The sequence below is a fragment of the Rhizobacter fulvus genome, assembly GCF_964020785.1.
The window spans coordinates 1-114,203 of sequence record NZ_OZ224516.1 but is presented as its reverse complement, the minus strand read 5'-3'; the positions used below and the strand labels follow the sequence as shown (position 1 = coordinate 114,203).

Below are 114,203 nucleotides of genomic sequence, written 5' to 3'. Positions count from 1 at the left end.
CCGGTGAAGAAGCTGCTGCTCGGCCAGCCGATCGAGAAGGTCGCGAACCGCGGCGCGATGGCCAACCCGGCCAGTCTCGACTGGTTCGTCGAACTGGCGCGCCAGCGCGGCGCGAACACCGCCCACACCTGAAGGAGATCGCGTGACGAACACCGTCGTTTCGAGGGTCGTGGCCTGCGCCATGCTCGTGTGGGCCGCCAGCGCCGGGCCGGCGGCACAGGCGCAGACGGAGTATCCGACCAAGCCGGTTCACATCATCGTGCCCTCCACACCGGCGGGCGTGCTCGACAACGTGGCGCGCACGCTGGCACTGCGGCTGGCCGAGCAGCTCGGGCAGCCGATCGTGATCGACAACAAGGGCGGCGCTGGCGGCAACATCGGCGCCGAAGCCGCGGCGCGGTCGGCGCCTGACGGCTACACGCTGTTCATCGGCTTCAACGCCACGCACGGCGCGAACCCCGCGCTGTTCGGCAAGCTGAGCTACGACCCGATCAAGGACTTCGCGCCGATCAGCCTGCTCGCGGCGGTGCCGAACATCATCTCGGTCCATCCCTCGGTGCCGGTCAACACGCTGACCGAACTGGTCGCCATGGCCAAGGCCAAGCCGGGCCAGCTGAGCTATGCCTCGTCGGGCAACGGCACGTCCACGCACCTCGCGGCCGAGATGTTCAAAGGGGTGGCCGGGGTCGACATCGCGCACATTCCGTACAAGGGCAGCGCCCCGGCGGTGGCCGACGTGATCGCCGGCCAGGTGCCGGTGATCGTCGACAGCGTGGCTTCGTCGACGGCGCAGATCAAGGCCGGCAAGCTCAAGGCGCTGGCGACCACGGGCCCCAGGCGCTTGTCCGTGCTGCCCGATCTGCCCACGGTGGCGGAGTCGGGCTACCCGGGCTACCAGTCCACCGCCTGGCTTGGCCTGCTCGCGCCGGCCGGCACGCCCAAGGCCATCATCGATCAACTCAACGCGCAGGTCCTGAAGGTCATGGCGCTGCCCGAGACGCGCGAGCGCATGGCTGCGTTCGGCGCCGAGATCACGACGTCCACACCCGAGCAGTTCGCGGCGCACATCCGCTCCGAGATCGCCAATCTCGGCAAGGTGGTGCGCGATGCCAGCATCAAGCTGAACTGAACCCGGTTCGGGTGCAGACCAGCGCCCGCCCCGCCCTTTCCTCAACCCAAGCACTGGAGCAACACCATGTCCGATAAAGAGATCTACTACGACGTCAAGGACTACGTCGGCACCATCACCATCAACCGGCCGAAGACGCTGAATGCGTTCACCGGCGACAACATCGTCGAGATGCAGCGCTTGCTCGACTTGGCCGCCGCCGACACGAAGGTCGGCGTCATCGTGCTGACCGGAACCGGCGACCGTGCCTTCTGCGTCGGCGGCGACGTCAACTGGGAGAAGGGCAGCGGCGGCAAGAGCGGCCTGGAAGACCTGAACTTCACGTTCAACCGTCAGATCGTCGAGTGCCCCAAGCCGGTGATCGCGCGCGTCAGCGGCTACGCCATCGGGGCCGGCCATCACATCGCCTATTTCTGCGACTTCACGATCGCGGCCGACCATTCCATCTTCGGCCAGAACGGTCCGCGGGTCGGCTCGCCGGCTGGCGGCTACATCGTTTCGCACTCGGCCAATGTGCTGGGCCACAAGCGCGCGCGCGAGCTGTGGATGCTGTGCCGGCGCTACAACGCGCAGCAGGCACTGGACTGGGGTCTGGCGAATTCGGTCGTGCCGAAGGAAAAGCTCGACGAGGAAGTGCGCAAGTACGCCGACGAACTGTTGTCGCTGAGCCCGACCTGCCTGCGCATCGTCAAGCGCTCGTTCTATCACCACATGCAGCCCATCATGGGCCGCGACATGAGCGACCTGATCAAGGAGGTGGCGCCGAATTACTTCAAGACCGAGGAACAGCAGGAAGGCGCCAACGCATTCCTCGAGAAGCGCAAGCCGGATTTCAGCCGTTTCCGCTGAGTCGAGCGCGACCGGACGGTGCGCCGTCCGGATCGCTTTCTTGTCGAGCCTGTCCAGCGGCGGCGAAGACTCCGGCTACGCCGGCGCGACGGGAGGCTTGTCGGTGCGCGCGCCGGCCTCGTGGAAGGTGATGTACACGGCGTTCACGAAGATGACCGTGCCGCCGATCCAGCTCCAGATGTCGGGAACCTCGTCGAACACCAGAAAGCCGATCAACGAAGCCCACACCAGCCGCGTGAAGTCCAGCGGCATCAGCGCCGTGGCTTCGGCGTACTTGAACGACTTGGTGTAGGCGAACTGCCCCACGGTGGCGATGGAGGCCATGAACACCAGCACCGGCAGCAGTTGCCAGCTGGGCCACTTCCATACCCACACGGCGAGCAGGAAGGTGAGCGGCGTCACGATCAGCGACATGTAGGTCACCTGCGTCGTGCTCGACTCGGTGGTCGACATCATCTTGATGACGATGATCGACACCGCCCAGGCGACCGCGCCGCAGATCGCCAACACAGGCCCCAGCGAGAGCGGCACAACACCCGGGCGCACGATCAGCAGCATGCCGACGATGCCGCCCGCGACGGCGAACCAGCGTCGGGCGCTGGAGCGCTCGCGCAGCACCAGGATGGCGACCACCGACGCGAACACCGGCGAGACGAAGCTCAGCGCGGTGACCATCGAGATCGGCGACATCGTCAGCGCCGAGAACAGCCCGAGCATCGAGATCATCAGCATCACGCAGCGGATCAGGTGCAGGTGCAGCCGCTGCGTGCGCAGCACGGCGAAGCGGCTGCCCAGCAGGCCGGGGAGCATGAAGAACAGGGCGATGAAGTAGCGGAAGAACGTGATCTCGAAGACGTGCAGCTCGCGCGAGGCATAGCGCACCGAGGTGTGCAGCAGCGTGAACGACAGCGCTGCGATCAGGCCCAGCAGCAGGCCCCGGACGCGGCGCGGAATGCGCTCGACAAACGCAGTGACGGCGTGCATGCGGCGGCTAGGGCGAGCGCACGCTGTGCGCTGCGTTCGTCATGGCACATCGACCGTGTCGACACCCGTGTCGCCTTCGAGCGGCCGCACCGGATGGGGCGGGTGCAGCGGCGCGCCACCGACCGGCACGACGCGGGCCAGAAAATCGATCACGGCGTTGGCGAAGATGTCGTTGCGGTCGCCGGCCACCATGTGGCCGGCGCCGGTGACGTTGACGTATTCCGCCGTCGGGCACAACGCCAGGAACTCCTGTGCGCCGGCCTCGCTCAGCACATCAGACAGGCCGCCGCGCACCAGCAGCGTGGGCAGATGCAGGTTCACCGAGCAGGCTGCCAATCGCCGGGAGCGCTGCTCGAGATCGAACGGGGCGGCGCGGTAGCGCGGGTCCCAGTGCCAGTGGTAGCGGCCGTCGGCGCCCAGGCGCACGTTCTTGCCCAGGCCGTCGAGCTTGGGCGGGCGCCTGCGGTGCGGCTGGTAGGTACCGATCGCTTGCGCCACTTCTTCCAGCGAGGCGAAGCCCTCGGGCTTGAGGCGCATGAAGGCCTGGATGTGGTCGACGCCTGCGGGTTCGACGCGCGGCGCGATGTCCACCAGCACCAGCGCGGTGGCGTCGACATGCGACTCGCCCACCGCCACCAGGCTGGTGCCGCCGCCCATCGACGCACCCACCAGCACCGGCCGGCGCTGACCCAGCGCGCCGAGCACGCACTGCAGGTCGCGCACCATCGCGTCCTGCCCGTAAAGGCCGTCGGGCGCCCAGTCGCTGTCGCCATGGCCGCGGGCATCGAAGGCCACGGCGCGGTAGCCGGCTGCGCCGAGCGTTTCGCCGGTGCCCTTCCAGGCGTGGCGGGTCTGGCCACCGCCATGCTGCAGCAGCACCAGCGGTCCGTCGACGGGGCCCCAGGCATCGCCGGCGATGTGCACGCCGCCATGGCCGGGCCAGCGGTGCATGGGCTCCGGCGTGCCCGGCAGTCGAGTGAGGGCGGCTTGGGAGGTCATGAACTCGGATCTCCTTGGTTGTCGTTGGCCGGCACGCTGTCGGCAGCTAGCCGCGCAGCGCCGACAGGCCCAGTTCGCCCTGCGCCAGCAGCAGCGCCTGGATCTGGTTGCTGCCCTCGGCGATGGCGAGGTGGCGCACGTCGCGGTAGTGGCGCTCGAGCGGAAAGTCGCTGGTGTAGCCGGCGCCGCCCAGCACCTGCATCGCATCCTCGCACACGCGCAGCACGGTGTCGCTGTTGTGGCGCTTGGCCATCGAGCACCAGCGCTGCGCGTCGTCACTCTTTCTGTCGAGCGCATCGGCAGCGCGCCCGGCCAGCAGGCGCGAGCTTTCCACCCGCGTCATCATGTCGGCCACCATCTGCTGCACCAGCTGGAACTGGCCGATCGGCCGGCCGAACTGCTGGCGCTGGCCGGCGTAGCGGCAGGCTTCGCGGTACGCGGCCTCGGCCACGCCGGCGCAGACATAGGCGACGAAGCAGCGGCCGAGGTTGAGGTAGTGCTTGGCGATCGCGAAGGCCTGGCCTTCGGCGCCGATCAGGTTGGCGGCCGGCAGCAGCACGTCGTCGAACAGCAGCTCGCCCAGCGGGCAGCAGTGCATGCCCATGGCGTGCACCTCGCGCGCCGAGAAGCCGGCCATGCCGCGTTCGACGATGAAGGCCGACACGGCGCGGTCGTTGCCGGTGCCGGTGCCGGTGCGCGCGAACACCACGCCCAGATCGGCGTGCACGCCGTTGGAGATGTACAGCTTGCGCCCGCGCAGGCGCCAGCCGCCGCTGGCGGGGTCGCGTTCGGCGCGGGTCTCGACGCCGCTGGCGTCGGAGCCGACGTTGGGTTCGGTCAGGCCGAAGAAGGCCAGCGTCTCGCCGTGCATCAGCGCCGGCAGGAAGCGCTCGCGCTGCTCGGCGCTGCCGCGCTCGGCGATGATCGACAGCACCAGGTTCGAGGTGCTGATCATGCTGCGCAGCGAGGCCCAGGTGCCGGCCAGCTGGGCCAGCAGCGTGCCGTAGGTGACGTGGTCCAGCCCCTGGCCGCCGAGTGCCTCTGGCAGCAGGCCGCCGAGCAGGCCGTAGCCGCTCATCGCGCGCACCATCTCACGCGGCGGCAGGCGGCGTTCGCGTTCATGGGCGCCGACGATGGGCGCGACTTCGCGCGCCAGGTAGTCGGCGAAGGCGTCGCTCGCGGCACGCTGCCAGTCGGCGAGTTCGAAGTCCATGGGCGTCAGTTCACGGTTCGGGTGGCGTCCGCCAGGGCGTCCGCCGGCAGGCCCAGCTCGGCCAGGATGGCTTGCGTGTGCTCGCCGATCACCGGCGCCTGGGCGCTGGACGCGGGCAGGTCGCGCAGCGGCACCGGGAAGCGCAGGCGCGGCTGGCCGTCGCCCTCGCTCACCATGCCGCGGGCCTGGAAGTGCGGGTCGGCCAGCACGTCGTCGAGGCTGTTGACGGGCGCACAGGGGATGTCCTGGGCATCGAACAGCGCGGCCCAATGCGCGAGCGGCTGCGCGCGCAGGCACTCGGCGATGGCCGCGTCGATGCGCGCGCGGTGCGCCACGCGGTCGTGGTGGCGCGCGAGCGCCGGCCCCTGCAGGTCGGTCAGCCCGAGCGCAGCGACCAGGCGGGCGAAGAACGGGTCTTCGATGGCCGCGATGCTTATGTAGCGGCCGTCGGCAGTGGGGTACACGCCATAGGCCGGCTGGCGTGGCAGACCCGCGCTGGCCGCCGTGCCGCGCGCCTTTGCCGCCAACCACGAGCCGAGCCGCGGCGTGGTCCAGTGCAGTGCGGCGTCGGCGATGGCGACGTCCAGGAACTGGCCGCGGCCGTCGCGCTCGCGCTGCGCCAGCGCGGCCAGGATGGACACCACCGCGAACATGCTGCCGGCGATGTCGGCCACCGGGATGTTGACGTCGTGGGTGGGGGCGCCGCCGCGCTGCGTGAGGCCCACGACGCCGGCGGCGCTGAGGTAGTTCAGGTCGTGTCCGGGCCGCAGCGCCTGCGGCCCGCTGGCGCCGTAGCCCGAGACCGAGGCGTAGATCAGGCGCGGGTTGAGGGCGCTCAGGCTGTCGTAGTCGACGCCGAGCCGGCGCGTCACGCCGGGGCGAAAGCCTTCGACGAGCACGTCGCTGCGCTCGGCCAGGCTGCGCAGCACGGCACGGCCGGCTTCGGTCTTGAGGTCGATGCAGATGCTGCGCTTGCCGCGGTTCAGCGCCTCCACCATGTCGGGCACGATGGCGCGTGCGTTGTCGCCGCCGGGTCGTTCGACCTTGACCACCTCGGCCCCCAGGTCGGCCAGCAGCGACGTGGCATAGGGGCCGGGCAGCAGCTCGGACAGGTCGAGCACGCGCAGGCCGCCCAGCGGCGGGCTGCCACCCGTTGTGCCTGCGTTCATGCCTTGCCCGGCTTCAGCGCCTGCGCGCGCTGCGGGATCGGGTTGTCGTGGCCGGCGAGCTCGGCGCTGTCGTCCTGCGCCAGCACCAGGTCCCACAGCTTCTGGCCCAGCGGTGCGCGCTTCTCGTCGAGCAAGTGCGCCACCAGCCCGGCCGAGCGGCCGATCAGCGCGAAGCCGCGCGCCCAGAGCGGGTCCAGCCCCATGTCGGCGACGCAGGCGCCCACGGCGCCGGCGGCGTTCAGCGGCAAGAGCTTGCCGTACTCGGCCTGCGCGGCACGCTCGATGGCCGAGGCCAGTTGCCAGTGGCGGCCTTCGAAGCCGCATTCGCCGGCCACGCGGCGCAGCGCCGGCACGCGCGGGTCGCCCTTGATGTGGATGGGATGGCCGATGCCGGGAACGATGCGCTTGCCGGCGCGGTACGCGCGCACCAGGGCCGCTGCGCAGGCGTCGAACGCGGCCCCGTCGGCGTCGGGCGCCAGGCCGGCCACCGCGTCCTTCAGCATCTGGGCGCTGAGCTGCATGGTGCCCAGGAAGTGGTTGCCCGCGCCCAGCAGGCCGGCCGCCACCGCGCCCTGGATCGACTCGGGTGCGCCGAGGATCGTCAGCCGTGCCGCGATGGCGCTGGGCGTCAGGCCGTGGTCGGTGACGGCCACCATCAGCGCGTTGGCCATGCGCTTCATCGGCGCGCTGGGCGTCTGGCCGGTGGCGGCCAGGAAGATCATGTCGATGAAGTCGAGCTGGCCGAGGATCTCGGTGGCGATGTTGCGGTCGCGCACGAAGATCTCGTCGCGCGTGGTGTAGCCGATGGGGGTCTTGATGGTCATGCTGCTTCTCGTTTCAGGTTCTCAGGCCGGGCGGCGCTTCACCAGCAGCTTCCAGACGCCTTCGACGACGACCTCGCCGCGCTGGTTGATGACCTGGCGCCTGAAGGCCACGACACCGCGGTCGGGTTTGGAGGTCTCGTTCTTCTCGGCCACTTCGACGCGCACGCGCAAGGTGTCGCCGATGAAGGTGGGCTTGGGGAAGCGACACTGGATGTCGAGCAGGCCCATCAGGCTGGGCTCGAGGTGCTGGTTGAGCTGCATGCGCGTCACCAGCCCCGACATCACCGCCAGCACCAGCAGGCCGTGCGCGATGCGCTGGCCGTAGGGCGTGTCCTTGGCGTACTCGGCGTCGACGTGCAGGCGGTTGTAGTCGGCCGACAGGCCGGCGAAGTTGACGACGTCGGCTTCGGTGACGGTGCGTGTTGGGCTGTCGAAGCTGTCGCCGATGCCGAGGTCTTCGAAGTAGCAGGGCTCGGCGCGCAGGGCGGACAGGTTCATGAGATCTCCTTCGTGTCGGGGGTCGGCAAGGCCAGCACCTGCTCGACGAGCTGGGTCTTGAGCACGCGGCCGGTCAGGTTCTTGGGCACCTCGGCCATGAAGACCACGCGCCGGGGCTTCTTGTAGGCGGCCAGGTGCGCGGCGGCGAACGCGGTGATGTCGTCGGCCGTCGGCTGCTGGCCGGCACGCGGCACGATGACGGCGCAGATCAGCTCGGTCCAGCGGTCGTCGGGCAGGCCCACGCAATGCGCCTCGGCAACGCCCGGGTGCTGCTGCAGCGCTTCTTCGATCTCGGAGGCGTAGATGTTGATGCCGCCGCTCTTGATGATGTCGCGCTTGCGGCCGACGAAGTGCAGCAGGCCGTTGGCATCCAGCCGCCCGAGGTCGCCGACGGTGAGGAAGTCGCCGCGCCGTGTGCTGGCGGTCAGTTCGGGGTCCTCGAAGTATTCGTCGTACTGCGACTCGCTGCGGCAGCAGATCTCGCCCACCTCGCCGGGCGCCACCTCGTCGCCGTCGTCGCCGAGCAGCTTCAGCTCGACGCCGAAGAAGGGCCGGCCGACGCAGTTGCCATCGAGGTGGTCGCGGACCTCGGCGCCCTTCAGGTTGGCGTAGGGGCCGACCTCGCTGGAGGCAGCGTAGATGTTGAGGACGCCGTCGCCGAAACGCGCGAGCAGCGCACGCTTGAGCGTGCCCGACAGCGCCCCGGCGCCGGACTGGATGACGCGCAGGCTGGACAGGTCGGCGCTGTGGAAGCGCGGGTGTTCGACCATGGCCTGCAGCATCGCCGGCAGCAGCATCGTCGAGTCGATGCGTTCTTGTTCGATCGCGTCGATCACCGCACCGGCGTCGAAGTGTTCGTGCAGCCGGATGCTGGCACCCAGGTACAGCGGCAGCAGGGTGTAGACGCAGCCGGCGCCCAGGCAGATCGGCAGCACGCACAGCGTGCGGTCGTCCATGGCGAAGCCCTGTTCGATGGCGCGTTCCTCGAAGCCGAAGCGTGAACGCAGCGCGCCCTTCGGCCGGCCGGTCGTGCCCGAGGTGTGCAGCATCACGGTGCTGCCGGCGCGGCCCTCGGGCACCGCACCGGTGGCGCCGGCCTGCAGCGCCTGCCAGCACAGTGCGTCGGCCGGCGCGTGGCGTTCGGCATCGGCAAACCAGATCCAGCGCCGTGCCGGATCGCCCAACGCCTGGGCCCGCTCGGCGAAGCCCGAACCCAGCAGCACGAAGCGCGCGTGCGCTGCAGCGATGCCGTGGCGCAGGTCGTCGTCGGCCAGGCGGTAGTTCAGCGGTGCCGGGATTGCGCCGATGCCGGTGAGCGCGAAGTAGGCCACCAGCATGTCGGCGTGGTTGGTCGACAGCATCGGCACCTTCTCGCCCGGCGCCAGGCCCAGGGCGGCCAGCGCGCACATTGCGCGTTCGGTGCAGGCCAGCAGTTCGGCGTAGCTGAGCGCGCTGTCGCGGAAGCGGATCGCGACGCGCTGCGGGTGGCGCCGCGCGTTCAGGCGCAGCGCGTGGAGCAGGGTCATGCCCATGTGCGGCGATGCGTCATGTCTTCACAGCTTCAGCTCATTGGAACGCCGAGATGCCCAGCACCTCGCGGCCGATGATGAGGGTCTGGATCTCGGTCGTGCCCTCGGGGATCATGCCGCCGCGCGTGTCGCGGAAGATGCGCTCGATCGGCAGCTCTTCGCTGTAGCCCGAGCCGCCGTGCACCTGCAACGCCATGCCGGCCACCTCGTGCGCGGCTTCGGCCGCGTAGAGCTTGGCGATCGAGCACTCGGTGCGCGCGCTGCCGCCCTGGTCGAGCGCCCAGGCGGCGCGGTAACCCAGCGCGCGCGCGGCTTCGCAGCGCACCATCATGTCGACGATCAGCTTCTGCACCAGCTGGAAGCCGGCGATCGGCTTGCCGAACTGCTGGCGCTGCTTCGAATATTCGATCGACAGGTCGAGCGCGGAGCGTGCCGCGCCGACCGCGCCCATGGCCACGTTCAGGCGGCCGAAGTTCAGCCCGGTCAGGATCGCCTTCAGGCCTTCGCCTTCCTTGCCGAGCAGGTTGGCCTTGGGGACCACGGCGTCGTTGAAGCTCAGTTGCGAGGTGCCGGTGGCGCGGATGAACATCACGTCGGCGCGCCGCGCCTCGTACTGCGTCTGCGCACGGTCGACGATGAACAGGCTGATGCCGCCGTCGCAGGTCGCGCTGAAGGTGCGCGCCACCAGCACGCCGAAATTGCCGTGGACGCCGTTGGTGATCCACAGCTTGTTGCCGTTGACGAGGTAGTGGTCGCCGCGGTCCTCGGCGCGCGTCTCGATGCCGGCGACGTTGGAGCCGTGATTGGGCTCGGTGATCGCCATCCAGTGCTTCAACTGCCCGGCCAGCAGCGGCTTCAGCCAGCGCTGCTGCTGCTCGGGCGTGCCCTGCCGGTGCAGCAGCTGCGCCAGGATGTTGAGCGAGTTCATCATCACGCGCAGCGACAGCCAGCAGTAGCCGGCCTCTTCCATCAGGATGGCCCAGTCGGCATAGCGCATGCCGAAGCCGCCGGCCTCTTCGGGCAGCAGGCCGCCGAGGTAGCCGAAAGGCTGCAACTGCGGCAGCAGGTCCCAGGCGAATTCACGCTGCTGCTCGGATTCGGCCACACGCGGCGCGACGCGCTCGCGCATGAAGCGGCGCACCGATTCGCGCATCGCGTCCTGTTCGGGGCTGAAGCCGAAGTCCATGAGATGTCCTCGTTCAGGTCGCGAAGCGGCCGCCGGTCACGTGGAGCGTGGCGCCCGTGATGTAGCCGGCCGCCTCGCTCGCCAGGAAGGCCACCGCGCCGGCGATGTCGCGCGGCACGCCCAGGCGCCCGATCGGCGTGCGGGCGATCGCGTTGTCCTTGATCTTCTGGTAGTGCGGCAGGTTGCGCACGCCGTCGGTCTCGATGAAGCCGGGGGCAATGGTGTTGACGGTGATGCCGTCGCGGCCGAGTTCGAGCGCGAGCGCGGCGCTGAAGCCGAGGATGCCGGCTTTCGCGGCCGAGTAGTTGGCCTGGCCCGGATTGCCCAGGTGGGCGCGCGACGAGATGTTGACGACGTGGCCCCAGTGCTGCGCGGCCATCACCGGCGCCACCGCCTTGGTGCACAGGAAGGCGCCCTTGAGCACGGTGTCGATCACGGCGTCCCAGTCGGCTTCGCTGAGTTTGGTGATGCGGGCGTCGCGCGCGAAGCCGGCGTTGTTGACCAGCACGTGCACGCCGCCGAAGGCGTCGCGGGCCGACTGCACCAGGCGCTCGACGTCGGCGGCTTTGGTCACGTCGGCAGCGACGGCAATCGCCTGGAAGCCGTCGCGCTGCAACGCGGCACAGTGCTCGGACGCGACCTGCGCGTCGATGTCGGTGACGACGACGCGCGCGCCTTCCTCGGCCAGCGCGCGTGCAGTTTCGGCGCCGATGCCGCGGCCCGAGCCGGTGACGATGGCGACTTTGTCGGTCAGTCCGAGTTGCATGGTTGTTCCAGATCAGGTCAAAGCAGTTGGTCGTCGTGCTCGCCGATGTACGGCGCAGGCCCGGGCCGGGTGGCCGGCGTGCGGCTGAAGCGCGGCGCCGGCGACGGCTGCACCACGCCCTGGCTTTCGAAGAAGGTGTCGCGCGCGACGTTGTGGGGGTGGCGCGCGGCCTCGCCGGTGTTCAGCACGGGGCCGAAGCAGACGTCGGTGTTTTCCAGCAGCGCGCACCAGTGAGCGCTGGGCTGGCTGCGGAAGATGGTGGCCAGCTTGGCCTTCAATGACGGCCACGCCGACGGGTCACGCTGGCGCTGGAACTCCGGGTCGGTGATGGCGAGCTTCTGGAGCAGCAGCGCATAGAACTGCGGCTCCAGCGCGCCCAGGGAAATCCACTGCCGGTCGGCGCATTCGTAGGTGTCGTAGAAATGCGAGCCGCCGTCGAGCAGGTTGGACTCGCGCTCGTCCTTCCAGTGGCCGACGGCACGCAGCTCGCAGACGATGGAAGTGAGCAGCGCCGCGCCGTCGAGCACCGCTGCGTCGACGACCTGTCCGTGGCCCGAGTTTCTGGCCTCGAACACGGCACACATGATGCCGAACGCGAGCATCATGCCGCCGCCGCCCAGGTCGCCGATCATGGCCGCCGGCGCGATGGGTCCGCCGACCTTGCGGCCGATGGTGGCCAGCGCGCCCGACAGCGCGATGTAGTTGATGTCGTGGCCCGCGGCCTGCGCCAGCGGGCCTTCCTGGCCCCAGCCGGTCATGCGGCCGTATACCAAGCGCGGGTTGCGCGCCAGCAGCACGTCCGGGCCCAAGCCCAGGCGCTCCATCACGCCGGGGCGGTAACCTTCGATCAGCGCGTCGGCGCCGTCCAGCATGGCCAGCACCTTGTCGCGGTCCTGCGGCGACTTGAGATCGACCGCCACCGAACGCCGGCCGCGGTGCATCACGCTGCGCCGGCCACTGGCCAGGAACGCCGGCTCGCCGCGGTCCTTGCCCTTGTCGACCTTGCGGTCGAGGCGGATCACGTCGGCCCCCATGTCCGCGAGCATCATGGCGCAGAAGGGTCCGGGGCCGATGCCGCCGAACTCGATGACTTTCAGGCCTTGAAGGGGACCGCCCATGGCGCTGTTCCTTTGATTCACTGTGGTTGATTCAGCCCAGCCAGCGCTTGCGCCGGCGGTAATGCTTGACGTCGCGGAAGCTCTTGCGCCCGCCTTCGCGGTCCAGGCCGAGATAGAACTCGCGCACGTCCTCGTTGGCTCGCAACTCCTCGGCACCGCCCTCGAGGACGATGCGTCCGCTTTCCATCACGTAGCCGTAGTCGGCGATCTCCAGCGCCACGCGCGTGTTCTGCTCGACGATCAGCAGCGCCAGGCCTTGCTCGCGCAGCCGGTGCAGCACGGCGAACACCTCCTCGACCATGCGCGGCGCCAGCCCCAGCGAAGGCTCGTCGATCAGCATCAGCCTGGGCTCGGCCATGATGGCGCGGCCGATCACCAGCATCTGCTGCTCGCCGCCCGAGAGGTAGCCGGCGACGCGCTTGCGCAGCTCGGCCAGCCGCGGGATGGCCTGATACACCGCGGCCAGCGCCTGGCGCATCGCGGCGGCGGACTTGAACATGTGGCCGCCGATGATGAGGTTCTGCTCCACCGTCATGTGCGGCAACACACGCCGGCCTTCCATCACGTGCACCAGGCCGGCCCGCACCACGGCGGCCGAGTCCCGGCCGCGGATCGGCTGGCCTTCGAACGCGATGCTGCCGCCCGAGACGCGCCCGTCCTCGGAGTCGATCACGCCCGAGATGGCCTTCAGCGTGGTGCTCTTGCCGGCACCGTTGGCGCCCAGCAGGGCGACGCAGCCGCGCTGCGGAACCTGCATCGACACGCCCTTGAGCGCCAGAATGACCTCGGCGTAGAGCACCTCGACGTTGCTCAACGCCAGCAGCGCGTCCGCCGCGGTGGGGGCAGGCAGCACGGGCGCCTGCTTGGCGGCCTGGCGCCGCGCCTCCACTGCGGCCGATTCGCTGCTGTCCGTCACCACTTCGGCACCGTGGGCACGGCCACGTCGCCGGCGGCCCGAACCACCTTGCCGTCCTTCATCGTCGCCACGTTGACCTTGGCGCTGCCGGTGGGGAAGGGCGAGTCGGCGCTGAAGTCCACGCCCGGCAGCAGCCCCATCAGCTCGGCAGACGTGAACGGCACGGCCAGCAGCGCGGCGTGCACGGCTTCGCCGGTCACCTTGTCGGCGCCCTTGGCCTTGACCGCAGCCTCGATCGCGCGTACCGCCACGATGGTCTGGCCGAGGCCGATCATGGTCATGGCGTTCCAGCCCGACTTCAGGCCGTGCTTGTCCTGCAGCACGCGGTAGAACTTGCGGGCCGTGGTGTCGTCCTCGCTGGCGTCGGCGATGGCGCCGACCTCGAAGTCACCGGCGAAGCCGTTGGCGTCGCCCAGCGCGCGCGACGACCCGGCCACGCCGTTGTGCAGCGACAGCATGATCGGGATGTTCTTGCCCAGCGCCTGCAGCGCACGCTTGGTGGCCACGGCCTGCGCGGTGTTGGTCTGGATGACGATCACGTCGGTGCCGGCGTTGGCCAGGCGGCGCACCTGCAGCGTCAGGTCGGCCGGCTGCACCTCGGTCCAGATGGCCTCGACGAAGGTGGCCTTGTCCGGGTGTGCCTTGGCGTAGCTCTGCAAGCCCTTGGCCATGTCGGCGTAGGCCGGTGTGGCTTCGGAGGTGATGATCGCCACCTTCACCGGGCGCTTGCCTTCCAGCTTGGTGGCGCGGAACCACTCCACGAAGCCGGCCGCCTCGTGCGCGTAGGTCGGGCGGATGTTGAGCGCCCACTGGCCGGGCTTCCAGCCGAAGCCGTAGGCCGCGGTGCCGAACAGCATCGGCACCTTGTCTTCCGGCAGCCGCTGCTGCAAGGCGGCCGCGTCCGGGCCACCCAGGCCCAGCACCAGGGCTGGCTTGAGCTCGGCCTTGATGCCGGGCCACAGGCTGGCCGTCTGCGCCACGTCGTAGCGCGTGTCGTAGGTCTTGACGGCGATGCGCACCTTGAGCTTTTCTCCGACCTCCTTGTTCCACCAGTCGAGCACCGCCAGCCGGCCGCCCTGCATGTCGTTCATCACGTTGGCATAGGGGCCGGCGAAATCGGCCAGCGCGGCCACGTTGATCGTGGTCTGGGCGTGCGCGGCGGTGCTCAGCAGCAGGCCGCAGGCGGCAGCGGTGGCGCAATTCAGGAAGGGGCGTCGTTGCATGGGGTTGTCTCCTCGGAGGTGGGGGTCGGGAAGGGGTGGCTTCAGTGCGGGAAGGGCCAAAGTCGATAGGTCGCCTTGAAGATGTTCCAGCGGTGCATCAGGCCCTTGGGCTCGAGCAGCAGGAAACCGGTGATGACCAGGCCCAGGAACACGTTCATGCTGGCGAACACGATGTCGCTGCTCAGGGTGGGGATGAACTCGATGAGATCGGGCCCCAGGGTGGTGATGCTCTCCTGCACGATGCGGATCAATACCGTGCCGATCAGCGCACCGACGATGGAGCCCAGCCCGCCGACGATCATCATGGCGATGAACCAGATCGAGTTGAAGAGCGTGAACTGGTCGACCGAGACGAAGCGGATCTGGTAGGCCCACAGTGCGCCACCGATGCCGGCGTAGAAGGCGCCGAGCACGAAGGCGCGGGCCTTGGTGCCGGGAACGTCGATGCCCATCATGCCGGCGGCCACGTCGTCGTCGCGCACCGCCACGAAGGCGCGGCCGTGGCGGCTGCGCAGGATGCCGAAGGCGCCGAACACCATCACCGCAGTGCTGACCAGGAACAGGTAGTAGAGCGCGCGGTCGGTGTCGAACACCAGCGGGCCCAGCCGCGCCGGTTGCAGGCTGAAACCGTTGACACCGCCGAGCCACGATGAGGGCAGGTTCAGCACCACGAAGACGAACAGGAACTGCGCTGCGATGGTGGTCAGCGCGAGGTAGAAGCCCTTGATGCGCGCGGCCGTCAGGCCAAAGGCCCAGCCGGCCAGCGCCGCCAGCACACCGCCCACCGGCACCGCGACCCAGAACGGCAGGCCGAACTTGACTTCCACGACGCTGGCGCCATAGGCGCCCACGCCCATGAAGGCGGCCTGGCCGAGGTTGATCTGCCCGGCGTAGCCGGTGGTGATCTGCAGCCCGACCACGACGATGGACGTGACCAGCATCAGGTTGGCCACCGCCACCAGCCGCGGCGAGGCCAGCCAGGGGTAGAGCAGCAGCGCGGCGCCGAACAGCGCCAGGGCCAGCCACTGGGCACGGGTGCGCACGAGCGCGCTGTCGCTCGCGTAGCTGATGGAGAAGATGCCGGAGGGGTCCATGGGTTTCAGACTCTTTCGATGCGTTTCCAGCCGAACATGCCGGTGGGCCGGACGATGAGCACGACCAGCATGAAGATGTAGGGCACCACCGCGGCGGCGTTGCCACCGATCAGCGGGTCGATGTAGGCGGCGGTCAGGCCTTGCACGACGCCGACGATGATGCCGGCCAGCAGCAGCCCGCCGATCGATTCCAGCCCGGCCAGCAGCGCCACGGGCAAGGCCGCGAAGCCGATCTCGGATGACAGGAAGGTCAGCGACTTGCCGCTCAGGTAGACCATCGAGGTGATGACCGAGAGCACGCCGCCCAGCGCCCAGGCGAAGGCGATCGAACGCCGCACGCTGATGCCCATGGCCAGCGCGATCTGGTGGTCCTCGGCCACCGCCGACATGGCCAGGCCGGCACGGCTGCGGTTGAAAAACCAGTGCAGACCGGCGGCGCAGACCACGGCGATGATGCCGCCGGCAGCCAGAGAGCGCGGCACGATCAGGTCGCCGAAGATCAGCGGCGCGAGTGGAATGATGGCCGGGAACTGGCGTTCCTGCGGGCCCCAGATCAGCAGCACCAGGCCGCGCATCAGGATCAGCAGGCCGATGGTGACCATGATCATCGAGAACACCGACTCGCCGATCAGGCGGCGGAACAGCAGGCGCTCGATGGCCAGACCGATGAGCACCGAGATCGCCAGCGCCACGCCGATGCCCAGGGCCGGGTGCATGCCGCGCGACTGCACGGCCCACCAGACCAGGAAGGCGCCGACGACCAGCATCTCGCCGACCGCCATGTTGAAGACCTTGCTGGCGCGGTAGATGACGACGAAGCCCATCGCCACCAGCGAGTACAGCAGGCCGAGCAAGGCGCCGTTGAGCGCGTAATTGAAGAACTCGATGATCATCGCGGGCTGGCCTTGGTGAGGTCGGTGGCGGGCACGTCGGTGGCGGTCACGGTGGCGCGCAGCTCGCCCTGGCGACCGTCCTGGTAGGTGATCGCGATCACGCAATCGATGTCGTTCGCACCCGCATACAACCCCGCGATCAGCGCCTTGTAGCGCTGCTCCAGGAACTCGCGGCGCAGCTTGCGGGTGCGCGTGAGTTCACCCTCGTCGGCGTCCAGCTCCTTCGGGAAGTTGGCGAAGCGCACGACGCGCGAGCCCTCGGGCAGCAGGGTGTTGATGCGCGCGATCTCGTCGCGCACCACGGCGCGGATCTCCGGCCGTTGCGACAGGTCGGTGAAGGTGGAGAACGCGATGCGGCGCTCCTCGGCCCAGCGTGCGGCGACGTCCATGTCGATGTTGATCAGTGCGCCGACCCAGGGTCGCGTGGCGTCGCCGAGCACCATCACGTCCTTGATGAAGGGCGAGAAGCGCAGCCGCGTCTCGATGAACTGCGGTGGGTAGGGGTGGCCGCTGGCCAGCTTGACCAGGTGCTCGACGCGGTCGAGAAACACGATCTCGCCGCGCTCGGTGCGGCGCACCGCGTCGCCGCTGGCGAACCAGCCGTCGCGGTCGAGTGCGGCCGTCTTGTCGGGCTTGTTCCAGTAGCCCAGGAAGCCGGTGCCGCCGCGCAGCAGCAGTTCGCCGCCGGCCTCGATGCGGGCTTCCAGCGGCGCGCCGAAGGCGGCGTCCACGTCGAGCAGCGGGCCCACGGTTTCGAGGTCGTAGCGCTCGCCACGGTGGCCGGCGATGAGCCCGAACTCCGAGCAGCCGTAGAGGTTGCGCAGCGGCACACCGAGAGCGTGGAAGAGGCGGAACACGTCGGGTGCCATCGCCGTGCCACCGGAGACGGCGATCTTCGAGCGCAGGAAGCCGAACTGGTCGCGCACGGCATGCAGGGTCAGCAGCTCGGCCAGCGGCAGCAGCAGCCGCGACAGCGCAGGCGCCGGTCGGCCTTCGAGCCTGGCCACGTGCACGTGGTGGCCGATGCGCACGCCCCAGCGGTAGAGGCCGCGCGCCAGTCTGCCTGCGTGCAGCATGCGGGCCTCGATGGTGGCGGCGATGCTTTCCCACTGGCGTGGGCCGAACAGCACCATGTGCGGCGCCAGCTCGCGCAGGTTGGGCAGGACTTGGTCGGGCCCCTCGGGGAAGTTGACCACCAGCGGCAGCGTCAGCCCCAGCGTCACGCCAAGCAGCTGCTCGGTGATCCAAGCCAGCGGCGTGTACGACAGGTACTCCATCCCCGGCTCGATCGGCAGCGCGCTGCGCATGCGGGCGGCGTTGTCGATCAACCAGCGGTGGCTGATCATCACGCCCTTGGGCTTGCTGGTCGTGCCCGAGGTGTAGGTCAGCAGCGCCAAGTCGTCCAGGCCGCCGGCCTCGGCCTCGCGTTCGAAGCGCTGCGGGTGGCGGCGGTGTGCCTCGCGGCCCGCCGCCAGCAGGGCGTCGAAGGCGTGCAGCAGGTCATGCCGATACGACCACATGCCCGAGTTGTCCCAGTAGCCGATGCCGAAGATGTCCGTCAGCCGGGGCGCCACCGCCAGCGCCTTGTCGACCTGCTCCTGGTCCTGGGCGAAGATGAACTTGGCGCCCGAGTCCGCGCACAGGTAGTGCAGTTCCTCGGCGGTGGCGTCGGGATAGACCGACACCGTCTTGGCGCCCAGCGACTGGGCCGCGAACACGGCCCAATAGTGCTCGGGCTCGTTCTCGCCGATCACGACCGCGGTGTCGCCGCGAGAAAGGCCCAGCGCGGCGACGCCCAGGGCGATGCTGCGCACCTGCTCCAGCACATGGGCGAAGTCGTACTCGCGCCAGATGCCCTTGCGCTTGACGCGCTGCGCCAGCCGCCCCGGCTGCGTGCGGGCGTGTGCGAGAAGCGTCTGCGGCAGGGTGCGCAGCGCGACGCCGGAGGAGGCGGCGCTCGCGCGCGTCGTGGCTGCCGGCGCGGGTGGCAAAGCCTGCTTGGGCAGGGTCGTCGTGGCGCCGCTCATGCCGCCGCCCCCAAGTAAGCCTGGATCACGGCGGAGTCGGCCTGCACCTGGGCCGGCGTGGCGTCAGCGATCTTGCACCCGAAGTCGAGCACGGCCACACGGTCGGCCAGGTCCATCACCACGCCCATGTCGTGCTCGACCAGCACCACGGGGATGCGCCTGGCCTCGCGCACATCGATGATGAAGCGGGCGAGGTCTTCCTTCTCCTCGGTGTTCATGCCTGCCATGGGTTCGTCCATCAGCAGCACCTTGGGTTCCATGGCCAGCGCCCGGCCGAGGTCGACGCGCTTGCGCAGCCCGTAGCCGAGCGAGCCCACCGGCCGGTGGCGGATGTTCTCGATCTCCAGGAACTCGACGATGTTCTCGACCACCTCGCGGTGCCGCGCTTCCTCGCGTTGGGTCCAGGGGAAGTAAAAGAAGGCTTGGACAAGGCTGGAACGCATGTGGCCGAAGCGGCCGATCAGGATGTTGTCGAGCACGCTCATGTTGGAGAAGAGGTGCGTGCCCTGGAAGGTGCGCACCACGCCGTCGCGGGCGATGGCGTGGACGGCCCGGCCCAGCAGATCGCGGCCTTCGTACTGCACGCGGCCCTGCTGCGGGCGGTAGAAGCCGCTCAGCACGTTGAGCAGCGAGCTCTTGCCGGCGCCGTTGGGGCCGATGATGGCCAGCATCTCGTCGGGCCGGACCTCGATGCTGACATCGGACAGTGCGGTGACACCGCCGAAGCGCAGCGTGATGCCCTCGGCGCGCAGAACGGGCGCGGCGCTGGCCGCGCTGCTCGTCGTGGACGTGGCCATGGTCGGAGTCAAGGTCATGAAAAGGCGTTGAGCCCGGTGAGGGCGCGCCCGATGATGAGTTTCTGAATCTCGGTCGTGCCGTCGGGGATGGTCATCATGCGGGCATTGCGGAACAGCAACTCGACGCCGAAGTCCTTGGTGATGCCGTTGCCGCCGTGGATCTGCACCGCCTTGGAGGCCACGTCGACCGCGATCTCGGTGGCGTAGCACTTGGCCATCGCGCTTTCGACCTCGCAGCGCACGCCGTGGTCGATGAGGTTGAAGGCGCGGTAGACCAGCAGCTTGGCCGCGTCGAGTTCGATCGCGGCCTCGGCCAGCATGCCCTGGATGAGCTGGTGGGCGCCGATCGGCTTGCCGTGCTGGCGGCGCTCCTTGGCGTAGGCCACCGCCTTGTCGAGCGCCGCCTGGGCGATGCCCACGGAGGTCAGGCCGACCATCGGCCGCGCCTTCTCGAACAGCACCAGCGTGCTCTTCAGCCCGGCGCCGGGCGCGATCAGCATGTTGCCGGCGGGCACGCGCACACCGTCGAAGAACAGCTGCGCGGTCGAGGTGCTGTTGAGCCCCAGCTTGTCGATGTTGCGGCTCTCGTAGCCGTGCTCGGCGCGGTCGACCAGGATCATCGACAGGCCCTTGGCGCCTTCGTCCGAGGTGCGCACGACGACCATGCAGAAGTCGGAATAGTGGCCGTTGGAGATCCAGGTCTTCTCGCCGGTGACGACGTAGTGGTCGCCGTCCGGCTTGGCGCGGCAGGTTACCTCGGCCACGTTGGAGCCGACGCCGGGTTCGCTGATGCCGCTGCAGGCGATGATCTCGGCGCGCAGCATGCGCGGCAGATACTTGTCTCGCATCGCGTCGTTGCTGCACACCTCCAGCGAGTAGGCGCCGAGCTGCTGGATCAGCAGCGAGATGGCAACGTCGCCCGAGACGCGCGCGAGCTGTTCGTACATCAGCGCGTAGGTCAGCCAGGGCATGCTCAAGCCGCCGTGCTTCTCGGCGATGATGCCGTTGCCGCCCATGCCGTAGGGGAGCATGAGCTGGAAGATCTCTAGCATGCGCTCCTTCTCGATCAGCTTGTCGGGCTGGTAGCGCTGCACGATGGGGCGCAGCTTGGTTTCGAGAAAGCGGTTGAAGCCTTCGACGGCGAGGCGTTGTTCTTCGGTGGGCAGGAAGTTCATTCGTTGGGTGCAGGTTCGGTTGCAGCGAGGCGGCGCGCGCGGGTCAGCGGCCAAGGATGGTGATGGCGCACACCGCCTCTTCGATGCCGAAGATGCCGCCGCCGTTTTCGGCGATGGCCAGCCGCGCGCCCGCGACCTGACGCGCGCCGGCCTCGCCGCGCAGTTGCGTCACCAGTTCGTGCAGCTGGCCCAGGCCGGTGGCGCCGATCGGGTGGCCCTTGGATTCCAGACCGCCCGAGGTGTTGATGGGAATGCGGCCGCCGATGGTGGTGGCGCCACTCTCGGCGAGGGCGCCCCCGGCGCCGAACTCGCAGAAGCCCAGGTTTTCGCTCTGCACGATCTCGCCGATGGCGGTGGCGTCATGGACCTCGGCCAGCGAGATGTCCTGTGGACCGACGCCGGCCCGTTCGTAGGCGATCCTGGATGCCTTGGCGGTGATGTGCTGGCCCACGTCCTGCGGACGGCGCGTGCTGCCGGTGCCAACGACGGAGGCGAGGACGCGGATGGCGCGCCGACGCTCGGCCAGGCGCGCCAGCGCGCGTTCGGAACAGACCAGCGCTGCCGCTGCGCCATCGCTGATCGGCGCGCACATCGGCAACGTCAACGGGTAGGTGATGGGCGGCGCGGCCAGCACTTCGTCGATGGTGTACGCATTGCGATACTGGGCCAGCGGGTTGTGCACCGAGTGGCCGTGGTTCTTGGCCGAGACGGCCGCGAACTGGCGTTGCGTGCTGCCGAACTCGCGCATGTGGAAACGGCCGAACGCGGCGTAGATGTCCATGAACAAGCTGTACGGTGACTTGGAGGTGCTGCCTTCGGGAGGAATGACCCCTTCGCCTATCGCCAGCATGACGCGCCTGTTGGCCTCGACGGTCTGAAGATCCCAGGCGCCGTCGAACACGGCGAACATCTTGGCCTTGTCGGTGCTGAACATCTTCTCGGCGCCGACTGCCAGCGCGATGTCGCCTTCGCCCGAGCGCACGTACTGCACCGCCAGATTGAAGGCCGAACTGGCGCTGGCGCAGGCGTTCTCGAGGTTGTAGACCGGAATCGATTCAATGCCCATCGAGCGCAGCGCGATCTGGCCGCGCACCATGGTCTGGCCTTCCAAGGCGCCTTGCGTCGCGTTGGAGAAGAACGCACTCTGGATGTCGGCAGCCTGCAGGCCGGCGTCGGCGAGTGCAGCGTTCACCGCGTCGGCCGTCAGCTGCTTGATGCTGCGGTCGAGGAATTTGCCGCTCGGCGTCATGCCGATGCCGGCCACGTAGACTGCGGGTTGGGGGCTGTTCATGGGAGGCTCCTGTGGATCGCTGCGGTTCAACAGCCCTTGAACTCGGGCTTGCGTTTGCCGACAAAGGCCGCCAGGCCCTCGCGCATGTCGTGCGAGTGGCGGTGTGCGTCCAGCACCACGCGCTCCAGCCGCAGCGCTGCGGCCTGCGGTTGCTCCAGGCCGTCGGCCACGGCCTGCTTCATCCGGCGCAGCACCAGCGGGCTCTTGGCGGCGATGCGGGTGGCAAGCCTGTCGACTTCGGCCAGAAGGTCGGCGTCGGGCACGACTCGGTTGATCAGGCCCAGTGGCAGCAGCTCGGCCGCGCTCTGGGTGTCGCCGGTGAACAGCAGGTATTTCGCGGCCGTGGGGCCGATGCGCCGTGGCAGCACCGCCGTGCCGCCCGCGCCGGGGAAGACGCCGAAGTTGGCGTGCGCGTCGCCGATGCGCGCGCTGTCTGCGGCGACGATCAGGTCGCAGGCCATCGCCAGCTCGAGCCCACCGGCCATGGTCAGGCCGTTGAGTGCCGCGATGGTCGGCTTCGGCAGCGCGCGCAGGCGCTCGATCATGCCGGAGATCAGGTCGAGGAAGGCGCTCATCGGGTCGTCCACCGCGGGCCCGGCGCTGGCGTTCTCGAACACGCCCTTGAGATCGGCACCGGCGCAGAAAGCGCGCCCGGCGCCGGTGAGTACCAGTACGCGAATGTCCGGGTCATGCTCGACCCGTGCGATGGCGGCGAGCAATTCGCGGCACATCGTGTCCGACAGGGCATTCATCGCGTCGGGTCGGTCCAGCGTGATCCACGCCGTGGCACCTCGCCGCTCGAACCGGGAGGCAGTCGTCGCTTGCATCTTTCTCCAGTCTTGTGGGTTCAGGTCCGCAGCCTGCAGGGTGCTGCGGTCCCTGCGGACGTCAGCCCTTGAGCAATTCCTCGGCGATGATCATCTTGCGCACCTCGGAGGTACCGGCGCCGATCTCGAGGATCTTGATGCAGCGGAACAGGCGGTTGATCTCGGACTCCCAGATGTAGCCGCCGCCGCCGTGAACCTGCACGGCCTTGTTGAGCACGCGGTTGCAGGCCTCGCCGGCGAACAGGATCGACGCGGCGGTGAGCTTGTGGGCCTCGCCGCGGCCGCCGCCGCCGATCTTGAGCTCGTTGACTTCGGCCAGCGTGCGCCAGACGAAGGTTTTCATCGCCTCGGTTTCGGTGTACATCTCGGCCAGCAATGCCTGCACCATCTGGAAGCTGCCGATCGGCTTGCCGAACTGCACGCGGGTCTTGGCGAACTCGACGCTCAGTTGCAGCGCACGCTCGGCAATACCCACGCTCAGTTCAGCGACGAGGGCGCGCTCGAGATCGAGGCCGCTCATCACGATCTTCACGCCCTCGTTCTCGGCGCCCACGAGGTTGGCGGCCGGCACACGGCAGTCCTCGAACACGAGCTCGCCGGTCTGGCTGCCGCGAAAGCCCATCTTGACGAGCTTCTGTGCGACCTTGAAGCCCGGGAAATCCTTCTCGACGATGAATGCCGAGATGCCCTTGGCGCCGCGCTCGGGCGCGGTCTTGGCATAGACCAGCAGCACGTCGGCCACCGGGCCGTTGGTGATGTAGAGCTTGCCGCCGTTGAGCACGAAGTGGTCGCCGTCGCGGCGCGCGGTGGTGCGCATGCTGCCCAGCGCGTCGGAGCCGGCGCCGGGCTCGGTCAGGCCGAGCGCGCCGATCTGCGTGCCGTTGCACAGGCCGGGCAGGTACTGGCGGCGCTGCGCTTCGCTGGCATTGCGGAAGATGTTGTTGACGCACAGGTTGTCGTGCGCGGCCCAGGACAGGGCCATGGCTGGGTTCCAGCGCGCAAAGGCCTGGCAGACCAGCCCTGAGCTGAACAAGTCCATGCCGGCGCCGCCGTACTCGGGCGGCACGGTCGCACCCATGAAGCCGGCCGCGCCGATCTTGGCGAAGGCCTCGGGCGGCCACCACTCCTCGTCGTCCATGCGGCGCGACAGCGGCGCGAGTTCCTTGCGCGCGAAACGGTCGGCGGCTTCGAGCACCGCCTGATCGTCGGACGACAGTGTGAATCGGCTGGAGCGTGTTTCGGGCATGGTGGTCGGGAGCGATGGGATCTGCGAACAGGATCAACTGGAACGGCGGCCCGACCAAGCGATCAACAGCCACGCAGGGTATGCGCGTGTTGTAAGACTGTCAAGCGTTAGGTAGACTTCGATCCCTCGGTGCTGAGTGGATGGCGCCGCAACCGGAGCACGGCGGTCTGGGATGGCAACGGAAATCGGCGCGCACGCCTTGACGGTGGCGGACCTGCTGCGCAAGCAGGCCGCCACGCGTGCAGACGCGACCGCGATCGAAGACGCGCTCGGCGCGGTGAGCTATCGCGCGCTCGATCAGCGTGTCAACCAGTTCGCGCAGGCCTTGCTGCGACGCGGCGCGGCGGCCGGCGACCGAATCGCCATCCTCGCCGAGAACCGCCGCGAATACCTGCTGCTGCAGCTCGCCGCGGCCAAGCTCGGCGTGATCGTGGCCTGCCTGAACTGGCGCCTCTCCGACATCGAGCTGATCCACTGCCTGCGCTTGGTCTCGCCGCGCACGGTCTTCGTCTCGGCGCGCTACGCGCCGGCGCTGGCGCGCATCGACCACGGCGTCGCCGACGTGATCGACATCGACCGCGAGTTCGACACGCTGCTGGCCGGCATGCCGGCCCAGGACCCGCAGCACGACGTCGACCCCGAGCAGGGGCTGGTGATCCTCTACACCAGTGGCACCACCGGCATGCCCAAGGGCGCGGTGATCAGCCAGCGCGCGATGGTGGCGCGGGCGATGTGCTTCGCCGGCGAATACGGCATCGGCGCCGAGCACTGCTACGTGGCTTGGTCACCGCTGTTCCACATGGCGGCCACCGACTTCAGCCTGGCCACGCTGATGATCGGCGGCAAGGTGGTGGTGCAGGACGGGCTCGACATCGATTGGCTGTGCGCGACGGTCGAGCGCGAACTCATCGGCTGGCTGGTGGCGATGCCCGGCATGATCGACCTGCTGATCGACGGCCTGCGACGCAACGCGACCCGGCCGCGCGGCGTGAGCGTGGTCGGTGCGATGGCCGATCTGGTGCCGCTGCAGCAGATCGCCGACTTGACGGGCTTGCTGAACGCACCCTACATCAACAGTTTCGGCGCCACCGAAACGGGCTTGGCGCCGGCCTCGGGCTCCCGGCTCACGCCCGGGGTCGTGCCGACCAGCCTGGCCAAGCGCGAATCGGGTTTCTGCCGTGTGCGCCTGGTCGATGCCGACGACAGGGACGTGCCGGTGGGCACGCCGGGCGAGGCGGCGGTGCGCGGGCCGACGCTGTTCTCGGGCTACTGGAACGCGCCCGAGGTCAACGCGCACGATTTCCGCGGCGGCTGGTTCCACATGGGCGACCTGTTCGTGCGCCGCGACGACGGCACGCTCGACTTCGTCGACCGCGCCAAGTACCTGATCAAGTCGGGCGGCGAGAACATCTACCCGGCCGAGATCGAACGCGTGCTGCTGGCGCAGCCGGGCGTTGCCGACGCCGCGGTGGTGCGCCAGTGCGACGAGCGCTGGGGCGAGGTGCCGATCGTGTTCGTCGCGTTCAAGCCGGGTGCCGCGGCCGATACCGAAGCACTCGCCGCGCGCTGCCGCGAGCAACTCGCCGGCTACAAGCAGCCGAAGGATTTCCGCGTCGTCGAGCTGGCCTCGTTCCCGCGCAGCAGCACGGGGAAGATCCAGCGCCATGAGATCGAGCGCCTGTGGCTGACGCCGGTCCGGAAGCAAGCCGTTTGACAAGGCCCAAGAGACCCGCATGAGCCATGAACTTTCGATGATCCTGCTGCCGCAGGACACGCGCCTCTTGCCGATCGTGTGTATGAGTTTCCCCCAACCAATGGAAGGTTTGCCATGAATCAGAAAGTCATCGTCGCCGGCGTCGGCATGATCCCGTTCGCCAAGCCGGGCGCGAGCGAGCCCTATCACGTGATGGGCGAGAAGGCCACGCGGCTCGCGCTCGCGGATGCGGGCGTCGACTACAAGGAGATCCAGCAGGCCTTCGTCGGCTACGTCTACGGCGACTCCACCTGCGGCCAGCGTGCGCTGTATCCGGTGGGCATGACCGGCATTCCGGTGCTCAACGTCAACAACAACTGCTCGACCGGCTCGTCGGCGCTGTTCCTGGCACGCCAGGCAGTGCAATCGGGCGCGGCCGAGTGCGTGCTGGCGCTCGGCTTCGAGCAGATGCAGCCGGGCGCGATCAAGGCCGCCTTTGCCGACCGGCCGACGCCGTTCGACGACTTCGACCAGATCACCGACGAACTCGTCGGCCACCCCGAGATCCCGCTCGCGCTGCGCTATTTCGGCGGCGCCGGCAAGGCCCACATGGACAAGTACGGCACCAAGCTGGAAACCTTCGCGAGCATTCGCGCCAAGGCCAGCCGCCATGCCGTCAACAACCCGCTGGCGCTGTTCCGCAAGGAAGTCAGCACCGAGGACGTGATGGCCTCGCCGATGCTCTGGGAAGGCGTGATGACGCGCCTGATGGCCTGCCCGCCGACCTGCGGCGCGGCCGCGGCAGTCGTCTGCTCGGAGGCATATGCCAAGAAGCATGGGCTGAACACCCAGGTCAGCATCGCCGCGCAGGCGATGGCGACCGACTTTGCCAGCACCTTCGACTCGAAGGACATGATGCGCGTGGTCGGCTACGACATGGCGCGCGATGCCTGTCGCCAAGTCTACGAGCAGGCCGGCATCGGGCCCGGCGATGTCGACGTGGTCGAACTGCACGACTGCTTTGCGCAGAACGAACTGATCACCTACGAGGGCCTCGGCTTGTGCCCGGAAGGCGGTGCCGAGAAGTTCGTGCTCGACGGCGACAACACCTACGGCGGCAAGGTCGTCACCAACCCGTCCGGCGGGCTGCTGTCCAAGGGCCACCCGCTCGGCGCCACCGGGCTGGCGCAATGCTACGAGCTGACGCACCAGCTGCGCGGCACCGCCGACAAGCGCCAGGTGAAGGGCGCGCGCGTCGCGCTGCAACACAACCTGGGACTCGGCGGCGCCTGCGTCGTCACACTCTACAAGGCCGCCTGAGGCGCGACACCGAGGACCATGCCGTCATGATCGACAAGAAACACATCGGCTACGCGCCGCCGCCCGTGCTGTGGGACGTGGAGAAGGGCCGCATCGCCTTCTTTGCGAAGGTGATCGGCCTGACCGACCCGATCCACACCGACGACGCGGCGGCCAAGTCGGCCGGCTACCGCGGCATCGTCGCGCCGCCGACCTTCATCTTCGGCGCGCCGGGTGACTCTGGCGAGACCATGAAGCTGATCGAAACGCTCGAGATCGACCTCGGCAAGGTGCTGCACGGCGAACAGCGCTTCGACTACCACGCGCCGGTGTGCGCCGGCGACACGCTGCGCTTCGAGTCCCGCGTCAGCGACATCTACGACAAGAAGGGCGGCGCGCTCGAGTTCGTCGTCAACGGCACGAAGGTGACCAACCAGCTCGGCGAGCATGTCGCCGACCTGCATTCGGTCATCGTCGTTCGCCACGGCTGAAGGGACCGACCATGACATTCAACGTTCAAAAGGTCGCCGTTGGCGATGCCATGCCGGTGCTGCAGCTGGCACCCATCAGCCGCACCACGCTGGCGCTGTTCGCCGGCGCCTCGGGTGATCACAACCCAATCCACATCGACATCGACTTCGCGCAGAAATCCGGCATGAAGGACGTCTTCGCGCACGGCATGTTGTCGATGGCCTACCTGGCGCGCGCGCTCGCCGAATGGGTGCCGCAGCGGCGCATCCTGCGCTACGGCGTGCGCTTCGCGGCCATCACCCAGCTTGGAGATCGCATCCAGTGCAGCGGCAAGGTCGTCGAGAAGCTCGTGCATGACGGTCGACGCTGCGCCCGCGTCGAGCTCACCGCGGCCAAACGCAGCGGCGAAGTGACGCTGGCCGGCGAGGCGCTCGTCGCGCTGGACTGAAACGCCAGCCGGCACGTTTCCAACATCTCAATCAAGGACAAAACTCATGAAGAAGCTCGAAGGCAAGGTGGCCATCGTTTCCGGTTCCGGCCGCGGCATCGGCCGCGCCATCGCGATGAAGCTCGCCAGCGAGGGCGCCAAGGTCGTCGTCAATGACCTCGACCCGGCACCGGCCGAGCAGACCGTGGCCGACATCAAGGCCGCCGGCGGGCAGGCGCTGGCCTGCGCCGGCAGCATCACCGCCGACGGTTTCCCCGAGGCGTTCGTGAAGAGCGCAATCGACGGCTTCGGCGGCCTGGACATCATCATCAACAACGCCGGCTACACTTGGGACAACGTGGTCCAGAAGATGACCGATGAGCAGTGGCACGCGATCCTCGACGTGCACCTGACGGCGCCGTTCAAGATCCTGCGCGCGGCGGCCGACTACATCCGCCACCAGTCGAAGGTCGAGGCCGACGCCGGCAAGGAAATCTTCCGCAAGGTCGTCAACATCTCGTCGATCGCCGGCACCGGCGGCAACGCCGGCCAGGCCAACTACTCGGCCGGCAAGGCCGGCATCATCGGGTTGACGAAGGCGCTGTCCAAGGAGTGGGGACGCTACAAGGTCAATGTCAACGCGGTCGCGTTCGGCATGATCAAGACGCGCCTGACCGAAGCCACCGCCGGCGGCAACGCCTCGATCGACGTCGAGGGCCGCAAGATCAAGGTCGGCGTCAACCCGGACCTGCTGGCGATGATGGAGCGCAGCATCCCGCTCGGCCGCAGCGGCACACCCGAAGAGGCGGCCGGCTCGGTCTATCTGCTGTGCACGCCCGAGTCGAACTACATCAGCGGCCAGACGCTGATCTGCGGCGGCGGCATCTCGATCTGATCGTTGTCTGCAGGGCCGGCCACCATGGATCTTTCGTTCAGCGACAGCGACCGCGCGTTCCAGCGTGAGGTGCGCGACTGGTTCGCCGCCAACACGCCCGAGCACCTGCGCCGCAAGGTGGTGACCGGCGAGATGCTGAACAAGGAAGACATCGTGCAGTGGCAGCGCCGGCTCGACGAGCAGGGCTACCTGGTCGTCGGCTGGCCGCAGGCGCATGGCGGCCCCGGCTGGACGCCGACGCAGCGCTACCTGTTCGACCTGGAGCGCGCTGCGGCCAACGCACCCGTCGGCCTGTCGATGGGCGTGATCATGCTGGGGCCGGTGTTGATGGCCTTCGGCACCGAGGCCCAAAAGGCGAAGTACCTGCCGCGCATCCGGCGCTGCGAGGACTGGTGGTGCCAGGGCTATTCAGAGCCCGGCGCCGGCTCCGACCTGGCGAGCCTGAAGACGAGCGCGGTGGCCGATGGCGACGACTACGTCATCAACGGCTCGAAGATCTGGACCACCTACGCCCACTGGGCCAACCTGATGTTCTGCCTGGTGCGCACCGCGAACACCGGCAAGAAGCAGGAAGGCATCTCCTTCCTGCTGATCGAGATGGACCGCCCCGGCATCGAGGTGCGGCCGATCGTCTCGATCGACGGCGAGCACCACCTGAACCAGGTCTTCTTCACCGACCTGCGCGTGCCCATGGCCAACCTCGTGGGCAAGGAGGGGCAGGGCTGGGAGATCGCCAAGTACCTGTTGACGCACGAGCGCACCAGCATCGCCGGCGTGGCCGACAGCAAGGCGGCGCTCGCCAATCTCTACCGCGCGGCAGCCGAGCGGCGCTCGGGCGGCCGGCCCCTGATCGACGATGCCGCGATGCGCGCCAAGCTTGCGCGGGCCGAGATCGACCTGATGGCGCTCGAATACACGAACCTGCGCGTGCTTTCCGACACCGCGGCCGGCAAGGCGCCCGGGCCGGAGTCGTCGTTGCTGAAGATCATGGGTACCGCGGTGCAGCAGACGCTGTCGGAGCTGAGCGTGGAAATCGGCGCCGAGCAGGCCTGGCCCTGGCATGCGAACGGCGCGCTCGCGGACTCCGACCACGCGCATGCGATGGAGCGCTACGCCTTCCTGCGCGCTGCCACCATCTACGGCGGCAGTGACGAAGTGCAGAAGACCGTGCTCGCCCGGTCGATGCTGGGCAAGGACCGGGCCTGACGCCGGCGCACCGAGACAAGCGATGGACCTGACGCCCACCCCCGAACAGAAGATGCTGCGCGATGCCGCGCAGAAATACCTGCGTGCCGAATACCGCTTCGACCTGCGCAACCAGCTGATCGCCTCCGACCCTGGCATGAGCCGCGCGCACTGGCGCCGCTTTGCCGAGTTCGGCTGGCTCGGGCTGGGCCTGCCCGAAGCGCATGGCGGCTTCGGTGCGATGCCCGAGCTCATCCAGGTCGCCGAGGCGCTCGGCGCGTCGCTGGTGGTCGAGCCCTACCTGGCCAGCACCGTGCTCGCCGGCCAGGCCATCGCCAGTGCCGGCAACGCGGCGCAATGCGCGGCCCTGCTGCCCCCGCTGATCGCCGGTGAGGCCATCTACACGCTGGCCCACACCGAGGCCGATTCGCGCCACGAACTGGCCTGGGTGAGCGCCAGCGCGCGCCGGCAGGGCCAGGGCTGGGTGCTGTCCGGCCACAAGACCGGCGTCCCCGCAGCGCCGTGGGCCGATGCCTTCGTGGTCGCTGCGCGCACGGCTGGCGCGGCGGGCGAGCGTGACGGGATCGGCCTGTTCGTCGTCCCGGCCCGAGCCGAGGGGCTGAGCCTGACGGCCTATGCGCGCTACGACGGCGCCCGTGCCGGCGAGCTGCACCTGAACAACGTGGCGCTCGACGGCGCTGCCCTGTTGGGCGACCCCGCGGCCGGCCTGGCTACGCTGGAGCGCGCCGTCGACCTGGCCACCGTCGCGGCCTGCGCCGACGCGCTGGGCGCGATGACGGCGGTGCTGTTCAAGACCGGCGAGTACCTCGCCACCCGCCAGCAGTTCGGCGCGCCGCTGGCGAGCTTCCAGGTGCTGCAGCACCGACTGGTCGACATGTTCGCCGCGGTCGAAGCCAGCCGCTCGATGCTGCTGCTGGCAGCGCTGCAGGCCGACAACCCGGTGCCCGCCGAACGCGCGCGCGCGGTGTCCGCGGCCAAGGTGGCGATCGGCGAGCGCGCCCGCCATGTCGGGCAGCAGGGCGTGCAGTTGCACGGCGGCGTCGGCATGACCGAGGAGCTCGATATCGGCCACTACTTTCGCCGGCTCACGCTGTTCCAGAACTGGTTCGGCGGAGTCGACCATCACCTGCAACGCTTCGCTGCCCTGAGCGTGCCCGCGTAGTGGGCACGCGTCTGTCCCGCGCGTCACACCGACGCCACGCCCCTTTGATGAAAGCCTGCGCATGACGCCGATGTCGACCATGGTTTCGCCCGGCAGCGACACCTTCGCCCGCAACCGCGACGCCTACCTCGCGCGCATTGCCGACCTGCACGCGCGCCGCGCCCGGGCCCTCGTGGGTGGGCCCGAGAAAGCGCGCCGCCTGCACAAGGAACGCGGCCAGCTGCTGCCGCGCGAGCGCCTGGCGGCGGTGCTCGACCCCGGCTCACCCTTCCTCGAATTCGGCCAGCTCGCCGGCGACGGCCTGTACGAGGGCGTGCCGCCGGGCGGCAGCATCATCACCGGCGTCGGCCTGGTCAGCGGCCGGCCGTGCATGCTGATGATCCACGACGCCACCGTGAAGGGCGGCACCTATTACGGCATCACGTCAAAGAAGCACGTGCGGGCGCAGATGTTCGCGTGGCAGCACAGGCTGCCGTGCATCACGATGGTCCAGTCGGGCGGCGCCAACCTGCCCGAGCAGGCCTTCATCTTCCCCGACGACGGACAGTTCGGCTCGATCTTCTACAACCAGATCCGCATGTCGGGCGAGGGCATCACGCAGATCGCGACGGTGCACGGCCCGTCCACCGCGGGCGGCGCCTACCTGCCGGCGCTGTGCGACGAGGCGGTGATCGTGCGCAACCAGGGCGCGATGTTCCTCGGCGGGCCGCAGCTGGTGTTCGCCGCGACCAAAGAGGTGGTCGACGTCGAGACGCTCGGCGGTGGCGACATGCACAGCCGCATCAGCGGCGTCACCGACCACCTTGCCGAGAGCGACGGCCACGCGATCGCGATCGTGCGCGACATCGTCGCCAACCTCGGCACCGGCCCGAAGCAGCGCTGGGACGTGGCGCCCGCCCGCCCGCCGCGTTACGACCCGCGCGAGATCTACGGCATCGTCAGCGCCGACACACGCCACCCGACCGACAACCGCGAGGTGCTGGCGCGCCTGATCGACGACAGCGAGCTGCAGGAGTTCAAGCCGCTGTTCGGCCAGTCGCTGATCTGCGGCTTCGCGCGCATCAAGGGCTTTCAGGTCGGCATCCTGGCCAACAACGGCGTGATCTTTTCCGAGTGCGCGTTGAAGGGCGCGCACTTCATCGAGCTGGCCTGCCAGCGCGACATCCCGCTGCTCTTCATCGCCGACGTGTCGGGCTTCATGGTCGGCCAGGCGGTCGAGCGCGAAGGCATCGCCAAGCACGGTGCCAAGTTCATGACCGCGATGGCCTCGGCCAACGTGCCGCGCTACACGCTGATCACCGGCGGCTCGTATGCCGCCGCCTACCTGGCGATGTGCGGCCGGCCGTTCAAGCCGCACGTGATGATGATGTGGCCCACCGGCCGCGCCGCGCTGATGGGGCCGGAGCAGGCGGCGACGACGATGACGATGGTGCGCGACAACATCCACGAGCGCGAGGGCACGAGCTGGACCGAGGACGAGAAGGAGCGTTTCAAGGAGCCGATCCGCAAGCAGTTCGAGACCTTCGCCAGCCCGTACAACTACGCCGCCAACATGTGGTGCGACATGGTCATCGACCCGCTCGAAACGCGCGACACGATGGCGCTGCTGTTCGAGATGGCGGGCCGCCAGCCGCAGCGCGACACGCATTTCGGCGTGTTCCGGATGTAGGGCCGCAGGCAACACACCACCCATGCTCGAGAACATTCTCCAGGGCTGCCGCGTCATCGATCTGACGCAGAACGTGGCCGGCCCGTTCTGCACCCAGACCCTCGGCGACCTCGGCGCCGAAGTCATCAAGATCGAACGCCCGGGCAGCGGCGACGATGCGCGCCAGTGGAAGCCGCCCGAAGTGGCCGGCGTCTCGACCGGCTTCGCGGCGCTGAACCGCAACAAGCAGAGCGTCTGCATCGACCTCGACAGCGCGGCCGGCCAGCAATTGGTCGCGCGCCTGGCGGCCGGTGCCGACGTGCTGGTGCATTCGCTCAAACCCGGCAGCGCCGAGGCGCGCGGCCTCGGCGACGAACACCTGCGGCCGGCCAATCCGCGCCTGGTGTACTGCGCGATCAGCGCCTTCGGCGAAGTCGGCCCGATGCGCGCGCTGCCCGGCTACGACCCGCTGATGCAGGCCTTCACCGGCATCATGAGCGTCAGCGGCCACGAAGGCGACGAGCCGGCGCGCGTCGGCGTGTCGCTGATCGACATGGGCACCGGCATGTGGGCCACGATGGCGATCCTGGCCGCGCTGCTGCGCCGCGCGACCACGGGCGAAGGCATGCGCGTGCATGCCAGCCTGCTCGAGACCGGTCTGTCGTGGATGACGGTGCCGGTCGCGAACTATCTGGCGACCCAGCGCCTGCCCCGCAAGATGGGTTCGGCGATGGCGATGATGGCGCCCTACGAACTCTTCGACAGCGCCGACGGCAAGGTCTTCATCGCCGCGGCCAACGACCGGCTGTTCGGCCGCATCTGCAGCGCGCTGGGTTGCCCCGACCTGGCGCAGGACCCGCGCTTCATCGACATGTCGGCGCGCATCGGCCACCGCGAGGCGCTGCACGCCGAGCTCGAAGCGCGCACCCGGCTGCGCAACACCGCCGACTGCGTGGCGGCGCTGCGCGCGGCCGGTGCGCCCTGCAGCGAGATGCACGACGTGGCCCAGATGCTGGCGCACGAACAGGTGCAGGCGGTGGGCATGCTGGGCGCGCTGCCGCTGCCGGGCGCACCGCAACACCAGGCCATGGGCCTGCCCTTCAGTTCGCAGGGCCGGCGCGGGCGCAGCGGGCAGCCGCCGCCTGTGCTGGGCGCGAGCACCGACGAGGTGTTGACGGCGCTCGGCCTGCATGCCGATGAACTGGCGGCGCTGCGACAGCAACGCGTCGTCGATTGACTGACAAGGCCGACATCCCCATGAACTTCGACTACACCGAGACCCAGGGCCAGATCCGCGCCGCCGTCAAGGAGCTGTGCAAGGGCTTCGGCCCCGAATACTGGCGCCAGTGCGCGCAGGACGGCGCCTATCCTGAAGCCTTCGTCGACGCGATGGCCAAGGCCGGCTGGCTGGCCGCGCTGATCCCCGAGGAATACGGCGGCGCCGGGCTGCCGCTGCTCGACGCCTGCCTGATCCTGCAGGAGATCAACCAGAACGGCGGCAGCGCGGTGCACTGCCATGCGCAGATGTACACGATGGCGTCGATCATGCGCCACGGCTCCGAGGCACAGAAACGCCGCACGCTGCCGCGCATCGCCGACGGCAGCCTGCGGCTGCAGGCCTTCGGCGTGACCGAGCCCGACGCCGGTTCCAACACGCTGGCGATCAAGACCTTCGCGCGCAAGGTGCCGGGCGGCTACGTCGTCAACGGCCAGAAGATCTGGACCTCGCGCTACAGCCACTCGCACATGTACCTGCTGATCGCGCGCACCACGCCGATCGACGCGGTGAAGAAGAAGACCGACGGCCTGAGCCTGTTCCTGATCGACATCAAGAAGGCGGGCGCGTCGCTGAAGGCCACGCCGATCCGCACGATGATCAACCACCACACCTTCCAGGTCTTCATCGACAACCTCGAACTCACCGACGACGACCGCATCGGCGAGGAAGGCAAGGGCTTCCACTACCTGCTGGATTCGCTGCATTCCGAGCGTCTGCTGGTGGCCAGCGAGGCGATCGGCGACGGCCACTGGTTCGTCGGGAAGGCTGCGCGCTACGGCAGCGAGCGCGTTGTCTTCGACCGCCCGATCGGCGCCAACCAGGGCGTGCAGTTCCCGATCGCGCGCGCCCACATGAACATCGAGGCCGCCGAACTGATGCGCAACAAGGCCGCCACGCTGTTCGACGCCGGCCTGCCGTGCGGGCGCGAGGCGACGATGGTCAAGTACCTGGCCAGCGAAGCGGCCTGGGAGGCGGCCGAGGCGGCGATGACCACCTTCGGCGGCTACGGCGTGGCCTGCGAATACGACATCGAGCGCAAATGGAAGGAGAGCCGGCTGTTCCGCACCGCGCCGATCTCGAACAACTTGGTGCTGGCGCAGGTGGCCGAGCACCTGCTGGGCATGCCGCGTTCATATTGAGAGCCCGATGGACTACGAAACCCTGCTGATTCAGCCCGCGCCGGGCACCGCGCCCGAGGACGGCATCCGCTGCCTGGTGCTGAACCGGCCCGACGTGATGAACGCGATGAACACCCAGATGTTCGTCGACCTGCGCAACGCGCTGCACGAACTGGCGTTCGACGACAGCCTGCGCGTGCTGATTTTCAGCGGCGCCGGTGACCGCGCCTTCTGCACCGGCGGCGACCTGAAGCAGCGCAACGGCATGACCGACGCCGCCTGGCGCAAGCAGCACCAGCTTGCCGAGGAAGTGCTGCTCGCGGTGAAGGACTTTCCGCGCCCCGCGATCGCCGCGGTCGAGGGCCACGCCCACGGCGGCGGCTGCGAGCTGGCACTGATGTGCGACTGGATCGTGGCGGCGCGAACGGCGGTGTTCTCTCTGCCCGAAGTGCGGCGCGGCATCATGCCCGGCGGCGGCGGCATCCAGAACCTGGTGCGCGCCGTCGGCGCGCGGCGCGCCAAGCAGCTGCTGCTGACAGCGCGGCGCTTCTCGGCCGAGCAGGCCGCGCAATGGGACATGGTGACCACGCTGGCCGAGCCCGGCCAGGCGCTGACCGTGGCGGTGGCCGAGGCGCGCGAGATCGTGCTGGCCGCGCCGATGGCGGTGCACTATGCCAAGCTCGCCGCATCGCGCGGCGGTGAGGTCGACTTCCACACCGGCTACGCCCTCGACATCGCCGCCTACAACGTGCTGGTGTCGTCGGACGACCGGCTCGAAGGCGTCAAGGCCTTCAACGAAAAGCGCGTGCCGCGCTGGAGCGGACGCTGAATGTTCACCAAGATCCTGATCGCGAATCGTGGCGAGATTGCCTGCCGCATTGCCCGTACCTGCCAGCGCCTCGGCATCGCCGTGGCCGGTGTTCATTCGAGCGCCGATCGCGATGCGCTGCACACGGCCGTGATCGGTGAATCGATCGGCCTGGGTGGCGCCACGGCAGCCGAAAGCTATCTGCGCATCGACGCGGTGATCGCCGCCGCCAGGCGCAGCGGGGCGCAGGCCATCCACCCGGGCTACGGCTTCCTGGCCGAGAACCCCGCGTTCGCGCGTGCGGTCGAGGCCGCCGGGCTGGTCTTCATCGGCCCGACGCCGGAGGTCATCGAACGTCTCGGCAACAAGGCGTCGGCGAAGGCCGAGGCCCGTGCGGCCGATGTGGCCGTGCTCGGCGGCGGCGAGCAAGCCAGCGCCGACGCCGAGGTGGTGGCCGCCTGGGCGCGCGCACTGCCGCTGCCGGTGCTGCTGAAGCCGGCCGCGGGCGGCGGCGGCAAGGGCATGCATGTGGTGCGGCAGCACGACGCGTTGCCGGATGCCATCGGCACCGCGATGCGCGAAGCCAAGAGCGCGTTCGGCGACCCGGCGCTGATCGTCGAGCCGTACATCGAACGCGGCCGGCATGTCGAGGTGCAGATCGCCGGCGACGGGCGCGGCGAGGTCATCCACCTGTTCGAGCGCGAATGCACGCTGCAGCGCCGGCACCAGAAGCTGATCGAGGAAGCGCCCGCCGCGCCGCTGCCCGCCGGGTTGCGCGAACTGATGCTGGCCGACGCGGTGCGGCTCGCGCAGCGGCTGAACTACCGCGGCGTCGGCACGGTCGAGTTCCTCGTCGCCGGCGACCGGCACTGGTTCCTCGAAGTGAACCCGCGGCTGCAGGTCGAGCACCCGGTGACGGAAGAGGTCACCGGTGTCGACATCGTCGAGCTGATGCTGCGCGTGGCGGCCGGCGAGGGCCTGCCGCTGCGCCAGGCCGACGTGACGCTGCGTGGCCACGCGGTCGAGGCGCGCGTCTGTGCCGAGGATGCCGCGCACGACTTCATGCCGTCGACCGGCGAGATCATCGACGTGCAGTTCCCGGGTATCGGCGTGCGTGTCGAGAGCGGCGTGCGCGCGGGCTCGGTGGTGACGCCGTACTACGACTCGATGCTGGCCAAGCTGATCGTGCACGCGCCGGATCGCGATGCCGCACTCGACCGCCTCGGGCTGGCACTCGGCGCCACGCGCGTGCTCGGCGTGACGACCAACTGCCGCTTCCTGCAGCAGCTGATCGCGTTGCCGCAAACGCGCGACGCCAGCTTCCACACCCGCAGCGTCGACGAAGTGCTGACGGCGCAAGGCCGCGCCGAACCCGCGCCGACGACGCTGCTGGCCGCGGCCGCCGCGTGGTGGTTGCTCGATGCGCGGCAGACCGCCGCCTCGTACGGCGCCTGGACCGCGGCCGACGTCACCGGCTGGCAGATGCACGCCGGCGACGACCCGGTGACGGCGGTGCCGACGCTGCTGCTGCGCGACGGAAAACAGCTGCGCCAGATCCGCTTCGGCGCGCGGCTGGCCGATGGTGAACTGCTGGTGCAGGTGGATGACGAGCGCATCCGCCTGTCGCTGCGCGCGCAGGGCGGGCTGTGGCAGCTCGGCGTCGGCGATGCGGTCGAAACCCTGGCCATCGCGCGCCGCGACGGCAACCTGTTCGTGCAGGCCCAGGGCAGCGCGTTCGTCTTCGAGGCGATCGCCTACCTGGCCCAGGCCGCCGCAGCGCCGGTGACCTCGGGCGAGCTGCGCACGCCGATGATGGGCACGATTCTTCAGACCCACGCCGCGGTCGGCGACGCGGTGCGCGCCGGCGACGTGGTGGTGTCGATGGAGTCGATGAAGATGGAACTGAAGATCTGCGCCGAACACGACGGCACGCTGCGCAGCCTGACGGTCGCGGCGGGGCAGACGGTGGAGCGCGGCTTGGTGGTGGCGGTGGTCAACGCCGCGGAAGCGGCATAGCGCCCCACCCATTCAATGACAACAAGGAGACGACGTTGAAGTACGAATCGATCAGGCTGGAAATGGATGGCGACTACGTTGCGCGGCTGACGCTGGCGCGCCCTGACATCCAGAACGCGATGAGCATGGGGCTGGTGCAGGAGCTGCGCCATGCGTTGCGGGTCATCGCCGCCAACGACAAGCTGCGCGCGGTGGTGCTGACCGGCGAGGGCAAGTCCTTTTGCGCCGGCGGCGACCTGAACTGGATGCAAAGCGTGCTCAAGCAGAGCCGTTCGGAGCGCATCGCGGAATCGAAGGTCCTGGCCGAGCTGTTCTACGAATTCGACAACCTGCCCAAGGTCGTCGTCGGCCGCATCAACGGCGCGGCAACCGGCGGCGGCTTCGGCATGACCTGCATCTGCGACGTCGGGGTGGCCTCGACCGCCGCGCGCTTCTCGCTGACCGAGGCGCGCCTGGGCCTCCTGCCGGCGAACATCAGCCCGTATGTCGCGCGCCGCATCGGCCTGGCGCGCTCGCGCCGCTACGCGCTGACGGCGCAGTTCATCGACGCGGCGCAGGCCGAGCGCATCGGCCTGGTCGATCGCGTCGCCGCGCCGGAGGAACTGGACCGCGCGGTCGAGGAAGAGCTGGCGCTGATCATGGCGATCCCGGCCGGCTCGATCGCCTCGACCAAGAAGCTGTTCAACGACGTGATCGGCCGCCCGCCGCGCGACTGCATGGACTACACCGCCGCCGCGCTGGCCGACGCCTGGGAGACCGAGAACGCTGGCGAAGGCATCGCCGCGTTCCTCGCCAAGCGCCCGGCGGCCTGGAAGGTCACGCGCGGGTGAGGCGCCCAGTTTTCACCAACGAAAGGCCATGAATCCATGAAAGTCTTCGAGACCATCCGGCTCGTGTTCGATGCGGCCGGCGTCGCGCGCCTCACGCTGGCGCGGCCCGATGTTCACAACGCGCTGAACCCGACGATGTTCCAGGAGATCGGCGAGGCGCTCGACCTCATCGAAGCCAACCCCGCGGCGCGCGTCGTAGTGCTGAGCGGCGACGGCGAGAATTTCTGCTCCGGCGGCGACTTCCGCTGGCAGCAGAGCCAGGGCAGCCAAGACCGCGCCAGCCGCATCCGCAGCGGTGCGCCACTCGCCGCGCTGCTGGCGCGGCTCGACACCTTCGGACGCCCGATCATCGGCCGCATCAACGGCTCGGCCTACGGCGGCGGGGTCGGCCTGATCGCCATCTGCGATGTCGTGGTGGCCGTGGACAGCGCGCGGATCTCGCTCAGCGAGGTTCGCTTGGGCCTGGTGCCCGCCACCATTTCGCCGTATGTCGCGGCCAAGCTCGGCCCGAGTTACGCCCGTCGGGTGTTCCTGAACGGCAAGATCATGTCGGCCGCCGAGGCGCAACGCTACGGCCTGGTGCACGAGGTCGTCGCCGTGGCGGAACTCGACAACGCGGTCAATGCCGAGATCGACCGGGCGCTGGCCTGTGCCCCGGGCGCGGTGCAGATGACCAAGAAGCTGGTGCAGTTCGTACTGGCCCACGACACCGCGGACAACCTGATCTACACGGTGGACCGCCTGGCCGACTTCTGGGAGACGGAGGAAGCGCGCGAGGGCCTCACGAGCTTCTTCGAGAAGCGCGCGCCGGCATGGCGCCGCCAGCACGAACCCGCAGCCTGAATCAACCCTCTCGCGACAGAAAGACAACCCATGAACGACGCAGACACCGTGATTTACCAGGTGCGCGACGGCATCGCCACCGTCAAGATCAACCGCCCCGAAATCCGCAACGCGCTGTCGCCCGCGGCAGCGAACCGATTGCACGACTGCTGGGGCGAGGTCGACGCCGACAAGAACGTGCGCGTGGCCATCCTGACCTCGGCCGATTGCGGCACCTTTTGCGCGGGCCTGGACCTGCGCGAAGCGGCGCGCGTGAAGAAGGAGGAGGGCGTCGACATCCTGACCAAGATGAAGGACCCGTTCCACGGCCGCCAGCGCCGCGTGGCCAAGCCCATCATCGCGGCCATGACCGGGCACCTGATCGCCGGCGGCATGATGCTGAGCCTGAATTCCGACCTGCGCGTGGGCCTGAAGGGCACGCAGGTCGGCATCACCGAAACGCGCATCGCCGGGCGCGGCAGCCCGTGGGCCATTCCGCTGCTGTGGATGCTGCCGCAGCCGCTGCTGATGGAGATGGTGCTGACCGGCGAGCTGTACCCGATCGACACCTTCCACCAGCTCGGCTTCATCAACTACCTCGAAGACACGCCCGACGCGGTGCGCGCGCGCGCCCAGTCGCTGGCAGAACGCATCCGCGACAACGCACCGCTGTCGGTGATGGCCGGCAAGGAATCGATCATGACGGCGATGAGCGCTGGCTGCGATGCTGGCATGGCACTGGCGCAGAACATTTACCGCGCCGCGTATGCCAGCGAGGACGCGCAGGAGGGCCCGCGTGCATTCGCGGAGAAGCGCAAGCCGGTGTGGAAGGGGCACTGACGCACGGTTGCGGACGAGGGCGGCGTGACCGACATTCGGCTTCCGAACGGGTTGCAAGTCATCGAGCGCGGCTGGCTGTCGAGCAACAGCATGCTGTTCCTCGGTGCGCGGTCCAGCGCGCTTGTCGACAGCGGCTACTGTACGCATGCGCGACAGACCACGGCGCTGGTCGCCGCGGCGTTGCGCGGGCGCACGCTGGACCGGCTCGTCAACACCCATCTTCACAGCGACCACTGCGGCGGCAACGCCGCGCTCCAGCAGCTGTATCCGGCAGTGCGGACGCTGATTCCGCCCGGCCTGTCCGGCGCGGTCGCGCACTGGGATCCGGTCGCCCTTGGCTACGCCCCGACCGGGCAACTCTGCCCGCGCTTCGGGTTCGACGGTCACGTGCTGCCCGGCACCGAGATCGAACTGGCCGACACGATGTGGCAGGTCCACGCCGCGCCCGGCCACGATCCCGATTCGGTCATTCTGTTCGAGCCGCGGTCGCGCACGCTGATCTCGGCCGATGCCTTGTGGGAAAACGGTTTCGGCGTGGTCTTCGAGGAGCTCGAAGGCCAAGCCGCCTTCGACCAGGAGGGTTCGACCCTCGACCTGATCGAGCGGCTCGATCCTCATTGGGTCATCCCCGGCCATGGTCGGGTGTTCGCCTTCGCGCCTGAGGTTCTGGGCCGGGCGCGCGCGCGCCTCGATGCGTTCATCGAGAACCCGGAGCGGCACGCCCGCCACGCCGCCAAGGTGATGCTGAAATTCAAGCTGCTGGACAGCAGACAGATGCCCGTGGTCGAGTTGGTCGCATGGGCCGCCGGCACGCGCCACTTCCAGACGATTCACCAACGCTTCGCCGCGTCGGCGCCGGTGGTCGACTGGATCGAGCAGCTCACGCAGGAGCTGGTGCGATCGCAGGTGCTGCGACGCGTCGGCGACACGATCCACGATGCCTGAGGTGCACGATCCCATGAATGTTCCCGCTTTACTGAGCCCGCTGCGGCTGCGCGAGCTCGAACTGCCGAACCGCATCGTCGTCTCGCCCATGTGCCAGTACAGCGCGGTCGACGGCTGCGCCACCGACTGGCACCTGGTGCATCTGGGCCAGTACGCCGTCTCGGGCGCCGGGCTGGTGATCGTCGAGGCCACGCATGTCGAGCGCCGCGGCCGCATCACGCACGGTTGCCTGGGGCTGTACTCCGACGAGAACGAGGCGGCGCTGGTGCGCGTGGTCGATTTCTTTCGCCGCCACGGCAACGCCCGTCTCGGCGTCCAGCTCGCACACTCGGGCCGCAAGGGCTCGGCGCACCGGCCCTGGGAAGAGCGTGGCGACGCGCTCAAGGCGGGCCATGATCCTTGGCCCACCGTCGCCGCGTCGGCGCTGGCGTTCGATACCGGCTGGCCGCGACCCGAGGCACTCGACTCGCAGGGCATGAAGACGGTGTGCGATGCCTTCGTGCAAGCCACCCGGCGCGCGGCGCGCCTGGGCTTCGAGCTGGTCGAACTGCACGCCGCCCACGGCTACCTGCTGCACAGCTTCCTGTCGCCGCTGAGCAACCAGCGCGGCGACGCGCATGGCGGCAGCCTGGACAATCGCATGCGCTTCCCGCTCGAGGTGTTCGACGCGGTGCGCGCCGAGTGGCCGCGCGAGCGCCCGCTGGATGTGCGCATCTCGGCGACCGACTGGGTCGACGGTGGCTGGACGCTCGACGACTCGTGCGCGTTCGCGCGCGAACTGAAGGCGCGCGGCTGCGACTTCATCACCGTGTCGAGCGGCGGCATGTCCCTGCAACAGAAGATCCCGCTCGGCGAAGGCTATCAACTGCCGCTGGCGGCCGCGGTGCGCGTGGCCGCCGGCCTGCCGGTGATGGGCGTGGGCATGCTGTTCGACCCGGTCCATGCGAACCGCGCCATCGCCGAGGGCCAGTGCGACCTGGCGGCCATCGCGCGCGGCATGCTGCACGACCCGCACTGGCCTTGGCGTGCCGCTGCGGAACTCGGCGGCGAGGTGGCTCACCCGCCGCAGTACATCTGCGGCTATCTCTCGTCCTGGCTGCGCGGGCAACGCGCGGGCCATGGCGGTGCATAGTCCCCTCACACCACCGACAGGCTTCGCGATGAACGGTACCACGCGCTACCCCCATGTCTTCGCCCCGCTCGATCTGGGGCACACGCGGCTGAAGAATCGCATCCTGATGGGCTCGATGCACACCGGGCTGGAGGAAACGCTCGGCGGATTCCCGCGCATGGCCGAGTATTTCGCGGAGCGCGCGCGCGGCGGTGTCGGCATGATCATCACCGGCGGCTTCCCGCCCAACGACGAGGGCGGGCTGGACAGCAAGCTGGCCAGCCCCGAGCAAGCCGAGCAGCACCGCCTGATCACGCGCGCGGTGCACGCGGCCGACCCCGACGTGAAGATCTGTTTGCAGATCCTGCACACCGGCGCGCTGGCCGACACGCCGACCTGCGTCGCGCCGTCGGCGGTCAAGTCGCGCATCGGCCGCTACACGCCCAGCGAGCTCGACGAAGCGGGCATCGAGAAGCAGCTCAGCGATTTCGCCAACTGCGCGGCGCTGGCGCAATCGGCCGGCTACGACGGCGTCGAGATCATCGGCTCGGCCGGCTACCTGATCAGCGCCTTCATGGTGCGCAAGACCAACCTGCGCACGGATCAATGGGGCGGGCCGTGGGAGAACCGCATGCGCTTCGCGCTCGAGGTCGTGCGCCGGGTGCGCGCCGCGGTCGGCGAGCGCTTCATCGTGATCTTCCGCGTCCCGGCGATGGACATGCTCGACGGTGGCCTGGCCTGGGACGAGATCACCTCGCTCGCGCAGGGCTTGCAAGCGGCGGGCGTCAGCATCATCAGCACCCATTTCTGCTGGCACGAGGCGCCGGTGCCGACCATCGCGACGATGGTGCCGCGCGCGGCGTTCTCGCAGGTCACCGGCCGGCTGCGCCAGGCCGTCAGCGTGCCGGTCATCACCAGCAACCGGATCAACATGCCGGCGGTGGCCGAGCAGGTGCTCGCGCGCGGCGACGCCGACCTGGTGTCGATGGCGCGGCCGATGCTGGCCGACTCGCAGTTCGTGCTGAAGACCGCCGAGGGCCGCGAGGACGAGATCAACACCTGCATCGCCTGCAACCAGGCCTGCCTGGACCACTACTTCGGCGGGCGCCAGCAGGTGACCTGCCTGGTCAACCCGCGGGCGTGCAACGAGACCCAGCTGAACTATCGGCCCGCAGCGGCGCCCAAGCGCATCGCAGTCATCGGCGCCGGGCCGGCCGGCCTGGCCGCCGCCACGGTGGCGGCCGAGCGCGGCCACCATGTCACGCTGTTCGAGGCCGGTGCCGAGATCGGCGGCCAGTTCAACCTGGCGCGCCGCATCCCCGGCAAGGAAGAGTTCGCCGAGACGCTGCGCTACTACCGCCGCATGATCGACAAGCTCGGCATCGCACTGCGCCTGAACACCGCGGCCGACGCCGCGTTGCTGCGCGCCGAAGGGTTCGACGACGTGATCGTCGCCACCGGCATCACGCCGCGCCGGCCCGACATTCCGGGCATTGATCATCCGATGGTGCTGCCGTACGTCGACGTGATCCTGGGCCGCAAGCCGGTGGGCCGGCACGTCGCGATCATCGGCGCGGGCGGCATCGGCTTCGACGTTGCGACGCTGGTCTCGCACGCTGGCATTTCCGCGTCGCTCGACGTGGCCGTGTTCGCGCGCGAATGGGGCATCGACTTCGACAACCACCCCCGCGGCGGCGTCACCGGCGTGTTGCCGCAGGTTGAAAAGTCGGAGCGCACGGTCGCTCTGCTGCAGCGCAAGCCCGACGCGCTCGGCAAGACGCTGGGCCGCACCACCGGCTGGACGCACCGCATGAGCCTGGGCCGGCGCGGCGTGCAAATGGTGGGCGGGGTCGAGTACCTGAAGATCGACGACGCCGGCCTGCACACGCGGGTGGGCGGCGAGCCTCGGCTGTTCGAGGCCGACAGCGTCATCGTCTGCGCCGGTCAGACGCCGCTGCGCAGCGTGTACGACGCGCTGCAGGCCAGCGGGGTGCGCACGCATCTGGTGGGCGGCGCTTTCGAGGCGGTCGAGCTCGACGCGAAGCGCGCCATCGACCAGGCCAGTCGCCTGGCGGCCGTGATCTGAGGCCATGAACACCGCGCCCACGACGACGACCGACGCGCCGCGCCTGCATCGCACCGTCGCGAACGGCATTGGCCAGGCCTGGTTCGAGTGGCGCCCCGAGCGGCGCCGTCAAGGGCCCAGCGTGTGGCTGGTGCATGCCACCGGCTTTCATGGCCGCGTGTGGGACCAAGTCGTCCACCGGCTGCCGGGCCGCCATGTGATCGCGGCCGAGCAGCGCGGCCATGGCCGCAGCGAGGCGGCGGACTTCGACGGCTGGGCGGACTTCGGCCACGACCTGGCCGCGCTCGCCGTCGCGCTCGACGCGCAAGACGCGGTGGGCGTCGGCCACAGCTTGGGCGCCCATGCGCTGGTGCAGGCGGCCGCCTACCAGCCGGGCCGGTTCGCGCGGCTGGTGCTGATCGATCCGACGATCTTCGCGCCGGCCGAGTACCACCGGCCCTTGCCGCCGTCCGGCGCGCTGCATCCGGCGGCCGCGCGCAAGAACCGCTTCGACTCTGCCCAGGCGATGTTCGACCGGTTCGTCGAGCGGCCGCCGTACCACGTGTTCGATCGTCAGGCCCTGCGCGACTACTGCGATCATGGCCTGCGCCCGGCCGACGGCGGCAGCGGCTTCCAGCTCGCCTGCGATCCGGCCTTCGAAGGCAAGGTCTATCCGCTGGCGCAGCAGAACCTGGGCATCTACGCCAGCATCCGTGCGCTGCAGATCCCGGTGCTCGTGGTGCGCGCCGGCTCGGGCGATCCGAGCATCCTGCCTTGGGATCCGCTGGGGTCGCCGACGTGGCCCGGGCTGGCCCAGGAGTTTCGCCACGGCCGCGACCTCAACCTGACCGACAAGACCCACATGTTGCCGATGGAAGATCCGGCGCTCGTCGCGCGGCTGATCGATGAAGCGATGAATGGCCCTGTGCCAGGGCAGTCGACGTGAAGGGCGCCATGACCCCACCCGTCCCGGCGCAAAGCCGTTTCGTCGTCCACGACGATCTGAACTTGCATCACCTGGATTGGGGCAACCACGGCGGGCATCCGGTGATCCTGGTGCACGGCATCCGTCTGCACGCCCATGTCTGGAACAATTTCGCGCGCCGCTTCAGCGACCAGCTCCACATCCTGGCGCTGGACCAGCGGGGTCACGGCGACAGCGGCTGGGGTGGCGCGGACAGCTATCAGCTCGAGGATTTCTACCGCGACCTGCGTGCGGTGGTCACGCAGCGGGGCTTGACCCGCTTCACGCTGATCGGCCACTCGCTGGGTGGGCTGGTGTCGATGGTGTATGCGCACCGCCACCCCGAGGATCTGGAGCGCCTTGTGCTCGTGGACATCACGGCCGGCCTGCCCGAGGTGGCGCCGGGCACCGACCTGTCCCGCATCTCTGAAGCGCCGCCGCCGCAGGATTTCGAATCCGTCGAATCCGCGACGGCCTATCTGCGCCGGATCATGGCCATGGCACCGCCCGACGTGGTCGCGGAAAGCGTGGCCCAAGGCGTGCGCAGGACCGACACCGGCGCCTACACCTGGAAGTACGACCCGGCCTTGTCGCAGCACCGGCGGCCTGTTCCCGCGTCGATGGATCTGTGGGGCATGGTGGGCGCCATCCCGACCCCGACCTTGCTGCAATACGGCAGCCACAGTCGCGTCGTGACGCCGGCGTTGGCCGAGCGCATGGCCGCGACGATGCCGCGCTGCAGCGTCGAACGCATCGAGCGCGCCGGGCACGCCCTGTTCACCGACCAGCCCGACGCGTTCGCCGACAGCGTTCGGCGCTTCCTGTTCGGACCATCGCTTTCCTGACGCGCTCGATTGCCGCCATGCGCACCAAAGTCCGTCTTGCCCATGTCTCTGACATCCATCTGGATACCGACTACCACGGCGGAGAAGACCGCATCGACCGGCGTGACCGCTGCCGCGACCGGTTTCGAACGCTGCTCGACAACGTCATTGAACAGCGCCCCGATGCCTTGCTGATCGTCGGCGACCTGTTCGACTCCAACCGCGCCTCCGATGACACCATCGTCTGGGCCATGGAGGCGCTGGGCCGTCTGCCGCTCCCCGTGCTGATGATTCCGGGCAACCATGACTGCCTGGAAGACGACGGAATTTACCGACGCCACGATTTCAACCGCATCGCCAACGTGCAGATGGTCATGAGCCCGCAGGGCGAGACGCTCGAACTGCCGGAATTGAAGATCAGCGCCTGGGGCAAGGGCATGGCCGTTCATTCGCCGGACTTCCGCCCTCTGGCCGATATGCCCGACATTCATGACGGTTGGTGGAACCTCGCGATGGGGCACGGCATCTTCGTCGAGGACGGCTATCACAGCAGGCGTTCATCGCCGATCCGGGCCGATCAGATCGAAGCGAGTGGGCGTGATTACGTGGCGCTCGGCCACCACCACGGCCTGCGCAATGTGTCGAGGGGCGCCACCGTGGCCTACTACTGCGGGGCGCCGGAGCGGCTTTCAGAGCACTCCGGCACGTTCGTCACCGTCGACCTCGAACACGGCGCCGAACCCGTGGTGTCGATCCGGCGGGTCGGTTGACAGCCGCCGCCGATCACGAAAGGCGAAACCCTTCATAGCCTTGCGCGGCGACTTCGGAAAGCCGCTGGCGATAGCGCGGGGCGCCGCCGTTGTAGATGAGGTAACGGATCTTGTCGTGCCCTTCGAGGTTGGAGTTGTAACCGGTGAACCATGACTTCGCCTTGCGCAGCAGCAGGCCCTGGTACAGCTCCTTCACATGCTCGGTCCACAGTGTCTCGGCTTCCACGGTCGGCTCGACGCGCGTGATCGCCTGCTGCACGACGTGCTCGAACAGCGAGCTCGCCCAGTCGACCACCGTCTCGATGCCACGCGGAAAGTTCGTTGAAAGCGATGCGCTCTGTGGCCCTGCCAGCATGAAGAGGTTGGGGAACCCGGCGGCCTGCAGGCCCAGGTAGTTGACCGGCCCGTCGCGCCACTTGTCGCGCAGACGCTCACCGTTCACGCCGACGAAGTCGATGTTGTCGAAGGCGCCGGTCACCGCATCGAAGCCTGTGGCGTAGACGATCAGGTCGAACTCGTACTCGCGTTCGCTGGTGCGGATGCCGGTGGGCGTGATGCATTCGATCGGGGTATCACCGATGCTCACCAGGTGCACGTTGGGGCGGTTGTAGGCTTCGTAGTAGCGCGTCTCCATCGGCACGCGCTGCACGCCGAAGCCGTGATCCTTGGGGATCAGCTTATCGGCCAGCACCGGGTCTTTCACACGCTGGCGGATCTTCTCGGCCACGAAGGCCGAGAACTCGGCATTGGCGGCCTCGTCCATCAGCACGTCGCGGAAGTTGCCGAGCCAGATCGCGAAGCCCGGCGTGGCATACAGCCGCTCCCAGAATGCCAGGCGCTCTTCACGCGGCACTTCGGCCACCCGGCGCCGGTCCGGTCCGTGGATGAAGCCGCCCGGCGTCAGGTCGCACTTCTTGAAGATCTCGTCGTAGCGGGATCGGATGTCAGCCATTTCGGCCGGCGGGATGGGCGCGTTGTGCAGCGGCGCGCACCAGTTCGGCCGGCGCTGGAACACCGTGAGCTCGCCCACCTTGTCGGCGATCGCGCCGATCAGCTGCACGCCGGTGGCGCCCGTGCCGATGACCGCCACCCGCTTGCCCGCCAGGTCCACCGGCTCCTTGGGCCAGTGATAGGTGTGGAACGACGGCCCGCGGAAGCTGTCCATGCCCTTCAGGCGTGGCATCGTGGGTGCGGAAAGCAGTCCGATCGCGGTGAGCAGGAAGCGGCACGTCAGGGTGCGCCCGCCGGCCAGCTCGAGCGTCCACAGCTCGTTGTGCTCGTCGAAGGTCGCGCGCTCGAGCGAGCAGCCGAACTGGACGTGCCGGCGCAGATCGAACTTCTCGACCACGTAGTTCACGTAGCGAAGGTTTTCCGGCTGCGGCGAGAAGTGTTCTGTCCAGTCCCACTCGGCCAGCAGCTCCTTCGAGAACGCGTAGCCGTAGGTGTAGCTCTCCGAATCGAAACGACAGCCGGGGTAGCGGTTCCAGTACCAGGTGCCGCCGACGTCGTCGCCGCGTTCGAGCACCGTGACGTCGGCACCAAGCTGCAACAGCTTGTGCAACTGGTACAGGCCGCACATGCCGGCGCCGATGATCACGAACTCACGCTCTGGCGTGCGGCGGGCAGCTGGCAGGTCTTTGGGCAAAACTTTTCTCCGTGTTTGGGCTCGTGCAGGGCGACCGGCCGACAGGGTCAGCGCCGGGCCGAAGTGGAATTTTAGCGCCGTGGACCAAACGTTTGTTTGACAGTTCGACTCGGTCTGCGTTGCGTCAGTCGCGACCCCATGTCGGAGCACGCTTTTCGGTGAATGCGGTGAGCCCTTCGCGGCAGTCGTCGGTGCCGAAAACCGTCGATATGAGGTCGACCGCATTGGCCGCGCCTTGCCGGTAGCCGTTGTCGGTGGCGCGCCCGAAGGCGGCCTTGCCGAGCCTCATCAGTGTCGGCGACTTGGCCGCGAAGACGCGGGCCAGCTTGTGTGCTTCACTCAGCACGAGATCGGGCGGCGCGATGCGCCCGACGAGGCCGAGCGCCATCGCTTCGCGGGCATCGAAGACGCGGCCGGTGAACAGCAGGTCGAAGGCGCGGTAGCGCCCGACGATCCGCGGCAGATGGGTGTAGTGGATCGCGGGCAGCAATCCGACTTCGAGCTCGGGGTAGCCGAAGCTGGCATCGTCGGCGGCGACCAGCATGTCGCAGGTAATAGCCACCGACATGCCGCCGCCGCGCACCGCGCCGCTGATCGCGGCGATCGTCGGCTTGGGCAGGCCGGACTGCAGCTCGAACAATTGCGAATACAGCCGGCCCACGGTCGCGTGCACCGCGGCGGGCGAACTGTCCTTGAAGCGTGGCAGGTCGAGCCCGGCACAGAAGCGGCCGGGGATCGCGCTGCCCAGCACGATGGCGCGCACGTGCGGGTTGGCGCCGGCCTCGCGCAGGGCGGCCATCAGCGCATCCAGCAAGGCGTCGGTGAGGGCGTTCACCGGCGGGTTGTCGAGCAGGATCTCGGCAATGCCGTCGGTCACTTCGAGTCGGATCATCTTGTCGCGCCTTTCGCGCCACAGTGTTCTTCGATCACCCTGTCAAGGCACCCCGAGCGTGGACAGCGCATCGACGTAACCAGAATCGCGGGTGTCGATGCCGCCGACGCTCGGGCCGACCCGCCGCAACAGGCCGTCGTTCAGGCCATACACCAGTCCGTGGACCTCGACAGCTTGACCGCGCTCCCAAGCGCGGCGCAGCACGGTGGTGCGGCAGACGTTGCTGACCTGCTCGATCACGTTGAGCTCGCACAGCAGCGCCGCCCGTTCATTGGCATCGTCGACGCCGTCGAGCCGCGGCGCGTGCTTTCGCGCCACATCCTCCAAGTGGCGCAGCCAGTTCTCCGCCAAGCCGGTGCGGCGGCCGTCGATCACCGCCTGCACGCCACCGCACCCGTAGTGCCCGACCACGAGCACGTGCTCGACCTTCAGCACCTCGACGGCGTAGTGCAGCACGGTCAGGCAATTGAGGTCGGAGTGCACCACCAGATTGCCGACATTGCGGTGCACGAACACTTCGCCCGGGCGCAGCCCGACGATCTCGTTGGCCGGCACGCGGCTGTCGGAGCAGCCGATCCACAGGTACCGGGGCGCTTGCTGCCGGGCAAGCCGCGCAAAGTATTCGGGGTCCCGCGCCGCGCAGCTTGCCGACCAGGCGCGGTTGTTTTCGAACAGGGGGTCCAGGCTGCACATGTTGCTTCTCTCAGGCCTTGTTGTCCGCGGCCAGCTTCGCGCGCAGTTCGACGACCGTTTCCGGATTGACCAGCGACGACAGGTCTCCCGGGCTGTCACCGCGATACACCGAGCGCACCACGCGCCGCATGATCTTCATGTTGCGCGTCTTCGGCAGATCGGTGACGAGCAGCACCTGCCGCGGCCGGTACGACGTGCCCATGCCGCGCACGACCGCGGCGGACAGTTCCTGCTCCAGCGCCGCGTCGGCCGGCACGCCCGGCATCGGCACGCAGACGCAGACGATGGCCGAACCCTTGATCTCGTCGGGCACGCCGATCACCGCCGCTTCGGACACCTTGCCGGTGCCGGTCAGCAGCGTCTCGATCTCGGACGGTCCGGTGCGCTTGCCCGAGATCTTGATCGTGTCGTCGCTGCGGCCGAGGATGTAGTAGAGCCCGTCGGCGTCGCGCATCGCGAAGTCGCCGTGGACCCAGATGCCGGGCAGGGTGCGCCAGTAGCTGTCGAGATAGCGATCGTCGTCGCGCCACAGGCTCTTTGTGATGCCGATGTTGGGGTTGCGCAGCACGAGCTCGCCGACCTGCCCATCGGCCACCGGCTGCCCGGCCTCGTCGACGATGTCGGCGCCTACGCCGAGCCCGCCCATCCCGAACGAGCCGGGCCGCAGCGGGTGGTGCACGGTGCCGGTGAAGTTGCAGCCGCCCACTTCGGTGCCGCCGACGATGTTCAGGAACGGCAGCTCCTTCTTGCACACATGCTCGAAGAACCAGCGCCAGGGCGCCTCGGTCCAGGCCTCGCCGCCCGACACGGCGATCCGCAACGCGGACAGGTCGAAGCGCTCGACCTCGGCGTCGCCGTAGCGCATCAGGCCGCGGATCAGGGTCGGCGCGACGCCGACGTAGGTGACGCGGTGGTCCTGCAGCAGGCGCCAGAAGCGGCCGGTGTCCGGAAAGTCGGGCGTGCCTTCCGCGACCAGCAGGCTGCCGCCGAAGAAGCTCGGGATGCAGGCGCACATCGCGCCCACCATCCAGCCCATGTCGCTCATGAAGAAGAAGCGGTCACTGGGCTTGAAGTCGGCGCAGATGTGCATATCGCGCGTGACCATCGAGCCGAGGAAGCTCACATGCGTCCAGACGCAGCCCTTGGGCTTGCCCGTGGTGCCCGAGGTGTAGAGCAGCACGGCGGGGTCGTCGGCGGCCATCTCCATCGTCGGCAACGCGGCGGGCTGGATCGCGACGGCCGCAGCCCAGTCATGGTCGCGGTTGGGCGTCATCGGGCAATCCAGCGCGTTGCCGAGGTGGCGCAGCACCAGCACGGAGCGCACGCTGGGCACCTCGCTCAGCGCCTCGTCGAGCACCGACTTCATCGCGCCCGGCGTGCCGCGGCGCCACGTGCCGTCGACCGTCAGCACGACCTTGGCTTCGCCGTCGTTCAGGCGCGAGATCAGCGGCTGCGGGCCGAAGCCGGAGAACAAGGGCATGACGACGGCGCCGATCTTCATCACCGCGAAGAAAGCGATGAAGGTCTCCGGCAGGTTCGGCATGTACAGCCCGACGCGGTCGCCCGGCCGCACGTCGAGTGCCCGCAGCGCGCCGGCCAGCCGGCAGACCTCGGCGTCGAACTCGCGGTAGCTCAGGCTGCGCTGGGCGCGCTGGTCTTCGCCCTCCCAGACCAGAAACGGGCGCTCCCAAGCCGGCGTGTCGCGGTGCCGGTCGATGCAGTTGAGCACGATGTTGGTCGTGCCGCCGACGCACCAGCGCGCCCACTCGATGCCGCGCGAGGTGTCGAGCATCTGCTCGTACGGTTTGTAGAAGCGGAAGTCGCAGAACTCGAACACCTGCTGCATCAGCCACGCCGGGTCGGCGTCGGCGCGGCGTGACAGGGCCTGCAGATCGGGCTCGCCGGTGCGGCGGATGAAGGCACCGAGATTCGATTGCGCGAGGATCTCGGGTGTCGGAAGCCAGTCGAACGGTCGTTTGGTAGAATCCATGTCGCTAGAGTAGCTGAAGCCACCAGCGCAGTCCAGAGGTGACGCCCCCGGGCCGGGCCCGTGATCTGCGCACCATGACCCCGGAGAAGCCCATGCATGTCGACGAAGCGATCCGCAGCCGTAAATCCGTCCGGCGGTTCCTGCCCACCCCGGTGCCCGCCGCGGTGGTGAGCCACATCCTGAACGTGGCGGCGCGGGCGCCGAGCGGCAACAACGTGCAGCCTTGGCGCGTGTACGTGGTTGCCGGCGAGCGGCGCGACAAGCTCTGCGACGCCATCGTCGAAGCCGCCAGCGGCGACCCGGACCGCCATCAGCCGGAGTACGCCTACTACCCGACGAGCTGGTTCGAGCCCTACTTGGAACGTCGGCGCCGTTGCGGCTTCGGGCTGTACGCGACGCTCGACATTGCGCGCGACGACAAGGTCGCGCGCGAACGCCAGATGCTGCGCAACTACACGTTCTTCGACGCGCCAGTGGGGCTGATCGTCACGCTCGACCGGCGCCTGAACACCGGCAGCTTCATGGACGTCGGCATGTTCATCCAGAACATCCTGGTGGCGGCGCGCGCGCAGGGGCTGCACACCTGCGCCCAGGCCGCGTTCGCTTGGTTTCACAAGATCGCCCGCGAGCAGCTGCCGATGGGCGACAACGAGATCCTGCTGTGCGGCATCGCGCTCGGGCACGAAGACGTGGACGCACCGGAGAACGCCTTCATCACCGAGCGTGCCGGCTTGGACGAGTTTGTCAGCTTCCATGGTTTCGAGGTGACCGCGTGATCACCGTGCCCTTCATGCTGCCCGAATCGATGACTGTGTGACCACGCTGCGAAAGTCGCTGCTCATCGTGTACCACACGATGACCGGCGGCACGTTGCAGATGGCGCAGGCGGCTGCGTCCGGGGCGCGAAGCGAGGGCACGGTTGACGTCCGTTTGCTGCACGCGCGCGATGCCGGGCCCGACGATGTCCTGGCGGCCGACGGCCTGATCTTCGCCACGCCCGAGAATCTGGCCGCCATGTCCGGTATGTTGAAGGACTTCTTCGACCGCAGCTACTATGCCGTGCTCGACCGCATCAACGGCCGACCCTACGCCCTCCTGATTTGCGCCGGCAGCGACGGCAGCAACGCCGTCCGCCAGATCGAGCGCATCGCCACCGGATGGCGGCTGCGGCGCATCGTCGAGGCGGTGATTGTTTGCACCCATGCCCAGGCACCGGCGGACATCCTGCGCGCGAAGCAGATCGACGCTCCGGCACTCGCGCGATGCGAGGAACTGGGGGCCGCCTTCGCGGCGGGGCTGGCCTTGGGAGTTTACTGAGCGTCGCGTCGATCCGCAAAGCGCCGCCGTTCACTTTGACACTTGGCGCCAGCGGCCCGTTCAGAAACGAAAGATGCCGTAGCTCGGCGCGGCGATCGGTGCGTGCGAGGCGGCCGACAGCGCCATGCCCAGCGCATTGCGCGTGTCCACTGGCGCCAGCAGGCCGTCGTCCCACAGCCGCGAGGTTGCGAAATAGGCGTTCGATTCGCGCTCGGCCTTTTCAAAGACGCGGTCGCGCAGGATCTTCATCGCGGCCTCGTCGGGGGGATGGCCGTGGCGCCGCAGCTGCGCGATCTTCACGTCGGCGAGCGTGTTGGCGGCCTGCTCGGGGCCCATCACACCCATGTGGATGTTGGGCCAGGCCCAGATGAAGCGCGGGTCCCAAGCCCGGCCGCACATGCCGTAGTAGCCCGCGCCGAACGCGGCGCTGGTGATCACGGTGAACTTGGGCACCTCGCTGCCGGCCTGCGCCATCAGCATCTTGGCGCCGTCCTTGGTGATGCCTTCCATCTCGTAGTTGCGGCCGATCATGTAGCCGGTGGTGTTCTGCAGGAACAGCAGCGGCGTGCGGTTCTGGTTGCACAGCGCGATGAAGTGCGCCGCCTTCTTGGAACTGTCGGAGAACAGCACGCCGTTGTTGGCCAGGATGCCGATGCGGTAGCCCCACAGGTAAGCGTAGCCGCAGATGAGCGTGGTGCCGTAGGCCGGCTGGTACTCGTGGAAGCGGCTGCCGTCGACCATGCGTGCGATCAGCTCGCGGTGATCGAACTGCACCTTGTGGTCGGGGCTGACGATGCCGTGCATCTCGCCCGGGTCGTAGTAGGGCGCCTCGGGCTCGCGCTCGGGCAGGAAGCTGCGCGTGGCGGGCGTGAGCTGGGCCACGAGCTCGCGGCAGATCTCGATCGCGTGGGCTTCGCTGTCGGCGGGGTAGTCGACCGTGCCCGAGATTTGCGTGTGCAGATCGGCGCCACCGATCTCGTCGGCGGTGTGCTCCTCGCCGGTGGCGGCCTTCACCAGCGGCGGGCCGCCGAGGAACACGCCGCCGGCGCCGCGCACGATGATGCTGTAGTCGCACAGCGCCGGGATGTAGGCGCCGCCGGCGGTGCAGTGGCCGAACACCATCGCGATCTGCGGCACATGGGCCTTGGACAGCAGGCACTGGTTGCGGAACACGCGCCCGCCTTCGATGTAGACGCCCGACAGCTCTTCGAGGAAGGCACCGGCGCTGTCGCACAGGTGCAGCACCGGCAGGCGGTTCTCGAGCGCGATGTCGAGCAGCCTGGTGATCTTGCGCGGCGTCAGCGTGTACCAGGCGCCGCCCTTGATGCCGGAGTTGTCGCAGTGGATCAGCACCTCGCGGCCACTGACCACGCCCAGGCCGGTGATGACGTTGGCGCCCGGAACCTCATCGTCGTACTGGCCACAGGCGGCCAGCGACGAGAACTCGAGGAACGGCGTGCCGGGATCGAGCAGCAGGTCGAGCCGCTCGCGCGGCAGCAGCTTGTTCTGCGAACGCAGGCGCTTCAGGTCGCGCGGCGGGCACAAGTGGCGCGCCTGCTCCTGGCGGGCGCGGAAGTCGTCGACGATGGCGCTGATCGCGGCGTGGTTGCGCTTGTAGGCCGCGGACGCGGTGTCGATGCGGGATTCGATGCGCTTCATGGTTCAGACGTCTTCGAGGGTAATCAGCGCGGCCTTCAGCGCGAAGGTCGCACCGGTCAGGAAGTGCACGGTCTTGACGCGCGCGTCGCGCGGCGCGAGCAGGGTGGTTTCGAGTTTCATGCTCTCGATCACCATCAACGCCTGGCCGGCACGAACGACGTCGCCCGCGGCGGTGTGCACCGCGATCACGACACCGGGCATCGGCGCGCTGAGCAGGTCGGAGCCGCCGCCGGCCGCGCCGCCGGTGGCGTGCGTCAATTGCTGGCGTTCGATCTCGATCGCACCCATGCCCTCGGCATGCACGAACACCGAATCCGCCCCCACGGCGAGTTGAACGACGCGCGACCGACCGTCGACGCTGATGCGCCAGCGCCCGTCGGCCAGGGCCTCGCGGCTGACGACCAGTGTGCGGTCGCCACGGCGCAGCTGCACGCCGCCGTCCGGGCCGCGGGTTGCGATGACGTCGTACGCCACGCCGGCGATCAGATAACGCGCGTGCATTTGGGTCAGTTCCTCCAGCCGCCCATCGCAGCGTGCATCGGCGGCACCGCATGAACCCGATGCATCAGCTCGCGATCGGACAGCACCGCGGCGGCCAGCAGCAGGTCGATCTCGGGCTCGGACAGTGCCGATCGAAGATCGTCGGCACAACGCACCAGCATGCCGGTGTCGGCTTGGCCGGCGATGAATTCGGGGTGCTGCAGCACGCGCGCCAGGTAGCTCGCGTTGGTGGTGACGCCGAGCAGCACGGTGTCCTGCAGCGCGCGCACCGAGCGTGCGATGGCCTGCGCCCGCGTTGCGCCGTGACAGACGATCTTGGCGATCATCGGGTCGAACGCGGCCGTGACGGCGCCGCCTTCGCGCACACCAGCGTCGACGCGCACGCCCGGGCCGGAAGGGGGCTTCCAGGCCAGGATGGCGCCGGTGGCGGGGCGGAAGTCATGCGCCGGGTCTTCGGCATAGAGCCTGCATTCGATCGCATGGCCCAGCTGCACGATGTCGGCCTGCACGAGGCCGAGCGGCTCGCCGCGCGCCAGCCGCACCTGCTCGCGCACCAGGTCGAGGCCGCAGACCATTTCGGTGACCGGGTGCTCGACCTGCAGCCGCGTGTTCATTTCCAGAAAATAGAACTCGCCGCCGGCGCCGTAGATGAACTCGACCGTGCCGGCGCCGAGGTAGGCGCAGGCCCGCGCAATGCCAGCTGCGGATTCGCAGACATCGCGACGCTGCTCGGGCGTGAGGCCGGGCGACGGCGTTTCCTCGATGATCTTCTGGAAGCGCCGCTGCACCGAGCATTCGCGTTCCCAAATGTGGACCACCTGACCGTGGGCGTCGCCGAGCACCTGGACCTCGATGTGGCGCGGGCGCTCGACGTAGCGTTCGACGAACAGGCGGCCATCGCCGAAGTAGCGCTCGCCCTCGCGCCGCGCGGTCGCGATCTCGGCCTCGAGCAGCGCCAGGTCGCGCACGATGCGCATGCCCTTGCCGCCGCCGCCGGCCGAGGGCTTGATCAGCAGCGGCGCGCCCAGCGCGCGGGCGCGCTCGACGAAGCTCGCCGGGTCGTCGTCCTCGATCGCGCTCGGCGCCACCGGGAAGCCGCGCTCGGCGACAAAGCGGCGCGCGCGCACCTTGTCGCCCATCAGCTCGATGGTGTCGGCGCGCGGGCCGATGAAGGCGACGCCGGCGGCATCGAGCGCGCGCGCGAACGCAGCGTTCTCCGACAGGAAACCGTAGCCCGGGTGCAGCGCCTGCGCACCGGTCTGGCGGCAGGCCGCGACGATCTGTTCGATGTCGAGGTAGGCGGCGACCGGGGTGGGCCCATGCAGTTCGACCGCGGCATCGGCCCCCAACACCGCGGGGCTGTCGGCGTCGACCGCGTGGTGCGCGACCGCCACGCGCAGGCCGAGGGTCTTGAGCGTGCGCAGGATGCGCAGCGCGATCTCGCCGCGATTGGCGATCAGGACCGTGTCGAAGTGCCGCAGCGGCGAGTGCGAGCCCGCAGGGGCGTCGGGGCCTGGAACCACGGTCAGTCGACGATCGGAATCGGATCGGAGACGCGGTTGAACTTGGAGGCCTTCGCGTCCGATTGCAAGATCAGCACGCTGCTCGGCGAGTGGCGCACCGAGGGTGAAAAACTGATCGGCGAGGCCAGGCCGTCGGTGCCGAAGTTCTTCATCGCCTCGAGCTTGTCGACCACGCAGGTCCGGGTCAGGTCCTTGCCGCAGCGGCGGATCGCGTCTTCCATCACCAGTGCGCCGACGTAGGCGGTGATGGAGTAGCGGTTCATTGTCTTGAGTTCGTCGGGGCTCAGGTATTTTTGCGCCAGCCCCATGAACTTGGCCATGCCGGGAACGCTCAGGTCGGTCAGCGGCGGCACGTAGTCGGCGACGAAGTAGCCGTCGCCAGCAGCACCGGCGAGCGCCTGCACCGGCGTCAAATGGGCCGAATGCACGGCGAGAATGGTCAACGGCATCTGGTTCTTCGCCGCCTCCTTCATGAGCATCGAATGTTCGGCGACGACGCCGCCCGACAGCAGGAAGGTCGTGCCGACTTGCTTGAGGCTCAGCACCTCGGCCGAGAAGTCCTTGGTGCCGCGCTTGAAGACAATCTCAGACACGCTGTTCAGACTCAGCGCCTTGACCGCCTTCTGGTAGCCGCAGCGCACGTCGCTGCCGAATTCGTCGTCCTGGTAGACCAGTGCGAACTTCTCCTTCTGCAGGTTCCTGGTCTTCACCATCTGCGTCATCGCGGCGCTGACTTCCTGGCAGTAGGTCGGGCCGATCACGAACACGGTCTTGTTGGGTGGCGTGAAATGGGCCGCCGCCACGGCCATCGCGTTGACGGTCGGAATCTTCTGCTCGTTGATGTACGGCAGCATGGCCTGCAGCGCGGCCGAGCCCGAGGTGCCGATCAGGCCGAAGATGTTCTCCGTTTCGTTGAGGCGCTTGACGCCCTGCAGCGCGCGCTGCGGCACGTAGCCGTCGTCATCGGGCCGGATCTCGATCTTGCGGCCGTTGATGCCGCCGCGCGCGTTCACGTCCTGCTCCCAGACCTTGAGCGCGGCCATGTGGGCCTTTCCGAGCAGACTGGGCGGCCCGCTCACCGGCGTGACCGAACCGAGCACGATCCTGGTGTCGGTCACGCCCGGTTCGGCACGCGCCGCCGCGCTGTGGCTCGCGATGCCGACGCAGGCGGCCAGCGACAGGAATGAATGAAGGAAGTTCGACTTCATGGGCGGGCCTCGAAGGCTGGTTGGGTGCTGAAGCGGCCGACTCACTTGTCGCTGAGAAAGTCCGATGCGCGCTCGAACTTGCCGGTGGCCGCGTTGGCCTTGAGCAGGATGGGTCGGGTACCGGACTGGCGGATGTTCGGGCCGAAGGTCAGTGGCGCCATCACGCCGTCGCTGGCGAAGTTCTTTGTCTGCTCCAGTTTCTGCACGAGACAGGCGCGGGTGAGGTTGCGTCCGCACGCCGTCAGCGCGGATTCGACCAACTGGGCACCGACGAACGCAGTCAGCGAATAGCGGTTCATGGTCTTCACGTCGTCGGCGCTGAGGTACTTGTAGGTCAGCGCATTCAGCTTGCCGATGCCTTGCGTCTCGGTGTCGGTGATCGGCGGCACGTAGTCGGCGACATAAAGCCCATCGGCCGCCGTGCCGGCCAGAGCCAGGACCGGACCCAAGTGCGACGGGTGCGGCGCCAGACGAACGACGTTCATCTGGTTCTTCTGGATCTCCTTGAGCATCGCCGCGGTCTCGGTGATGATGCCCCCGGTCAGCACGAAGGTCGCACCGGCCCGCTGCACCGCGAGGATCTCGGCCGAGAAGTCCTTCGCGCCGCGCTTGTACGGGATATCGATCGTGCTGGTCAGGCCGAACGACTTCAGCGCGGCGTCGTAGCCGCACTTGACGTCGGCACCGTAGTCGTCTTCCTGGTACACGATCGCGAACTTGCCACCTTGCAGCTTCTGCTGGGTGATCAGGTGTTTCATGACACCGGTGATCTCCTGGCAATAGGTGGCGCCGATGTTGAAGACCGTCTTGTGGGGCGGTGTGAAATGGGGGCTGGCGACGGCGCCGAAGTTCAGCGCCGGGATCTGCTGCTCGTCGATCGTCGGCATCATCGCGACCAGGTGCGACGACCCCGATGTGCCGACGAGGGCGAAGATCTTGTCAACGTCGATCAGCTTCTTCAGCGACTGCACCGAGCGCTGCGGCACGTAGCCGTCGTCCTCGACCCGCAGGTCGATCTTGCGCCCGTGGATGCCACCGCGCGCATTCACGTCCTTCTCCCAGACGCGCAGCGCGGTCACCACCGCCTTGCCGATCAGGCTGGGTGGCCCGCTGAGCGGGAACACGACGCCCAGCACGATGCGGTCGTCGGTGATGCCGGGGTCGGCCGCCAGCGCCCGTGTACCGAGGCAGGCGAGCAGGCCAACGCTGAGCAGCGTGCGGAAGCAACGAAGTGTCTGACGCATGGGGAGCTCCTGGGGTGGTGGTGGTGGATGGAGGCGCGGCGGGTCGCTCAGAACCGGAACGGCCAGTTGGTCCAGTAGTGCTTGATGTCGCGCCAGCGGCGGATCAGGCCGTCGGGCTCGAAACGCAGGAACAGCACGATGGCCAGGCCGTAGACGATCCCTTTGATTTCGAATGCCGCCGTCGACAGCATGCCTGAGCCCAGGGCGCCGAACAGGAGGCCAAGACCTTCGTTGAGGCCGAAGATGAAGACCGTGCCGAGCAGAGCGCCTGCGACCGAACCGAGGCCACCGACGATCAGCATCGACAGCGCCTCGATCGAGATCAGCAGGCTGAAACCGTCGACGTTGAGGTAGCGGGTGTAGAACGCCATGAGGCCGCCAGCCACGCCGGTGTAGAACGCGCTGACCATGAAGGCCAGCAGCTTGTAGCGCACCAAGTCGACGCCCATCGCCTTGGCGGCGATGTCGTGCTCGCGGATCGCCATGAAGGCGCGCCCGACCCGGCTGCGCAGCAGGTTCAGCGTGACGAAGGTGGCGCCCACCAAGGTCGCCAGCACGACGTAGTAATAGCCGCGTTCGGCGGTCAGCGCCACGCCGAACAGCGTCGGCTGCGGCACCGACAGCCCTTCGGAGCCGCCGGTCAGGGCGCCGCCGTTGAGGATGATGTGGTTGATGATGACCGCGAACGCCATTGTCGTGATCGCCAGGTACAGGCCCTTGAGTCGCAGCGACGGCACGCCGACCACGAGCCCGGCAAGCGCCGCGCAGGTGCCGCCGGCGGCGATGCAGGCCGGCATTGGCCAGCCGTAGCGGGTCGCGAAGATGCCGGCGGCATAGGCGCCGACGGCCAGAAATCCGGAGTGTCCGAGCGAGATGAGACCGGTGGTGCCGGTCAGCAGGTTCAGCCCGAGCACGCCGACCGCGGTGACCATCAGCAGCAGCACCGTCGACACGTGGTACTTGCCGAGCAACAGCGGCACCAGCGCCAGCGCCGCGACCAGGAGACACGACCAGACGATGACCGGCACCGAGTCGGTCAGCGCCAACAGCTTGCGGTAGTCTTCCTTGAAGTTTCGGCTGCGCATCAGACTCGCTCGATCTCGGCTTTGCCGAACAGGCCGTAGGGCCGAACCATCAGGACGATCAGGATCAGCACGAAGCCGGCGATCTCTTTCATGCCGCGGCCGATGTAGCCCTCGGACATGTTCTCGGCCACGCCGATCAGGATGCCGCCGAGCGCGGCGCCGAACACCGAATCGAGCCCGCCCAGGATCACCGCAGGAAAGCTGCGCAGCCCCGTCAGCCACATGCCGGGGTTGAGGTCGTAGATCACCCCGACCAGCACGCCGGCGATGGCGGCCAGCCCGGCCGACAGCGCCCAAGAGAGCGCGAAGATGCGCTTGACGTTGATGCCCATCAGCAGCGCCACGGTCTGCAGGTTCGCGGTGGCGCGCATCGCGATGCCCACCCGCGAGTAGCGGAAGAACGCCCACAGGCCGAGCACGACCACGGCCATGATGCCCAGCGCGTAGAGCTGCGCCGGGTAGACCCCTGCCGGGCCGATGCGAATCGCCTCGGTCGGCAGGCCGACGTTCAGCGGCATCGGATCGGCACCCCAGATCATCACCACGACGGAGCGGATGATCACGGCCAGGCCGATCGTCACCATCACGGTCGAGAACACCGGTTGCCCGAGCATGGGCCGGATCAGCAGCACTTCGATGAGCAGGCCGACCAGGACCGAGATCACGACCGTGACCAGCAGCAGCGGCCAGAAGCCGAACTTGAACGTGCCGGCGAGCGTGAAGGCGATGTACGCCACCAGCATCATCAGCTCGCCCTGCGCGAAGTTCACGACGCCGGTGGCGCGGTAGATCATCGCGAAGCCCATGCCGATGAAACCGTACACCAGGCCGACCGCGATGCCAGAGACCAGAAGCTGGATGAAGTAGTCCATCACGCTGTCCCGCCGCCGTAGATCATCTCGATCTCGCGCGCGAACTTCTTGCCGATGATGTTGCGCCGGACCTTCTGCGTGGCCGTCAGTTCGCCGTCGTCATGGTCGAGTTCCTTGTCGAGGATCACGAACTTGCGAACGTTCTCGACCCGTGCGAACAGCTTGTTGACGCGCTGCACCTCCACGTCGACGAGTTCGCGCACCTCGGGCAACTGCGACAGGCTCTTGTAGGTGGTGAAGGCCAGGCGCCGCTCCTGGGCCCATTTGCCGACGGTCTCGTAGTCGACTTGCACCAGCGCCGACAGGTAGTGCCGGCCGTCACCGAGCACGATGGCCTCGCGGACGTAGAGGCTGTCTTTCAGCGCATTCTCGATCTCCGAGGGCGAGATGTTCTTGCCGCCGCTGGTGATGATGATGGCCTTCTTGCGGTCGACGATCATCAGCTCGCCGTTCGGCGCCAGCGCGACCACGTCTCCGGTGTGCAGCCAGCCGTCGAGCACGGTCAGCGCGGTGGCGTTGTTGTCGTGGATGTAGCCCTTGAACACCGCCGGGTGCTTGACGATCAGCTCGCCGTCTTCGGCGATCTTCCAGTTCAGACCCTCGATGGGCGTGCCGGTGGCGCCCAATCGCTCGGCCTTGGCGTGCTGGTGGAAGATCACGCCGCCCGACTCGGTCATGCCGTAGACCTGGTACACCGGCAGGCCCAGGACGCGAAAGAACTTCAGCACTTCCGGCGAGACGCTGGCACCGCCGCAAAAGCCGCAGCGCATGCGGTCCAGGCCGGTGAACTTCTGCAGGTTGCGGAACATCAGCAGCCACAGCACGAAGAACTGCAGCCGGTCGGCCAGGGTGCGCTCGCCGCCGCGCCGCTCGACCCGCTCGAACAGACGCTGCCCGGCCGCCATGCAACGCGCGAAGGCCCAGCGCTGCAGGCGCGTGGAGTCCTGCATGCGCATCAGGATGCCTTGCTGCAGTTTCTCCCAGATGCGCGGCACGCCGAGGAACACCGTCGGCGCGATCTCGCGCAGGTTCACCGACACCGTGTCGATCGACTCGGCGTAGTTGACGACGCCGCCGGTCATCATGTGCATCACGGTCGAGAACGCGCGCTCGGCAACGTGGCACAGCGGCAGGTAGCACAGCACCTCCATCGTGTGCCGGTCGAGACCGAAATGGCGGCGCAGCTTGTCGGTGGTGACCAGCAGGTTGCGGTGCGACAGCATCGCGCCCTTGGGCGGGCCGGTCGTTCCCGAGGTATAGACCAGCATGCAGGTGTCGTCGGGTTGCGTTGCATCGATGCCGTCGTCGAAGGCGCGGGCCTGTTCCGGCGAGGCGGCGGCGTACTGGTCGCCGAGCTCGAGCACTTCTTCGAACGACATCAGCATGCCGCGCGGGTACGAGCGCAGGCCTTTCATGTCGACGGCGATGATCTTCACCACGTCAGGCACCCCGACGGCATGCTTGGCTTGCGCGTCCAGCACCTTGTCGACCTGCTCCTGGTCGCCACACACGACGAAGCGGCTGTTCGAGTGGTGCACGATGTACTGCAGCTCGGGCCAGGGATTGGTCGGGTAGATGCCGACGACGACGCCGCCGATGGCCTGGGTGCCGAGATCGGCGAACATCCACTCCGGCGAATCCTCGCTGGCGATCGCCAGGCGCTCGCCGCGCGCGAAGCCCAGTTGCAGCAGGCCCAGCGCGAAGCGGCGCGCCGTGGCGTGGTAGTGGCGCCAGGTCATCCGGTTCCAGATGCCGTAGTCCTTCTCGCGGAACGCCAGCGCATCGGGCGTCGCGTGCGCCCAGTGCCGCAGCAGCTTGGGGAAGGTGTGCTCGCCGCTGTGCAGCAGCGCGTCGTAGCCGTTCTTGGCGTCGGCAGCGCCGCCGTGTGCTGCGGCTTCGGAGGCCAGTCCGCCCGGTATCGCGGATGCCCAGCGACCGAAGCCGCTGGCCGGCGGCGCGGCGGGCCCGTGTTTTGTGGCGTCGGACACGGTGCTCATGCCGCCGCCTTCGCGCCGCCGAGATAAGCGTCGATCACGGTCGGATTGGTCGAGATGTCTGCAGGGCTGCCTTCGGCGATCTTGCGCCCGAAGTTCAGCACGCAGATGCGGTCGGAGATGTCCATCACGATGCCCATGTCGTGCTCGACCATCAGCACGGTGATGCCGAGTTCGTCGCGGATGTCGAGAATGAAGCGCGCAATGTCCTCGGTCTCTTCGGTGTTCATGCCCGAGACCATCTCGTCGAGCAGCAGCAGCTTGGGTTCGGTGGCCAGCGCGCGGCCGAGCTCGACGCGCTTTTGCATGCCATAGGAGAGGGCGCCGACGGGCTTGTCGCGGATGTCCTCGATCTCGAGGAAGTCGATGATTTCCTCGACCTTGCGCCGGTGCGCGAGCTCCTCGCGGCGCGCGCGGCCGAAGAACCAGGCGGCGTCGAAGACGTTGGTTCGCATGTGGCAGTGGCGGCCGACGAGCAGGTTCTGCACCACCGTGGCGTGCTTGAAGACCGCCAGGTTCTGGAATGTGCGCCCGATGCCCGCCGCCGACAGCCGGTGCGGCGCGATGCCGGTGATGTCGCGGCCATCGAAGTGCACCGTGCCGCCGCTCGGGCGCACGACGCTGCTGATCATGTTGAAGGTGCTGGTCTTGCCGGCGCCATTGGGGCCGATCAGCGAATAGATTTCGCCGCGCTCGACATGAAAGCTCACGCCGGCCACCGCCTCGACGCCGCCGAAGCGCTTGGACAGGTTCTCGACCCGCAGCAAGGTGTTTTCCATGCCGCCGCCTCAGGACAACCAGCGCTTGCGGCGCTTGTAATGTTTGACGTCGCGCATGTTCTTGCGCGAGCCGCCTTCGCCGAAACCGAGGTAGAACTCGCGCACGTCTTCGTTGCGCAGCATCTTCTCGGCCGGGCCGTCGAGCACGATGCGGCCGTTTTCCATGATGTAGCCGTCGTCGGCGATCGACAGCGCCATCTGCGCGTTCTGCTCGACCAGCAGGACGCTGACGCCGTCTTGCTTGCACAGCCGCGTAATGATGGCGAAGATCTCGTCGCAGATCTGCGGCGCCAGACCAAGCGTGGGTTCGTCCAGCATCAGCAGCTTTGGCGCCGACATCAATGCGCGGCCGATCGCGACCATCTGCTGCTCGCCGCCCGACAGGTAGCCCGACACCGTGTTGCGCTTGGCCGTCAGGCGCGGGAACATCGCGTAGACCCGCTCCAGGCCGGTCTTCGACTCGGCCACCGTGCGCGTGTAGCCGCCCATCAGCAGGTTTTCTTCGACCGTCAGTTGGTCGAACAGGCGCCGGCCCTCCGGCACCATCACGATGCCGGCGCGCACGATGCGATCCGGTGTCATGCCAAGCAGGGACTGCCCTTCGAACGTGAGCTGCCCGCCCTTGACTTCACCGTCTTCAGGGTAGAGCACGCCGCAGATGGCCTTCAGCGTGGTCGACTTGCCCGCGCCGTTGGCGCCGAGTAGGGCCACGATCCTTCCCTTGCCGAGCGTCAGTGAGGCTTCGCGCACGGCTTCGATCGTGTTGTCGTAGACGATCTGGATGTTGGTCAGGGTCAGCATCGTGCAGTCGGTTCCCACGAATGATGCTCAGGTGAATCGGGCGTCGGGCCGACGCGTTGGCCGGAGCACGGCTCCTCAAGCGGCGGCCCGCAGGACGGTGGCGCGCCTCACGGTTCGCTAATCTAACGATAGTTAGGTAAATGACAAAGCGGGGTAAACCCGCTTTGTGACCGGCCGCGACGCTGCCTCCCGGCAAGCTCGCAGCGGCTTCAGCCCTGAGACTTGCCGAACTTGCGGAAATCGGGCTTGCGCTTCTCCAGGAACGCGCGCACGCCTTCCCTGGATTCGTCGGTGTTGTAGTACAGGCTGAGCGCCTGCATGCCGAGACTGCCGATGCCCCGGATGTTCTCTGTCGCGGCGTTGAACGAGCGCTTTGCGATGGCGATCGCGGTCGGGCTCTTCTCGACGATCTCGCGGCCCCACTTGGCGACCTCGGCGTCGAGCTGGTCGTGCGGCACGACCACGTTGCACAGCCCCATCGCCAGCGCTTCCTGGGCGGTGTAGCGCCGGCACATGTACCAGATCTCGCGCGCTTTCTTCTCGCCGACGACCTGCGCCAGATAGGCCGTGCCCCAGCCGGGGTCGACCGAGCCGACCTTGGGGCCGACCTGGCCGAACACCGCCTTGTCGGAGGCGATCGTCATGTCGCACAACACCGCGATCACGTTGCCGCCGCCGATGGCGTAGCCCTGCACGCGCGCGATCACCGGCTTGGGCACGTCGCGGATCACGCTGTGCAGTTCCTCGATCGGCAGGCCCGCGGTGCCGCGGCCGTCGTACTGGCCGGAGTGGGCCGACTGGTCGCCGCCGGTGCAGAAGGCACGATCGCCGGTACCGCCGATCACGATGGCCGCGATGTTCTTGTCCCAGCCGGCCTTCAGCATGGCGTGCAGCATCTCCTCGACCGTCTGGCCGCGGAATGCGTTCATGACCTCGGGGCGGTTGATCGAGATGTAGGCGATCTGGTCGCGCTCCTCGTACAGGATGTCCTGGTAGCTCATGGCCTTACCCCCGTCAGCCGATCATGCTGTAGCCGCCCGAGACCGACAGCACCTGCCCGGTCACGTGGCCGGCCTTGCTCGACGCCAGGAAGGCGACGGCATTGGCGATGTCCTGCGGCCGGCCGACCTTGCGCAGCGGCAGCGACTTGGCGATCTTGTCGAACTGCTCGGGCGTGAACATGCTGTCGGCATTGCTCCACATGCTGTTGCCGCCGACCTCGTCGGTCGTGGCGGGAATGGTCACGCCGGGGCAGACCACGTTGCAGCGGATGCCGTAGCGGCCGTTTTCCTTGGCGATGGTCTTCATGAAGCTGTTGACCGCCGCCTTCACGCCGCCGTAGACGGCTTCGCGCGGCTCGCCCTGGCGGCTGGCATCCGAACTGATCGAGACAATGGCGCCGCCGTTCTGCTTGACCATCAGGTCGAGGGCGGTCTTGGTGCAGTTCAGCACGCCGACGTAGTTGATGTCGATCACCTTGCGCCAGAAGTCGGGCGTGGTCTGGGTGAAGAACATCAGGTTGTCCCAGCCGACGTTGTTGACCAGCACGTCGACACGCCCGTGCTTGTCGGTGGCGGCCTTGAACATGGCCTGGACCTGCTCGAGGTTGGTGACGTCGGTCTTGAGCACCTGAACCGATGCGGCGCCGAGCTTGGTGGCGAATTCGGCGGTCTTGTCGGCCTGCGCGGTGTCGACATCGCCGATCGTGATGTGCGCGCCTTCGCCGGCGAACGCCAGCACGATGGCACGACCGATGTTCGAGCCGCCGCCGGTGACGATGACGGATTTTTCCTTGAGTTCGAGATCCATGGGTCTTCCTCTTTCCGATGAGTGCGCTCCAGGCGCGTTGCCCGCGAGTATATCTGTCGAACGATTGTTAGGTACAGGCGGTCGTCGCCGGTTTTTGCGAAGCCTGGATCGGCTACTCGATCTTGATCCCGGCGGCCCTGATCACCTTGCCGAAGCGGTCGAGGTCGGCTCGGATCAGCGCCCCGAACTGCTCGGGCGAGCGATAGGAAACGTCCAGCCCCTGGGCCGTCAGTTGCTGCTTCACGTCGGGCATCGCCAGGATCTTGCCGATCTGCGCGGAGAGTTTCTCGACGATGTCCAGGGGCGTGCCCGCCGGCGCAAGCACGCCGAACCAGAGTTGGAAGTCGTACTCGGGCAGACCCGCTTCGGCGAAGGTGGGCACATCGGGCAGTGCCGGCAGGCGGCTCTTGCCGGTGATCGCGATCGCCTTGAGCCGGCCGGACTGAATGTGCGGAATCGACGTGACCGGCGTGTCGAAGTTGAGCTGGATCTGGCCGCCGATCAGGTCGGTCAGCGCGAGCGCGGTTCCCTTGTACGGAACATGCTGCATCTTCACGCCGGCGACACTCTTGAAGACCTCGGCGGCGAGGTGCGTCGAGCTGCCGGTGCCGACGGCGGCGAAGTTCAGCTCGTTCGGCTTGGCCTTGGCCAGCGCGATGAACTCCTTCAGGTCCCTGGCCGGCACTGAAGGGTGCAGCACCAGAACCAGTTGTGTCGTGACCATGGACGCCACCGGCGTGAAGTCCTTGATCGGGTCGTAAGGCAGGTTCGCGATCAGGTGCGGCACCGTCGCGTGGGTCGAGGCGGCCAGCGAGATCGTGTAGCCATCGGGCGGCGACCTGACCAGCGCCTCGGAGCCGATCACCGTGTTGGCGCCCGGCCGGTTGTCCACGTTGACCTGCTGGCCCCAGGCCTCGGTCAGCTTGCTGGCAACGAGCCGGGCCACGTGACTGGTGCTGCCGCCGGCAGCGTAGGGGACGATGAAACGGATCGGTCTGTTCGGATAACCCGCGGCCGTCTGGGCCTGGCTGTTCGGAATGCCGTACAGCGCCACCAACATGCAGAGAAACACGCGCTGGAGCAGCGTGGATGCTGCTCGAGGGCTGACTGCTTGATATCGCGTGACCATGTCTGTTTCCAATCGAAGTGGGAAGAGATTCCTCGGGGTCGCCCTGCGGCGACGATGAAGACGGTGCGCAAAGCCGACCGACGACCAGGCCGGCCTACAAGAACTCGGTACCGCCGTCGACCATCAGCGTCTGGCCGGTGATGAAGTGGCTGTCGGCCGAACACAGGAAGGCGATCGAGCCCACCAGGTCGCTCGGGTCCAGGTTGCGCTGGAGCGCCTGGCTGCCGGCGATCGCCTTGGTCACCTGCTCGTGCTTGGCACCGAAGTAGGTCGTCGTGCCTTCGGTCAGTACCAGCGACGGCGCCACCGAGTTGACACGGATCCAGTCGCGGCCGAGTTCGCGCGCCAGGCAGCGCGTGATGCCGATCACCGCGGCCTTGGACACGCCGTAGTCGATGGCATAGGCCATCCCGTGCACGGCCGCCAGCGACGAGATGTTGACGATGCTGCCGCCGCCGGACTTGCGCATGTGCGGCACCGCTGCCTTGCACATCTGCCAGATGCCCTTGACATTGACGTTCATCACGGCGTCCCACTGCTTCTCGTCGATCTGGTCGAAGCGCGCGCCCTTGAGGTCGGCGTACAGCGCGGCGTTGTTGACCAGCGCGTCGAGGCGGCCGAACTCCTTGACGGCCGCTTCGGCGGCGGCGTTGCAGGCGGCCATATCGGTCACGTCGAGCGCGACCGCGATCGCGCGGCCGCCGGCGCCGCGAATTGTCGCCACGGTGTCGTCGCACGGCCGGACATCGCCGCAGACGACGCCGGCGCCCTCGGCTGCAAGCCGTTCGGCGAAGGCCCGACCGAGGCCGCGCGCGGCACCGGTGACGATGACGACCTTGTCTTTCATTCTCATGCTGCGTCTCCTGCTGGGTTGAATTCGCCGATCGCTTGTGCGACCGTGCGTTGGAAGTGGGCCAGCGCCGGTTCGTTGCGCCCGTAGGTCGAATGCGTCTGCGCGCCTGACGAGAAGCCCCGCTGCATGCCCTCGCTGGCGGGGAAGTCTTCTTCGCAGACGGTGCGTATCGTCAGGTCCATGTTGCGCTGCCAGTGGCGTCGCGCGCTGTCCGAGTCGATCGGGTTGGGCACGTGGAAGTCGAGGTACATCACGCACTCGTCGACCTTGCCCGGGACCGGGTAGACGCGCCAGGTTTCGACGTGATCGACCTGCATCACGAACACGGTGTTCGGGAACAGCACGTAGACGATGGTGTGGTGCGGGATCAGGTCCCACTCGCTCTCGGGCAGGCCGCGCTGGCTCTCGAGGCTGCGCCGCGGCAGCACTTCGCGCAGGTGCAGGCCAAAGGGCTTGAACAGACACAGGTTCGGGTAGAACAGCGGCGCCACCGAATTGCGGTGCAGCACGCTGAAGTGGTAGCTCTCGAGGAACGTGTCGATGACCAGCTTCCAGTTCATCTGGCGACGGATCTCGCGCGTTTCGTAGTGGTGGTACTTGTCCAGGCCGAAGGACGCGAACTCGGCATCGAGCGCGCCGAGATGGCGCTGCGCATCGAGCTCGATGCCGTCCGGCCCGACGCTCGGCTGGACCCACAGCATGCCGTGGCGCTCGGCCATCGGCAGCGGCACCAGGCCATGCGCCTCGCGCTCGACACCGGGGAAGTTGCGCTGGTCGGGGATGCCGCGCAGCTGGCCTTCGAGGCCGTACGTCCAGCCGTGGTAGGGGCAGACGAAGTTCTTCTGCCGCCCGCAGCCTTCGGCGACCCGCGCGCCTCGATGGCGGCAGACGTTCTGGAACGCCCTTGCTCGGCCGTCGTTGCCGCGCACGACCAGGATCGGAATGCCGGTGTGGTCATCGGTGAAGTGGTCGCCGGGCTCGGGGATCTGGTTGGACAGGCCCATCAGCAACGGGTACTCGCGGAACAGCAGCGCGGACTCGCGCGCCAGCCGTTGCGGGCTGCAATAAGCGGCGACCGGATTGAAGAACACCGACTCGGCGAGATCGGTGGTGCCGGCGTCGACGTGGGCAAAGGCCTGGCGTATCAGTGCGACTTGTTGCTCGTGGTCCATGGATGGCGATTCGCTCGAATTGGGGGTTGGTGTGTCGAGACTAGGGTGGCTCAACTTGTCGACAGGCGTGCCCGCGCCGTCGCGCGCGGTGTCGATCGCGTCCGGCGTGCGCCGCATGACGCGCAGCAGATGTCGGACGCGATCGTTCCTGAACAGCTCGTCTCGTCCTTGATGGCCACGGTGCACTCAGCGGGTTGACCGCAGACGCCGACTCGGCACTGTGCCGCCTTGGAGCTTGGCTGCGACCATGCCGCTGGCCAGGCCTGCCAGGCGCGCGCCGATCTCCTCCGGCGCGAGACGACCGCCCTCGCTGTACCAGCGGTGCACCCAGCTGAGCATGCCGGTGATCGCCAGCGCAGCCAAGCCCTCGTCCTCGATTGCGAAGCTGCCGTCGGCCACGCCGCGCGCGATCAGCTGTCGCAATGCGCCGTCGAAGCGGCTGCGCACGGCGTTGATTTCGGCCAGCTTGTCGGGCGCGACGTAGGGCTCGCGTTGCAGAAATTCGCGCGTCGAGCTGGTCTGCGAGATATTGACCGCCGTGAAATCCTCGACGAAGCGGCGCAGCTGCGCGCCGCAATCGCCGCCGGCGCGGGTGGCGTTGTCGAGCGTGTCGATGCACCTCAAAACGGTATCGCGATAGGCCTCGATCTCGGCCCCGTTCGCCTGGATCAGGCTGGCCCAGTTGCCTTCGAGGTACAGCAGCGGCCTTTCGGTCGGGTTCAGCCGGATCGATTGCACGGCCCCGATCAACAGGTCGTGCGTGCCGGTCTCGACCACGTTCTCGACCCGGCAGTCGAAACACGTCAGACATTGCGCCAGCACCGGCGCGCCGGTGACGAGTTCGGTCCAGTCCGCGCCTTCGAAGCGCGCTTCGCCTTTGAGGGCCTCGGCACCGGCGAAGCGCCCGGCAATCGCCGCCTGGTCGTAGCGCAGCACATTGGCCGCGAACACACCGCTCTCGCGCAGCATCGGGTAGGCACTCGCGCCCCGGTTGACGGCCACGGCGATGCGCGGCGGCTCGGCCGTCAGTGACATCACGGCAGTGGCGGTCAGGCCGTTGCGCGAACCCGCGCTGCGCGTCGTGATCACCAGCACCGCGGCGGCGACCTGGCGCATCGCCTGCCGGTAGGCCTCGGCGCTGACGTCACACGCCAGCGCCGGGTCGTGATCGCGCGGGCGGTTCATGCTGCCACGCGCGCTCCGTCGGTCGCCGTCGCAGCGCGGTCGCTGCCGGGCTTCTCACGCTGCGGCAGCACCTCGTCGGCAAAGGGCTGCAGGTTGCGCGCGGCCATCTCGCAGGGCATGCCACCGACCAGGTTCTGGAAGAAGACGCTCATTCCGACGTGCATGGTGTGCCTCTGGAGGGTGGGCCGATCGGTCTTCGCCTCGCCCCGAAACCACCGCGTTGGAAGGTGATTGGCACCAAATGGCTTGTAACCTGTCAAATGGTAGGCAGGTGCGCGCGGCGTGTCAATTCGGCCTTTTGCCGAGTTGCTTCACTGACTGGCGCGTCGCGAAGGTCACGATGGCCACGGTGTTCCGACAGCGAAGTCTGCGTCAGACGCGCTCGAAGATCGCCGCGATGCCCTGGCCGCCGCCGATGCACATCGTCACCAGCGCGTAGCGCCCCTGGATGCGCTGCAACTCGTACAGGGCCTTGGTGGTGATGATGGCGCCGGTCGCACCGACCGGATGGCCCAGCGAGATGCCGGAGCCATTCGGGTTGACCTTGGCCGGGTCGAGTTCGAGCGCGCGCGTCACGGCACACGCCTGTGCCGCGAACGCTTCGTTCGACTCCACGACGTCGAGATCCCGGGTGGTGAGACCGGCGCGCTGCAACGCCAGGCGCGAGGCCGGCACCGGACCCAGCCCCATCAGCTTCGGGTCGACGCCGGCGTGGGCGTAAGCCACCAAGCGCGCGATCGGCTTGAGCCCGCGGGACTTGACTGCCTCGGCCGTGGCCAGCACCACCGCCGCCGCCGCATCGTTCAACCCGGAGGCGTTGCCGGCGGTGACCGAGCCGTCCTTCTTGAACGCGGGCTTCATCTTCGCCAGTTGCTCCAGCGTCACGTCGGCGCGGACGTGCTCGTCGGTGTCGAATGCAACCGTGCCTTTGCGCGTGGCGATCTCGACCGGCACGATCTGGGCCTTGAAGCGGCCTTCGGCGATCGCACGTGCAGCGCGTTGCTGGCTTTCGAGGGCCAGCGCGTCCTGCATTTCGCGCGTGATGCCGGCACTCGCCGCAACGTTCTCGGCAGTGATGCCCATGTGGATCGCGTGGAACGGGTCGTGCAGGACGCCGAGCATGTAGTCGGTGGCGTGTGTGTCGCCCATGCGCGCGCCCCAGCGCGCCGCCGGCAGCAGGTAGGGGCCACGACTCATCGACTCGGCACCGCCGCCTATCGCGATCTCGGCGTCGCCCAGCAGCAGCGTCTGTGCCGCCGAGACGATGGCCTGCAGGCCGGACCCGCACAGCCGGTTGACGTTGAAGGCGGGCGTCTCCTGCGGTATGCCGGCCTCGATGGCGGCGACGCGCGCGAGGTACGCGTCGCGCGGTTCAGTCGGGATGACGTTGCCCATCACGACATGGCCGACGTCGGCCGCTCCCGCACCGCTGCGTTCGAGCGCCTCACGCACCGCGATGGTTGCGAGTTGCGACAGCGGCACGTCCTTGAGCGTGCCGCCGAAGCTGCCGATGGCGGTGCGCGCGGCACCCACGATGTAGATTTCTCGAGCAGTCATGTTGTTCTCCGGTGAATGAATGTTGGCATGCGCCCATGCGATGGGCGGACTATGTGCGATGGCCGGCGGCTTGTTCGGCCTGCAGGAACATCGCGATCAGGTCGGCGTCGGCGCTGCGCGAGACAGTCTCGCGACAGTAGTCCCAGTGCTGCGGCGTGATGGCCGCACTCGCCCGCACCGCCGTCGACAGCCGCATGATCGCGAGGCGTGTATGGCCGCACTCGACGCTGCGCGTCAGCAGGGACAGGGCGGAATCCCGGGCGCGTGCCACCGCATCGACGCAGGCGTTCGGACGGCCACCGGCTGCGACCTGGCGCTTCATCTGTCGAATCGGGGGTCTGGGCATGTTGCGCGCGTGGTTGCAAGTGGCAAGTGATCACAATTAGCCGCGGCGCTTCAGACCTGCGCCGACGCCAGCACCCCGGCCTGCGTCAGCCGTGCCACGTCGGCATCACCCAGCCCGAGGTGGCGCTTCAGCACCTCGGCGTTGTGCTCGCCCAGCAGCGGGGCCGGCTTGCCGGTGTGGTGCGCAAAGCCCTGCGCGCGGATCGGCTGGCCGGCGATGGTGACCTCGCCGAGGATCGGGTCGGCCACGGTGCGCACCGTGCCCCGCCCCGCCAGTTGCGGGTGCTTGACGGCCTGCTCGACCGACAGCACCGGCGCGGCCGGCAGGCGAAAGCCAGCGCAGTGCGTCACCACCGCGTCGACGCCTTCGAACCCGGCCATCCAGGTTTCGATGATCGCCACCAGCTCGGCAAGGTGCGCGACGCGGTCCTCGTTGGTCTTGAAGCGAGGGTCGGTCGCCAAGCCGGGCTGGCCCATGGCCTCGCACAGCTTGGGCCACATCGGGCCCGGGATGACAAGGTTCACGTAGCCATCGCGCGCCTTGTAGTAGCCCACGGGCGCGTAGGCGGTCGATTGCGAGCCGCTGCGGCTCGGCTTGATGCTGCCGGCGCTGAGCGTGTGCATCTCGACGTTGGCCTCGTGGCTGCGAAACAGGAAGTCGAGCAGCGACACCTCGACCCGCGTGCCCTCGCCGCCGCGTTCACGGTGGTACAGCGCGGCGCAGACGGCGGCCAGCGCGCTCATGCCGGTGCCGAGGTCGCCGACCGCGACGCCGATCAGCGCGGGCGCGCGGTCGGGGTCGCCGGCCATGCTGGCCACGCCCGAATAGGCCTGGCCCGTGAAGTCGAAGCCCGGCATCTTCGCGAGCGGCCCGTCCTGCCCCAACGCCGACACCGAGGCCATCACCAGGCGAGGGTTCAGCGCATGCACCGCGTCCCAGCCGAAGCCGAGTTTCTCGATCACGCCGGGCGAGAAGTTCTCGACCAGCACATCGGCGCGCTGCAGCAGCCGGTTCACCAGCGCCTTGCCTTCGGCGTGGCGCAGGTCCACGCACAGGCTTTCCTTCGCGGTGTTCTGCTGCACGAAGTAACCGCTGCGCCCGTCGCGCTGCAGCGGCAGGTAGCGGCCCGGGTCGCCAGTGGGTGCCGATTCGACCTTGATGACCTCGGCGCCGAGTTCGGCCATCGCCTGGCTGACCGAAGGTCCGGCCAGGAACTGGGTGAAGTCGACGACGACGACGCCGCTCAACAAATGCTTGCGCTGCATGAAGGACTCCAGTGGGTCAGCCGAGGTGCCGGCCGAAAAAACGCAGCGTGCGGTCCCAGGCCATCTGCGCCCAAGCGGCGTCGTACTGGCTGATCGGGATGCGGCCGCGCCCGACCGCCGTCTCGTTGGCGAAGGCGTGGTAGGCGAGGTAGCGGTGGCCGGTGTAGTCGAGCTTCGCGGCGCGGAACTTCTCCTCCAGCACATCGACCGTGGCGATCGCGAACGCGGCGTCCTGCGTTGCCCAGTGCCCCATCAGCGGCGCGCGGATCTTGCCGGCATCGAGGTGCTCTGGCGAAGGGAAACCGTACCACGCGACGCCGGCATCGACCTCGGGGACGTTGGCGAGCGCCATCAGGGTCAGCACGCCGCCCATGCAGAAGCCCGTGACACCCACCTTCGGGCAGCGCGCCTTCAGGAACTGCACCGCGCCACGCACATCCTGGGTGGCGGCTTCGCCGAACTTCAAGCTGCTCATCAGGTGGTGCGCCTCTTCGGCCTCGACCGTCGACTTGCCGCGGTACAGGTCGGGCACCAGCGCGACATACCCGGCCGCAGCCAGGCGGTCGGCGACACCGCGGATCTGATCGTTCAGACCCCACCATTCCTGGATCACGACCAGGCCCGGGCCGCTGCCGCCCTCGGGTTCGGCCAGGTAGGCGTTCACGGTTTGCCCATCGGGGCGGGGGTAGGAAATCATCGATGCCATGTGCTGTCTCCGTTCGTTCGAATGGGCGCGAAAAAATGGTGCGGCCCGGCAGGTGGCCGGGTCATCCTGTCGCAGGTCGCGGCGAGCGCAGCAGGACCAGGCCGCACAACAGGGCCGGCGCGGCCACCGCCACGAAAGCCGCGCCATAGCTCATGCCCGACTGGAGCATGAACGCGAATACTGGCGGCCCGGCCAACACGCCGCCGAAGGTCACGAACAGCGCCGCCGCGGTGGCCGCACTGACGGCGCCGATCGGCGCGCGCCGTGCCACCTCCGCCAGGTACACGCCGTTCCAGCCGATGGCGCTGGCGCCGAACACGGCATACAGCAGCAGCAACAGCGGCGTGGGCCAGTGACCGGCAAAGGCGGAGGCGATCGCGCAGGCGCCCATCGTGCAGCCCATCGCGCCCATCACCGCGCGCGGGCGGCCGCTGCGGTCGGCGAGCGCACCCGACAGCAGGCGCCCGGCGATGCCGGCGCCCTGGGTGACGGCCAGGGTCAGCCCGGCCTGCACCAGGTCGTAGCCCTGCTGCGCGGTGAGGTAGGCGACGAGGTAGGTGCCCAGGCACAGCTGCAGCGCGGCGAAGAAGAACGAGCTCAACGCCAGGGGTCGGCCGGCGCGGTCGGCCAGCGCCATGCGCGCAGGTTCCGCCAGGCTGCCCAGGCCGACCCGCGTTCCCGGCGTGCGATCGACGTCGAAGCCGGCACGCAGCGGTTGCAGGGCCAGCGCGAGCAGCGCGCAGGCGGCGGCGACACACAGCGCGGCCGTGCGCCACCCGCTCCACAGCACGAGTGCTGGCAACAGCGCGCCGGCAAGCACACCGCCGAGTGGCACGCCGCTCTGCTTGACCGAGAAGATCGTCGACAGGTGGCGCGGCGGCGAGACGCGGTTCAGCAGGTGCGAACTGGCCGGATTCAGCGGCCCGTAGCCCATGCCCATCAGTACCGCACCGACGGCCATGCCAGCCACCTTCCCGGTGGCGAGCAGGGCCACTCCGGCGCCGGCGCTGAGCAGGCACAGCTGGGCCAGGCGCAGCGCACCCCAGCGCCGTACCAGCGCGCCGCTGGCCAGGCCGCAGGCCATGCTGCTGGCGTAGATGACGGCGACGAACAGCCCGACCCAGGCCACGGGCGCGCCGATCTCGGTAGCGGCTGCCGGCGCCAGCACCGGCAGCGTGACGGTGGCCATCGACAGCAAGGCCTGGGCCGCGAGCATCGCGGCGACCGGCATCAGCACCCCGCGCCATTCGGCCGTTCCCGGTTCTTCGGGCATCACGCCGGGTGCCGCTGAACGAGCTGGCGCGCGATGATGATGCGCTGCATCTCGTTGGTGCCCTCGCCGATCAGCAGCAGCGGCGCGTCGCGGTAGTAGCGCTCGACGTCGAACTCGGGCGAATAACCGTAGGCGCCATGGATGCGCATGCATTCGAGCGCGTTGTCCATCGCCGCCTCGGTCGCGAAGTACTTGGCCATGCCGGCTTCCATGTCGCAGCGCTCGCCGCGATCGTACGCACGTGCCGCCGCCTCGATCAGCAGCCGCGCGGCCTCGACGCGGGTTGCCATCTCGCCGAGCTTCAGCTGGATCGCCTGGTGTTCGCAGATCGGTTTGCCGAAGGTCTTGCGCTGCTGCGCGTAGGCCACCGCGTCGTGCATCGCGGCGCTCGCCAGGCCCAGGCCGCGCGCCGCAACGTTGATGCGCCCGAGTTCCAGCCCCGACAGCACCTGCTGCAGGCCGCTGCCCTCGACGCCGCCGATCAAGCGATCGGCCGGCACGCGGTAGTTGTCGAACACCAGTTCGCAGGTGTCGATGCCGCGGTAGCCGAGCTTCTTCAGCTTGCGCGAGACGATGAAGCCCGGGCCCTTTTCGGCGATGAACAGGCTCATGCCCTTGTGGCGCGGGTTCGCCGCCGGGTCGGTCTTGACCAGCAGGGCCAGGCAGCCGCCGTGCAGGCTGTTGGTGATCCAGGTCTTGTTGCCGTTGATGACGTAGTGGTCGCCGTCGCGCACGGCGCGCGTGCGGATCGCCTGCAGGTCGGTGCCGGCATCGGCCTCGGTCAGGCCGATGCCACCGCGCAGTTCGCCGCTGGCGAAGCGTGGCAGCAGATCGCGCTTCTGTGCTTCGGTGCCGTTGCGCAGCACCGTCGCCGCCATGATGAGGTGCGAGTTGATGATGCCCGAGATCGACATCCACACCGAGGCGATGCGCGCCACCACCGCGGCGTAGGTCGCGGTCGACAAGCCCAGGCCGCCGTATTCGGCCGGGATGATGCAGCCGAACAGGCCCATCTTCTTCATCTGCTCGACGATCTCGGCCGGGTACTCGTCGGCCTGCTCGAGGCGTTTGACGTGCGGCCGCACCTCGGTCTTCAGGAATCGGTCGATGGCGTCGAGGATCTGGGTATCGTGGTCGGGGTCGGTGGTCATGAGGGATCCAATGGGAGGGTGTCAGCCGAGCGCGGCCAGACCGCGCTGGAGGTCGAGCGCCGCGCAGTCGCGGTCGATCGCCAGCACCAGGTCGCGCACCTGTGCCGCACGTCCGGGTGACGTGACGAGCTGCATGTTGTCGATGAACTTGCGTTCGACATCGGCGTTGACGATCGGGCGGTCCGCGGCGCCGCGGTTGATGTGCTCGCGGTGGCGCAGTTCGCGCCCGTCGTTCAGCGTCACGACCACTTCGCCCGAGTAGTAGGTCGGGAAGGGCGAATCGGGGTCGACCTCGTACTCGACCTTGGCCGCCAGTGCCAGCACCTGCTCGTCACGCAGCGCCGCGTCGTCGAGCTCGGCCAGGCCAAAGCGGCCCTTGGCCAGCGCGGTGGCCACGGTGTAGGGGATGCTGAACTGCGCGTCGTAGCTGTTCTGCGGTCGCTTCTTGGTCGCCACCGGCTCGCACACGGTCTTCACAACTTCCGCGGGCACCAGCGCGCGCACCGATGCGATGTCGGCCACGCGCAGGCCGTGGCGCTTGCGCAGGATCGCCGCCGCGTCGGCGCAGGCATGCGTGAAGTGGCAGGCTGGCAGCGGCTTGACCGTGACCTTGGCGAGCTCCCAGACCTCGCCCAGGCCGCCGGTCGCCAGGCCCAGATCGCATTCCTTGGCGAGCGGGCCGAGGTAGCTGTTGAAGACGCCGAAGCGGCCTTCGTAGGTCGCGCGCGGGCCCTTGAAGCCGTGGCGCGCCAGCGTCGCCGCCGTCACCCCGGCCACGCCGGCCCAGCCCGGGTGCATGCGCTTGGTCCAGGCGCCGTCCTGCAGGAATTCCATGCTGCCCGAGCCGACCGACAGCGCGATGCCCTGCGCCATGGCCATTTGCGCGGCATTCAGGCCGAACAGGCGGCCGGCGACCAGCGTGCAGGCGAAGGCGCCGATCAGGCCGGTGGGGTGAAAACCGACCTGGTGGAAGCCGCCTTTCGCGACCGATGCCAAGCGCGTGCCGACCTCCATGCCGGCGACGTAGGCGGTGAGCAAGGCCTCGCCGTCGAGCCCGGCCTGCGCGGCGCTGCCCAGCGCGCACGGGAAGGTGCTCGCGGTGGCGTGGATCACGCCGGCGGCATGCGTGTCGTCGTAGTCCAGGCCATGGATCAGGATGCCGTTCATCAGCATCGCGTCGCGCATCGAGAGTTTCGTCGCCAAACCGATCACCGGCGTGTTGCCGGCGCCGGCCGAGAGTTCGGTCATCGCCGACAGCGAGCGATGCGCGAAATCGTAGTGGGTCGAGGCGTGCGCGATGCCGACCGCGTCGAGGATCAGGTGGCGGGCACGCTCGAGCACGGCTGGCGGAATCTGCTGCGGCGTCAGGTCGGCGACGAACGCTGCCAGCGTTTCGGCGATGGTCGGTGCGGTGGCGTTGGAGGAGGGTGTCATGGGCGGCCTTTCGAAGTCAGCGGAGCACTATGAGAGAAATCGAGGGCGCCGTCAGAACGATCATCGCGATGCCGTCGATGAACATGCCGAGCACCAGCAGGATTAGGTTCGCCACCCGGCTTCGCGAAGAATGGCTTTCGACCTCGTCCTGCGCCGTGCGGTTGCCGGCCACGACGACGAGCGCCCGCAGCTGGGCTGCCGCCAGTGCGCCGGCGCTGCGCACGATGGTCTTGCGCTCGCCGCCGTCGGTCCCGCCACAGCAGGATCATGTCGGGCGCGATACGCAGCAACTCGTCGGTGTCGCGCCGCGACAGCTCGTAGGCGAATGCTCGCAGCACCTTGGCGCCGGCGCCGAGCGCGGCGCGGCGTGCTGCTTCGGCCGTCAGGTCGGGCACCAGGCCGATCGCCACCATGCGCAGGCCGCCGGCAGCGCTGGACGACGCCAAGCGCCGCGAGATGTCGGCGCGCCGCACGCCGCACGCCGCTTCGAGCCGCGTCAGCGCGCGGTCCAGGCGGAGCATCACGCCCTCGCTCACCGTGGTCGGCGACTGCGCCACGCCCACCAGCGTCTCGGCCTCGCAATCGATCGCGACCACCTTGGTGTAGGTGCTGCCGAAGTCGACGGCCAGGGTGATGGGCATGGTGCGCGCTCTGGGAGGTGCCGACGCCGGGCCGATCAATCGAGCTTGACGCCCGCCTTGCGCACCACCACGCCGTAGCGTTCATGGTCAGTCTTCATCGTCTGCTCGAACTCGGCCGGCGTGCTGCCAACCACCTCGAAACCGATTTCGAGCAGGCGGGCGGCCATCGCGGGCTCGCGCACGATGGAGACGATCTCGCGGTTGAGCTTGTCGACGATCGCCTTGGGGGTGCCGGCCGGAGCCAGAAAACCGACCCAGACCGAGAAGTCGAGGTTCGGGACGCCTAGTTCGGCAAAGGTCGGCATGTCAGGCAGCGCCGCCGAGCGCTGCGCCGCGGCCAGCGCGATCGGCCGCAGGGCGCCCGAGCGCACGTGCGGTCGCGCCAGCGGCACGTCGGCGATCGACACCGGCACCTGGCCGGCCACGACATCGGCGAGCGCCGGCGCGCTGCCGCGGTAGGGTACATGGACCATGTCGATGCCGGTGGCGGCCTTGATCGACTCGCCGCCCAGGTGCCCGGCACCGCCGTTGCCCGAAGTAGCAAAGCTCAGCGCGCCCGGCTTGCTGCGCGCCAGCGCAAGGAACTCCGGAAGATTCTTGGCCGGCACCGAGGGATGCACGAACAGGCCCATCGCGATCGAGGCGGCGTGCACGACCGGAACGAAGTCCTTGATCGGGTCGTACGGCAGCTTGGCGTACACGAACTCGTTGATGACATGCCCCGAGTTCACCAGCAGCAATGTGTAGCCGTCGGCCGGCGCCCGCGCCACCAGCGCCGCGCCGATGCTGCCGGTGCTGCCCGGCTTGTTCTCGACCACGGTCGGCTGTCCCCAGCGTTCCTGCAGACGGCGGGCGATGTCACGGGTCAGCACATCGGTGCTGCCGCCCGCCGGGATCGGTGCGATGAAGCGGATCGGCTTGTTCGGGTAGTCGTTCGCAGACTGGGCCGTCGCCGCCAACGGCAGCAACGCCATCGCCAGTGCGGCCAGCGCCATATGGAGGGTCTTGGTCATGTCGTCTCCCGGTTTGGTTGCAGCATCAGCCTCTGAGTAGCTCTTGGGCGATGATCATCTTGCGCACCTCGGAGGTGCCGGCGCCGATCTCGAGGATCTTGATGCAGCGGAACAGGCGGTTTATCTCGGACTCCCAGATGTAGCCGCCGCCGCCGTGAACCTGCAGGGCCTTGTTCAGCACGCGGTTGCAGGCCTCGCCGGCGAACAGGATCGACGCGGCGGTGAGCTTGTGGGCCTCGCCGCGGCCGCCGCCGCCGATCTCGAGTTCGTTGACCTCGGCCAGGGTGCGCCAGACGAACGTTCTCATCGCCTCGGTTTCGGTGTACATCTCGGCCAGCAGCGCCTGCACCATCTGGAAGCTGCCGATCGGCTTGCCGAACTGCACGCGGGTCTTGGCGAACTCGACGCTCAGTTGCAACGCACGCTCGCAGATGCCGACACAGATCTGCCCCGCGATCGCGCGCTCGAGATCGAGCCCGCTCATCACGATCTTCACGCCTTCGTTCTCGGCGCCCACGAGGTTGGCAGCCGGGACGCGGCAGTCTTCGAACACCAGCTCGCCGGTCTGGCTGCCGCGAAAGCCCATCTTGACGAGCTTTTGCGCGACCTTGAAACCCGGGAAGTTCTTCTCGACGATGAACGCCGAGATGCCCTTGGCGCCGCGCTCGGGCGCGGTCTTGGCATAGACCAGCAGCACATCGGCGACCGGGCCGTTGGTGATGTAGAGCTTGCCGCCGTTGAGCACGAAGTGGTCGCCGTCGCGGCGCGCGGTGGTGCGCATGCTGCCCAGCGCGTCGGAGCCGGCGCCGGGCTCGGTCAGGCCGAGCGCGCCGATCTGCGTGCCGTTGCACAGGCCCGGCAGGTACTGGCGGCGCTGCGCTTCGCTGGCGTTGCGGAAGATGTTGTTGACGCACAGGTTGTCGTGCGCGACGTACGAGAACGCGATCGCCGGGTTCCAGCGCGAGAAGGCCTGCAGCACCAGCCCCGACGCGAACAGGTCCATGCCGGCGCCGCCGTACTCGGGTGGCACGGTCGCACCCATGAAGCCGGCCGCGCCGATCTTGGCGAAGGCCTCGGGCGGCCACCACTCCTCGTCGTCCATGCGGCGCGACAGCGGCGCGAGTTCCTTGCGCGCGAAACGGTCGGCGGCTTCGAGCACGGCGCGGTCGTCGTCGGTGAGACCGAAGGACGCGCCGCGGCGCGCCGATGAAACGACGGTGGAACTCATGTGGTTTTTCCTGAAGTGACCGCCGGCAGCACGCCGCCCGCGGTGGGCCGCGCGGGGCGCGATGGCCAGCGCAGCGAGCCGACGATGCCCTTCTTGAAGAGCAGCACGCAGGCCACGAAGATCACGCCCATCACGACCGTGAACCAGGAGCCGAACGGCGCGAGCAGGTGGTCGAGCGAGACCACGAAGAGGGCGCCGACCACCGGGCCGAACAGCGTGCCCATGCCGCCGACCAGGGTCATCAGCACGACCTCGCCCGACATCGACCAGTGCACGTCGGTCAGCGACGCGAGCTGGAACACCACCGACTTGGTGGCGCCGGCCAGTCCGGCCAGCCCGGCCGACAGGATGAACGCCACCAGCTTGTGGCGCTCGGCGTTGTAGCCGAGCGAGATGGCGCGCGTTTCGTTTTCGCGGATCGCCTTCAGCACATTGCCGAACGGCGAGTGCACGACGCGGTAGATGAAGACGAAGCCGGCCAGGAAGACCGCGAGCACCAGGTAGTACAGGTTCAGCGACTTGTTCAGGTCGATGGCACCGAACAGCATGCCACGAGGGATGCCCTGCAGGCCGTCCTCGCCGCCGGTCGCCTTGATCTGCAGGCACAGGAAGAACACCATCTGCGCCAGCGCGAGCGTCACCATCGTGAAGTACAGGCCTTGGCGCCGGATCGCGAGGCCGCCGAAGGCGACGCCCAGCACCAGGCCGAACAGCGTGCCGGCTGCGATGCCCGCCTCGACCGGCCAGTGCAGCACCGTCATCACATAGCCGGTCACGTACCCGGCTCCCCCGAAAAAGGCGGCGTGGCCGAACGACAGCAGGCCGGCATAGCCGAGCAGCAGGTTCAGCGCGCACGCGAACAGCGCGAAACACAGCGCCTTCATCAGGAAGATCGGGTAGACGACCAAAGGCGCGACCAGCCCGATCGCCAGCAGCACGACCAGGCCTGTCTTGTCTCTGCTCCAGGCCATGTTCATTTCTCCTTGCCGAACAGACCGTGCGGGCGCAGCAGCAGCACCACCGCCATCGCGACGAAGATCACCACCGCCGACCCTTCGGGGTAGAACACCTTGGTCAGGCCTTCGACCAGGCCGAGGCCGATGCCGGTGACGATCGAGCCGATGATCGAGCCCAGCCCGCCGACCACGACAACCGCGAACACGACGATCAGCAGGTTCGACCCCATCGTCGGGTTGACCTGGAAGATCGGCGCCGCCAGCACCCCGGCCAGCCCCGCCAGCGCGGCGCCGAATCCGTAGGTCAGCGTCACGAGCAGGGGGACGTTGACGCCGAAGGCCCGCAGCAGGTTCGGGTTCTCTGTGCCGGCACGCAGGTAGGCGCCGAGCCGTGTGCGCTCGATCAGCGCCCAGGTGGCCAGGCACAGCGTGGCCGAAGCGAGCACGACCCAGGCGCGGTAGTTCGGCAGCACCATGAAGCCGAGGTTGGTGGCACCCAGCAGTTGCTCGGGAATCTCGTAGCGCTCGCCCGAGATGCCGAAGCCCTGCCGGAAGCCGCCTTCGATGATCAGCGCCAGCCCGAAGGTGAGCAGCAGGCCGTAGACGTGGTCCGATTTGTACAGGCGCCGCAGCAGCAACATTTCGAGCGCGATGCCGACGACGCCGACGACCAGCGGCGCTAGAAGCAGCGACCACCAGTAGCCGACGCCGAGGTAGTTGGCCGCGCTCCACGCGACGAACGCCCCCATCATGTACTGCGCGCCGTGCGTGAAGTTCACGATGTTGAGCAGGCCGAAGATGATCGCCAGCCCGAGGCTCAGGATGGCGTAGAAAGAGCCGTTGATGAGGCCGATCAGGATCTGCCCGAAGAGCCCCTGCGGCGTGACGCCCAACCATTCAAACACGGTGGTCTGCCTCTACTTCTTCAACAACGGGCACACGCTCTTGTCGGCGGGCAGGAAGGCCTGGTCGGCCGGGATCACCTGGCGCACGGTGTAGTAGTCCCAGGGGTACCTGGACTCGGCCGGCTTCTTCACCTGCATCAGGTACATGTCGTGCAGCATGCGGCCGTCGGCGCGAACCCGGCCGTTCGTGGCGAAGAAATCGTTGACCCGCTGTTCCCGCATCTTCGCCGTCACCGCGGCGGTTTCGTCCGTGCCCGCGGCCTGAATCGCCTTCAGATAGGTGCATCACGCTCGAATAGACGCCCGCATGCACCATGTTCGGCATGCGCTTGTTTCGCTCGAAGAAGCGTTTGCTCCACGCCCTTGTCTCGGCGTTCGTGTCCCAGTAGAAGCCGGTCGTCAGGTACATGCCCTGCGTGACCTTCAGGCCCATCGCGTGGACCTCGTCGACGAAGATCAGCAGCGCCGCGAGCGACTGCTTCGGAACCACGCCGAACTCGGTGGCCTGCTTGACGGTGTTGTTCATGTCCGGTCCGGCGTTGGCCATGCCGATCACCTTCGCGCCCGAGGCCTGGGCCTGCAGCAGGTACGAGGACAGGTCGGTGCTGCCCAGCGGATGACGCACGCTGCCCAGCACCTTGCCGCCGCCTTCCTTGATGACCGCCGTCGCGTCCTTCTCGAGCGATTGCCCGAAGGCGTAGTCGGCGGTGATGAAGTACCAGCTGTCCAGCCCCTGCTTGACCATCGCGCGGGCGGTGCCGTTGGCCAGCGAGTAGGTGTCGTAGGTCCAGTGGATGGTGTTCGGATTGCAGTCCTCGTTGGTCAGCCGCGTGGTCCCGCCGCCGGACACCAGCACCAGCTTGTTGGCGTCGCGCGCGATCTTCGAGACAGCCAGTGCCGTCGACGAGTTGACGAGGTCGACGATGACGTCGACGTTGTCGCGCTCGAACCACTCGCGCGCGCGGGCCGACGCGACATCGGCCTTGTTCTGGTGATCGGCCGCGACGACCTGGATCGGCTTGCCGAGCACCTTGCCGCCGAAGTCCTCGACCGCCATCTTCGCGGCGTCGACCGACTTGGTGCCGGCCAGATCGGAATACGGGCCGGTGAGATCGTTCATCACGCCGATCTTCACGACGCCGCCCGAGATCTTGTCCTGGGACAGCGCGGTCGTCGATGCCAGCGCAACGGTCAGCATGACTGAAATGCTTCGGAGGTGGTGCATGGGGGTATGTCCTGGTTCGGGAAGGGCGTGCGGGACAGGGTGTCTTCGCCGGATGACGCTACTTCTTCAGCAGCGGGCAGGCACTCTTGGCCGGGGGCAGGAAGGCCTGATCGCCCGGGATGACCTTCAGCACCTTGAGGTAGTCCCAGGGCACCTTCGATTCGGCCGGGGTCTTGACCTGCACGAGGTACATGTCGTGGACCATCCGGCCGTCCTCGCGGATGCGGCCGTTCTTGGCGAAGAAGTCGTTCACCGGCGTCGCCTTCATCTGCTTCATCACGTTGCCGGCATCGTCGGTGCCGGTCGCCTTGATCGCGAGCAGGTAGTGGTTGACAGCTGAATACACGCCGGCCTGGATCATCGTCGGCATGCGCTTGTGGCGTTCGAAGAAACGCTTGCTCCAGGCCCGGGTCTCGGGGTTCAGGTCCCAGTAGAAGCCGTCCGTGTAGACCATGCCCTGGGTTGTCTTCAGGCCCATCGCGTGGATGTCGGTCATCATCATGATCATCGCGGCGACGCGCTGCTTCGGGCTGATGCCGAATTCGTTCGCCTGCTTGATCGAGGTCACCAGGTCATTCGAAGCATTGTTCAGACCCACCACCTTCGCGCCGGAGGCTTGCGCCTGAAGCAGGAAGGCCGAGAAGTCGCTGCCGGGGAAGGGGTGGCGCACGGAACCCACGACCTTGCCGCCGGCGGCGCGAATCGCCTCGCTGGCGTCCTTTTCCATCGACGTGCCGAAGGCGTAGTCGGGCGTGATGAAGAACCAGCTGTTGGCGCCTTCCTGCGTCAGCGTGCGCGCGGTGCCGTTGGCCAACGCGTAGGTGTCGTAGGTCCAGTGGACGGTGCGGTCGGTGCAGTCCTCGTTCGTCAGCCGGTTCGTACCACCGCTCGACACCAGCAGGATCCTGTCCTTCTCCTTGACGATCTTGGCGACCGCCAGCGCCGCCGCCGACATCGGCAGGTCGACGATGACGTCGACCTTGTCCTGCTCCAGCCACTTGCGCGCGATGCTGGAGGCCACATCCGGCTTGTTGACCATGTCGGCGACGACGACCTCGATCGGCACGCCGTTCACCTTGCCGCCGAAGTCATCGACCGCCATCCTGGCGGCGAGCACCGCACCGGGCCCGGCGAGGTCGGAGTAGATGCCGCTGAGGTCGGTCATGACGCCGATCTTGATGACGCCGTCCGAGATCTTCGCGGTCTGCGCGACGCCTGGCGCTGCCAGGCAGGTGGCGACCACGAGTGCGCCGACGAGTTTCTTGAGCTTTGCGTTCATGCCTGTCTCCATTGCTTCAAACACCCAGGTGCCGCTCGATGAGCGCGGCCTTCGAATCCAGTTCGGCGCGCTCGACGGTCTCGACGATGCGCCCGTGCTCGACGATGTAGTAGCGGTCCGCGAGCTCCTCGACGAAGCGGAAGTTCTGCTCCACCAGCACGAGGGTCAGGCCGCGCGCCTTGAGGCGCTCGATCGCGTGCCCCAGTGCTTCGACGATGACCGGCGCCAGGCCCTCGGTGATCTCGTCGAGCAGCAGCAGTTGCGCGCCGGTGCGCAGGATGCGCGCCAGCGCCAGCATCTGCTGCTCGCCGCCGGACAGCCGCGTGCCTTGGCTCTTGCGCCGCTCGCGCAGGTTCGGAAACATCTCGTAGATTTCGTCGAGCGACATGCCGCCGGGGCCGATCGTCGGCGGCAGCAGCAGGTTCTCTTCGGCCGTCAGGCTGCTGAAGATGCCGCGCTCTTCGGGGCAGTAGCCGATGCCCAGCCGCGCGATGCGTTCGGTCGGCAGGCGGATCGTCTCGTGCCCGTTGATCCTGATCGAGCCGCTGCGGCTGCCGACCAGCCCGAGCACCGCTTTCAGCGTGGTCGTGCGGCCGGCGCCGTTGCGGCCCAGCAGGCAGACGACCTGGCCGCGCTCGACCGTGAAGTCCATGCCGTGCAGGATGTGGGTCTCGCCGTAATGCGCATGCAGGTTGGTCACCTGCATCGCCGGCCCCGATGTGCTGGTGAGGGCCGTCATGCCTTGGTGCCCATGTAGGCGCTGCGAACCCGCGCGTCGCGCGACAGCTCGTCGTACGAGCCTTCCGCCAGCACGCTGCCACGCTGCAGCACGGTGATCGTGTCCGACAGGTCGGCGACCATGCGCAGGTTGTGCTCCACCATCAGCACGGTGCGGTTGACGGCAACCTTGCGGATCAGCGCGATGACGCGCCCGACGTCTTCATGGCCCATGCCGGAGGTTGGCTCGTCCAGCAGCAGCAGTTCGGGGTCCATCGCCAGCGTCGTCGCCAGTTCGAGCGCGCGCTTGCGCCCGTACGACAGATCGGCGGCCACCGCACCGGCATGGCCGGCGAGGTCGACCTGTTCCAGCAGATCGACGGCCCTCGCGTTCAGGCTGCGCAGCGAACTCTCGGAACGCCAGAAGCGGTAGGAGTTGCCGAGCCTGTTCTGCAGCGCGACTCGCACGTTGTCGAGCACCGTCAGGTGCGGGAACACTGCGGAGATCTGGAAAGAGCGCACCAAGCCGCGCCGCGCGACGACGTCCGGGCGCAGCGTGGTGATGTCCTGGTCATTGAAGCGAATGCTGCCGCGTGTCGGGCTGAGAAAGCGCGTCAGCAGGTTGAACATCGTCGTCTTGCCAGCGCCGTTGGGGCCGATCAGCGCATGGATGCTTCCGCGGCGAACGCCGAGGTCGACGGCGTCGACCGCCAGGAAGCCCTTGAACTCCTTGCTGAGCTTGCGGGCTTCGAGGATCAGCGGAACGGCGGTGTCGGGCATCGGCGTTGCGGGTCGTGGGCGGCGGTCGTCGGTCGGACTCACTCGACCTGCACGCCGAGCGATTTGATCAGCGGGCCCCACAGGGCCAGGTCGGCGACGATGGCGCGCGCGACCTCGTCGGGCCCGCCGAAGTTGACGTCCAGGCCGAGTGCGCTGAGGCGATCGCCGGTGCCCGGCGTCGCCAAGGCTTTCTCGGTCTCGGCCACGAGGCGCTGCTGGATCGGCTTCGGCAGGCCGGCCGGTGCCATCAGGCCCATCCAGCCGCTGAACTCGTAGCCCGGCACGCTTTCGGCGATGGCCGGCAGGTCGGGAAACAGGCGATGCCGCTTGCGGCCGGTGGTTCCGAGGGCGCGCAGCTTGCCGGCGCGCAGGTGCGGTGTGGAGGTGTTGGGCGCGTCGAACATGAACTGCAGCCCACCGCCGAGAAGGTCGTTCATTGCCAGCGCGCTGCCGCGGTAAGGCACGTGGGTCATCGTCACGCTGGCCTTGATCGCCAGCAGTTCGCCCGACAGGTGGTTCGATGACCCGATGCCGGCCGAGCCGTAGCTCAACGATCCGGGCTTGGCTCGAGCCGCGGCCAGCAACTCGTCCAGCGTGCGGAACGGGCTGCTGGCATTGACCACGAGCAGGTTGACGTAGTCGCACAGGCGCGCGATCGGCGTCAGGTCGCGCACCGGGTCGTAGCCGACGTTCTTGTACAGGTGCGGGCTGATGCCGAGCGAGCCAGTGTGGGCGAAGCCGATCGCGTAGCCGTCGGCGGGCAGCTTGCTCAGGCGCGCGACGCCGAGCGTGCTGCCGGCGCCGGGGATGTTGTCGATCACCACGGGCTGGCCAAGCTGCTCCTGCAGGCGCGAACCCATCATGCGGCTGACGATGTCGGCCGGGCCACCGGCAGCGAACGGCACGATGAAGCGCACCGGCTTGCCCGGGTAGGGATCCTGAGCGGCGGTCTCGCGCGCGGCCAGCAGGGCAGGGCCGACGGTGGCGAGCGCCAACGCGAATTGGCGGCGCGAAACAGACATCTTTTATCTCCCTCTCATCGGTGATTGACCGGGCGCGTTTCCCGGCCACGCGACGCGCCGATGCCGGTGGAGGCAGACGCGGTGGACGGAGTGCCGGTTCAGTACGAGCGCGGCAGGCCCATCACATGCTCGGCGATGTAGTTCAGAACCATCTCGCGGTTCAACGGTGCCGTGCGCAACAGCCGTACCAGGCCATACAGGTCGTAGATCCCGTATTCCTTGGTGAAGCCGTTGCCTCCGTGCGTCTGAATGGCGGCATCGACGGCGTGAATGCCGGCCTCGGCACCGGCGTACTTGGCGATGTTGGCGAACTCGCCCGCGGGCTGGCCCCGATCGAACGCCCACGCCGCCTTCAGTGCCATCAACGAGGCCATCTCGATCTCGCTGCGAGCGATTGCCAGCGGGTGCTGCACGCCCTGGTAGGCACCGATCGGTGTGTTGTTGAACAGCTTGCGCTCGTTGGCGTAGGCCACCGCCTTCTTCAGCGCGAAGCGGCCGATCCCGGTGCACATTCCCGACAGGATGATGCGCTCCGGGTTGAGCGTGTCGAACAGGATGCCGAAGCCGTTGTTCACCTCACCGAGCACATCGTCCTCCGTCAGCGGCACGTCGTCGAAGAACACCTGCCACTGCGTCTCGGGCACCGGGAAGGCCACCGGGATCAGCGTCATGCTGATGCCCTTTTTCTTCATGTCGACCATGAAGATCGTGAAGCCGTCGGTCTTCTTCTTCACGTCCGAGCGCGGCGTGGTGCGTGTGATGACCATCGCGTAGTCGGCGCGGTTCGCGTCCGTGATGAAGACCTTCTGTCCGGTCAGGCGGAAGCCGCCCTTGCCGTCCGGTTTTGCGGTGGTGGTGATCTCCATTGAGTTCGAACCGGCGTTGGGCTCGGTGATGGCGAAACAGAACTTGATGTCGCCGGCGCATCCGCCCGGCAGCAGGCGGCGCTTCATGGTCTCGCTGGCGTGCTTGGCCAGCAGGCCCATGGTCATGGTGGGGCCGACCACCAGGTTCAGCAGCGGGATGCCGTTGTTGGCGAGCCCCTCCATGAACAGCAGCATCTCGGTCATGCCTTGGCCGGCACCGCCGTAGGCCTCGGGCACCATGATGCCGAGGAAACCGTCGTCGGTGATCTGCTTGTACAGCTCGGCCGGCGGTTCGCTCTTTTCGGCGTAGGCTTTCCAGTACTTGTGGTCGAAGCGTTGCGACACGCGGTCGCCGTACTCGTAGATCATCCGCTGTTCTTGGGTGAGCTCGAAATCCATGCGCTACTCCTGTGAAGTGATGCGATGCCGTGGTGGGCTCAGACCTTGGCTGACGGGAAATTCGCTGGGCGCTTCTCGCGCACCGCGGCCACGCCCTCCTTCACGTCGTCGCCAAAGAAGCACAGCATCTCCATGGCCAGCGAGCTCTCGAAGATCGGCCGCGCCATGTGCATCCACCCGTTGAGAGAGCGCTTCGTGAAGCGGATCGCCTGCTGGCTGCCCGAGGCGAGCTTGTTGGCGACTTCCATCGCCTTGTCCATTAGCTGCGCGCGGGGCACGCACAGGCTGACCAAGCCGATGCGCTCGGCCTCCTTGCCGGAGACGAACTCGGCCGTCATCAGGTAGTACTTGGCCTTGGCCATGCCGCACAGCAGCGGCCAGCAGATCGCGGCATGGTCGCCGGCGGCCACGCCGAGCTTGACGTGGCCGTCGGTGATCTTCGCTTCCTCGGCAATGATGCTGATGTCTGCCATCATCGCCACCGCAAGACCCGCGCCGACGGCCACGCCATTGATTGCAGAGATCACCGGCTTCTCGCAGGCCATCACGTTGTAGACGATGTCGGAGGCCTCGTTCATCACGTTGCCGATGGCTGCGGGGTTGCCGACCATGTCGGTCACCCAGCTCAGATCGCCGCCGGCCGAGAACGCCTTGTCGCCGGCGCCGGTGATGACCACCACCTTGGTCTTCGCGTCGTCGTTGGCCACGCCCCACACCTTCGTCAGCTCCCAGTGCAGCCGCGCGTTGGTGGCGTTCATCACTTCCGGCCGGTTGATCGTGATCAGCAGGATGCCGTTGGGCTTGTGGTCGAATTGGAGGAACTGGAAGTCGGAGTAGTTCATGCTGGAGTCCTGTTGAAAATATGGAAGATAGGTCTGCGGCTCAGCGCAGTGTGGCCCGGCCGTTGTTGAGCACGACGACATCACGCTCGACGACACGCGCCCGGAACGACACGACGCTGCCGTCGAGCCAGACTTCGGTGCGGATCGTCTCGCCAGGATAGACCGGTGACGAGAAGCGCGTTTCGATCGAGGCGATGCGCGCGGGGTCACCCGCGCTGGCCGCTTGGGTGAGCGCCCAGCCGGCGATGCCGTAGGTGGCCAGGCCGTGCAGGATGGGGCGTTCGAAACCTGCGGCGCGGGCCAGGGCGGGCTCGGCATGCAGCGGGTTGTAGTCGCCCGACAGGCGATAGATCAGGGCCATGCCGGCCGGGGTCTTGCGATCGACGACGTGGTCAGGCGCGCGCGTCGGCAACTCGTGCACCGGCTTGGCCGGTCCGGTCGGCCCGCCGAAGCCACCGTCGGCGCGGCAGAAGGTGGTGGAGCCGAGCGTCGCGATCGGCTCGCCACTCGCGGCGTCGGTGATGCGGCGCTCGGTGTAGATGAGCGCGCCCTTGCCGGTGCCCTTGTCGACGATGCCGGTGACCCGGGTGCGGCCGATCACCTCGCCCTCGGGCGCCGGGTGGCGGTGAATCGTCAGGCTCTGCTCGCCATGCACCAGCCGCACCGCATCAACGCCGGTGGCCGGGTCCCTGAGCCACATGCCGGGGTAGCCGAGCACGACCGGCAGCGTCGGCAACGCGACCAGATCCTTCTCGTAGACGTAGCGCAGTTCGCCCTCGTCGGTCGGGTCGGCGCCCAGTCCCAAGCCGAGCGCATAGAGCATCGTGTCGCGCGGGGTGTAGCGATGGCGCACGTCCTCGAACGGCCAGGCCATCAGTTTGTCGTAGTCGATCGCCATGGCGCTCGGCCTCAGACCGGGTCCCAGGAGAACACGATGTTCGAGCTCTCGAGCGGGAAGAAGTTTTGCTTCATCGCCGGCAACACGCGCTCGGCGATGGTCTCGGGCGTCCAGCCTTCCGAGGTGTGCATGCCGCGCACCGGCCGCGGCTGGCTCATCAGGAAGATCTCGTTGCCGCGCACCGCGAAGATCTGTGCGGTGACCTCGGCCGCCGCGTCGCTGGCGAGGAAGGCGGCCATCGGCGCGATCTGCGCGGTGTCGAGCTTTTTCAGCTTGGCCACACGCGCCTGCTGGTCGGGCGTGTCGGTGGGGATCGCGCCGATCATGCGGCTCCAGGCGAACGGCGAGATGCAGTTGGAGCGCACGTTGTAGCGCTTCATGTCGCCGGCGATCGAGCGCGAAAGCGCGACGATGCCGAGCTTCGCCGCGCCGTAGTTGGCCTGGCCCAGGTTGCCGATCAGGCCCGAAGTCGAGGTCATGTGCACATAGGCGCCCGACTGCTGTGTCTTGAAATGCGGCGCTGCGGCGCGCGATACGTAGAAGCAGCCGTTCAGGTGCACGTCGATCACCGCCTTCCACTCCTCGACCGACATCATGAAGAACATGCGATCGCGCAGGATGCCGGCGTTGTTGACGACGATGTCGATGCGGCCGAAGGTGTCGGCGGCGCACTGGATGATGCGGTTCGCGGACGTCCACTCCGACACGCTGTCGGTGCTCAGCGCGGCCTCGCCGCCTGCCGCCTTGATCTCGTCGACCACCTGCTGGCCCGGGCTGGCGTCGTTGCCTTCGCCGCTGACCGAGGCGCCGATGTCGTTGACGACGATCTTCGCCCCCTGGGCGCCCATCTGCAGCGCGATGTCGCGGCCGATGCCGCGGCCCGACCCGGTGACGACCGCGACCTTGCCTTGCAGCATTGTTCCTTTGTGCATGCGTGAAAACTCCTTCGGTATGGAATGGGAGAGGCGTGCGACGGGTCAGCTCGTCAGCCGCAGCACGTTGGTGGCCAGGATGTTGCGCTGGATCTCGTTGCTGCCGCCGTAGATCGTCGCGGGGCGGGCGTTGTAGAACGTGGTCAGCACATCGATGTGGTTGCCATCGAGGTCGATGTCGCCAGGTGTGCCACCGCTCGAACCGGCCACGTCGACCAGCAGATTCGCCAGGCGCGAGTAGGTCTCGGTGGCGAATATCTTGAGCATCGACACGTCGGGCCCGAGCGTTTCACCGCGCTTGACCTGCTCGACGAAACGGGTGTACAGCGTGCCCAGGTCGGCCACGTCGAGTGCCAGTTGCGTGTAGCGATCCGTGAATACCTGGTCGTCGAACAACCCCAACAGTTCGGCCGCCTCGCGCACCCGGGCCAGCGCGTACTGGCTCTGCTTCGGGCTGCCGAGAAAGATGCGCTCGAAGCTGAGCAGCGCCTTGGCGATGGTCCAACCCTGATTGAGCTCGCCCACGCGCTGGCTGCGCGGCACGCGCACGTTCTCGAGGAACACTTCGCAGAAGTCTTCGTGGCCGGCGATGTTGCGGATTGGCCGCACCGTGATGCCCGGCGTCTTCATGTCGGCGAGCAGGAAGCTGATGCCTTCCTGCTTCTTCGCATTCTTGTCGGTGCGCACGAGCAGAAAGATGTGGGTGGCGTCCTGCGCCAGCGTGGTCCAGGTCTTCTGGCCGTTGACGATGAAGTCGTCGCCGTCCTCGACCGCTTCGGTGCGCAGGCTGGCCAGGTCGGAACCGGAATTGGGTTCCGAGTAGCCCTGGCACCAGATGTTCTCGCAGGACAGGATGCGCGGCAGGTACTGCACGCGTTGCGCGTCGCTGCCGTGCTGGATCAGCAGCGGGCCGACCATCGAGATGCCCATGTCGGGCGCGCGTGCGACGCCGTGGCGCTCTTGCTCCTCGATGAAGGCGATCAGCTTCTCCGGTGCCAGGCCCATGCCGCCGTAGCGCGTCGGCCAACTCGGGGCGAGCCAACCGTGGTCCGCGAGCTTCAACGTCCAGTCGCGGATCTCGGCCCAGCGCAGGCGTCGCTTCGGGTAGCGCAATTCCTGCGGATACTCGCGCTCGAAGAAGTCGCGCACCTGAGTGCGGAAGGTCTCGGTGTCGAGCGCATTCCAGTCGGTGCTCATGCTGTTTCCACCATCGCGGCGGCCTGCCGGCCCATCGAGGCGAACCGGCTCCGCTGCATCCTCGCATTGCCGAGCCAGGCCGACAGCACCAGGGCGCGCTGCAGGTACAGGCCGAGGTCGTAGTCGTCGGTCACGCCGATGGCACCGTGCAGCTGCACCGATTCGCGCCCGATCATCAATGCGGCTTCCGAGCAGCGCGACTTGACACGTGCGGCCAGCAGTGCGCGCTCGTCGCCGCCGCAGCCACGGTCGAGCTCGGCGATGGCCTGCGCGACGACGGCGTCGCTCAACTCCTGCTGGATCAGCATGTCCACGGCGCGGTGCTGCAAGCTCTGGAAGCTGCCGATCAGCTTGCCGAACTGCTTGCGGGTGCGCAGATACTCCAGCGTCATCGCGAGCATGCGGCGCGACACCGCGAGCAGCTCGACGCCGGTGAACACCAGCGCCTCGTCGTACGCGGCGGCCAGCGCGGTCTCGGCCGCCGCGCCGGACGCGAGTACGTGGTCCGCGGGCAGTTCGATGTTCTCGAAGACCAGACGCGCTGCATAGGTGCCGTCGGCCAGGCGCTCGCTGGTCTTGGTCAGACCGGTGCTCTGCGCCGGCACCCAGACCAGCACGAGTCCTTGGGCGGACGACGCGCTGACGATGTAGCCGGTTGCGGCGGCGCCAGGCCGCACATGCCGCTTGCCGCCACGCAGTGTCAGGCTCTGTCCCAAGCGAGCGCACACCGTCGCCGGTTCGGCCAGACCGCCCGCCGCGTCGAAGCCGGCGGCGCCCGAAGTGTCTTCCTGCCACGCCACCGCAGGCAGCGCGCGGCCCTGCGCGAGCTCGGCCAGCAGCCGCTGCGCGGTCTCGTTGCCGGTGCAGGCCTGCAGCAGGCGGCCGGCGAACACGAGCACTGGCGTCACCGGCTCCGGTGCCACGTGCCCGGCGAGCGCGGTCGTCACCTCGGCCATCTCGGCGAAGCCCTGGCCATAGCCGCCCGCCGATTCGGGCACCAGCAGCCCGGTCCAGCCTTGGGCCGCGAGGGCGTCCCAGAAACGCAGATCGAAGCCCGGCGGTTTTGCCCGCAGCGCACGGGCGCGCGACAGCGGCGACTCTTTGGAGGTGAAGGCGAGGGCACTCGAGCGCAGCATGTCGAGCTGCTGCAAACGGTCAGGATCGGAGATGACGGCGGACATGGCGGGGCGGGCAGGTTCGGTTGCGGGTCAATAGGACTTGGGCAGGCCCAGCACCTTCTCGGCGATGAAGCACAGGATCAGTTGCGGGCTGATCGGCGCGACGCGCGGGATCAGCATCTCGCGCAGGTAGCGTTCGACCTGGTATTCCTTGGCGTAGCCGAAGCCGCCGAGCGTGGCCATCGCACGCTGGCAGGCGTTGAAACCGGCCTCGGCGGCCATGTACTTGGCGGCGTTCGCGTCGGCGCCGCAGTTGAGCTTCTGGTCGTACTTCCAGGCACCGCGCATCGCCATCAGCCACGCCGCCTCGAGCTCCATCCACGACTGCGCCAGCGGGTGCTGGATCGCCTGGTTCTGGCCGATCGGGCGGTCGAAGACGATGCGCTCGTTGGCGTACTTGACGGCGCGGTCGAGCGCCGCCTGGCCCAGGCCCACTGCCTCGCCGGCGATCAGGATGCGCTCGGGGTTCATGCCGTGCAGGATGTACTCGAAGCCGCGGCCTTCCTCGCCGATGCGGTCTTCGACCGGCACCCGCAGGCCGTCGATGAAGAGCTGGTTCGAGTCGACCGCCTTGCGGCCCATCTTCTCGATCTCGCGCACCTCGACGAACTGGCGGTCGAGGTCGGTGTAGAACAGGCTCAGGCCCAGGGTCGGCTTGGTGCACTCCTCGGTCGGCGTGGTGCGGGCCAGGACCAGCATCTTCTTGGCCACTTGCGCGGTCGAGATCCAAACCTTCTGGCCGGACAGGATGTAGTGGTCGCCCTTGCGCTCGGCCCGGGTCTTGAGCTTGGTCGTGTTCAGGCCGGTGTTCGGCTCGGTGACCGCGAAGCAGGCTTTCTCCTTGCCGGCGATCAGCGGCGGCAGCATGCGGCGCTTCTGCGCGTCGCTGCCGAACACGACGACCGGCTGCAGTCCGAAGATGTTCATGTGCACCGCCGACGCGCCCGACAGCCCGGCGCCGGAGCGCGCGATCGCGGTCATCATCACAGTGGCTTCGGTGATGCCCATGCCGCTGCCGCCGTATTCCTGCGGCATGCAGATGCCGAGCCAGCCGCCTTCGGCCAGCGCGTTGTAGAGCTCGTGCGGAAAGCCGCCGTCGCGGTCGCGCTGCAGCCAGTAGTCGTCACCGAAGTTGGCGCAAACGCGGCCGATCGCCTCGCGGATGCTTTCGTGTTCTCGGTTCTCGCTGAAGTCCATCGTCTCAGTCCTCAAAAGGTCATCGCCAGACGCGTGCCCTGATCGATGGCGCGCAGCGCGTCGAGCTCGGCCGCCAGTTCGGCGCCGCCGATGATCTCGGGTTCGATGCCGTGGCCGCGCAGTTCCGCGGCGAGCGTGTTCTCGGAGTCCTGGCCGGCGCAGATCACGACCGTGTCGACCTCGAGCAGGCGGGCCTCGCCGTTGACGCGCAGGTGCAGCCCGGCATCGTCGATGCGCTCGTAGCTGCAGCCCGACAGGGTCTGCAAGCCGCGCTGCTCGAGCCGGGCGCGCAGCGCCCAGCCGGTGGACAGGCCGAGCGTGCGGCCCGGCTTCTCGGGCTTGCGCTGCAACAGTGTGACCGTGCGAACGGTCGCAGGTGCCTGTTGCGGTTTCAGGCTGCCGGGAACGTCGAGCGCGGTGTCCACGCCCCACTCGGCGAAGAATTCGCCGACCACGTCCGCGCCCGCTTCGGCGCCGTTCGCCGCACCGTTCGGGACAACCTCGTGCAGCAGATACTCCGCGACATCGAAGCCGATGCCTCCTGCACCGATGACGGCAACGCGCCGGCCGGCCTGCTTGCGGCCAGAGAGCAGTTCGGCGTAGCCGACGACCTTGGGGTGGTCGATGCCCTGGATCTGCGGGTGGCGCGGGCGCACGCCGGTGGCCACGACGATGCGGTCGAACCCGGCCGCCGCCAGATCGGCCGCGCCAGGGCGCGCACCCAGGTGCAGCTGGATGCCTTGCTGCTCGACGCGAGCACCGAAGTAGCGCACCAGTTCGTGGAATTCCTCCTTGCCCGGCACGGCACGGGCCAGGTTGAGCTGGCCGCCGATCGCGGGAGCGGCTTCGTACAGCGACACGCTGTGGCCGCGTTCAGAAGCGGTCACGGCGCAGGCCAGCCCGGCCGCGCCGGCGCCGATCACCGCGACGCGGCGCTTGCGCGTGCTTGCGGGCATCTCGGCGAACTCCAGCTCGCGGCCGGCGCGCGGGTTAACCAGGCACGAGGTCGGGCGATTGGTGAAGATGAAGTCCAGGCAAGCCTGGTTGCAGGCGATGCAGGTGTTGATGGTGTCGGGCCGGCCCGCGGCAGCCTTGAGCACGAAGTCGGAGTCGGCCAGGAAGGGCCGGGCCATCGACACCATGTCGGCGTCGCCGCCGGCGAGGATCTCCTCGGCCACCTCGGGCGTGTTGATGCGGTTGGAGACGATCACCGGGATCGACACCGCGCGCTTGATGCGTGCCGCGGCGAAACGGAAGGCCGCGCGCGGCACGACGTAGGCGATCGTCGGAACGCGGGCCTCGTGCCAGCCGAAGCCGGTGTTGATGACGTCGGCCCCGGCCGCCTCGACGGCCTGCGCCAGCGCGATGATCTCGTGCGCCGGGGCGCCGCCTTCGACCAGGTCGAGCGCCGAGATGCGGTACATCAGCAGCGCCTGCGGCCCAAGGCGCTCGCGCGTGCGGCGCACGATCTCGACCGCGAGGCGATGCCGGTTCTCTGCGCTGCCGCCGAACTCGTCGCGGCGATTGTTGGTGCGCGTCACGGCGAACTGGTTGATGAAGTAACCCTCGGAGGCCATCACCTCGACGCCGTCGAAGCCGGCGCGCATCGCCAGCTCGGCGCAGTGAACGTAGTCCTCGATGGCTTGCCAGACCTCGACGGTGCTCAGCGCGCGAGGGACGCGGCGATTGATCGGCGAGGGGATGTTGGACGCACCCACCAGCTGCGCCGTCTTGCCGTAGCGGCCGGTGTGCAAGACCTGCAGAATGATCTTGCCGCCCGCGGCGTGCACCGCCTGTGGAATCGGTCGCAACTCATCGGCCTGCGCGGGCGTGATCAGCTGCGGGCCGTGATCGTCCAGCAAGGCCTCCAGGTTCATGGCGTAGCCGCCGGTGACGATCAGACCGGCGCCGCCGCGCGCGCGCTCCGCGTAGAACGCGGCCAAGCGCTCGACACCGCGTTCGAGCCCATCGAGGCCGGTGTGCATGGATCCCATCAGGGTGCGGTTGCGCACCGTGTGGGCGCCGAGTTCGAGGGGCGAGAGCAGGGTCGGAAAAGGGGGGGCGATACTCATGATGGACAGGGAGCCTGTATCTAACTAACGTATGTTCGATGGTATAGTCGTTTGATGGTTTCGTGGTGTTCGACGGGACAAGGGTTTCCCCGCCCACGTGGGCGCGGGCCGGCTTGCCGCTCCGAACGCTGTCCCAATCTTGCCGCCTGCTGGAGCACACGATGAACGAGCAAACCGCTGAGGCGACCCGAGCCGATGACCTGACGCCCTATTTGGTGCCGGGACGCTTCGCCGACAGCGACCATCCCGCGGTGCAGGCGTTTGCCCGTTCGCATGCCGACGCGTCGATGTCGCCGCGCGACATCGGCGTCAAGCTGTACTACGCAGTACGCGACGGCTTCCGCTACGACCCGTACCACTTCGACATGTCCGAAGTCGGGCTCAAGGCAAGCCAGGTGGTTGAAAGCGGGCGCGGCTTCTGCGTCCCGAAGGCCACCTTGCTGGCGGCGGCCGCGCGCGTGCTGGGCCTGCCGTCGCGCCTGGGATTCGCCGATGTGCGCAATCACCTGACCAGCCCGCGTCTTCGCGAGATGATGAATTGCGACGTGTTCGCCTACCACGGCTACACCGAATTGCTCATCGATGGCCGCTGGTTGAAGGCCACGCCGGCCTTCAACCTGAGCCTGTGCGAGAAGGCCGGGGTCAAGCCGCTGGAATTCGACGGCCGTGCCGATTCGATCTTCCACGAGTTCGACACCCGCGGCCGGCGCCACATGGAGTACATCCAGGACCGGGGTTCCTATCCCGACGTGCCACGCGAGGAGATGCTGGAAGCCTTCCAGCGCATCTATCCCAACTACCAGAGCTGGATGCAGAACGCCGCAACGGCCGACTTCGAGCGCGACGTCAAGCCGGGCGTCGCGACGTGACGGCAATGGCGGTCGCTTCCGAACGGCGTGAATTCGCGGGTTTCGACGGTGGTGCGTGGGTCGCGGATATCGCCGGCCCCGCGGACGCGCCCACGGTCCTGCTGCTGCACGGCGGCGGCCAGACCCGCCATGCTTGGGGCGGCACCGCGAAGGCGCTGGCGCGGGCCGGCTGGCGCTCGATCGCGCTCGACCTGCCCGGACACGGCGACACGGCGTGGTCGGTCGACGGCGACTACCGCATCGAAACCCTGTCACGCGACATGGCCCGCTTCTGCCGCGACCTCGGCAGCCCACGGCTGGCCCTGGTCGGTGCATCGCTGGGCGGCATGATCGGCATGGCGATGGTTGCGCGCAGCGACGCACCGCCGATCGCGGCGCTGGCGCTGGTCGACATCGCGCCACGCATCGAGGCCAAGGGCGTGGACCGCATCGTGGACTTCATGCGCGCGCACCCTGAAGGTTTCGCCACACTCGACGACGCTGCCCGTCACATCGCGGCCTACCGCGGCCGGGCCGTCGTCGGGCATCACCGCGGGCTGCAGAAGAACCTGCGCTTGAACGCCGCTGGACGCTGGGCCTGGCACTGGGACCAGCGCCTGATGAACGACGAGAACCACAACCACCGCAACGATCCGGCATTCTTCGAGCGCGCCCTGGAGCAATACGGCGGGCCGCTGCTGCTGGTGCGCGGGGGGCGCAGCGACGTGATCAGCGAGGCTGGCGCCGCCGCGTTCCGCCAGACCTTCTCGCACGCGCGCTTCGTCAACCTGCCCGGGGCCGGGCACATGGTGGCCGGCGACGCCAACGACGCCTTCACCGCCAGCGTGATCGACTTCCTCGGCGACGTGATGCCTTTTTCCACCCCGGCCGCCGGGCCGGTCACCGGAGCACCCGCACCGTGAGTCTCAGATCCTTCACCCTGCACGACCAGATCGAGCGCAACGCCTGGCTGCACGGCAGCCGCACGGCCTTCGTCAGCGGCGCGCAGCGGGTCACGCACGCGCAATACGCGGTTCGCGTCGCCCGGCTGGCCGCCGGCCTGGCCGGGCTGGGCGTCGGCATCGGCGATCGGGTCGCGATCCTGGCCCACAACGGCCAAGAGTACGTCGATCTGTTCGGCGCGGCGGCGCGGCTGGGTGCAATCGTCGTGCCGGTCAATTGGCGGCTCTCGGCCGAAGAGGTTGCCTATGTGCTGCAGGACACCACGCCGCGCGTGCTGATCGCCGCGCCGGAGTTGCACGCCCTCGCGCCCGAGTCGGTGCGCGCGAACGCGCTGGCGTATAGCCTCGGACCGGCTTCGGACGCGGCCTGGCGCGCCGTCGGTGACCTGTACGTCGACGAGCCGATGGCCGCGGCCGCCATCGACGACAGCGCCGGCCTGGTCATCGTCCACACCGCCGCCGTCGGCGGGCGACCGCGCGGCGCGCTGCTGTCGCATCGCGGCCTGCTCGCCGCTGCGGCCAAGTCGCTGCAGGCCTGGAACCTGACGCCCGACGACGTGCTGCTCGGGGCGCTGCCGCTGTTTCACCTGGCCGGCATCGGCTACACGCTGGCGCTGCAGGCGGCCGGCGGCTCGACGATCGTGTTGCCGCGTTTCGACCCGAAGGCGATGGTCGCGCTGATCGACGAACAGGGCGGCAGCGTGATGGGTTCGTTCCCGCCCATGCTCGGCGCGTTGCTCGATGCGGCGGCCGAGGCCGGCTCGAAGCTCGCGCGCCTGCGCGTGGTCACCGGCATCGATGCGCCGGAAACCCTGGCCCGCTTCGCGGCGGCCTGCCCGCATGCCGACTTTTGGGTGGCCTACGGCCAGACCGAGACCTCGGGTTCGGTGTCCACCGCGCGCTACGCCGAGCGGCCGGGCAGCGCCGGCTGTCCGGTGGCCGGGCACACGGTGGCAATCGTCGACGACCTGGACCGCCCGGTGGCCGGGGGTGTCACGGGCGAGATCGTCGTGCGCGGGCCCATGGTGTTCAACGGTTACTGGGGCTGCGACGAAGACGACGCCTTCACCTTCCGCGGCGGCTGGCACCACACCGGCGACATGGGCCGCTTCGACGCCGATGGCTACCTCTGGTACGCCGGCCGCTCGCCGGCCAAGGAACTGATCAAGCCGGGCGGCGAGAACGTCTATCCCGCCGAGGTCGAGCGCGCGCTGCTCGAACACTCCGCGTTGGCCGAGGCGATCGTGTTCGGCGTGCCCGACGCGCAGTGGGGCGAGGCGGTCAAGGCGGTGTGCGTGCTGAAGCCGGGCCAGAGCTTGGCGGCCGAGGCCCTGATCGAATTCGTCGGCCAGCGCATCGCCCGCTACAAGAAGCCCAAGCATGTGGTCTTCGTGGCCGCCTTGCCGCGCAATCCGGCCGGCGGTCTCGATCGCGCGGCCGTGAAGGCCGCGCATGCCGGCACCTGACGATGTCAGCCCGGTGTGCTCAGGCCGCCGTTGACGCTGAGCGTCTGGCCGGTGATCGCGTCCGACTCCGGGCCGGCGAAGAATGCCGCGGCCTGTGCGATGTCCTTGCAGTGCACCGGGAACAGCATGCGCTTGCGCAGGTTCTCGATCATGCCCTGACCGTGCGCGCCGGCCAGCGCCGGCGAGCCGCCGCCCCAGCGCGGTTCGGCGTCCCAGATGTAGCTCATCGCCACCGCATTGATGCGGATGCCGTCGCGGCCCAGTTCGCGCGCCAGCACGCGGCACATCTGCATCATGCCGCCGGTGGCGCCGCCGATGAACGATTCGCCCACTGTCGCGACGCGCCCGGCATCGGTGCCGATCGCGACGATCTTGCCGTGGCGCTGCGTGCGCATCGCCGCCGCAGCGGCCTGGATCGCAAAAGCGCGCGTCAACCAGTGCGAGCGGATGTAGGCGTCGAAATCGGCGCCCTCCATCTCGGCAAACAGCTTGAAGGCAAGCGAATCGCTGCTGGCACCGGCGCCGCTGGCCACCAGCACGTCGAGCCTGCCATGGTGCTCGACGATGCGCGCGACCATCGCCTGCACGGCGCTGCGATCGGTCAGGTCGGCGGCCTCGAATTCAGCCTGGCCGCCGGCGGCGGCGATCTCTTCGACCACGGTGCCGCCGCTGTCGGCATTCCGGCCGTTGACGACCACGCGAGCACCACGCCGCGCCAGTTCGTGCGCCACGGCACGCCCGATGAAGGCGGTGGCGCCGGTCACAAGGGCAATCCTGTCTTGAAGCGAATCGGTTTGAGGCATATCGTTCGGCCTAACGCTTGTTCGGGAATCTCGTATTGTGATGGAGTTCGACTGCAGTGAGTAAACCTGAGGCGGTGATCGTCGGCGTCGCCGACGTGCCGTTGAAAGACGGCAAGGTGCTGACCCCGCTGTCGGTGCTGCAGATGCAGGCGCTGGCGGCGCGCGACGCGCTTGCCGATGCCGGCATTCCGATGCGCGAGGTCGATGGCCTGCTGACCGCCGGCCTCTGGGGCAACCCCGGACCGGGCCTGCTGCCAAGCGTGACCTTGTCCGAATACCTGGGCTTGGTGCCGCGCTACACCGACAGCACCAACATCGGCGGCTCGGCCTTCGAGGCCCACGTCGCGCATGCCGCCACCGCGATCGAGGCCGGGCGTTGCGAAGTCGCGCTGATCACCTACGGCAGCCTGCAGCGCAGCGAGGTCAGCCGCAACCTGGCCGGGCGGCCGTCGGTGCTGACGATGCAGTACGAAACGCCCTGGGGCGCGCCGACGCCGATCGGCGGTTATGCGATGGCGGCGATGCGCCACATGCACGAGTTCGGCACGACCTCGGAACACCTGGCCGAGATCGCGGTGGCGACGCGCAAGTGGGCCGCGCTGAACCCGGCCGCCACGATGCGCGGGCCGCTGTCGATCGAGGATGTGCTGAAGAGCCCGATGATCGCGGACCCGCTGCACCTGCTCGACGCCTGCCTGGTCACCGACGGCGGCGGCGCGATCGTGATGACCACCGCCGCGCACGCCAAGGCGCTGGGCCGCAAGGCGGTGCATGTGCGCGGCTACGGCGAATCGCACAGCCACTGGACCACGGCTGCGATGCCCGACCTGGCGCGCCTGACCGCCGCCGAGGTGGCCGGGCGCGAGGCCTTCGCGAGGGCCGGCATCGGCCACGACGCGATCGACGTGGTCGAGGTCTACGACTCTTTCACCATCACCGTGCTGATGACGCTCGAAGCGCTCGGCTTCTGCAAGCGTGGCGAGGGCGGCGCGTTCGTCTCGGGCCAGCGCACCGCGCCCGGCGGCGCGTTTCCGCTCAACACCAACGGCGGCGGGCTGTCGTATGCGCACCCGGGCATGTACGGCATCTTCCTGCTGATCGAGGCGGTGCGCCAGCTGCGCGGCGAATGCGGCGAGCGCCAGATCAAGGGCGCCGTCACCGCGCTGGTGCACGGCACCGGCGGGATGCTGTCCAGCGGCGCCACCTGCATTCTTTCGACCCGCTGATCTTTTCAAGCGACGACCACCATGTACGAAAAGCCCCTGCCCACCGTCGACCCGGAAAGCGCGCCCTACTGGTCGGCGCTGAAGGAAAACCGGCTGATCCTGAAGCATTGCCGCGACTGCGGCCGCCACCATTTCTACCCGCGCGCGCTGTGCCCGCATTGCCACTCCGACGCGCTGGAATGGTCCGACGCGCGCGGCACGGGCAGCATCTACAGCTTCACGGTCGCGCGCCGGCCGGCCGGCCCGGCGTTCAAGGCCGACGCACCCTACGTGGTGGCGGTCATCGACCTCGACGAAGGCGCGCGCATGATGACCAACATCGTCACCGACAACGTCGACGCGGTGCGCATCGGCCAGCGCGTGGCGGTGCAGTTCGATGCGGTGACCGACGAGGTCACACTGCCCAAGTTCAGGCTCGCCTGACCCTGCAGCTGCATGCCCATGGACTTCGAGATCGACCCCGACACGACCGCGATCGCCGAGGCGGTTCTGCGCTTCATCGAGCGCGAAGTGGTACCGCTGGAAGCGCGTCACCGCGACGTGCTCGGCAGCGAACGCACCCTGTTCCAGGGGGACGGCCGTTACGTGCCCGAGGCGCTGGCGCTGCGCCGCCGGGTGCGCATGCGCTCTGCCGAACTCGGTTACTACAGCCTGTTCGGCGACGAGAAACTCGGCGGCGCCGGCCTGGGCGCGCAGGTGATGGCCCATGTGCAGGAGGCGATCAACCACCGCTTCGGCCCCGGGCGCCCGCTGATCCAGACGGTGGTGCTGCCGTCGCCGTTCACGAACGGCCTGTCGCCGGTGCTGCGGCATCTGGACGCGCAGGTCTTCGAGCGTTACCGCGAAGGCATCGTCAGCGGCGACAAGACCTTGTGCTTCGCGCTCAGCGAGCCGGACGCGGGCTCGGACGTGCTTGCGATGAAAACGCGTGCGCTGCGCGACGGCGATCACTGGGTGCTCAACGGCACCAAGCAGTGGATCACCAACTCGCCCTACGCCGACCATGCGATGGTGTTCGCGCTGACCGATCCCGAAGCGGCGCTGCAGCGCAAGGGCGGCGTCACAGGCTTCTTCGTCGACACCGGCACGGCCGGTTTTTCGGTGCCGCGCCTCATCAACACCGTCGGGCATCTCGGCGGCGACACCGGGGTGGTGGTGCTCGACGGCGTGCGCGTGCCCGATGACCACCGCTTGGGCGCCGTCGGCCGTGGCCTGGCGGTGGCGATGGACGGCGTGAATGCCGGCCGCATGGGCATGGCCGCCACCTGCCTCGGGCTGGCGCGCTGGGCGCTCGACCAAGCGGTCGAGTACGCCAAGGTCCGCAAGACCTCGGGCGTGCCGATCGCGGAGCACCAGGCTGTGCAGTTCATGCTCGCCGACAGCGCGATGGACATCTACGCCGCCAAGTCGATGATCCAGAACTGTGCCTGGCGCATCGACCAAGGACAGTCCGCGACCGCGCAGGTCAGCATGGTCAAGGCCTTCTCGACCGAGATGCTGGGCCGCGTGATGGACCGCAGCATCCAGGTGCACGGTGCGATGGGGTTGACGAACGAGTTGCGCATCGAAGAGGGTTACCGATTCGCGCGCGTGATGCGCATCCCCGACGGCACCGCCGAGATCCAGCGCCGAACCATTGCGCGCCAACTGCTGGCGGGGCGCGGCGAGCTGTAGCCGACCGGATCGCCGTGCAACGCTGATGGCCACCGAAGAGGCATCGTGGGTCGATTGGTTCGCGGGAACCGCCGCGCTCTTGTCAGACCCGGCGATCCTGATCGAGCTCGCGTCGCGACGTGTCCTGCACGTCAACCAGGCATTCGTCGAGTGTCTCGGCTTCGCCGCCGCGCTTGTCGTCGGCCGCACCCCCGGCGATGCCGGATGGCTGGCAGCCGATTCCGGACTGGACTCGCTGCTCGAGTCGGTCGCCGCGGGGCCGGCAGCCCACGAGGTCATGTTGCGACTGCGCCGCCACGACGGTGTGCGGCTGGACTTGGCCGTGCGTGCGGCGGGGATCGGTGACCCGTGCCACCGCCTGGCCCAGCTGGTCGCGCGCGCGCAGGCCAGCGAGGCCATCGAGGCCAGTTCGCGGGCGGAACGCGAGGCCATTCTGCTGGGGGTCCCAGTCGGCATCGCGCTGACGCGGGACCGGCGCTTCGTGCACGTCAACCCGGCCTTCGAGCGCATTTTCGGTTGGGCTCCCGGCGAACTGGTGGGCCGGCCGGGGCGGGTGGTGTGGCCCAGCGACGCCGCCTACGAGGAGATCGGCCGCGCGCTCGGGCCCCGTCTGGCGCGCGGCGAGCCTGCCGAGTACGAGCTGCTCCACATGGTGTGGCCCGACCGCGGCCGGCGTGCCCTGCGCCTGGTTGCGCAGGCGCTGGAGCCGGCGCGTGGCACGGCAGGCGGAACACTGTGGATCTGCGAGGACATCAGCGAGCGCGTCAAGCTGGCCGAAGGCATCAGTGAAGCGCGCGCCAGAGCCGAGTCCGCCAGCCACGCCAAGAGCCAGTTCCTGGCCAACATGAGCCACGAACTGCGCACGCCGCTGAATGCCTTGCTTGGACTGGCGCGCCTGCTGCAGCAGGAAACCGGCGACGAGCGGCGCCGCCGCGAATACGTCGATCTCATCGCCGAAAGCGCGCGCAGCCTCTCCGCGATCGTGTCGGACATTCTCGACCTGTCGAAGATCGAGGCCGGGCACATGGTGCTCGAGGACGGGCCGCTGGACCTTCACGCACTCGTGCATTCGGTGCATGCCTCCTTCGGCGTGCTGGCGCGTGCGCGCGATCTGGCCTTCAACGTCGACATCGAGCCCGACGTGCCGCCGGTCGTGCAGGGTGATCGGCTGCGCCTGCGCCAGATCCTCGCCAACTTCGTCAACAACGCGCTCAAATTCACGTCGGAGGGCTCGGTCGAGATTCGTGTTTCCCGTCCGGATGCCGGGGCGATTCGTCTGGCGGTGCATGACACCGGGCCAGGCTTCGACGACGACACGCGCGGGCGACTGTTTCAACCCTTCACTCAGGCCGACGACTCCACCACCCGACGCTTCGGGGGCACCGGGCTCGGCCTGTCGATCTGCCGCGAACTGGCGACACTGATGGGGGGCACCGTGGGTGCTGAAAGCCGGGTCGGTCGGGGCAGCGTGTTCTGGGCTGAGCTGCCGCTGCCTGCGTCGCAGTCGGCACCCGTGAACTCCGACTTCGTCGGGCTCGATGTCGGCGCACTGCGCGGCCTGAACGTGCTCGTGGTCGAAGACAACCTGGTGAACATGTTGATCTGCGTCGCTCTGCTGGAACAGCGGGGTGCGTGTGTCTCTCAGGCGGGCGACGGCGAGCAGGCCCTGCAGGTCGTGCGCGCCCGTGCGGCGCAAGGCCCGCCGATCGACGTCGTCCTGATGGATCTGCAGATGCCGGTCATGGGAGGCCTCGAGGCCACACGCCGCCTGCGCGCCGAGTTCGACGCCGTCGCCATGCCGATCATCGGTCTGTCCGCCGCTGCCTTCACCACGGAGCGCGCCGAGGCACTGGACGCCGGCATGAACGACTTCGTGGTCAAGCCCATCGAGCCCCTGAAGCTGGAGCGCGCCATCCTGCGTGTCGCCGGGAGCCGACGTGCCTGACTCCCGCCGGCAGGCGAGCGAGAGCTTGACAAAGGTCCCATCTTGAAACCGAAAAACACAATCGCATGACCCCTCACGACTCGTCTGCCACCCAGCCCGCCAGTCAGCGATCGGGCCCGCTCGCGGGTGTGCGGGTCATCGATCTGTCGGCCGTGCTGATGGGCCCGTATGCGACGCAGATACTGGCCGATCACGGCGCCGACGTGATCAAGGTCGAGTCACCGGGCGGTGGCGACTCGACACGCCAGATCGGTCCGGCACGCCACCGCGGCATGGGCCCGCTGTTCCTGAACCTGAACCGCAGCAAGCGCAGCGTGGTGCTCGACCTCAAGCAACCCGAGGGCTTGGAGGCGATGCAGCGGCTGCTGTCGGGCGCCGATGTGTTCATGCACAACTTGCGGCCTGCATCGATCGACGCGCTGGGTCTGGGTTACGAGGCCGTCGAAGCCATCCGGCCCGGCATCATCTGGTGCGGCATGTACGGCTATGGCGAGAGTGGCCCCTATGCGGGGCGGCCCGCCTACGACGATCTGATCCAGGGCGCGGTGGGAATCGCCGACCTGCAGGCGCGCGCCGGGCAAGGAGAGCCGCGCTACGTGCCGCTTGTCCTCGCCGACCGCATGGCCGGGTTGCACGCCGTGCACAGCATTTCGATGGCGCTGTTCGCGCGTGAGAAGACTGGTCGCGGCTGCCGCATCGACGTGCCGATGTTCGAGACCCTGGCGAGCGTCGTGCTCGGCGATCACCTGTACGGGCAGACCTTCGAGCCTCCCGAAGGCGAGACCGGTTATGTGCGCCTGCTCTCGCCCGGGCGCCGCCCCTACGCGACGCGCGACGGCTACATTTGTGCGCTCGTCTACAACGACGGCCAATGGAGGCGCTTCCTGGCAGCGATCGGGCGCGACGACCTGCTGCAGGACGCGCGCTTCGCCGACCTCGCCAATCGCACGCACCACATCGACCACGTCTACGCCTTTCTGGGCGACACGCTGGCCGGGCGCGGCAGCGCCGAGTGGCTCGCCCTGTTCGACGCCATCGACGTGCCGGCCACGCCGCTGAACAGCGTGGACAGCCTGCTCGATGACCCGCACATCCGGGCGGTGGGCCTGGTGCCCAGCGTCGAGCATCCGAGCGAAGGCACGCTGCGCATGCCGCGCGTGCCGGTCGACTGGAGCGACCACCGGCCCGGCGCCATCGAGCCGGCGCCGCGCCTGGGTGAACATACCGAGTCGGTGCTGCAGGAATGCGGCTATGGTGCGCAGCGGATCGCTGCGCTGTTGAAAAGCGGCGCCGCATGGGCGAGCGCACCGGAGGCCAAGCCATGAGTCAATCAACGATGGGCGTCAAGCGCCTGGCCGGCGCGGTCGGTGCCGAGATTTCGGGGCTCGATCTGCGTGAGCCGCTGACCGCGGAGCAGAGCGCCGCGCTGCGGCGCATCTGGCTCGAGCACGGCGTGGTGTTCCTGCGCGACCAGCACATCACGCCGGAGCAGTTTCTGGCCTTTGCGCAAGCCATCGGCACGCCGGTGGAGTACCCGTTCGTCAACGGCATTCCGGGCTACCCGTACATCATCGAAGTCAAGAAACTCGAACACGAACGGGTCAACTTCGGCGGTGTGTGGCACAGCGACACGGCCTACCTTGACCTGCCGCCGATGGCGACGCTGCTGCTCGCGCGCGAGGTTCCGCCGCAGGGCGGCGACACCCTGTTCGCCAACCAGGTGGCGGCCTACGACGCACTGTCAGACGGCATGAAGCGGCTGCTCGACGGCCTGCGCTGCGTCAACAGCTCGGCCAAGGCCGACACCTCGCGCACGCGCGAGGACCGCATCGCCGAAGGCGGCCGCGGCGACCGGCGCGAATACAGCGTCGAGCATCCGGCCGTGCGTGTGCATCCCGAAACCGGGCGGCGCGCGCTGTACATGAACTCGGCGCACACGGTGCGCTTCGCCGGCATGACGGAAGATGAAAGCGCCCCCCTGCTGCGCTTTCTTCACAAGCACCAGAAGAAGGAAGAGTTCACCTGCCGCTTCCATTGGCAGGCGGGCTCGATGGCGCTGTGGGACAACCGCTGTGCGCAGCATTACCCGATCAACGACTACCACGGTCATCGCCGCGTGATGAACCGCATCACGCTGGCAGGCGACGTACCGCAAGGCCCGTCGGCGGGCGCGGCGATCTGAACCGCCGCCGCGCGCGCAGCGTCCGTTCTTGAACGCCCGGGGCCTGCCGACCAGCAGGCCGCCGAGACCCCACGGTCACACCGACTGGCCTGCGGTTCGCAACACCCGTTGCAGCGCATCCAGCACCACGGCGCGCGCCTTGTGCTGCGGGTCGTGGCCGACGCCGGGCAGGGCGCTGACCTCCAGCGCCATCACGCCGTTCTCGATCAGGGCGCGAGCGCTGGGCTGCCAGCCGTAGTCGTCGCCTTGCCCGAACACCGCGCTCACCGGGCAGCGCACCGCGCCGATCTGTTCCGCCATCGACCAGCCGACCGCATCGTCGGTGGACCACGGTTCGTACCAGGCCCAGAACATCGAATCGGTCTTGTCGCCGTGGTGGCGCATCAGCCGTTCGCGCAGGCCGCCGTGCTCGAAGGCCTGGCGCGCGCCGGCCATCGCCCGCACCATGTGCAGGTCGAGCGCGATCGTCGGCGAGCAGGCGCAAACCGCGCGCACGATCTCGGGGTGTGCCGCCGCGGCCAGCACCGCCATCGCGCCACCGTCGCTGTGCCCGAACAGCACCGCGCTGCCGATGCCGAAGTGGCGTAACAGGTCGCCGAACACCGGGCCGGCCTCTTCATGCCGATAGGCCCGCACGCGGCCCGCGGTGAGCGCGTCCGAACCCCCGTAGCCCCAGCGGTCGTACGACAGCACCGGCATGCCCGTGGCGGCCGCGATCGCCTCGGGCAGGTCCTTCCAGGTGCTGGTGCAATCGAGCCCGCCGTGCAGCATCACGACCACGGGTCGCGCGCTGTCGATCCGGCCCCAGGTCCTGGCGCTGAGGCGGTGACCACCGGCGGTGAACTGATGCTCCTGCACGGGTGGAGGCCGCATCAGTACGACTTCGGCAGCCCGAGCACGTGCTCGCCGATGTAGTTCAGCAGCATCTCGTTGTTGATCGGCGCGATCTCGAGCAGCCGGATCATCGGCCACAGCGTGACGACGTCGTAGTCGCGGTCGAAGCCGTAGCCGCCGTGGGTCTGCAGCGCCGCCTCGACCGCCGCGACCGCGGCGCGCGAGGCCAGCAGCTTGGCCATGTTGGCGTGGGCGCCGGCGTCCTCGCCGCTGTCGAAGCGGTCGGCGGCGTCGTAGGTCATCAGCCGCGCGGCTTCGAGTTCGGCCTTGGCCAGCGCCATGCGGTGCTGCAGCGCCTGATAACTGCCGATCGGTTTGCCGAAGGGCTTGCGGTCCTTCGAATACGCCACGCCCTTGGCCAGCGCGTAGTCGCCCAGGCCCAGCGCAGCGCCGGCCGCCAGCAGGCGCTCGGAGTTCAGGCCCTCGAACATCAGCTTGGCGCCCTTGCCGGGCTCGCCGATCAGGCCGTCGGCAGCGACCTTGACGTTGTCGAAGAACACCATGTACTGGCGCTCCGCGGTCTCGACCTGAATGTTGAGCTGCTTCAGCGTGATGCCCGGCGCTTTCATGTCGACGACGAACAGCGAGATTCCCTCGGTGCGGTGCTTCACTTCACCGGCCTTGGTGGTGCGCGCCACCACCAGCATGATGTCGGCGTCGCGCGCGCCGGAGATGAAGACTTTCTGGCCGTTCAGCGTCCAGCCGCCGTCGCCGTTTGGCGTGGCCAGGGTCGTCATCGCGAAGCTGTTGGTGCCGGCGTTCGGCTCGGTGATCGCGAAGCACATCTTCAGCTCGCCGGTGCAGGTCGGCGTCACGTACTTGGCGATCTGCTCGCGCGTGCCGTGGCGCACGATCGGCACCCGGCCGAGGCCGGTGACGACGAGGAACAGCGTCGGCACGCCGGCCAGCGCCAGCGCCTCGTTGAGCGCGGTGATCTCGAGCACACCGCCACCCGAGCCGCCGTATTCCTCGGGGATCGACAAGCCCAGCAGGCCGAACTTGCCCAGGGCCTGCCAGAGCTCCTCGGGGAAGCGGTCTTCCTTGATGCACTGCAGGATGTAGCTGCGCGGGTACTGCGCAGTGACACCGCGCGTGGCTTCCTGGATGTCGCGCACCCGGGCCTGGATCATGGACGACGCGGTCTTGCGGCCGGCTGGCGTGCTAACGGTGTTCATTCGGAATCCTTTCGAGGTCGTTCGGCAGGTCGTGTGAAGTGTGCAGGGTCAGAAGGCCAGGTCGGCGGGCACCGGCACCGGGTGGTCGAGCAGCATCTGCGCATAGGCCTTGCCTTGCGAGTCCATGCGCACCGAGGCAATGCCACCGCCGCCCAGGGCCTCATGCAGCATGAAGTTCAGCGACTGCGTGCCCGGCAGGTCGTAGCGTTGGACCTTGCCGAGCACAAGGTGCGCGAACCAGTGGGCCACCGCCTCTTCGGTGATCGCGGCGCGGATGTAGGGCAGGAATTCGGGACGGCGCGCGATGATGCCGATGTTGGCCGCATCACCCTTGTCGCCGCTGCGGCCCCAGGCCAGTTGCACCAGCGGCACGCTGCGCGTGCCGCGTGCGAAGGCGTCGGGCGGCGGCAGCGGGCCGCCCACGGCCGGCAGCGCCTCGAGGTCGAACGGCTTGCCGGCGAGTTGCGGCGCGGTGACCTTTTGCGCTCCCATGTCGATGCTGACACCGAGCTGCGACTTCGGTACCAGGCACGAGAACAGCCGCACCACCGGCTGCACCTTGGGCCGGCCGCCGGTGAAGCCGGTGATCGCCGGCGACGACATCAGCGCCATCGGCGCGACCTCGCGCGAGAACAGCTCCAGCGCGTCTTTCAGCGGATGGCGCACGCCGACCTTGAGCATCACCTCGCGCGCCGCGCTGCGCGCCCGCGCGCCATAGGTGTCCTCGGCGCCGATCGCCTCGACGCTGACCTCGGTGAAGTCGGGCCAGCCGCGTTCGCGGTAATGGCGCCGCATGCGCGCCAGCATCGCGGCGCCGGTGCGCCGCGCCTTCGCGCCGGCGTCGATGCCGCCGATCATGAACAGGCTCATCGCGCGAAAGCCGTCGGCGTAGGTAAGGCTGGCCTTGGCCTGGTCGGTGGGCGCTCGGCCGCGTGCACCCTTGACCTCGACCCGGTCGGGTCCGGCCTGCGTCAGCGTCACGGCGGTGAAGTCGCAGACTACGTCGGGCAGGATGTAGGCGCGCGGGTCGCCGATCTCGTAGAGCATCTGCTCGCCCACCGTCGAGGGGCAAATCAGCCCGCCCGTGCCGGCCGGTTTGGTGATGACGAAGCTGCCGTCGGCGCGGCACTCGGCGATCGGGAAGCCCATGTCGTCCCAGCCCGGAACGCTCGCCCAGTCGGTGTAATTGCCGCCGGTGGCCTGGGTGCCGCATTCGATCAGGTGGCCGGCCAGGCTGCCCTGCGCCAACTGGTCCAGATCGTCGGCTTTCCAGCCGAAGCGCGCGATCAGTGGCGCCAGCGTGACGGCGCTGTCGACGCAGCGGCCGGTGACGACGATGTCGGCGCCGGCGGCCAGCGCCGCGGCAATCGGGAACGCGCCCAGGTAGGCATTGGCGCTCATCACCTTGGCCGGGAAGGCTGCGCCGGAGAACATCTCCTGCACGCCGGCGGCGCGCATGGCCTCGACCTGCGGCATCAGGTCGTCGCCGAGCACGGCGGCGATCTTCAGCTCCACGCCTTCGGCCTGCGCGGCGGCCACCAGCGCGTCGCGGCACGCGGAAGGGTTGACGCCGCCGGCGTTGGCGATGACCTGGATGCCGCGCGCCTTGATCTGCTTCATCAGCGGCTTCATCGTCGCGACGAAGTCGGGCGCGTAGCCCTGGGTCGGGTCCTTGGCCTTGGCGCGGATCAGCAGCGACATCGTGATCTCGGCCAGGTAGTCGAAGACCAGCACGTCGATGTCGCCGCGTTCGACGAGTTGGGCCGCGGCGAACTCGGTGTCGCCCCAGAAGCCGGAAGCGCAGCCGATGCGGAGGGTGTCTTTGCTCATGGGTCTTGTCTCCTGGAAAGGGAAGCGGTCTCGCGGCCCGGCCTAGGCATCGCCGCGCGGCCAGAAGATGCGCCAGATGCCCTTGGCCGTGGCGCAGACGCGGCCCTGTGCGTCGAACAACTGGCCCTCGGCGAAGGCCACGCTGCGGCTGGCGCGCACGACCTTGCCGCGGGCCTCGAAGTGATCACCGCTGGCGGCTTCGACGTAGCTGATGTCGAGGTTGATCGTCGACTGGCGCAGTCGCTGCGGGTCGATGCCGCGCATCTCGGGGCGCGCGAGCAGCGACGAGGCGATCGCGCAACCGAGCGCGCCGTCGAACATGTAGGCGATCACGCCGCCGTTGAGCACGCTGTCGGAGCCGCCGCCGCCGCGCTGCGTGGCCATCACCTGCGGCAGCCGCACGGCGGCCTCGCCGACGCCCACCACGTCGACCTCCAGGCCCTGTGCGCGCATAAAGGTGCTGTTGCCCCAGCGTTTCCAGAACGCATCGACGACATGCTGGGGCAGGGGGGTGTCGGTCACGGCTCGAACTCCGATTCAAGAGGCCAGATCGAGCGCACGGATGCGCTCCACGTGCGCCAGCAGCGAACGCTTCGCCATCGGCCACAGATTCCTCGGCGTGTCGGCATAGGCCAGCGCCACCCAGTCCTCGGACTCGCCCTCGGGCTTCGCGCGCATCGCGGCGATCACCTTGGCTTCGCGACCCAGGCGGTGTGCCTTGAGCCGGGCGATGGTGTCAGCGGCCGAGCCCATCACGTGGCCGTGCGCGGGCAGGATGAAGCGGATGGCGTCGCCGCCGCACGCCGCGCTCAGCGCGTCGAG

Annotated in this window: 105 protein-coding genes and 2 pseudogenes (1 of these 107 running past the window's edge); 35 read left to right on the top strand and 72 right to left on the bottom strand. The window is 68.4% G+C overall.

Going from position 1 to position 114,203, the window contains the following annotated elements:
- The 3 genes from ACWH49_RS00535 to ACWH49_RS00525 all read left to right on the top strand — a co-directional run.
- On the top strand, positions 1-132 hold the 3' portion of the coding sequence (locus ACWH49_RS00535) for an acetoacetate--CoA ligase (protein ID WP_448169661.1). The gene continues 1,860 nt to the left of window position 1, outside the view; 132 of the gene's 1,992 nt are visible here — the last part of the coding sequence; the start codon falls outside the window, past its left edge; the stop codon is at positions 130-132.
- Positions 133-142: 10 nt separating this feature from the next.
- Complete coding sequence (locus ACWH49_RS00530; RefSeq protein ID WP_448169660.1) at positions 143-1,129, top strand: tripartite tricarboxylate transporter substrate binding protein; 987 nt, start codon at positions 143-145, stop codon at positions 1,127-1,129.
- A gap of 66 nt (positions 1,130-1,195) precedes the next feature.
- Complete coding sequence (locus ACWH49_RS00525; RefSeq protein ID WP_448169659.1) at positions 1,196-1,978, top strand: enoyl-CoA hydratase-related protein; 783 nt, start codon at positions 1,196-1,198, stop codon at positions 1,976-1,978.
- Between the two features lie 75 nt (positions 1,979-2,053).
- Here ACWH49_RS00525 and ACWH49_RS00520 read toward each other — a convergent pair whose 3' ends face one another.
- From ACWH49_RS00520 to ACWH49_RS00425, 20 genes are all read right to left on the bottom strand, one after another.
- A complete protein-coding gene (locus ACWH49_RS00520; RefSeq protein WP_448169658.1) occupies positions 2,054-2,962 on the bottom strand; it encodes a DMT family transporter in 909 nt (302 codons plus the stop codon).
- Between the two features lie 39 nt (positions 2,963-3,001).
- A complete protein-coding gene (locus tag ACWH49_RS00515; protein ID WP_448169657.1) occupies positions 3,002-3,961 on the bottom strand; it encodes an alpha/beta fold hydrolase in 960 nt (319 codons plus the stop codon).
- Positions 3,962-4,007: 46 nt separating this feature from the next.
- The gene (locus tag ACWH49_RS00510) at positions 4,008-5,174 is read right to left on the bottom strand and encodes an acyl-CoA dehydrogenase family protein (RefSeq protein WP_448169656.1); all 1,167 of its coding nucleotides are present in this window, start codon (positions 5,172-5,174) and stop codon (positions 4,008-4,010) included.
- Between the two features lie 5 nt (positions 5,175-5,179).
- Positions 5,180-6,343, bottom strand: coding sequence for a CaiB/BaiF CoA transferase family protein (locus ACWH49_RS00505; protein ID WP_448169655.1), 1,164 nt, complete (start codon positions 6,341-6,343; stop codon positions 5,180-5,182).
- Positions 6,340-7,167, bottom strand: coding sequence for a citryl-CoA lyase (locus ACWH49_RS00500; protein ID WP_448169654.1), 828 nt, complete (start codon positions 7,165-7,167; stop codon positions 6,340-6,342). Before ACWH49_RS00500 ends, ACWH49_RS00505 begins: the two co-directional genes overlap by 4 nt.
- Before the next feature lie 21 nt (positions 7,168-7,188).
- A complete protein-coding gene (locus tag ACWH49_RS00495; protein WP_448169653.1) occupies positions 7,189-7,665 on the bottom strand; it encodes a MaoC/PaaZ C-terminal domain-containing protein in 477 nt (158 codons plus the stop codon).
- Complete coding sequence (locus ACWH49_RS00490; protein ID WP_448169652.1) at positions 7,662-9,191, bottom strand: class I adenylate-forming enzyme family protein; 1,530 nt, start codon at positions 9,189-9,191, stop codon at positions 7,662-7,664. The genes ACWH49_RS00495 and ACWH49_RS00490 overlap by 4 nt, the downstream gene beginning before the upstream one ends.
- Positions 9,192-9,231: 40 nt before the next feature.
- Positions 9,232-10,380, bottom strand: a complete 1,149-nt coding sequence (locus ACWH49_RS00485; RefSeq protein ID WP_448169651.1) for an acyl-CoA dehydrogenase family protein — start codon at positions 10,378-10,380, stop codon at positions 9,232-9,234.
- A gap of 13 nt (positions 10,381-10,393) precedes the next feature.
- The gene (fabG, locus tag ACWH49_RS00480; RefSeq protein WP_448169650.1) at positions 10,394-11,146 is read right to left on the bottom strand and encodes a 3-oxoacyl-ACP reductase FabG; all 753 of its coding nucleotides are present in this window, start codon (positions 11,144-11,146) and stop codon (positions 10,394-10,396) included.
- A gap of 17 nt (positions 11,147-11,163) precedes the next feature.
- On the bottom strand, positions 11,164-12,264 hold the full coding sequence (locus ACWH49_RS00475) for a CaiB/BaiF CoA transferase family protein (protein WP_448169649.1): 1,101 nt from the start codon (positions 12,262-12,264) through the stop codon (positions 11,164-11,166).
- 31 nt (positions 12,265-12,295) lie between these two features.
- Entirely contained in the window at positions 12,296-13,087 is a 792-nt protein-coding gene (locus ACWH49_RS00470) for an ABC transporter ATP-binding protein (protein ID WP_448174279.1), read from the bottom strand.
- Positions 13,088-13,176: 89 nt separating this feature from the next.
- Positions 13,177-14,403, bottom strand: coding sequence for an ABC transporter substrate-binding protein (locus ACWH49_RS00465; protein ID WP_448169648.1), 1,227 nt, complete (start codon positions 14,401-14,403; stop codon positions 13,177-13,179).
- Between the two features lie 41 nt (positions 14,404-14,444).
- Positions 14,445-15,497, bottom strand: a complete 1,053-nt coding sequence (locus tag ACWH49_RS00460) for a branched-chain amino acid ABC transporter permease (protein ID WP_448169647.1) — start codon at positions 15,495-15,497, stop codon at positions 14,445-14,447.
- A gap of 5 nt (positions 15,498-15,502) precedes the next feature.
- Entirely contained in the window at positions 15,503-16,390 is an 888-nt protein-coding gene (locus ACWH49_RS00455; RefSeq protein ID WP_448169646.1) for a branched-chain amino acid ABC transporter permease, read from the bottom strand.
- Positions 16,387-18,417, bottom strand: coding sequence for an AMP-dependent synthetase/ligase (locus tag ACWH49_RS00450; RefSeq protein ID WP_448169645.1), 2,031 nt, complete (start codon positions 18,415-18,417; stop codon positions 16,387-16,389). Before ACWH49_RS00450 ends, ACWH49_RS00455 begins: the two co-directional genes overlap by 4 nt.
- Positions 18,414-19,214, bottom strand: coding sequence for an ABC transporter ATP-binding protein (locus ACWH49_RS00445; RefSeq protein WP_448169644.1), 801 nt, complete (start codon positions 19,212-19,214; stop codon positions 18,414-18,416). Before ACWH49_RS00445 ends, ACWH49_RS00450 begins: the two co-directional genes overlap by 4 nt.
- A 14-nt stretch (positions 19,215-19,228) precedes the next feature.
- The gene (locus tag ACWH49_RS00440) at positions 19,229-20,389 is read right to left on the bottom strand and encodes an acyl-CoA dehydrogenase family protein (RefSeq protein WP_448169643.1); all 1,161 of its coding nucleotides are present in this window, start codon (positions 20,387-20,389) and stop codon (positions 19,229-19,231) included.
- A 43-nt stretch (positions 20,390-20,432) separates the two neighbouring features.
- Complete coding sequence (locus ACWH49_RS00435) at positions 20,433-21,680, bottom strand: thiolase family protein (RefSeq protein ID WP_448169642.1); 1,248 nt, start codon at positions 21,678-21,680, stop codon at positions 20,433-20,435.
- Positions 21,681-21,706: 26 nt separating this feature from the next.
- The gene (locus tag ACWH49_RS00430; RefSeq protein WP_448169641.1) at positions 21,707-22,507 is read right to left on the bottom strand and encodes an enoyl-CoA hydratase/isomerase family protein; all 801 of its coding nucleotides are present in this window, start codon (positions 22,505-22,507) and stop codon (positions 21,707-21,709) included.
- Positions 22,508-22,568: 61 nt separating this feature from the next.
- On the bottom strand, positions 22,569-23,753 hold the full coding sequence (locus tag ACWH49_RS00425) for an acyl-CoA dehydrogenase family protein (RefSeq protein WP_448169640.1): 1,185 nt from the start codon (positions 23,751-23,753) through the stop codon (positions 22,569-22,571).
- A 172-nt stretch (positions 23,754-23,925) separates the two neighbouring features.
- Between ACWH49_RS00425 and ACWH49_RS00420 the strand changes: the two genes are divergently transcribed.
- The 21 genes from ACWH49_RS00420 to ACWH49_RS00320 all read left to right on the top strand — a co-directional run bounded on the left by ACWH49_RS00420 (position 23,926) and on the right by ACWH49_RS00320 (position 46,946).
- Positions 23,926-25,467: a class I adenylate-forming enzyme family protein gene (locus ACWH49_RS00420; RefSeq protein ID WP_448169639.1), complete on the top strand. Its 1,542-nt coding sequence runs from the start codon at positions 23,926-23,928 to the stop codon at positions 25,465-25,467.
- A 114-nt stretch (positions 25,468-25,581) separates the two neighbouring features.
- Entirely contained in the window at positions 25,582-26,766 is a 1,185-nt protein-coding gene (locus ACWH49_RS00415; RefSeq protein WP_448169638.1) for a lipid-transfer protein, read from the top strand.
- A 26-nt stretch (positions 26,767-26,792) separates the two neighbouring features.
- Positions 26,793-27,236: a MaoC family dehydratase N-terminal domain-containing protein gene (locus ACWH49_RS00410; RefSeq protein ID WP_448169637.1), complete on the top strand. Its 444-nt coding sequence runs from the start codon at positions 26,793-26,795 to the stop codon at positions 27,234-27,236.
- A gap of 11 nt (positions 27,237-27,247) precedes the next feature.
- Positions 27,248-27,664, top strand: coding sequence for a MaoC family dehydratase (locus ACWH49_RS00405; protein WP_448169636.1), 417 nt, complete (start codon positions 27,248-27,250; stop codon positions 27,662-27,664).
- Positions 27,665-27,710: 46 nt separating this feature from the next.
- A complete protein-coding gene (locus tag ACWH49_RS00400; RefSeq protein ID WP_448169635.1) occupies positions 27,711-28,538 on the top strand; it encodes an SDR family NAD(P)-dependent oxidoreductase in 828 nt (275 codons plus the stop codon).
- Between the two features lie 24 nt (positions 28,539-28,562).
- Complete coding sequence (locus tag ACWH49_RS00395; protein WP_448169634.1) at positions 28,563-29,744, top strand: acyl-CoA dehydrogenase family protein; 1,182 nt, start codon at positions 28,563-28,565, stop codon at positions 29,742-29,744.
- A gap of 22 nt (positions 29,745-29,766) precedes the next feature.
- Positions 29,767-30,906 (top strand): acyl-CoA dehydrogenase family protein, encoded by a 1,140-nt coding sequence (locus ACWH49_RS00390; RefSeq protein ID WP_448169633.1) that lies wholly within the window; start codon positions 29,767-29,769, stop codon positions 30,904-30,906.
- Positions 30,907-30,967: 61 nt separating this feature from the next.
- Positions 30,968-32,575: an acyl-CoA carboxylase subunit beta gene (locus ACWH49_RS00385; RefSeq protein ID WP_448169632.1), complete on the top strand. Its 1,608-nt coding sequence runs from the start codon at positions 30,968-30,970 to the stop codon at positions 32,573-32,575.
- Between the two features lie 22 nt (positions 32,576-32,597).
- Positions 32,598-33,791, top strand: a complete 1,194-nt coding sequence (locus ACWH49_RS00380; protein ID WP_448169631.1) for a CaiB/BaiF CoA transferase family protein — start codon at positions 32,598-32,600, stop codon at positions 33,789-33,791.
- 20 nt (positions 33,792-33,811) lie between these two features.
- Entirely contained in the window at positions 33,812-34,972 is a 1,161-nt protein-coding gene (locus tag ACWH49_RS00375) for an acyl-CoA dehydrogenase family protein (protein ID WP_448169630.1), read from the top strand.
- Positions 34,973-34,979: 7 nt separating this feature from the next.
- Positions 34,980-35,780 carry an enoyl-CoA hydratase/isomerase family protein gene (locus tag ACWH49_RS00370; RefSeq protein ID WP_448169629.1) on the top strand — a complete coding sequence of 267 codons (801 nt, stop codon included), beginning with the start codon at positions 34,980-34,982 and terminating at the stop codon, positions 35,778-35,780.
- Positions 35,781-37,775 (top strand): acetyl/propionyl/methylcrotonyl-CoA carboxylase subunit alpha, encoded by a 1,995-nt coding sequence (locus ACWH49_RS00365; protein ID WP_448169628.1) that lies wholly within the window; start codon positions 35,781-35,783, stop codon positions 37,773-37,775.
- 35 nt (positions 37,776-37,810) lie between these two features.
- Complete coding sequence (locus tag ACWH49_RS00360) at positions 37,811-38,605, top strand: enoyl-CoA hydratase-related protein (RefSeq protein ID WP_448169627.1); 795 nt, start codon at positions 37,811-37,813, stop codon at positions 38,603-38,605.
- A 36-nt stretch (positions 38,606-38,641) separates the two neighbouring features.
- Positions 38,642-39,448: an enoyl-CoA hydratase-related protein gene (locus tag ACWH49_RS00355; protein ID WP_448169626.1), complete on the top strand. Its 807-nt coding sequence runs from the start codon at positions 38,642-38,644 to the stop codon at positions 39,446-39,448.
- A gap of 30 nt (positions 39,449-39,478) precedes the next feature.
- Positions 39,479-40,267 carry an enoyl-CoA hydratase/isomerase family protein gene (locus ACWH49_RS00350; protein WP_448169625.1) on the top strand — a complete coding sequence of 263 codons (789 nt, stop codon included), beginning with the start codon at positions 39,479-39,481 and terminating at the stop codon, positions 40,265-40,267.
- Positions 40,268-40,291: 24 nt separating this feature from the next.
- Positions 40,292-41,212, top strand: a complete 921-nt coding sequence (locus ACWH49_RS00345; protein ID WP_448169624.1) for an MBL fold metallo-hydrolase — start codon at positions 40,292-40,294, stop codon at positions 41,210-41,212.
- 13 nt (positions 41,213-41,225) lie between these two features.
- On the top strand, positions 41,226-42,344 hold the full coding sequence (locus ACWH49_RS00340) for an NADH:flavin oxidoreductase/NADH oxidase (protein ID WP_448169623.1): 1,119 nt from the start codon (positions 41,226-41,228) through the stop codon (positions 42,342-42,344).
- 28 nt (positions 42,345-42,372) lie between these two features.
- Positions 42,373-44,409, top strand: a complete 2,037-nt coding sequence (locus tag ACWH49_RS00335; RefSeq protein WP_448169622.1) for an oxidoreductase — start codon at positions 42,373-42,375, stop codon at positions 44,407-44,409.
- Positions 44,410-44,413: 4 nt separating this feature from the next.
- Positions 44,414-45,334 carry an alpha/beta fold hydrolase gene (locus ACWH49_RS00330; RefSeq protein WP_448169621.1) on the top strand — a complete coding sequence of 307 codons (921 nt, stop codon included), beginning with the start codon at positions 44,414-44,416 and terminating at the stop codon, positions 45,332-45,334.
- On the top strand, positions 45,331-46,197 hold the full coding sequence (locus ACWH49_RS00325) for an alpha/beta fold hydrolase (protein WP_448169620.1): 867 nt from the start codon (positions 45,331-45,333) through the stop codon (positions 46,195-46,197). The genes ACWH49_RS00330 and ACWH49_RS00325 overlap by 4 nt, the downstream gene beginning before the upstream one ends.
- A gap of 17 nt (positions 46,198-46,214) precedes the next feature.
- Positions 46,215-46,946: a metallophosphoesterase family protein gene (locus ACWH49_RS00320; RefSeq protein ID WP_448169619.1), complete on the top strand. Its 732-nt coding sequence runs from the start codon at positions 46,215-46,217 to the stop codon at positions 46,944-46,946.
- 13 nt (positions 46,947-46,959) lie between these two features.
- Here ACWH49_RS00320 and ACWH49_RS00315 read toward each other — a convergent pair whose 3' ends face one another.
- From ACWH49_RS00315 to ACWH49_RS00300, 4 genes are all read right to left on the bottom strand, one after another.
- Complete coding sequence (locus tag ACWH49_RS00315; RefSeq protein ID WP_448169618.1) at positions 46,960-48,591, bottom strand: flavin-containing monooxygenase; 1,632 nt, start codon at positions 48,589-48,591, stop codon at positions 46,960-46,962.
- Between the two features lie 124 nt (positions 48,592-48,715).
- Positions 48,716-49,483 carry an enoyl-CoA hydratase/isomerase family protein gene (locus tag ACWH49_RS00310; RefSeq protein ID WP_448169617.1) on the bottom strand — a complete coding sequence of 256 codons (768 nt, stop codon included), beginning with the start codon at positions 49,481-49,483 and terminating at the stop codon, positions 48,716-48,718.
- Between the two features lie 42 nt (positions 49,484-49,525).
- Positions 49,526-50,176: a carbonate dehydratase gene (gene can / locus ACWH49_RS00305; RefSeq protein ID WP_448169616.1), complete on the bottom strand. Its 651-nt coding sequence runs from the start codon at positions 50,174-50,176 to the stop codon at positions 49,526-49,528.
- A gap of 10 nt (positions 50,177-50,186) precedes the next feature.
- Complete coding sequence (locus ACWH49_RS00300; RefSeq protein ID WP_448169615.1) at positions 50,187-52,166, bottom strand: AMP-binding protein; 1,980 nt, start codon at positions 52,164-52,166, stop codon at positions 50,187-50,189.
- Positions 52,167-52,258: 92 nt separating this feature from the next.
- Here ACWH49_RS00300 and ACWH49_RS00295 point away from each other — a divergent pair, with 92 nt between their 5' ends.
- Both ACWH49_RS00295 and ACWH49_RS00290 read left to right on the top strand, forming a co-directional pair.
- Positions 52,259-52,942, top strand: a complete 684-nt coding sequence (locus tag ACWH49_RS00295) for a nitroreductase (protein WP_448169614.1) — start codon at positions 52,259-52,261, stop codon at positions 52,940-52,942.
- A gap of 46 nt (positions 52,943-52,988) precedes the next feature.
- A complete protein-coding gene (locus ACWH49_RS00290) occupies positions 52,989-53,483 on the top strand; it encodes a flavodoxin family protein (RefSeq protein WP_448174278.1) in 495 nt (164 codons plus the stop codon).
- A 60-nt stretch (positions 53,484-53,543) separates the two neighbouring features.
- Here the strand turns inward: ACWH49_RS00290 and ACWH49_RS00285 are convergent, their stop codons facing one another.
- The 42 genes and pseudogenes from ACWH49_RS00285 to ACWH49_RS00080 form a co-directional block, all read right to left on the bottom strand.
- Complete coding sequence (locus tag ACWH49_RS00285; protein WP_448169613.1) at positions 53,544-55,142, bottom strand: acyl-CoA carboxylase subunit beta; 1,599 nt, start codon at positions 55,140-55,142, stop codon at positions 53,544-53,546.
- 3 nt (positions 55,143-55,145) lie between these two features.
- The gene (locus ACWH49_RS00280) at positions 55,146-55,643 is read right to left on the bottom strand and encodes an acetyl-CoA carboxylase biotin carboxyl carrier protein subunit (protein WP_448169612.1); all 498 of its coding nucleotides are present in this window, start codon (positions 55,641-55,643) and stop codon (positions 55,146-55,148) included.
- 5 nt (positions 55,644-55,648) lie between these two features.
- Positions 55,649-57,166 (bottom strand): acetyl-CoA carboxylase biotin carboxylase subunit, encoded by a 1,518-nt coding sequence (locus ACWH49_RS00275; protein WP_448169611.1) that lies wholly within the window; start codon positions 57,164-57,166, stop codon positions 55,649-55,651.
- A 2-nt stretch (positions 57,167-57,168) separates the two neighbouring features.
- Positions 57,169-58,374 (bottom strand): ABC transporter substrate-binding protein, encoded by a 1,206-nt coding sequence (locus tag ACWH49_RS00270; RefSeq protein WP_448169610.1) that lies wholly within the window; start codon positions 58,372-58,374, stop codon positions 57,169-57,171.
- A gap of 41 nt (positions 58,375-58,415) precedes the next feature.
- Positions 58,416-59,618 carry an ABC transporter substrate-binding protein gene (locus ACWH49_RS00265; protein ID WP_448169609.1) on the bottom strand — a complete coding sequence of 401 codons (1,203 nt, stop codon included), beginning with the start codon at positions 59,616-59,618 and terminating at the stop codon, positions 58,416-58,418.
- A gap of 47 nt (positions 59,619-59,665) precedes the next feature.
- The gene (locus ACWH49_RS00260) at positions 59,666-60,703 is read right to left on the bottom strand and encodes a branched-chain amino acid ABC transporter permease (RefSeq protein ID WP_448169608.1); all 1,038 of its coding nucleotides are present in this window, start codon (positions 60,701-60,703) and stop codon (positions 59,666-59,668) included.
- A complete protein-coding gene (locus tag ACWH49_RS00255; protein WP_448169607.1) occupies positions 60,703-61,575 on the bottom strand; it encodes a branched-chain amino acid ABC transporter permease in 873 nt (290 codons plus the stop codon). Before ACWH49_RS00255 ends, ACWH49_RS00260 begins: the two co-directional genes overlap by 1 nt.
- Positions 61,575-63,572, bottom strand: coding sequence for an AMP-dependent synthetase/ligase (locus ACWH49_RS00250; RefSeq protein WP_448169606.1), 1,998 nt, complete (start codon positions 63,570-63,572; stop codon positions 61,575-61,577). The genes ACWH49_RS00255 and ACWH49_RS00250 overlap by 1 nt, the downstream gene beginning before the upstream one ends.
- A complete protein-coding gene (locus ACWH49_RS00245; RefSeq protein WP_448169605.1) occupies positions 63,569-64,348 on the bottom strand; it encodes an ABC transporter ATP-binding protein in 780 nt (259 codons plus the stop codon). Before ACWH49_RS00245 ends, ACWH49_RS00250 begins: the two co-directional genes overlap by 4 nt.
- A gap of 9 nt (positions 64,349-64,357) precedes the next feature.
- Positions 64,358-65,149, bottom strand: coding sequence for an ABC transporter ATP-binding protein (locus ACWH49_RS00240; RefSeq protein ID WP_448174277.1), 792 nt, complete (start codon positions 65,147-65,149; stop codon positions 64,358-64,360).
- A gap of 209 nt (positions 65,150-65,358) precedes the next feature.
- Positions 65,359-66,150: a 2-ketocyclohexanecarboxyl-CoA hydrolase gene (badI, locus tag ACWH49_RS00235; RefSeq protein WP_448169604.1), complete on the bottom strand. Its 792-nt coding sequence runs from the start codon at positions 66,148-66,150 to the stop codon at positions 65,359-65,361.
- Positions 66,151-66,163: 13 nt separating this feature from the next.
- Positions 66,164-66,958, bottom strand: coding sequence for an SDR family NAD(P)-dependent oxidoreductase (locus ACWH49_RS00230; RefSeq protein WP_448169603.1), 795 nt, complete (start codon positions 66,956-66,958; stop codon positions 66,164-66,166).
- Between the two features lie 112 nt (positions 66,959-67,070).
- Entirely contained in the window at positions 67,071-68,018 is a 948-nt protein-coding gene (locus ACWH49_RS00225) for a Bug family tripartite tricarboxylate transporter substrate binding protein (RefSeq protein WP_448169602.1), read from the bottom strand.
- Positions 68,019-68,181: 163 nt separating this feature from the next.
- Positions 68,182-68,940 carry an SDR family NAD(P)-dependent oxidoreductase gene (locus ACWH49_RS00220; RefSeq protein WP_448169601.1) on the bottom strand — a complete coding sequence of 253 codons (759 nt, stop codon included), beginning with the start codon at positions 68,938-68,940 and terminating at the stop codon, positions 68,182-68,184.
- Entirely contained in the window at positions 68,937-70,112 is a 1,176-nt protein-coding gene (locus ACWH49_RS00215) for an aromatic ring-hydroxylating oxygenase subunit alpha (protein WP_448169600.1), read from the bottom strand. Before ACWH49_RS00215 ends, ACWH49_RS00220 begins: the two co-directional genes overlap by 4 nt.
- A gap of 186 nt (positions 70,113-70,298) precedes the next feature.
- On the bottom strand, positions 70,299-71,297 hold the full coding sequence (locus ACWH49_RS00210) for a flavin reductase (RefSeq protein ID WP_448169599.1): 999 nt from the start codon (positions 71,295-71,297) through the stop codon (positions 70,299-70,301).
- On the bottom strand, positions 71,294-71,461 hold the full coding sequence (locus tag ACWH49_RS00205) for a hypothetical protein (protein ID WP_448169598.1): 168 nt from the start codon (positions 71,459-71,461) through the stop codon (positions 71,294-71,296). The genes ACWH49_RS00210 and ACWH49_RS00205 overlap by 4 nt, the downstream gene beginning before the upstream one ends.
- A 208-nt stretch (positions 71,462-71,669) precedes the next feature.
- The gene (locus ACWH49_RS00200) at positions 71,670-72,854 is read right to left on the bottom strand and encodes an acetyl-CoA C-acyltransferase family protein (RefSeq protein ID WP_448169597.1); all 1,185 of its coding nucleotides are present in this window, start codon (positions 72,852-72,854) and stop codon (positions 71,670-71,672) included.
- Between the two features lie 49 nt (positions 72,855-72,903).
- Positions 72,904-73,176 (bottom strand): hypothetical protein, encoded by a 273-nt coding sequence (locus ACWH49_RS00195; protein ID WP_448169596.1) that lies wholly within the window; start codon positions 73,174-73,176, stop codon positions 72,904-72,906.
- Positions 73,177-73,250: 74 nt separating this feature from the next.
- Positions 73,251-74,465 carry a CaiB/BaiF CoA transferase family protein gene (locus ACWH49_RS00190; RefSeq protein WP_448169595.1) on the bottom strand — a complete coding sequence of 405 codons (1,215 nt, stop codon included), beginning with the start codon at positions 74,463-74,465 and terminating at the stop codon, positions 73,251-73,253.
- A gap of 16 nt (positions 74,466-74,481) precedes the next feature.
- The gene (locus ACWH49_RS00185) at positions 74,482-75,171 is read right to left on the bottom strand and encodes a dienelactone hydrolase family protein (protein ID WP_448169594.1); all 690 of its coding nucleotides are present in this window, start codon (positions 75,169-75,171) and stop codon (positions 74,482-74,484) included.
- Positions 75,172-75,232: 61 nt separating this feature from the next.
- Complete coding sequence (locus ACWH49_RS00180) at positions 75,233-76,444, bottom strand: MFS transporter (protein ID WP_448169593.1); 1,212 nt, start codon at positions 76,442-76,444, stop codon at positions 75,233-75,235.
- The gene (locus tag ACWH49_RS00175; protein ID WP_448169592.1) at positions 76,444-77,595 is read right to left on the bottom strand and encodes an acyl-CoA dehydrogenase family protein; all 1,152 of its coding nucleotides are present in this window, start codon (positions 77,593-77,595) and stop codon (positions 76,444-76,446) included. Before ACWH49_RS00175 ends, ACWH49_RS00180 begins: the two co-directional genes overlap by 1 nt.
- A 21-nt stretch (positions 77,596-77,616) precedes the next feature.
- Positions 77,617-79,029 carry an MmgE/PrpD family protein gene (locus tag ACWH49_RS00170; RefSeq protein ID WP_448169591.1) on the bottom strand — a complete coding sequence of 471 codons (1,413 nt, stop codon included), beginning with the start codon at positions 79,027-79,029 and terminating at the stop codon, positions 77,617-77,619.
- A complete protein-coding gene (locus ACWH49_RS00165; RefSeq protein ID WP_448169590.1) occupies positions 79,026-79,670 on the bottom strand; it encodes a glutamate mutase L in 645 nt (214 codons plus the stop codon). The genes ACWH49_RS00170 and ACWH49_RS00165 overlap by 4 nt, the downstream gene beginning before the upstream one ends.
- A gap of 35 nt (positions 79,671-79,705) precedes the next feature.
- Positions 79,706-80,683: a Bug family tripartite tricarboxylate transporter substrate binding protein gene (locus ACWH49_RS00160; protein ID WP_448169589.1), complete on the bottom strand. Its 978-nt coding sequence runs from the start codon at positions 80,681-80,683 to the stop codon at positions 79,706-79,708.
- Between the two features lie 25 nt (positions 80,684-80,708).
- Positions 80,709-81,911, bottom strand: coding sequence for an acyl-CoA dehydrogenase family protein (locus ACWH49_RS00155; protein WP_448169588.1), 1,203 nt, complete (start codon positions 81,909-81,911; stop codon positions 80,709-80,711).
- On the bottom strand, positions 81,908-82,888 hold the full coding sequence (locus ACWH49_RS00150; protein ID WP_448169587.1) for a branched-chain amino acid ABC transporter permease: 981 nt from the start codon (positions 82,886-82,888) through the stop codon (positions 81,908-81,910). The genes ACWH49_RS00155 and ACWH49_RS00150 overlap by 4 nt, the downstream gene beginning before the upstream one ends.
- Positions 82,885-83,772: a branched-chain amino acid ABC transporter permease gene (locus tag ACWH49_RS00145; protein WP_448169586.1), complete on the bottom strand. Its 888-nt coding sequence runs from the start codon at positions 83,770-83,772 to the stop codon at positions 82,885-82,887. The genes ACWH49_RS00150 and ACWH49_RS00145 overlap by 4 nt, the downstream gene beginning before the upstream one ends.
- 12 nt (positions 83,773-83,784) lie before the next feature.
- A pseudogene (locus ACWH49_RS00140) lies at positions 83,785-84,997 on the bottom strand (ABC transporter substrate-binding protein).
- Positions 84,998-85,055: 58 nt separating this feature from the next.
- The gene (locus ACWH49_RS00135; RefSeq protein WP_448169585.1) at positions 85,056-86,276 is read right to left on the bottom strand and encodes an ABC transporter substrate-binding protein; all 1,221 of its coding nucleotides are present in this window, start codon (positions 86,274-86,276) and stop codon (positions 85,056-85,058) included.
- A gap of 16 nt (positions 86,277-86,292) precedes the next feature.
- Complete coding sequence (locus ACWH49_RS00130; protein ID WP_448169584.1) at positions 86,293-87,015, bottom strand: ABC transporter ATP-binding protein; 723 nt, start codon at positions 87,013-87,015, stop codon at positions 86,293-86,295.
- A complete protein-coding gene (locus ACWH49_RS00125; RefSeq protein ID WP_448169583.1) occupies positions 87,012-87,773 on the bottom strand; it encodes an ABC transporter ATP-binding protein in 762 nt (253 codons plus the stop codon). Before ACWH49_RS00125 ends, ACWH49_RS00130 begins: the two co-directional genes overlap by 4 nt.
- Before the next feature lie 38 nt (positions 87,774-87,811).
- Positions 87,812-88,795 (bottom strand): Bug family tripartite tricarboxylate transporter substrate binding protein, encoded by a 984-nt coding sequence (locus tag ACWH49_RS00120; protein ID WP_448169582.1) that lies wholly within the window; start codon positions 88,793-88,795, stop codon positions 87,812-87,814.
- Positions 88,796-88,893: 98 nt separating this feature from the next.
- On the bottom strand, positions 88,894-90,060 hold the full coding sequence (locus ACWH49_RS00115; RefSeq protein WP_448169581.1) for an acyl-CoA dehydrogenase family protein: 1,167 nt from the start codon (positions 90,058-90,060) through the stop codon (positions 88,894-88,896).
- 38 nt (positions 90,061-90,098) lie between these two features.
- On the bottom strand, positions 90,099-90,902 hold the full coding sequence (locus ACWH49_RS00110; RefSeq protein ID WP_448169580.1) for an enoyl-CoA hydratase/isomerase family protein: 804 nt from the start codon (positions 90,900-90,902) through the stop codon (positions 90,099-90,101).
- A gap of 40 nt (positions 90,903-90,942) precedes the next feature.
- Positions 90,943-91,800, bottom strand: coding sequence for a MaoC/PaaZ C-terminal domain-containing protein (locus ACWH49_RS00105; protein ID WP_448169579.1), 858 nt, complete (start codon positions 91,798-91,800; stop codon positions 90,943-90,945).
- 11 nt (positions 91,801-91,811) lie between these two features.
- The gene (locus ACWH49_RS00100) at positions 91,812-92,732 is read right to left on the bottom strand and encodes an SDR family oxidoreductase (RefSeq protein ID WP_448169578.1); all 921 of its coding nucleotides are present in this window, start codon (positions 92,730-92,732) and stop codon (positions 91,812-91,814) included.
- 45 nt (positions 92,733-92,777) lie between these two features.
- The gene (locus ACWH49_RS00095) at positions 92,778-93,929 is read right to left on the bottom strand and encodes an acyl-CoA dehydrogenase family protein (RefSeq protein ID WP_448169577.1); all 1,152 of its coding nucleotides are present in this window, start codon (positions 93,927-93,929) and stop codon (positions 92,778-92,780) included.
- Positions 93,926-95,110: an acyl-CoA dehydrogenase family protein gene (locus ACWH49_RS00090; RefSeq protein ID WP_448169576.1), complete on the bottom strand. Its 1,185-nt coding sequence runs from the start codon at positions 95,108-95,110 to the stop codon at positions 93,926-93,928. The genes ACWH49_RS00095 and ACWH49_RS00090 overlap by 4 nt, the downstream gene beginning before the upstream one ends.
- Before the next feature lie 27 nt (positions 95,111-95,137).
- A complete protein-coding gene (locus ACWH49_RS00085) occupies positions 95,138-96,304 on the bottom strand; it encodes an acyl-CoA dehydrogenase family protein (protein WP_448169575.1) in 1,167 nt (388 codons plus the stop codon).
- An 11-nt stretch (positions 96,305-96,315) separates the two neighbouring features.
- A complete protein-coding gene (locus ACWH49_RS00080; RefSeq protein WP_448169574.1) occupies positions 96,316-98,376 on the bottom strand; it encodes an oxidoreductase in 2,061 nt (686 codons plus the stop codon).
- A gap of 161 nt (positions 98,377-98,537) precedes the next feature.
- On the opposite strand from ACWH49_RS00080, the gene ACWH49_RS00075 reads away from it, so the two are divergent.
- The 3 genes from ACWH49_RS00075 to ACWH49_RS00065 are packed head-to-tail and all read left to right on the top strand — an operon-like array spanning position 98,538 to position 101,652.
- The gene (locus tag ACWH49_RS00075) at positions 98,538-99,245 is read left to right on the top strand and encodes a transglutaminase-like domain-containing protein (RefSeq protein ID WP_448169573.1); all 708 of its coding nucleotides are present in this window, start codon (positions 98,538-98,540) and stop codon (positions 99,243-99,245) included.
- A gap of 5 nt (positions 99,246-99,250) precedes the next feature.
- Entirely contained in the window at positions 99,251-100,147 is an 897-nt protein-coding gene (locus tag ACWH49_RS00070; protein WP_448169572.1) for an alpha/beta fold hydrolase, read from the top strand.
- Positions 100,144-101,652, top strand: a complete 1,509-nt coding sequence (locus ACWH49_RS00065) for an AMP-binding protein (protein ID WP_448169571.1) — start codon at positions 100,144-100,146, stop codon at positions 101,650-101,652. The genes ACWH49_RS00070 and ACWH49_RS00065 overlap by 4 nt, the downstream gene beginning before the upstream one ends.
- Positions 101,653-101,657: 5 nt before the next feature.
- On the opposite strand, the gene ACWH49_RS00060 is transcribed toward ACWH49_RS00065, so the two are convergent.
- Complete coding sequence (locus ACWH49_RS00060; RefSeq protein ID WP_448169570.1) at positions 101,658-102,416, bottom strand: SDR family NAD(P)-dependent oxidoreductase; 759 nt, start codon at positions 102,414-102,416, stop codon at positions 101,658-101,660.
- 95 nt (positions 102,417-102,511) lie between these two features.
- On the opposite strand from ACWH49_RS00060, the gene ACWH49_RS00055 reads away from it, so the two are divergent.
- The 6 genes from ACWH49_RS00055 (at position 102,512) to ACWH49_RS00030 (ending at position 109,482) form a co-directional block, all read left to right on the top strand.
- Complete coding sequence (locus ACWH49_RS00055) at positions 102,512-103,681, top strand: acetyl-CoA acetyltransferase (protein WP_448169569.1); 1,170 nt, start codon at positions 102,512-102,514, stop codon at positions 103,679-103,681.
- Between the two features lie 21 nt (positions 103,682-103,702).
- Positions 103,703-104,104 (top strand): Zn-ribbon domain-containing OB-fold protein, encoded by a 402-nt coding sequence (locus tag ACWH49_RS00050; protein WP_448169568.1) that lies wholly within the window; start codon positions 103,703-103,705, stop codon positions 104,102-104,104.
- A gap of 12 nt (positions 104,105-104,116) precedes the next feature.
- Positions 104,117-105,355, top strand: a complete 1,239-nt coding sequence (locus ACWH49_RS00045; protein WP_448169567.1) for an acyl-CoA dehydrogenase family protein — start codon at positions 104,117-104,119, stop codon at positions 105,353-105,355.
- Between the two features lie 25 nt (positions 105,356-105,380).
- Positions 105,381-107,300, top strand: coding sequence for an ATP-binding protein (locus ACWH49_RS00040; protein ID WP_448169566.1), 1,920 nt, complete (start codon positions 105,381-105,383; stop codon positions 107,298-107,300).
- A gap of 65 nt (positions 107,301-107,365) precedes the next feature.
- Positions 107,366-108,625, top strand: a complete 1,260-nt coding sequence (locus ACWH49_RS00035; protein ID WP_448169565.1) for a CaiB/BaiF CoA transferase family protein — start codon at positions 107,366-107,368, stop codon at positions 108,623-108,625.
- Positions 108,622-109,482, top strand: coding sequence for a TauD/TfdA dioxygenase family protein (locus ACWH49_RS00030; protein ID WP_448169564.1), 861 nt, complete (start codon positions 108,622-108,624; stop codon positions 109,480-109,482). The genes ACWH49_RS00035 and ACWH49_RS00030 overlap by 4 nt, the downstream gene beginning before the upstream one ends.
- Before the next feature lie 75 nt (positions 109,483-109,557).
- Here the strand turns inward: ACWH49_RS00030 and ACWH49_RS00025 are convergent, their stop codons facing one another.
- The 5 genes and pseudogenes from ACWH49_RS00025 to ACWH49_RS00005 all read right to left on the bottom strand — a co-directional run.
- A complete protein-coding gene (locus tag ACWH49_RS00025; protein WP_448169563.1) occupies positions 109,558-110,355 on the bottom strand; it encodes an alpha/beta fold hydrolase in 798 nt (265 codons plus the stop codon).
- Positions 110,355-111,551: an acyl-CoA dehydrogenase family protein gene (locus ACWH49_RS00020; protein ID WP_448169562.1), complete on the bottom strand. Its 1,197-nt coding sequence runs from the start codon at positions 111,549-111,551 to the stop codon at positions 110,355-110,357. Before ACWH49_RS00020 ends, ACWH49_RS00025 begins: the two co-directional genes overlap by 1 nt.
- A 48-nt stretch (positions 111,552-111,599) precedes the next feature.
- A complete protein-coding gene (locus ACWH49_RS00015) occupies positions 111,600-113,381 on the bottom strand; it encodes an acyclic terpene utilization AtuA family protein (RefSeq protein WP_448169561.1) in 1,782 nt (593 codons plus the stop codon).
- 42 nt (positions 113,382-113,423) lie between these two features.
- Entirely contained in the window at positions 113,424-113,903 is a 480-nt protein-coding gene (locus ACWH49_RS00010; protein WP_448169560.1) for a PaaI family thioesterase, read from the bottom strand.
- Between the two features lie 15 nt (positions 113,904-113,918).
- Positions 113,919-114,203: pseudogene (locus ACWH49_RS00005) on the bottom strand (MBL fold metallo-hydrolase); the annotation flags it as partial.

Coding starts and splice junctions, on each gene's coding strand:
- ACWH49_RS00525 (WP_448169659.1), top strand. CDS start 1,196: ATGTCCGATAAAGAGATCTACTACGACGTCAAGGACTACGTCGGCACC.
- ACWH49_RS00520 (WP_448169658.1), bottom strand. CDS start 2,962: ATGCACGCCGTCACTGCGTTTGTCGAGCGCATTCCGCGCCGCGTCCGG.
- ACWH49_RS00515 (WP_448169657.1), bottom strand. CDS start 3,961: ATGACCTCCCAAGCCGCCCTCACTCGACTGCCGGGCACGCCGGAGCCC.
- ACWH49_RS00510 (WP_448169656.1), bottom strand. CDS start 5,174: ATGGACTTCGAACTCGCCGACTGGCAGCGTGCCGCGAGCGACGCCTTC.
- ACWH49_RS00505 (WP_448169655.1), bottom strand. CDS start 6,343: ATGAACGCAGGCACAACGGGTGGCAGCCCGCCGCTGGGCGGCCTGCGC.
- ACWH49_RS00500 (WP_448169654.1), bottom strand. CDS start 7,167: ATGACCATCAAGACCCCCATCGGCTACACCACGCGCGACGAGATCTTC.
- ACWH49_RS00495 (WP_448169653.1), bottom strand. CDS start 7,665: ATGAACCTGTCCGCCCTGCGCGCCGAGCCCTGCTACTTCGAAGACCTC.
- ACWH49_RS00490 (WP_448169652.1), bottom strand. CDS start 9,191: ATGACCCTGCTCCACGCGCTGCGCCTGAACGCGCGGCGCCACCCGCAG.
- ACWH49_RS00485 (WP_448169651.1), bottom strand. CDS start 10,380: ATGGACTTCGGCTTCAGCCCCGAACAGGACGCGATGCGCGAATCGGTG.
- fabG (WP_448169650.1), bottom strand. CDS start 11,146: ATGCAACTCGGACTGACCGACAAAGTCGCCATCGTCACCGGCTCGGGC.
- ACWH49_RS00475 (WP_448169649.1), bottom strand. CDS start 12,264: ATGGGCGGTCCCCTTCAAGGCCTGAAAGTCATCGAGTTCGGCGGCATC.
- ACWH49_RS00465 (WP_448169648.1), bottom strand. CDS start 14,403: ATGCAACGACGCCCCTTCCTGAATTGCGCCACCGCTGCCGCCTGCGGC.
- ACWH49_RS00460 (WP_448169647.1), bottom strand. CDS start 15,497: ATGGACCCCTCCGGCATCTTCTCCATCAGCTACGCGAGCGACAGCGCG.
- ACWH49_RS00455 (WP_448169646.1), bottom strand. CDS start 16,390: ATGATCATCGAGTTCTTCAATTACGCGCTCAACGGCGCCTTGCTCGGC.
- ACWH49_RS00450 (WP_448169645.1), bottom strand. CDS start 18,417: ATGAGCGGCGCCACGACGACCCTGCCCAAGCAGGCTTTGCCACCCGCG.
- ACWH49_RS00445 (WP_448169644.1), bottom strand. CDS start 19,214: ATGGCCACGTCCACGACGAGCAGCGCGGCCAGCGCCGCGCCCGTTCTG.
- ACWH49_RS00440 (WP_448169643.1), bottom strand. CDS start 20,389: ATGAACTTCCTGCCCACCGAAGAACAACGCCTCGCCGTCGAAGGCTTC.
- ACWH49_RS00435 (WP_448169642.1), bottom strand. CDS start 21,680: ATGAACAGCCCCCAACCCGCAGTCTACGTGGCCGGCATCGGCATGACG.
- ACWH49_RS00430 (WP_448169641.1), bottom strand. CDS start 22,507: ATGCAAGCGACGACTGCCTCCCGGTTCGAGCGGCGAGGTGCCACGGCG.
- ACWH49_RS00425 (WP_448169640.1), bottom strand. CDS start 23,753: ATGCCCGAAACACGCTCCAGCCGATTCACACTGTCGTCCGACGATCAG.
- ACWH49_RS00420 (WP_448169639.1), top strand. CDS start 23,926: ATGGCAACGGAAATCGGCGCGCACGCCTTGACGGTGGCGGACCTGCTG.
- ACWH49_RS00415 (WP_448169638.1), top strand. CDS start 25,582: ATGAATCAGAAAGTCATCGTCGCCGGCGTCGGCATGATCCCGTTCGCC.
- ACWH49_RS00410 (WP_448169637.1), top strand. CDS start 26,793: ATGATCGACAAGAAACACATCGGCTACGCGCCGCCGCCCGTGCTGTGG.
- ACWH49_RS00405 (WP_448169636.1), top strand. CDS start 27,248: ATGACATTCAACGTTCAAAAGGTCGCCGTTGGCGATGCCATGCCGGTG.
- ACWH49_RS00400 (WP_448169635.1), top strand. CDS start 27,711: ATGAAGAAGCTCGAAGGCAAGGTGGCCATCGTTTCCGGTTCCGGCCGC.
- ACWH49_RS00395 (WP_448169634.1), top strand. CDS start 28,563: ATGGATCTTTCGTTCAGCGACAGCGACCGCGCGTTCCAGCGTGAGGTG.
- ACWH49_RS00390 (WP_448169633.1), top strand. CDS start 29,767: ATGGACCTGACGCCCACCCCCGAACAGAAGATGCTGCGCGATGCCGCG.
- ACWH49_RS00385 (WP_448169632.1), top strand. CDS start 30,968: ATGACGCCGATGTCGACCATGGTTTCGCCCGGCAGCGACACCTTCGCC.
- ACWH49_RS00380 (WP_448169631.1), top strand. CDS start 32,598: ATGCTCGAGAACATTCTCCAGGGCTGCCGCGTCATCGATCTGACGCAG.
- ACWH49_RS00375 (WP_448169630.1), top strand. CDS start 33,812: ATGAACTTCGACTACACCGAGACCCAGGGCCAGATCCGCGCCGCCGTC.
- ACWH49_RS00370 (WP_448169629.1), top strand. CDS start 34,980: ATGGACTACGAAACCCTGCTGATTCAGCCCGCGCCGGGCACCGCGCCC.
- ACWH49_RS00365 (WP_448169628.1), top strand. CDS start 35,781: ATGTTCACCAAGATCCTGATCGCGAATCGTGGCGAGATTGCCTGCCGC.
- ACWH49_RS00355 (WP_448169626.1), top strand. CDS start 38,642: ATGAAAGTCTTCGAGACCATCCGGCTCGTGTTCGATGCGGCCGGCGTC.
- ACWH49_RS00350 (WP_448169625.1), top strand. CDS start 39,479: ATGAACGACGCAGACACCGTGATTTACCAGGTGCGCGACGGCATCGCC.
- ACWH49_RS00340 (WP_448169623.1), top strand. CDS start 41,226: ATGAATGTTCCCGCTTTACTGAGCCCGCTGCGGCTGCGCGAGCTCGAA.
- ACWH49_RS00335 (WP_448169622.1), top strand. CDS start 42,373: ATGAACGGTACCACGCGCTACCCCCATGTCTTCGCCCCGCTCGATCTG.
- ACWH49_RS00330 (WP_448169621.1), top strand. CDS start 44,414: ATGAACACCGCGCCCACGACGACGACCGACGCGCCGCGCCTGCATCGC.
- ACWH49_RS00320 (WP_448169619.1), top strand. CDS start 46,215: ATGCGCACCAAAGTCCGTCTTGCCCATGTCTCTGACATCCATCTGGAT.
- ACWH49_RS00310 (WP_448169617.1), bottom strand. CDS start 49,483: ATGATCCGACTCGAAGTGACCGACGGCATTGCCGAGATCCTGCTCGAC.
- can (WP_448169616.1), bottom strand. CDS start 50,176: ATGTGCAGCCTGGACCCCCTGTTCGAAAACAACCGCGCCTGGTCGGCA.
- ACWH49_RS00300 (WP_448169615.1), bottom strand. CDS start 52,166: ATGGATTCTACCAAACGACCGTTCGACTGGCTTCCGACACCCGAGATC.
- ACWH49_RS00295 (WP_448169614.1), top strand. CDS start 52,259: ATGCATGTCGACGAAGCGATCCGCAGCCGTAAATCCGTCCGGCGGTTC.
- ACWH49_RS00285 (WP_448169613.1), bottom strand. CDS start 55,142: ATGAAGCGCATCGAATCCCGCATCGACACCGCGTCCGCGGCCTACAAG.
- ACWH49_RS00280 (WP_448169612.1), bottom strand. CDS start 55,643: ATGCACGCGCGTTATCTGATCGCCGGCGTGGCGTACGACGTCATCGCA.
- ACWH49_RS00270 (WP_448169610.1), bottom strand. CDS start 58,374: ATGAAGTCGAACTTCCTTCATTCATTCCTGTCGCTGGCCGCCTGCGTC.
- ACWH49_RS00265 (WP_448169609.1), bottom strand. CDS start 59,618: ATGCGTCAGACACTTCGTTGCTTCCGCACGCTGCTCAGCGTTGGCCTG.
- ACWH49_RS00260 (WP_448169608.1), bottom strand. CDS start 60,703: ATGCGCAGCCGAAACTTCAAGGAAGACTACCGCAAGCTGTTGGCGCTG.
- ACWH49_RS00255 (WP_448169607.1), bottom strand. CDS start 61,575: ATGGACTACTTCATCCAGCTTCTGGTCTCTGGCATCGCGGTCGGCCTG.
- ACWH49_RS00250 (WP_448169606.1), bottom strand. CDS start 63,572: ATGAGCACCGTGTCCGACGCCACAAAACACGGGCCCGCCGCGCCGCCG.
- ACWH49_RS00245 (WP_448169605.1), bottom strand. CDS start 64,348: ATGGAAAACACCTTGCTGCGGGTCGAGAACCTGTCCAAGCGCTTCGGC.
- ACWH49_RS00240 (WP_448174277.1), bottom strand. CDS start 65,149: ATGCTGACCCTGACCAACATCCAGATCGTCTACGACAACACGATCGAA.
- badI (WP_448169604.1), bottom strand. CDS start 66,150: ATGAGCTACCAGGACATCCTGTACGAGGAGCGCGACCAGATCGCCTAC.
- ACWH49_RS00230 (WP_448169603.1), bottom strand. CDS start 66,958: ATGGATCTCGAACTCAAGGAAAAATCCGTCATCGTCACCGGCGGCGGC.
- ACWH49_RS00225 (WP_448169602.1), bottom strand. CDS start 68,018: ATGTTGGTGGCGCTGTACGGCATTCCGAACAGCCAGGCCCAGACGGCC.
- ACWH49_RS00220 (WP_448169601.1), bottom strand. CDS start 68,940: ATGAGAATGAAAGACAAGGTCGTCATCGTCACCGGTGCCGCGCGCGGC.
- ACWH49_RS00215 (WP_448169600.1), bottom strand. CDS start 70,112: ATGGACCACGAGCAACAAGTCGCACTGATACGCCAGGCCTTTGCCCAC.
- ACWH49_RS00210 (WP_448169599.1), bottom strand. CDS start 71,297: ATGAACCGCCCGCGCGATCACGACCCGGCGCTGGCGTGTGACGTCAGC.
- ACWH49_RS00205 (WP_448169598.1), bottom strand. CDS start 71,461: ATGCACGTCGGAATGAGCGTCTTCTTCCAGAACCTGGTCGGTGGCATG.
- ACWH49_RS00200 (WP_448169597.1), bottom strand. CDS start 72,854: ATGACTGCTCGAGAAATCTACATCGTGGGTGCCGCGCGCACCGCCATC.
- ACWH49_RS00195 (WP_448169596.1), bottom strand. CDS start 73,176: ATGAAGCGCCAGGTCGCAGCCGGTGGCCGTCCGAACGCCTGCGTCGAT.
- ACWH49_RS00190 (WP_448169595.1), bottom strand. CDS start 74,465: ATGCAGCGCAAGCATTTGTTGAGCGGCGTCGTCGTCGTCGACTTCACC.
- ACWH49_RS00185 (WP_448169594.1), bottom strand. CDS start 75,171: ATGGCATCGATGATTTCCTACCCCCGCCCCGATGGGCAAACCGTGAAC.
- ACWH49_RS00180 (WP_448169593.1), bottom strand. CDS start 76,444: ATGCCCGAAGAACCGGGAACGGCCGAATGGCGCGGGGTGCTGATGCCG.
- ACWH49_RS00175 (WP_448169592.1), bottom strand. CDS start 77,595: ATGACCACCGACCCCGACCACGATACCCAGATCCTCGACGCCATCGAC.
- ACWH49_RS00170 (WP_448169591.1), bottom strand. CDS start 79,029: ATGACACCCTCCTCCAACGCCACCGCACCGACCATCGCCGAAACGCTG.
- ACWH49_RS00165 (WP_448169590.1), bottom strand. CDS start 79,670: ATGCCCATCACCCTGGCCGTCGACTTCGGCAGCACCTACACCAAGGTG.
- ACWH49_RS00160 (WP_448169589.1), bottom strand. CDS start 80,683: ATGACCAAGACCCTCCATATGGCGCTGGCCGCACTGGCGATGGCGTTG.
- ACWH49_RS00155 (WP_448169588.1), bottom strand. CDS start 81,911: ATGAGTTCCACCGTCGTTTCATCGGCGCGCCGCGGCGCGTCCTTCGGT.
- ACWH49_RS00150 (WP_448169587.1), bottom strand. CDS start 82,888: ATGAACATGGCCTGGAGCAGAGACAAGACAGGCCTGGTCGTGCTGCTG.
- ACWH49_RS00135 (WP_448169585.1), bottom strand. CDS start 86,276: ATGAACGCAAAGCTCAAGAAACTCGTCGGCGCACTCGTGGTCGCCACC.
- ACWH49_RS00130 (WP_448169584.1), bottom strand. CDS start 87,015: ATGACGGCCCTCACCAGCACATCGGGGCCGGCGATGCAGGTGACCAAC.
- ACWH49_RS00125 (WP_448169583.1), bottom strand. CDS start 87,773: ATGCCCGACACCGCCGTTCCGCTGATCCTCGAAGCCCGCAAGCTCAGC.
- ACWH49_RS00120 (WP_448169582.1), bottom strand. CDS start 88,795: ATGTCTGTTTCGCGCCGCCAATTCGCGTTGGCGCTCGCCACCGTCGGC.
- ACWH49_RS00115 (WP_448169581.1), bottom strand. CDS start 90,060: ATGGATTTCGAGCTCACCCAAGAACAGCGGATGATCTACGAGTACGGC.
- ACWH49_RS00110 (WP_448169580.1), bottom strand. CDS start 90,902: ATGAACTACTCCGACTTCCAGTTCCTCCAATTCGACCACAAGCCCAAC.
- ACWH49_RS00105 (WP_448169579.1), bottom strand. CDS start 91,800: ATGGCGATCGACTACGACAAACTGATGGCCTGGCCGTTCGAGGACGTG.
- ACWH49_RS00100 (WP_448169578.1), bottom strand. CDS start 92,732: ATGCACAAAGGAACAATGCTGCAAGGCAAGGTCGCGGTCGTCACCGGG.
- ACWH49_RS00095 (WP_448169577.1), bottom strand. CDS start 93,929: ATGAGCACCGACTGGAATGCGCTCGACACCGAGACCTTCCGCACTCAG.
- ACWH49_RS00090 (WP_448169576.1), bottom strand. CDS start 95,110: ATGTCCGCCGTCATCTCCGATCCTGACCGTTTGCAGCAGCTCGACATG.
- ACWH49_RS00085 (WP_448169575.1), bottom strand. CDS start 96,304: ATGGACTTCAGCGAGAACCGAGAACACGAAAGCATCCGCGAGGCGATC.
- ACWH49_RS00080 (WP_448169574.1), bottom strand. CDS start 98,376: ATGAGTATCGCCCCCCCTTTTCCGACCCTGCTCTCGCCCCTCGAACTC.
- ACWH49_RS00075 (WP_448169573.1), top strand. CDS start 98,538: ATGAACGAGCAAACCGCTGAGGCGACCCGAGCCGATGACCTGACGCCC.
- ACWH49_RS00070 (WP_448169572.1), top strand. CDS start 99,251: ATGGCGGTCGCTTCCGAACGGCGTGAATTCGCGGGTTTCGACGGTGGT.
- ACWH49_RS00050 (WP_448169568.1), top strand. CDS start 103,703: ATGTACGAAAAGCCCCTGCCCACCGTCGACCCGGAAAGCGCGCCCTAC.
- ACWH49_RS00045 (WP_448169567.1), top strand. CDS start 104,117: ATGCCCATGGACTTCGAGATCGACCCCGACACGACCGCGATCGCCGAG.
- ACWH49_RS00040 (WP_448169566.1), top strand. CDS start 105,381: ATGGCCACCGAAGAGGCATCGTGGGTCGATTGGTTCGCGGGAACCGCC.
- ACWH49_RS00035 (WP_448169565.1), top strand. CDS start 107,366: ATGACCCCTCACGACTCGTCTGCCACCCAGCCCGCCAGTCAGCGATCG.
- ACWH49_RS00030 (WP_448169564.1), top strand. CDS start 108,622: ATGAGTCAATCAACGATGGGCGTCAAGCGCCTGGCCGGCGCGGTCGGT.
- ACWH49_RS00025 (WP_448169563.1), bottom strand. CDS start 110,355: ATGCGGCCTCCACCCGTGCAGGAGCATCAGTTCACCGCCGGTGGTCAC.
- ACWH49_RS00020 (WP_448169562.1), bottom strand. CDS start 111,551: ATGAACACCGTTAGCACGCCAGCCGGCCGCAAGACCGCGTCGTCCATG.
- ACWH49_RS00015 (WP_448169561.1), bottom strand. CDS start 113,381: ATGAGCAAAGACACCCTCCGCATCGGCTGCGCTTCCGGCTTCTGGGGC.